General features: G+C 70.4%; 99 protein-coding genes, 2 pseudogenes, 1 CRISPR repeat array and 2 riboswitches. Of the genes and pseudogenes, 65 read left to right on the forward strand and 36 right to left on the reverse strand.

The window, feature by feature from the left end:
- Positions 1–848 precede the first annotated feature (848 nt).
- The 10 genes from malQ to D5S19_RS05095 all read left to right on the forward strand — a co-directional run bounded on the left by malQ (position 849) and on the right by D5S19_RS05095 (position 19,926).
- Complete coding sequence (gene malQ / locus D5S19_RS05050; RefSeq protein ID WP_120022160.1) at positions 849–2,789, forward strand: 4-alpha-glucanotransferase; 1,941 nt, start codon at positions 849–851, stop codon at positions 2,787–2,789.
- A 30-nt stretch (positions 2,790–2,819) separates the two neighbouring features.
- A complete protein-coding gene (gene glgX / locus D5S19_RS05055) occupies positions 2,820–4,949 on the forward strand; it encodes a glycogen debranching protein GlgX (RefSeq protein WP_120022161.1) in 2,130 nt (709 codons plus the stop codon).
- Between the two features lie 76 nt (positions 4,950–5,025).
- Positions 5,026–7,308 carry a malto-oligosyltrehalose synthase gene (gene treY, locus D5S19_RS05060; RefSeq protein WP_120022162.1) on the forward strand — a complete coding sequence of 761 codons (2,283 nt, stop codon included), beginning with the start codon at positions 5,026–5,028 and terminating at the stop codon, positions 7,306–7,308.
- Positions 7,305–9,032, forward strand: coding sequence for a malto-oligosyltrehalose trehalohydrolase (gene treZ / locus D5S19_RS05065; RefSeq protein ID WP_120022239.1), 1,728 nt, complete (start codon positions 7,305–7,307; stop codon positions 9,030–9,032). Before treY ends, treZ begins: the two co-directional genes overlap by 4 nt.
- 141 nt (positions 9,033–9,173) lie before the next feature.
- Positions 9,174–11,318 (forward strand): glycogen debranching protein GlgX, encoded by a 2,145-nt coding sequence (glgX, locus tag D5S19_RS05070; protein WP_120022240.1) that lies wholly within the window; start codon positions 9,174–9,176, stop codon positions 11,316–11,318.
- Between the two features lie 211 nt (positions 11,319–11,529).
- Positions 11,530–13,509, forward strand: coding sequence for an alpha-1,4-glucan--maltose-1-phosphate maltosyltransferase (locus D5S19_RS05075; RefSeq protein WP_120022163.1), 1,980 nt, complete (start codon positions 11,530–11,532; stop codon positions 13,507–13,509).
- An 86-nt stretch (positions 13,510–13,595) separates the two neighbouring features.
- Positions 13,596–15,392 (forward strand): maltose alpha-D-glucosyltransferase, encoded by a 1,797-nt coding sequence (gene treS, locus D5S19_RS05080; RefSeq protein WP_120022241.1) that lies wholly within the window; start codon positions 13,596–13,598, stop codon positions 15,390–15,392.
- Entirely contained in the window at positions 15,389–16,774 is a 1,386-nt protein-coding gene (locus D5S19_RS05085) for a maltokinase N-terminal cap-like domain-containing protein (RefSeq protein ID WP_120022164.1), read from the forward strand. The genes treS and D5S19_RS05085 overlap by 4 nt, the downstream gene beginning before the upstream one ends.
- Positions 16,775–16,778: 4 nt before the next feature.
- Positions 16,779–18,959: a 1,4-alpha-glucan branching protein GlgB gene (gene glgB, locus D5S19_RS05090; RefSeq protein ID WP_120022242.1), complete on the forward strand. Its 2,181-nt coding sequence runs from the start codon at positions 16,779–16,781 to the stop codon at positions 18,957–18,959.
- A 193-nt stretch (positions 18,960–19,152) separates the two neighbouring features.
- The gene (locus D5S19_RS05095; protein WP_233573721.1) at positions 19,153–19,926 is read left to right on the forward strand and encodes a glycoside hydrolase family 16 protein; all 774 of its coding nucleotides are present in this window, start codon (positions 19,153–19,155) and stop codon (positions 19,924–19,926) included.
- Between the two features lie 241 nt (positions 19,927–20,167).
- On the opposite strand, the gene bla is transcribed toward D5S19_RS05095, so the two are convergent.
- Positions 20,168–21,040 carry a class A beta-lactamase gene (gene bla, locus D5S19_RS05100; protein WP_120022166.1) on the reverse strand — a complete coding sequence of 291 codons (873 nt, stop codon included), beginning with the start codon at positions 21,038–21,040 and terminating at the stop codon, positions 20,168–20,170.
- 192 nt (positions 21,041–21,232) lie between these two features.
- On the reverse strand, positions 21,233–21,943 hold the full coding sequence (locus D5S19_RS05105; RefSeq protein WP_120022167.1) for a S1 family peptidase: 711 nt from the start codon (positions 21,941–21,943) through the stop codon (positions 21,233–21,235).
- A 194-nt stretch (positions 21,944–22,137) separates the two neighbouring features.
- Here D5S19_RS05105 and D5S19_RS05110 point away from each other — a divergent pair, with 194 nt between their 5' ends.
- Positions 22,138–22,554, forward strand: coding sequence for an STAS domain-containing protein (locus D5S19_RS05110; RefSeq protein WP_120022168.1), 417 nt, complete (start codon positions 22,138–22,140; stop codon positions 22,552–22,554).
- Positions 22,555–23,075: 521 nt separating this feature from the next.
- Here the strand turns inward: D5S19_RS05110 and D5S19_RS05120 are convergent.
- Positions 23,076–23,771 (reverse strand): DUF4232 domain-containing protein, encoded by a 696-nt coding sequence (locus D5S19_RS05120; protein WP_120022169.1) that lies wholly within the window; start codon positions 23,769–23,771, stop codon positions 23,076–23,078.
- Positions 23,772–23,966: 195 nt separating this feature from the next.
- Positions 23,967–24,176, reverse strand: a complete 210-nt coding sequence (locus tag D5S19_RS05125) for a CsbD family protein (RefSeq protein ID WP_098514547.1) — start codon at positions 24,174–24,176, stop codon at positions 23,967–23,969.
- 197 nt (positions 24,177–24,373) lie between these two features.
- Here D5S19_RS05125 and D5S19_RS05130 point away from each other — a divergent pair, with 197 nt between their 5' ends.
- The 7 genes from D5S19_RS05130 to D5S19_RS05155 all read left to right on the forward strand — a co-directional run bounded on the left by D5S19_RS05130 (position 24,374) and on the right by D5S19_RS05155 (position 28,480).
- Positions 24,374–24,835 (forward strand): Asp23/Gls24 family envelope stress response protein, encoded by a 462-nt coding sequence (locus D5S19_RS05130; RefSeq protein WP_120022170.1) that lies wholly within the window; start codon positions 24,374–24,376, stop codon positions 24,833–24,835.
- Positions 24,832–25,131 carry a hypothetical protein gene (locus tag D5S19_RS05135; protein WP_120022171.1) on the forward strand — a complete coding sequence of 100 codons (300 nt, stop codon included), beginning with the start codon at positions 24,832–24,834 and terminating at the stop codon, positions 25,129–25,131. Before D5S19_RS05130 ends, D5S19_RS05135 begins: the two co-directional genes overlap by 4 nt.
- Entirely contained in the window at positions 25,131–25,307 is a 177-nt protein-coding gene (locus tag D5S19_RS32345) for a hypothetical protein (protein WP_199730356.1), read from the forward strand. Before D5S19_RS05135 ends, D5S19_RS32345 begins: the two co-directional genes overlap by 1 nt.
- Entirely contained in the window at positions 25,294–25,695 is a 402-nt protein-coding gene (locus tag D5S19_RS05140; RefSeq protein WP_233573722.1) for an Asp23/Gls24 family envelope stress response protein, read from the forward strand. Before D5S19_RS32345 ends, D5S19_RS05140 begins: the two co-directional genes overlap by 14 nt.
- The gene (locus D5S19_RS05145) at positions 25,692–26,216 is read left to right on the forward strand and encodes a DUF6286 domain-containing protein (RefSeq protein ID WP_120022172.1); all 525 of its coding nucleotides are present in this window, start codon (positions 25,692–25,694) and stop codon (positions 26,214–26,216) included. The genes D5S19_RS05140 and D5S19_RS05145 overlap by 4 nt, the downstream gene beginning before the upstream one ends.
- The gene (locus D5S19_RS05150) at positions 26,216–26,788 is read left to right on the forward strand and encodes an alkaline shock response membrane anchor protein AmaP (protein WP_120022173.1); all 573 of its coding nucleotides are present in this window, start codon (positions 26,216–26,218) and stop codon (positions 26,786–26,788) included. The genes D5S19_RS05145 and D5S19_RS05150 overlap by 1 nt, the downstream gene beginning before the upstream one ends.
- A 564-nt stretch (positions 26,789–27,352) precedes the next feature.
- Complete coding sequence (locus D5S19_RS05155; RefSeq protein ID WP_120022174.1) at positions 27,353–28,480, forward strand: S1 family peptidase; 1,128 nt, start codon at positions 27,353–27,355, stop codon at positions 28,478–28,480.
- Positions 28,481–28,643: 163 nt separating this feature from the next.
- Here D5S19_RS05155 and D5S19_RS05160 read toward each other — a convergent pair whose 3' ends face one another.
- The 3 genes from D5S19_RS05160 to D5S19_RS05170 form a co-directional block, all read right to left on the reverse strand.
- Positions 28,644–30,086 carry an MDR family MFS transporter gene (locus D5S19_RS05160; protein WP_120022175.1) on the reverse strand — a complete coding sequence of 481 codons (1,443 nt, stop codon included), beginning with the start codon at positions 30,084–30,086 and terminating at the stop codon, positions 28,644–28,646.
- 546 nt (positions 30,087–30,632) lie between these two features.
- Complete coding sequence (locus D5S19_RS05165; RefSeq protein ID WP_120022176.1) at positions 30,633–31,730, reverse strand: calcium:proton antiporter; 1,098 nt, start codon at positions 31,728–31,730, stop codon at positions 30,633–30,635.
- 85 nt (positions 31,731–31,815) lie between these two features.
- On the reverse strand, positions 31,816–32,181 hold the full coding sequence (locus D5S19_RS05170; protein ID WP_120022244.1) for an RNA-binding S4 domain-containing protein: 366 nt from the start codon (positions 32,179–32,181) through the stop codon (positions 31,816–31,818).
- 667 nt (positions 32,182–32,848) lie between these two features.
- Here D5S19_RS05170 and D5S19_RS05175 point away from each other — a divergent pair.
- The 7 genes from D5S19_RS05175 (at position 32,849) to D5S19_RS05205 (ending at position 40,766) form a co-directional block, all read left to right on the forward strand.
- Positions 32,849–34,492, forward strand: a complete 1,644-nt coding sequence (locus D5S19_RS05175) for a fatty acyl-AMP ligase (protein WP_233573723.1) — start codon at positions 32,849–32,851, stop codon at positions 34,490–34,492.
- Positions 34,485–34,745: an acyl carrier protein gene (locus D5S19_RS05180; RefSeq protein WP_120022246.1), complete on the forward strand. Its 261-nt coding sequence runs from the start codon at positions 34,485–34,487 to the stop codon at positions 34,743–34,745. Before D5S19_RS05175 ends, D5S19_RS05180 begins: the two co-directional genes overlap by 8 nt.
- A 13-nt stretch (positions 34,746–34,758) precedes the next feature.
- On the forward strand, positions 34,759–35,076 hold the full coding sequence (locus tag D5S19_RS05185) for a type VII secretion target (protein WP_120022177.1): 318 nt from the start codon (positions 34,759–34,761) through the stop codon (positions 35,074–35,076).
- The gene (locus D5S19_RS05190) at positions 35,076–38,231 is read left to right on the forward strand and encodes a WXG100 family type VII secretion target (protein ID WP_199730357.1); all 3,156 of its coding nucleotides are present in this window, start codon (positions 35,076–35,078) and stop codon (positions 38,229–38,231) included. The genes D5S19_RS05185 and D5S19_RS05190 overlap by 1 nt, the downstream gene beginning before the upstream one ends.
- A 7-nt stretch (positions 38,232–38,238) precedes the next feature.
- Positions 38,239–38,667 carry a hypothetical protein gene (locus D5S19_RS05195; protein ID WP_120022178.1) on the forward strand — a complete coding sequence of 143 codons (429 nt, stop codon included), beginning with the start codon at positions 38,239–38,241 and terminating at the stop codon, positions 38,665–38,667.
- 177 nt (positions 38,668–38,844) lie between these two features.
- Positions 38,845–40,173, forward strand: coding sequence for a PepSY-associated TM helix domain-containing protein (locus D5S19_RS05200; RefSeq protein ID WP_120022179.1), 1,329 nt, complete (start codon positions 38,845–38,847; stop codon positions 40,171–40,173).
- Positions 40,170–40,766, forward strand: a complete 597-nt coding sequence (locus tag D5S19_RS05205; RefSeq protein WP_120022180.1) for a DUF5134 domain-containing protein — start codon at positions 40,170–40,172, stop codon at positions 40,764–40,766. The genes D5S19_RS05200 and D5S19_RS05205 overlap by 4 nt, the downstream gene beginning before the upstream one ends.
- Positions 40,767–40,781: 15 nt before the next feature.
- Here D5S19_RS05205 and D5S19_RS05210 read toward each other — a convergent pair whose 3' ends face one another.
- On the reverse strand, positions 40,782–41,519 hold the full coding sequence (locus D5S19_RS05210) for a zf-HC2 domain-containing protein (protein ID WP_233573724.1): 738 nt from the start codon (positions 41,517–41,519) through the stop codon (positions 40,782–40,784).
- A gap of 107 nt (positions 41,520–41,626) precedes the next feature.
- On the opposite strand from D5S19_RS05210, the gene D5S19_RS05215 reads away from it, so the two are divergent.
- On the forward strand, positions 41,627–42,196 hold the full coding sequence (locus D5S19_RS05215) for a sigma-70 family RNA polymerase sigma factor (protein WP_456061898.1): 570 nt from the start codon (positions 41,627–41,629) through the stop codon (positions 42,194–42,196).
- Between the two features lie 270 nt (positions 42,197–42,466).
- Here D5S19_RS05215 and D5S19_RS05220 read toward each other — a convergent pair whose 3' ends face one another.
- Positions 42,467–43,279, reverse strand: a complete 813-nt coding sequence (locus tag D5S19_RS05220) for a transcriptional regulator (protein ID WP_199730358.1) — start codon at positions 43,277–43,279, stop codon at positions 42,467–42,469.
- A gap of 56 nt (positions 43,280–43,335) precedes the next feature.
- On the opposite strand from D5S19_RS05220, the gene D5S19_RS05225 reads away from it, so the two are divergent.
- Complete coding sequence (locus D5S19_RS05225; protein WP_120022248.1) at positions 43,336–44,421, forward strand: IS630 family transposase; 1,086 nt, start codon at positions 43,336–43,338, stop codon at positions 44,419–44,421.
- Here D5S19_RS05225 and D5S19_RS05230 read toward each other — a convergent pair.
- On the reverse strand, positions 44,410–44,721 hold the full coding sequence (locus D5S19_RS05230; RefSeq protein WP_120022183.1) for a helix-turn-helix domain-containing protein: 312 nt from the start codon (positions 44,719–44,721) through the stop codon (positions 44,410–44,412). The genes D5S19_RS05225 and D5S19_RS05230 overlap by 12 nt on opposite strands.
- 122 nt (positions 44,722–44,843) lie before the next feature.
- On the opposite strand from D5S19_RS05230, the gene D5S19_RS05235 reads away from it, so the two are divergent.
- Both D5S19_RS05235 and D5S19_RS05240 read left to right on the forward strand, forming a co-directional pair.
- On the forward strand, positions 44,844–45,098 hold the full coding sequence (locus D5S19_RS05235; protein WP_120022184.1) for a hypothetical protein: 255 nt from the start codon (positions 44,844–44,846) through the stop codon (positions 45,096–45,098).
- Between the two features lie 114 nt (positions 45,099–45,212).
- Positions 45,213–45,779 carry a transposase gene (locus tag D5S19_RS05240; RefSeq protein ID WP_120022185.1) on the forward strand — a complete coding sequence of 189 codons (567 nt, stop codon included), beginning with the start codon at positions 45,213–45,215 and terminating at the stop codon, positions 45,777–45,779.
- A 249-nt stretch (positions 45,780–46,028) separates the two neighbouring features.
- Here the strand turns inward: D5S19_RS05240 and D5S19_RS05250 are convergent, their stop codons facing one another.
- Positions 46,029–46,835 (reverse strand): SDR family NAD(P)-dependent oxidoreductase, encoded by an 807-nt coding sequence (locus D5S19_RS05250; RefSeq protein ID WP_120022187.1) that lies wholly within the window; start codon positions 46,833–46,835, stop codon positions 46,029–46,031.
- 1,276 nt (positions 46,836–48,111) lie between these two features.
- Here D5S19_RS05250 and D5S19_RS05265 point away from each other — a divergent pair.
- The 19 genes and pseudogenes from D5S19_RS05265 to D5S19_RS05350 all read left to right on the forward strand — a co-directional run bounded on the left by D5S19_RS05265 (position 48,112) and on the right by D5S19_RS05350 (position 74,824).
- Positions 48,112–54,504: a type I polyketide synthase gene (locus D5S19_RS05265; protein ID WP_233573725.1), complete on the forward strand. Its 6,393-nt coding sequence runs from the start codon at positions 48,112–48,114 to the stop codon at positions 54,502–54,504.
- 2 nt (positions 54,505–54,506) lie between these two features.
- Positions 54,507–58,370: a beta-ketoacyl synthase N-terminal-like domain-containing protein gene (locus D5S19_RS05270; protein ID WP_233573726.1), complete on the forward strand. Its 3,864-nt coding sequence runs from the start codon at positions 54,507–54,509 to the stop codon at positions 58,368–58,370.
- The gene (locus D5S19_RS05275; RefSeq protein ID WP_120022189.1) at positions 58,367–58,654 is read left to right on the forward strand and encodes an acyl carrier protein; all 288 of its coding nucleotides are present in this window, start codon (positions 58,367–58,369) and stop codon (positions 58,652–58,654) included. Before D5S19_RS05270 ends, D5S19_RS05275 begins: the two co-directional genes overlap by 4 nt.
- 2 nt (positions 58,655–58,656) lie before the next feature.
- Positions 58,657–59,451, forward strand: coding sequence for an alpha/beta fold hydrolase (locus D5S19_RS05280; protein WP_120022190.1), 795 nt, complete (start codon positions 58,657–58,659; stop codon positions 59,449–59,451).
- The gene (locus D5S19_RS05285; protein WP_120022191.1) at positions 59,448–60,572 is read left to right on the forward strand and encodes a glycosyltransferase; all 1,125 of its coding nucleotides are present in this window, start codon (positions 59,448–59,450) and stop codon (positions 60,570–60,572) included. The genes D5S19_RS05280 and D5S19_RS05285 overlap by 4 nt, the downstream gene beginning before the upstream one ends.
- A 61-nt stretch (positions 60,573–60,633) precedes the next feature.
- Positions 60,634–62,544: a cytochrome c oxidase assembly protein gene (locus D5S19_RS05290; RefSeq protein ID WP_233573727.1), complete on the forward strand. Its 1,911-nt coding sequence runs from the start codon at positions 60,634–60,636 to the stop codon at positions 62,542–62,544.
- Between the two features lie 19 nt (positions 62,545–62,563).
- Complete coding sequence (locus tag D5S19_RS05295) at positions 62,564–64,810, forward strand: heavy metal translocating P-type ATPase (protein WP_120022251.1); 2,247 nt, start codon at positions 62,564–62,566, stop codon at positions 64,808–64,810.
- Between the two features lie 137 nt (positions 64,811–64,947).
- A complete protein-coding gene (locus D5S19_RS05300) occupies positions 64,948–65,382 on the forward strand; it encodes a hypothetical protein (RefSeq protein WP_199730359.1) in 435 nt (144 codons plus the stop codon).
- Positions 65,379–65,666, forward strand: a complete 288-nt coding sequence (locus D5S19_RS05305) for a hypothetical protein (protein ID WP_120022193.1) — start codon at positions 65,379–65,381, stop codon at positions 65,664–65,666. Before D5S19_RS05300 ends, D5S19_RS05305 begins: the two co-directional genes overlap by 4 nt.
- Positions 65,667–66,307: 641 nt before the next feature.
- A riboswitch (cobalamin riboswitch) is annotated at positions 66,308–66,366 on the forward strand.
- A gap of 58 nt (positions 66,367–66,424) precedes the next feature.
- Positions 66,425–66,634: a CbtB domain-containing protein gene (locus D5S19_RS05310; RefSeq protein WP_098514583.1), complete on the forward strand. Its 210-nt coding sequence runs from the start codon at positions 66,425–66,427 to the stop codon at positions 66,632–66,634.
- Positions 66,635–66,641: 7 nt separating this feature from the next.
- Positions 66,642–67,487 (forward strand): CbtA family protein, encoded by an 846-nt coding sequence (locus D5S19_RS05315; protein ID WP_120022194.1) that lies wholly within the window; start codon positions 66,642–66,644, stop codon positions 67,485–67,487.
- Positions 67,484–68,176 carry a (2Fe-2S)-binding protein gene (locus tag D5S19_RS05320; RefSeq protein WP_199730360.1) on the forward strand — a complete coding sequence of 231 codons (693 nt, stop codon included), beginning with the start codon at positions 67,484–67,486 and terminating at the stop codon, positions 68,174–68,176. Before D5S19_RS05315 ends, D5S19_RS05320 begins: the two co-directional genes overlap by 4 nt.
- Positions 68,177–68,252: 76 nt before the next feature.
- A pseudogene (locus tag D5S19_RS32880) lies at positions 68,253–68,303 on the forward strand (hypothetical protein); the annotation flags it as partial.
- A 428-nt stretch (positions 68,304–68,731) separates the two neighbouring features.
- A pseudogene (locus tag D5S19_RS32885) lies at positions 68,732–69,016 on the forward strand (ImmA/IrrE family metallo-endopeptidase); the annotation flags it as partial.
- Positions 69,017–69,200: riboswitch (cobalamin riboswitch) on the forward strand. It begins immediately after the preceding pseudogene.
- A 303-nt stretch (positions 69,201–69,503) separates the two neighbouring features.
- On the forward strand, positions 69,504–71,003 hold the full coding sequence (locus D5S19_RS05330; protein WP_120022252.1) for a CoA-acylating methylmalonate-semialdehyde dehydrogenase: 1,500 nt from the start codon (positions 69,504–69,506) through the stop codon (positions 71,001–71,003).
- 8 nt (positions 71,004–71,011) lie between these two features.
- Positions 71,012–72,151: an acyl-CoA dehydrogenase family protein gene (locus D5S19_RS05335; RefSeq protein ID WP_120022196.1), complete on the forward strand. Its 1,140-nt coding sequence runs from the start codon at positions 71,012–71,014 to the stop codon at positions 72,149–72,151.
- Positions 72,148–73,185, forward strand: a complete 1,038-nt coding sequence (locus D5S19_RS05340; RefSeq protein ID WP_120022197.1) for an enoyl-CoA hydratase/isomerase family protein — start codon at positions 72,148–72,150, stop codon at positions 73,183–73,185. The genes D5S19_RS05335 and D5S19_RS05340 overlap by 4 nt, the downstream gene beginning before the upstream one ends.
- A complete protein-coding gene (mmsB, locus tag D5S19_RS05345) occupies positions 73,182–74,060 on the forward strand; it encodes a 3-hydroxyisobutyrate dehydrogenase (protein WP_120022198.1) in 879 nt (292 codons plus the stop codon). The genes D5S19_RS05340 and mmsB overlap by 4 nt, the downstream gene beginning before the upstream one ends.
- Positions 74,057–74,824: an enoyl-CoA hydratase gene (locus D5S19_RS05350; RefSeq protein ID WP_120022199.1), complete on the forward strand. Its 768-nt coding sequence runs from the start codon at positions 74,057–74,059 to the stop codon at positions 74,822–74,824. Before mmsB ends, D5S19_RS05350 begins: the two co-directional genes overlap by 4 nt.
- A gap of 290 nt (positions 74,825–75,114) precedes the next feature.
- Here the strand turns inward: D5S19_RS05350 and D5S19_RS05355 are convergent, their stop codons facing one another.
- Together D5S19_RS05355 and D5S19_RS05360 are read right to left on the reverse strand one after the other, a co-directional pair.
- Positions 75,115–75,348, reverse strand: coding sequence for a hypothetical protein (locus tag D5S19_RS05355; protein ID WP_120022200.1), 234 nt, complete (start codon positions 75,346–75,348; stop codon positions 75,115–75,117).
- A gap of 163 nt (positions 75,349–75,511) precedes the next feature.
- A CRISPR array of direct repeats spans positions 75,512–76,299; the repeat unit is 28 nt; unit sequence GGACCACCCCCGCTCGCGCGGGGAAGAC.
- Positions 76,300–76,317: 18 nt separating this feature from the next.
- The gene (locus D5S19_RS05360; RefSeq protein WP_325050222.1) at positions 76,318–77,169 is read right to left on the reverse strand and encodes an AraC family transcriptional regulator; all 852 of its coding nucleotides are present in this window, start codon (positions 77,167–77,169) and stop codon (positions 76,318–76,320) included.
- A 214-nt stretch (positions 77,170–77,383) separates the two neighbouring features.
- Here D5S19_RS05360 and D5S19_RS05365 point away from each other — a divergent pair, with 214 nt between their 5' ends.
- The 4 genes from D5S19_RS05365 to D5S19_RS05380 all read left to right on the forward strand — a co-directional run bounded on the left by D5S19_RS05365 (position 77,384) and on the right by D5S19_RS05380 (position 80,183).
- Positions 77,384–78,427: an acyl-CoA dehydrogenase family protein gene (locus D5S19_RS05365; protein ID WP_120022201.1), complete on the forward strand. Its 1,044-nt coding sequence runs from the start codon at positions 77,384–77,386 to the stop codon at positions 78,425–78,427.
- Positions 78,428–78,436: 9 nt separating this feature from the next.
- Positions 78,437–79,237 (forward strand): methyltransferase, encoded by an 801-nt coding sequence (locus D5S19_RS05370; protein ID WP_120022202.1) that lies wholly within the window; start codon positions 78,437–78,439, stop codon positions 79,235–79,237.
- 373 nt (positions 79,238–79,610) lie between these two features.
- Positions 79,611–79,832: a ribbon-helix-helix domain-containing protein gene (locus D5S19_RS05375; RefSeq protein ID WP_120022203.1), complete on the forward strand. Its 222-nt coding sequence runs from the start codon at positions 79,611–79,613 to the stop codon at positions 79,830–79,832.
- A 3-nt stretch (positions 79,833–79,835) separates the two neighbouring features.
- On the forward strand, positions 79,836–80,183 hold the full coding sequence (locus D5S19_RS05380; protein ID WP_120022204.1) for a type II toxin-antitoxin system PemK/MazF family toxin: 348 nt from the start codon (positions 79,836–79,838) through the stop codon (positions 80,181–80,183).
- Between the two features lie 457 nt (positions 80,184–80,640).
- Here the strand turns inward: D5S19_RS05380 and cas2e are convergent, their stop codons facing one another.
- The 9 genes from cas2e to D5S19_RS05425 all read right to left on the reverse strand — a co-directional run bounded on the left by cas2e (position 80,641) and on the right by D5S19_RS05425 (position 89,820).
- Positions 80,641–81,009 (reverse strand): type I-E CRISPR-associated endoribonuclease Cas2e, encoded by a 369-nt coding sequence (gene cas2e, locus D5S19_RS05385; RefSeq protein ID WP_120022205.1) that lies wholly within the window; start codon positions 81,007–81,009, stop codon positions 80,641–80,643.
- Positions 81,006–81,926: a type I-E CRISPR-associated endonuclease Cas1e gene (gene cas1e / locus D5S19_RS05390; protein WP_233573729.1), complete on the reverse strand. Its 921-nt coding sequence runs from the start codon at positions 81,924–81,926 to the stop codon at positions 81,006–81,008. The genes cas2e and cas1e overlap by 4 nt, the downstream gene beginning before the upstream one ends.
- 37 nt (positions 81,927–81,963) lie before the next feature.
- Positions 81,964–82,626 (reverse strand): type I-E CRISPR-associated protein Cas6/Cse3/CasE, encoded by a 663-nt coding sequence (gene cas6e, locus D5S19_RS05395; protein WP_120022207.1) that lies wholly within the window; start codon positions 82,624–82,626, stop codon positions 81,964–81,966.
- Positions 82,626–83,348 (reverse strand): type I-E CRISPR-associated protein Cas5/CasD, encoded by a 723-nt coding sequence (gene cas5e, locus D5S19_RS05400; RefSeq protein ID WP_120022208.1) that lies wholly within the window; start codon positions 83,346–83,348, stop codon positions 82,626–82,628. The genes cas6e and cas5e overlap by 1 nt, the downstream gene beginning before the upstream one ends.
- Entirely contained in the window at positions 83,345–84,463 is a 1,119-nt protein-coding gene (cas7e, locus tag D5S19_RS05405; RefSeq protein WP_120022209.1) for a type I-E CRISPR-associated protein Cas7/Cse4/CasC, read from the reverse strand. Before cas7e ends, cas5e begins: the two co-directional genes overlap by 4 nt.
- Positions 84,464–84,492: 29 nt before the next feature.
- Positions 84,493–85,116, reverse strand: a complete 624-nt coding sequence (casB, locus tag D5S19_RS05410) for a type I-E CRISPR-associated protein Cse2/CasB (RefSeq protein ID WP_233573730.1) — start codon at positions 85,114–85,116, stop codon at positions 84,493–84,495.
- Positions 85,113–86,750, reverse strand: coding sequence for a type I-E CRISPR-associated protein Cse1/CasA (casA, locus tag D5S19_RS05415; RefSeq protein ID WP_120022211.1), 1,638 nt, complete (start codon positions 86,748–86,750; stop codon positions 85,113–85,115). The genes casB and casA overlap by 4 nt, the downstream gene beginning before the upstream one ends.
- On the reverse strand, positions 86,737–89,472 hold the full coding sequence (gene cas3 / locus D5S19_RS05420) for a CRISPR-associated helicase Cas3' (RefSeq protein ID WP_233573731.1): 2,736 nt from the start codon (positions 89,470–89,472) through the stop codon (positions 86,737–86,739). Before cas3 ends, casA begins: the two co-directional genes overlap by 14 nt.
- A 141-nt stretch (positions 89,473–89,613) precedes the next feature.
- Positions 89,614–89,820: a hypothetical protein gene (locus tag D5S19_RS05425; RefSeq protein ID WP_158605497.1), complete on the reverse strand. Its 207-nt coding sequence runs from the start codon at positions 89,818–89,820 to the stop codon at positions 89,614–89,616.
- Between the two features lie 551 nt (positions 89,821–90,371).
- Between D5S19_RS05425 and D5S19_RS05430 the strand changes: the two genes are divergently transcribed.
- Genes D5S19_RS05430 through D5S19_RS05450 form a run of 5 tightly spaced genes read left to right on the forward strand, consistent with a single transcriptional unit; the run spans position 90,372 to position 96,591 of the window.
- The gene (locus D5S19_RS05430; RefSeq protein WP_120022213.1) at positions 90,372–91,694 is read left to right on the forward strand and encodes a serine hydroxymethyltransferase; all 1,323 of its coding nucleotides are present in this window, start codon (positions 90,372–90,374) and stop codon (positions 91,692–91,694) included.
- A complete protein-coding gene (locus tag D5S19_RS05435) occupies positions 91,691–92,908 on the forward strand; it encodes a sarcosine oxidase subunit beta family protein (RefSeq protein ID WP_120022214.1) in 1,218 nt (405 codons plus the stop codon). Before D5S19_RS05430 ends, D5S19_RS05435 begins: the two co-directional genes overlap by 4 nt.
- A 17-nt stretch (positions 92,909–92,925) precedes the next feature.
- Complete coding sequence (locus D5S19_RS05440) at positions 92,926–93,228, forward strand: sarcosine oxidase subunit delta (protein WP_120022215.1); 303 nt, start codon at positions 92,926–92,928, stop codon at positions 93,226–93,228.
- Positions 93,225–96,005 (forward strand): 2Fe-2S iron-sulfur cluster-binding protein, encoded by a 2,781-nt coding sequence (locus D5S19_RS05445; RefSeq protein WP_120022216.1) that lies wholly within the window; start codon positions 93,225–93,227, stop codon positions 96,003–96,005. The genes D5S19_RS05440 and D5S19_RS05445 overlap by 4 nt, the downstream gene beginning before the upstream one ends.
- Positions 95,998–96,591, forward strand: a complete 594-nt coding sequence (locus tag D5S19_RS05450) for a sarcosine oxidase subunit gamma (protein WP_120022217.1) — start codon at positions 95,998–96,000, stop codon at positions 96,589–96,591. The genes D5S19_RS05445 and D5S19_RS05450 overlap by 8 nt, the downstream gene beginning before the upstream one ends.
- A gap of 116 nt (positions 96,592–96,707) precedes the next feature.
- On the opposite strand, the gene D5S19_RS05455 is transcribed toward D5S19_RS05450, so the two are convergent.
- Both D5S19_RS05455 and D5S19_RS05460 read right to left on the reverse strand, forming a co-directional pair.
- Positions 96,708–97,376 (reverse strand): GntR family transcriptional regulator, encoded by a 669-nt coding sequence (locus D5S19_RS05455; RefSeq protein ID WP_120022218.1) that lies wholly within the window; start codon positions 97,374–97,376, stop codon positions 96,708–96,710.
- Between the two features lie 265 nt (positions 97,377–97,641).
- Positions 97,642–98,226, reverse strand: coding sequence for a TetR/AcrR family transcriptional regulator (locus D5S19_RS05460; RefSeq protein ID WP_120022219.1), 585 nt, complete (start codon positions 98,224–98,226; stop codon positions 97,642–97,644).
- A 141-nt stretch (positions 98,227–98,367) separates the two neighbouring features.
- On the opposite strand from D5S19_RS05460, the gene D5S19_RS05465 reads away from it, so the two are divergent.
- From D5S19_RS05465 to D5S19_RS05475, 3 genes are all read left to right on the forward strand, one after another.
- Positions 98,368–99,831: an aldehyde dehydrogenase family protein gene (locus D5S19_RS05465; protein WP_120022254.1), complete on the forward strand. Its 1,464-nt coding sequence runs from the start codon at positions 98,368–98,370 to the stop codon at positions 99,829–99,831.
- A gap of 34 nt (positions 99,832–99,865) precedes the next feature.
- A complete protein-coding gene (gene betA, locus D5S19_RS05470; protein WP_120022220.1) occupies positions 99,866–101,521 on the forward strand; it encodes a choline dehydrogenase in 1,656 nt (551 codons plus the stop codon).
- Positions 101,522–101,656: 135 nt separating this feature from the next.
- On the forward strand, positions 101,657–102,523 hold the full coding sequence (locus tag D5S19_RS05475) for a VOC family protein (RefSeq protein ID WP_147397343.1): 867 nt from the start codon (positions 101,657–101,659) through the stop codon (positions 102,521–102,523).
- Here the strand turns inward: D5S19_RS05475 and D5S19_RS05480 are convergent.
- Both D5S19_RS05480 and D5S19_RS05485 read right to left on the reverse strand, forming a co-directional pair.
- Positions 102,456–103,007, reverse strand: coding sequence for an aminotransferase-like domain-containing protein (locus D5S19_RS05480; protein WP_199730361.1), 552 nt, complete (start codon positions 103,005–103,007; stop codon positions 102,456–102,458). The two genes, D5S19_RS05475 and D5S19_RS05480, sit on opposite strands and share 68 nt — an antisense overlap.
- Before the next feature lie 69 nt (positions 103,008–103,076).
- Positions 103,077–103,520 (reverse strand): nitroreductase family deazaflavin-dependent oxidoreductase, encoded by a 444-nt coding sequence (locus D5S19_RS05485; protein ID WP_233573732.1) that lies wholly within the window; start codon positions 103,518–103,520, stop codon positions 103,077–103,079.
- 120 nt (positions 103,521–103,640) lie between these two features.
- On the opposite strand from D5S19_RS05485, the gene D5S19_RS05490 reads away from it, so the two are divergent.
- The 4 genes from D5S19_RS05490 to D5S19_RS05505 all read left to right on the forward strand — a co-directional run bounded on the left by D5S19_RS05490 (position 103,641) and on the right by D5S19_RS05505 (position 107,499).
- Positions 103,641–104,132: a MarR family transcriptional regulator gene (locus D5S19_RS05490; protein ID WP_120022223.1), complete on the forward strand. Its 492-nt coding sequence runs from the start codon at positions 103,641–103,643 to the stop codon at positions 104,130–104,132.
- A 303-nt stretch (positions 104,133–104,435) separates the two neighbouring features.
- Positions 104,436–104,729 (forward strand): hypothetical protein, encoded by a 294-nt coding sequence (locus D5S19_RS05495; RefSeq protein WP_120022224.1) that lies wholly within the window; start codon positions 104,436–104,438, stop codon positions 104,727–104,729.
- A gap of 797 nt (positions 104,730–105,526) precedes the next feature.
- A complete protein-coding gene (locus tag D5S19_RS05500; RefSeq protein WP_120022225.1) occupies positions 105,527–106,366 on the forward strand; it encodes a geranyl diphosphate 2-C-methyltransferase in 840 nt (279 codons plus the stop codon).
- Positions 106,367–106,380: 14 nt separating this feature from the next.
- Positions 106,381–107,499, forward strand: a complete 1,119-nt coding sequence (locus tag D5S19_RS05505) for a family 2 encapsulin nanocompartment cargo protein terpene cyclase (RefSeq protein WP_233573733.1) — start codon at positions 106,381–106,383, stop codon at positions 107,497–107,499.
- A 19-nt stretch (positions 107,500–107,518) separates the two neighbouring features.
- Here D5S19_RS05505 and D5S19_RS31935 read toward each other — a convergent pair whose 3' ends face one another.
- The 7 genes from D5S19_RS31935 to D5S19_RS05535 all read right to left on the reverse strand — a co-directional run bounded on the left by D5S19_RS31935 (position 107,519) and on the right by D5S19_RS05535 (position 111,233).
- Positions 107,519–107,677, reverse strand: coding sequence for a hypothetical protein (locus tag D5S19_RS31935; RefSeq protein ID WP_158605498.1), 159 nt, complete (start codon positions 107,675–107,677; stop codon positions 107,519–107,521).
- Between the two features lie 214 nt (positions 107,678–107,891).
- Entirely contained in the window at positions 107,892–108,116 is a 225-nt protein-coding gene (locus D5S19_RS05510) for a hypothetical protein (protein WP_120022227.1), read from the reverse strand.
- Positions 108,113–108,898 carry a hypothetical protein gene (locus tag D5S19_RS05515; protein ID WP_120022228.1) on the reverse strand — a complete coding sequence of 262 codons (786 nt, stop codon included), beginning with the start codon at positions 108,896–108,898 and terminating at the stop codon, positions 108,113–108,115. Before D5S19_RS05515 ends, D5S19_RS05510 begins: the two co-directional genes overlap by 4 nt.
- A gap of 177 nt (positions 108,899–109,075) precedes the next feature.
- A complete protein-coding gene (locus tag D5S19_RS05520; RefSeq protein ID WP_120022229.1) occupies positions 109,076–109,417 on the reverse strand; it encodes an ArsR/SmtB family transcription factor in 342 nt (113 codons plus the stop codon).
- Between the two features lie 114 nt (positions 109,418–109,531).
- The gene (locus tag D5S19_RS05525; RefSeq protein ID WP_233573734.1) at positions 109,532–110,278 is read right to left on the reverse strand and encodes a hypothetical protein; all 747 of its coding nucleotides are present in this window, start codon (positions 110,276–110,278) and stop codon (positions 109,532–109,534) included.
- A gap of 108 nt (positions 110,279–110,386) precedes the next feature.
- Entirely contained in the window at positions 110,387–110,881 is a 495-nt protein-coding gene (locus D5S19_RS05530) for a pyridoxamine 5'-phosphate oxidase family protein (protein ID WP_120022230.1), read from the reverse strand.
- Positions 110,882–110,966: 85 nt separating this feature from the next.
- Positions 110,967–111,233 carry a CocE/NonD family hydrolase C-terminal non-catalytic domain-containing protein gene (locus D5S19_RS05535; RefSeq protein ID WP_120022231.1) on the reverse strand — a complete coding sequence of 89 codons (267 nt, stop codon included), beginning with the start codon at positions 111,231–111,233 and terminating at the stop codon, positions 110,967–110,969.
- A gap of 31 nt (positions 111,234–111,264) precedes the next feature.
- Between D5S19_RS05535 and D5S19_RS05540 the strand changes: the two genes are divergently transcribed.
- Positions 111,265–111,750: a TetR/AcrR family transcriptional regulator gene (locus D5S19_RS05540; protein WP_120022232.1), complete on the forward strand. Its 486-nt coding sequence runs from the start codon at positions 111,265–111,267 to the stop codon at positions 111,748–111,750.
- Positions 111,751–111,896: 146 nt separating this feature from the next.
- Here the strand turns inward: D5S19_RS05540 and D5S19_RS05545 are convergent, their stop codons facing one another.
- The 3 genes from D5S19_RS05545 to D5S19_RS31595 all read right to left on the reverse strand — a co-directional run bounded on the left by D5S19_RS05545 (position 111,897) and on the right by D5S19_RS31595 (position 113,724).
- On the reverse strand, positions 111,897–112,814 hold the full coding sequence (locus D5S19_RS05545; protein ID WP_120022233.1) for a helix-turn-helix domain-containing protein: 918 nt from the start codon (positions 112,812–112,814) through the stop codon (positions 111,897–111,899).
- Positions 112,815–112,974: 160 nt separating this feature from the next.
- Complete coding sequence (locus D5S19_RS05550) at positions 112,975–113,205, reverse strand: DUF397 domain-containing protein (RefSeq protein ID WP_120022256.1); 231 nt, start codon at positions 113,203–113,205, stop codon at positions 112,975–112,977.
- Between the two features lie 339 nt (positions 113,206–113,544).
- The gene (locus D5S19_RS31595; protein WP_147397344.1) at positions 113,545–113,724 is read right to left on the reverse strand and encodes a hypothetical protein; all 180 of its coding nucleotides are present in this window, start codon (positions 113,722–113,724) and stop codon (positions 113,545–113,547) included.
- Positions 113,725–115,343 lie beyond the last annotated feature (1,619 nt).

The raw sequence follows: 115,343 nt of genomic DNA on the forward strand, positions 1-115,343 counted from the left end.
GCCTTGCTGTTCCTCACCGAATACCGCGCCCGCACAGTAAAAAACGCGGCCCCGGCCTGACACTCGGACAGGTCGCCCTGCTCCTGCAGAACCTGCTCACATGCTGGACCGGGGCCTGCGCCCTCTGTCAACGAGAACTACCCCCATAACAAAGCCCTATCAGCGTCCGTGAAGGGACCCTTCACAGCGCTTACCTTCATGCGTGGTGGGGTCCGAGCGTGCGGGTTTGCGGCGTCGTGGGCCTTGCCGGGGCTGGAACGCGTGGGGCGCGCGGATTCGGGGTGCCGGAGTGTGGTGGGGCGTGAGCGTGCGGTTGTCGGGCGTGGTGGGGCGGGGGTATTTCGGGCGGCCGGGGTCGGCAGCGTGGGGCTGGGGCGTTGCGGGGTCGTCGGGCGTGTGGCCGCTCGGCTCGGCGCGGATTCTCGGCTGCCGCAGCGGGGTGCGCGGCCGGGTCGTCGACGTGATTCGCCCGGTGGTGTGCCGGGAGGATTGCCAAGTGGGGGGAATGGTGATCCGGTCGCCGGACTGTCCACTGAGGATGAGCCAGTCGGGAAACATGCGCGGCCGGGCATGCGGAGGCGCCTCCTCCCGGTCTTCTACCGGCGTCGGAGTGCACCGCCCACCCGAAAACGGGAAACCAACTCGAAAGAGTGAAGTCCGCTGCCACGCGTCATTTTCGGGGCGAGCGGCCCTCTGTGTTCGGTGTGGGCGGTGACCGGCCGGCACGCCCCCCGACCGGCCGGTCACCGCTTCGCCTTCGCGATGCGGCGGGGCGAATGGCGGGCGGGCCCGGTGGCCGGGAGACTGGACCGGTGCAGAGCCCCGCTCCCGGATCCCCGAACCCGCTCGTGTCCCCGGAACTGGCCGAACTCGCCGCCGCGCACGGGGTGGCCACCCGGTACGAGAACTCCGGCCAGATCGAGGTGGCCGTCGAAGCCGACGTCGTGGTCGCCGTGCTCGCGCAGCTGGACGTGGACGCCGCGACGCCGGAGGCGCTCCGGCGGGAGCTGGCCGCGGTGCGGCGGGCTCGTGAGCAAGGCGGCCTGCCGGCCACGTTGATCGTCCGCGCCGGGCGGGAGCGTGCGCTGGGCGTGTCCGCCACCGTGGAGCTGGAGGACGGGACGAGTCGTGACGTCGGCACCACGGTGCCGGCCGACCTGCCGCTGGGCTGGCACGAGGTGGTGACCGCGGACCGGCGGATCCCGCTGGCGGTCGTCCCGGACCGGCTGCCCGCGGTGCCCCCGGCGTGGGGCTGGATGCTGCAGCTCTACGCCCTGCATTCGCCGCAGTCCTGGGGCATGGGCGACTTCGGCGACCTCGCCACGATGGCCACCCGGTCGGCCGCGGAACTCGGCGCGGGCGTGTTGCTGGTCAACCCGGTGCAGGCGATCGCCCCGGCGCATCCCGTGGAGCGCTCGCCGTATTCGCCGTCCAGCCGCCGGTTCGCGAACCCGCTGTACCTACGCGTCACCGACACCGACGCGTACGCGCGGGCCGACGAGGAGACCCGCGCGAAGCTGCGTGGTCCGGCCGCAGGCGAAGGACTGATCGACTACGACGCGGTCTGGACGGCCAAACTCGCGGCGCTTGAGCTGCTCCGGCCGTTCCATCCGCACCCGATCGTCCTCGACGACGATCTGCGTGAGTTCGCGACGTTCTGCGCGCTCGCCGAGGTGCACGGCCACGACTGGCGGGAGTGGCCGGAGCCGCTGCGCGATCCGGGCAGTGTCGAAGTCGCCGCAGCGCGTCGTGAGCTGGCCGGGCGGATCGAGTTCCACGGTTGGCTGCAACACCTCTGCCACGAGCAGCTCGACGCCGCACGCCGCGCCGCGCGGGCGGCCGGGATGCCGGTGGGCGTGGTGCACGACCTGCCGGTCGGCGTCCATCCCGGCGGCGCGGACACCTGGGCCGACCGCGACGTGTTCGCCCCGGGCGTGCGCGTCGGCGCGCCGCCGGACGCCTTCAACCAGCAGGGTCAGGACTGGAATCTGCCGCCGTGGCGGCCGGACCGGCTCGCCGCGGCCGGGTACCGGCCGTTCCGCGACGTCGTACGCGGGGTGCTGCAGCATGCCGACGGTATCCGCGTGGACCACGTCGCCGGGATGTGGCGGCTGTGGTGGATCCCGCCCGGCGAACCGGCCGGCCGGGGGACGTACGTGCACTACGACGCCGAAGCGATGCTCGGCGTGCTGGCGCTGGAGGCGCACCGCGCCGGGGCCGTGGTGGTGGGCGAGGACCTCGGCACCGTCGAAGACGTCGTCACCGAGACCATGCACGAGCGGGGGCTGCTCAGCTCCGCGGTGCTGTGGTTCCAGCGCGACTGGGACGCCCCGGACCAGCCGTTCGTGCGGCCGGAGAAGTGGGATCCCGCCGCGATGGCGAGCATCTCCACGCACGACCTGCCGACAGTCTCCGGCTGGCTCTCCGCGGAGCACGTACGCGTGCGCTCCGAGCTGGGCCTGCTCACCCGCACCAGCGAAGAGGAGTACGCCGCGGCTGACGAGGAGCGCCGCATGCTGCTCGAACTCGTTGCCCGCGAAGGGATCCCGGACGACGACCCGGTGCTCGCCCTGCACGCGCTGCTGGCGTCGGCGGCTTCGCGGCTGGTGCTCACCGCGCCCGCCGACGTGGTCGGCGAGCGGCGTCAGCCGAACCTGCCCGGCACCGTGGACGAGTACCCCAACTGGCGGATTCCCTTGCCCGTCACCGTCGACGAGTTCTTCGCCGACCCGCGCGTGTGGGCGGCGATCGCCCCGCTCGCCGCGGCCCGTCCGTTGCCCAGCAGCTGAAGCCCGACCCGAAGTCCCGAAGGAGAGCCCGTGCGGCCCTGGCCCGGAAAGCCCTACCCCCTCGGCGCCACCTACGACGGTGTGGGGACCAACTTCGCGTTGTTCTCCGAGGTCGCCGAGTACGTGGAGCTGTGCCTGTTCGATGAGCAGGGGACCGAGACCCGGATCCGGCTGGAGGAGGTCGACGGGTTCGTGCACCACGGCTACCTGCTCGCCGTCGGGCACGGGCAGCGGTACGGGTTCCGCGTACACGGCCCGTACGAGCCCGCGAAGGGCCTGCGCTGCAACCCGAACAAGCTGCTGATCGACCCGTACGCGAAGGCGCTCTCGCGTGGGGTCGACTGGAGCGAGGCGCTGTTCAGCTACCGGTTCGACGACCCGGAGCAGCGCAACGACGACGACTCCGCGGGCTACGTGCCGTACTCACTGGTGGTGAGCCCGTTCTTCGACTGGGGCAACGACCGTGCGCCGCGCACGCCGTACCACGAGACCGTCATCTATGAGACGCACGTACGCGGCATGACGATGACGCATCCGTTCGTCCCCGAACGGCTACGCGGCACGTACGCGGGGCTGGCGCACCCGGCGGTGGTCGAGCACCTGCAGAAGCTGGGCGTGACAGCGGTGGAGCTGATGCCGGTACACCAGTTCGTCACCGACCACGCTCTCGACGGGCGGGGGTTGCGCAACTACTGGGGCTACAACACGATCGGCTACTTCGCGCCGCACAACGCGTACGCCGCCATGCCCGGACAGGGCGGTCAGGTACCGGAGTTCAAGGGCATGGTGCGCGCCATGCACGAAGCGGGCATCGAGGTGATCCTCGACGTGGTCTACAACCACACTGCGGAGGGCAACCAGCTCGGTCCGACGCTGTCGATGCGGGGGATCGACAACGAGGCCTACTACCGGCTGGTGGAGGACGATCCGCAGTACTACATGGACTACACCGGCACCGGGAATTCGCTGAACGTGCGCAACCCGCACACCCTGCAGCTGATCATGGACTCGCTGCGCTACTGGGTCACCGAGATGCACGTGGACGGTTTCCGGTTCGACCTCGCCTCCGCGCTGGCCCGGGAGTTCTACGACGTGGACCGGCTGTCCACCTTCTTCGACCTGGTGCAGCAGGACCCGATCGTGAGCCAGGTCAAGCTGATCGCCGAGCCCTGGGACGTCGGGCCGGGCGGCTACCAGGTGGGCAACTTCCCGCCGGGCTGGACCGAGTGGAACGGGCAGTACCGCGACACGGTGCGGGACTTCTGGCGCGGGGAACCGTCCACTTTGGGCGAGTTCGCCTCCCGGATCAGCGGTTCCTCGGATCTGTACCAGGACGACGGGCGCCGCCCGTTCGCCTCGATCAACTTCGTCACCGCGCACGACGGGTTCACCCTGGCGGATCTGGTCTCCTACAACGAAAAGCACAACGAGGCCAACGGCGAGGGCAACCGCGACGGCGCGGACGACAACCGCTCGTGGAACTGCGGGGTGGAGGGTCTCACCGAGGACGCCGGGGTGCTGCGGCTGCGCGCCCGCCAGCGCCGCAACCTGCTGGCCACGCTGCTGCTGTCCCAGGGCGTGCCGATGCTGCTGCACGGCGACGAGATGGGCCGCACGCAGGAAGGCAACAACAACGCCTACTGCCAGGACAGCGAACTGTCCTGGATGGACTGGGACCAGGTCACCGAGAACGCCGATCTGGTCGCGTTCACCGCCGCGCTGACCGCCTTCCGCAAGGCGCATCCGGTGTTCCGGCGCCGCCGGTTCTTCCAGGGCAAGCCGGTGCGCGGCGGCGCGGAACTCGGCGACATCGCCTGGTTCACCCCGGCGGGCGTGGAGATGACCGAGCAGAACTGGGACGACGGCTTCGGCAAGTCGATGGTGATCTTCCTCAACGGCGAGGGCATCCCGGACCTCGACCCACGCGGGATGCCGGTGTCCGACGATTCGTTCCTGCTGGCGTTCAACGCCTACTGGGAGGATCTCGCGGTTACGCTGCCGGGCAACGGCTACGGTCGCGAGTGGACGGTCGTGCTGGACACCGCCACCGGCGAGGTCGGCTGTAGCGGCGCGGAACCGGTCGAGGGCGGTGGCAAGTTCACCCTGGCGGCGCGGTCGCTCGTGGTGCTGCAGCGTACGGCACGTGAGGAGGACGTATGAGTACACAATCGCGTCAGCTTGCTCGTGCGGCCGACTGGGTGCGGGTATCCCGCAAGGCACAGGAGGACGTTGACGAATGAGCACTCCCACTTCGACCTACCGCGTGCAGCTGCGTCCGGAGTTCGGTTTCCTCGAAGCCGCGGGAATCGTCGGCTACCTCAGGGAACTGGGCGTCGGCGCGTTGTACGGCTCGCCGATGCTCGACGCCACCCCCGGGTCCACGCACGGCTACGACGTCACCGATCCGACCAGGGCACGTCCGGAACTCGGCGGGGAGGAAGGCCGGAAAACCCTGGTGGCGCAGGTGAAAGACGCCGCGCTGGGGTTCGTGGTCGACATCGTGCCGAACCACATGTCCGTCGAGGTGCCCAAGGCGAACCGCTGGTGGTGGGACGTGCTGCGGCACGGCCGTGATTCGGCGTACGCGGAGTTCTTCGACATCGACTGGAGCCGTGCCAGGCTGCTCCTGCCGGTGCTCGGCGACGACGCGGCGGTGGCCGAGCTGACCGTGGACGGCGACGAACTCGCCTACTACGAGCACCGGTTCCCGATCGCGCCCGGCACCGGCGAAGGCACGCCGCAGGAGGTGCACGCGCGGCAGCATTACGAACTCGTCGGCTGGCGGCGCGGCAACCGCGAGCTGAACTACCGGCGGTTCTTCGACATCACGAATCTGGCCGCGGTGTCCGTGGAACGTCCCGAGGTGTTCGCCGAGACGCACGGCGAGGTGCTGCGCTGGGTGTCCGCGGGCGAGGTCACCGGGTTGCGGGTGGACCATCCGGACGGTCTCGCCGATCCCGGCGGCTACCTGCGCAGGCTGCGCGCCGGGGCGCCGAACGCGTGGCTGGTGGTGGAGAAGATCCTGCACCCGGGCGAGGCGCTGCCGCAGAGCTGGCCGGTCGACGGCACCACCGGTTACGACGCGCTGGGCGAGATCGCGGGGGTGTTCATCGACCCGTCCGCGGCGCCGGTGTTCACCCGGCTGACGGCCGAACAGGGCGCGCGGACCGGGTACGTGGAGGTCGAGGAGCGTTCACGGCGCCTGGTCACCGACGAGATCCTGGTCGCCGAGGTGCGTCGGATCGCCGCGCTGCTCGGCGGGGTCGATCCGGAGGCGGCGCGCGCGGCGGTCGCCGAGGTGATGATCGCGTTCGGGGTCTACCGCTCGTATCTGCCGGAGGGCGCGCGCACGTGGGCGGCTGCGGTGGAGCGGGCGCGGGGTCGCCGTCCGGAGCTGGCCCCGGCGTTCGACGCGCTCGACAGCCAGGTGCGGGGCGCGCCGCAGGGCGAGTTGGCCACGCGCCTGCAGCAGACCTCGGGAATGGTCGTGGCGAAGGGCACCGAGGACACCACGTTCTACCGGTTCACCCGGTTCGCCGCGCTGAACGAGGTCGGCGGCAGCCCGGACCGGTTCGGCCTGGCCGTGCCGGATTTCCACACGCTGGCCGCGGGCCGCGCCGCTGCGCAGCCGACCACCATGACCACGTTGACCACGCACGACACCAAACGGTCCGAGGACACCCGGGCACGGCTCGCCGCACTGTCCGAAGTGGCCGACGAGTTCGTCGCCGCGGTACGCCGGTGGACTGCCCGGCGTGGGCTGAGCGAACCCGCGCTGAACCTGCTGGCCTGGCAGACCCTGGTCGGTGCCTGGCCGATCTCGCCCGAACGGCTGCGCGCTTACCTGGACAAGGCGGCCAAGGAGGCCAAGCTCCGCACCAGCTGGACCGACCACGACGAGGAGTTCGAACAGGCCGTCGCCGCGTGGCCGGACGAGGTGCTCGCCGACGCCGAGCTGGCCGCCGACGTGGCGGCGTTCGTCGCCAGGGTGCGGGGCGCGGGCTGGTCGAACTCGCTCGGCCAGAAGCTGGTGCAACTGGCCGGACCCGGCGTGCCGGATGTCTACCAGGGCACCGAGCTGTGGGACCACTCGCTGGTCGACCCGGACAACCGGCGCCCGGTCGACTACCTGTCCCGCCGGGAGATCCTGGCGCGCGTACAGGCGGGGCAGCAGCCCGCGATCGACGCGTCCGGGGCGGCGAAACTCCTTGTCGTGCACCGGGTTCTGGCCCTGCGCCGGGATCGGCCGGAGCTGTTCACCGGTTACCGTCCGCTACACGCCGAGGGCCTCGCCGCCGACCACTTGCTCGCGTTCGAACGAGGGGAGCGGCTGGTCGTGGCGGTGACCCGGCTGCCGCTCGGGCTCGAACGCGCGGGTGGCTGGCGGGACACCGTCCTGCCGCTGCGCGACGGCGAGTGGACCGACGTGCTCACCCGCCGTGCGGTCGGCGACGCACCCCGCGCGGCCACGCTGTTCGATCGTTATCCGGTGGCCTTGCTGGTTCGGGAGGAAGCCTGATGTTCACCGTGTGGGCGCCCACGGCCGACCGGGTCCGCGTACGCGTTGACGGCGTTGACCACGAAATGACCACGGCCGAAGGCGGCTGGTGGCGCACCGAGGTCACCGGCAGCGACTACGCGTTCCTGCTCGGCGACGACGAACGGCCCCTGCCCGACCCCCGTTCGCTGCGGCAGCCACACGGCGTACACGAAGCGTCGCGCGTGTACGACCACAGCGAGTTTACCTGGACCGACCACGCGTGGACCGGACGACAGCTGCCCGGCGCGGTGATCTACGAGCTGCACCTCGGCACCTTCACCGGGGACGGGACGTTCGACGCCGCGATCGAGCGACTGGGCCACCTGGTCGACCTGGGCGTCACCCACGTCGAGCTACTCCCGGTGAACTCCTTCGACGGCGTCGCCGGCTGGGGCTACGACGGCGTGCTGTGGGGCGCCGTGCACGAGCCGTACGGCGGCCCGGACGGGCTGAAGCGGTTCGTCGACGCCTGTCACGCGCGTGGGCTCGCCGTGGTGCTCGACGTGGTCTACAACCACCTCGGCCCGTCCGGTGCCTATCTAGACCGGTTCGGCCCGTACTTCGCCGGTCGCACCGACTGGGGTGCCGGGCTGAATCTCGACGGCGTCGGCTCGGACGAGGTACGTCGCTACGTACTGGACAACGCGCTGGGCTGGCTGCGCGACTTCCACGTGGACGGGCTCCGGCTCGACGCCGTGCACGCGCTGGTCGACAAGCGCGCGACGCATCTGCTGGAGGAGCTGGCCGTCGAGGTCGAAGCGCTGTCCACCACGCTCGGCCGCCCGCTGCCGTTGATCGCCGAGTCCGACCTGAACGACCCGAAGCTGGTCACCAGCCGTGACGGCGGCGGTTACGGACTGGACGCGCAATGGTCCGACGACCTGCACCACGCGCTGCATGTCCGGCTCACCGGCGAGACCACCGGCTACTACCCGGACTTCGCCGCGCCGGACGCATTGGCGAAGACGCTGCGCGAGGTGTTCTTCCACGCCGGTACCTGGTCCTCGTTCCGCGAGCGCACGCACGGCCGTCCGGTGGACACGCGCGTGCTGCCGGGCCACCGGTTCCTCGCCTACCTGCAGGACCACGACCAGATCGGCAACCGCGCGGCCGGGGACAGGCTGTCCGCGACGGTGCCCGCGGGCCTGCTCGCCTGTGGGGCCGCCGTCGTGTTCTGCTCGCCGTACACGCCGATGCTGTTCATGGGGGAGGAGTGGGCGGCGAGCACGCCGTGGCAGTTCTTCGCCTCCTTCCCTGACCCGGAGATGGCCGAAGCGGTCCGTACGGGGCGTCGCCGCGAGTTCTCCCGGCATGGCTGGGTCGCCGAGGACGTGCCGGACCCGATGGACCCGGCCACCGTCGCCCGGTCACGGCTGGACTGGTCTGAGCCGGGCCGCGACGGCCACCGCGAGATGCTCGCCTTGTACCAGATGCTGATCCGGCTCCGCCGCGACCGCCCCGAGCTGGCCGACCCGCGGCTCGCCGGGCTCGTCGTGGAAACCGCGCCTGACGGCTCGTGGCTGGTCCTGCACCGCGGCGCACTCCGCCTGGCCTGCAACTTCGCCCCGGACCCGGCCACCGTCCCGCTCTCCGGCACCCCGGGCGCGATCCTCGCTTCCTGGGGCGAACCGCGCTTCGCGGGTTCTTCCGCCCTGCTACCCGGCCACTCCTTCGTCCTCACCGCCCCGGCCCAAGAGCTGTGAAGGGACCCTTCACAGCCTCAGCGTCCGTGAAGGGTCCCTTCACAGCCTTGGCGCGCCCGGAGGGTGGGGGAGAGTGGGAGGGGCGGGAAAGAGCCCCCGGTGGCGGAGCCGCCGCGGCGCCGGGACTGGAAGGATCTGCCCATGGCTACCCGACCCGCACCCGACAACCAGGTCCTCGCCGGCCGCCCGTTCCCGCTCGGTGCCCACCCGGAGGCGGGCGGCGTCCGCTTCGCGGTGACCTCGGCGGTCGCCGATTCGGTCGAGGTCTGCCTGATCGGCGAGGACGGGACGGAACGGCGGATCGAGCTGACCGAGCGTACCTTCGGCGTGTGGCACGGGCTGGTCCCCGGCGTCACCGTCGGTCAGCGTTACGGCTACCGCGTACACGGCCCGTACGACCTGGCACGCGGGCTGCGCTGCAACCCGGCGAAGCTGCTCGTGGATCCGTACGCGCGCCGGATCACCGGACGGCTGACCGACCTGGTCGCGGCGCAGGGCTTCGTCGGCGACCCGGACCGCGGCCCGAAATCCACTGTGGACTCGCTGGGCCGGGTGCCGCTGTCGGTGGTCACCTCGCCCGGCGGCCCGGAGACCGGGATCAAGCCGGAGGTGCCGTTCGAGGAGTCGGTGTTCTACGAGCTGCACGTGAAGGGCTTCACCGCGCAGCACCCGTTCATCCCCGAACCGCTGCGCGGCACCTACCTCGGCCTGGCCCACCCGGTGGTGATCGAGCACCTGACCCGGCTCGGGGTGACCGCGGTGGAGCTGCTGCCGGTGCACGCCTACGCCGACGAGCCCGCGCTGATCCGCGCCGGGCGGCACAACTACTGGGGTTACTCGCCGCTGGGCTACTTCGCGCCGCATCCGTCCTACGCCAGCGAGCCAGGCCGTGAGGTCGAGGAGTTCCGCACGATGGTGGCCGCGCTCCACGGCGCGGGCATCGAGGTCATTCTCGACGTGGTCTTCAACCATACCTGCGAAGGCGGTCCGGACGGGCCGACGCTGTCCCTGCGCGGTCTCGACGCCCCCGCCTACTACCTGCACACCCGGCGCGGGCACATGGCCGATCTGACCGGCTGCGGCAACACCCTGGACGCCGGTTCGCCCACGGTGGTCCGCCTGGTCACCGATTCCCTGCGGTACTGGACGCAGGAGCTGGGCGTGGACGGTTTCCGGTTCGACCTGGCGAGCACGCTCGGCAGGCCGGGCGGGGGCGGCTTCGACCGTGATTCCGCGATGTTCACCGCGATCACCACCGACCCCGTGCTGGCGCGGTGCAAGCTGATCGCCGAACCGTGGGACGCGACCGCCGGGGGATACCAGGTGGGCGGCTTCGGCCCGCAGTGGGCGGAGTGGAACGGCCGCTACCGGGACACGGTGCGGGACTTCTGGCGCGGCGCCACCGGCGTGCGCGATCTCGCCTACCGGCTGTCCGGCTCGTCCGACCTCTACGACCACAACCTGCGCCGCCCCTGGCAGTCGGTCAACTTCGTCACCGCGCACGACGGGTTCACCCTGCGGGATCTGGTGTCCTACAACGAAAAGCACAACGAGGCCAACGGCGAGGACAACCGCGACGGCACGACCGACAACCGCTCGTGGAACCACGGCGTGGAGGGCGAGACCGACAACGAGGCGATCACCACGCTGCGCGCCCGGCAGGCGCGTAACCTGCTGGCAACCCTGCTGTTGTCCACCGGTACGCCGATGCTCACCGCGGGCGACGAAATGTGGCGCACCCAGCGGGGCAACAACAACGCCTACTGCCTCGACGACGAGACGTCCTGGATCGACTGGACGCCGCCGGAGGAAGCGGTGCCGATCCTCGCCTTCACCCGCCGCATGGTGCGGCTGCGCGCGGAAAGCCCGGCGCTGCGGCAGCCGGAGTTCTTCGAAGGCCGCACCACCCTCAGCGGCAAACCTGATCTGGTGTGGTTCCGGCCGGACGGCGAGGAGTTCGACGAGGTCGACTGGTTCGACGAGGACCGGCGCACGCTGTGCCTGTGGATCGACGGGTCGAACAGCCAGGCGCGCAACCGGGAAGGCGCGCTCGTCACGGACCATTCCTGGTTGCTGATGTTGCATTCCGGTGACGAACCGGTGGACGTGGTGTTGCCCGGACCGGAATACGGCGAGACGTTCAAGCCCACTTTGGACACTGGGACCGCGGACGGCAGCCCGGCGAACCCCGGCGTGCTCGAACCGAAGTCGACGATCCGGATGACCGCGCATTCCCTGCAGCTGCTGCGTGCGCCGCGCGACCACCTCACCACCCCACTTCCCTGACGCACGCCCCGGTTGGGTCCGTGAAGGGACCCTTCACGGACCCAGAGTCCGTGAAGGGTCCCTTCACAGCCGCCCGGACGGTGGTGCGTTCGCTCGACCGGGTGGCGGCGGGGGAGGTAAAAGGCCCCGCTGTCAAGGGCTTTGCGGGAATCAGGCACACTGCAAGTGCTCGCGTCCGCACTGTCCGACCACGGGAAAAAGGGGCGTTGCCATGTCCGGCAGGCTCGGGATCGACGACGTCGCACCTACCGTCAGCTGTGGCCGCTATCCGGCCAAAGCCGTTGTGGGAGAACACTTTCCGGTCACCGCCACGGTCTGGCGCGAGGGACACGACGCGGTCGCGGCCACCGTGTCCTGGCGCGGTCCGGGCGACCGTGCCGCCCGGCAGGCCCGGATGAGCGAGCAGGGCAGCGGGCTGGACCGGTTCGGCGCGGTGCTGGTGCCCGATGCCGAGGGCATGTGGACCTACCGGGTGGACGCGTGGAGCGATCCGTGGGCCACCTGGGAGCACACGGTCGAGGTGAAGATCGGCGCCGGGCAAGGGGCCGGCGAGCTGGCCAACGATCTGGAGACCGGCGCCCTGCTGCTGGAGCGCGTCTCGCGCCGGCCGGAGCGCCGGGGTGAGCGCGCCCTGCTGGCCGGCGCCGCGGCCGCGCTGCGCGACGAGGACCGCCCGCTCGCCGAGCGGGCCGGCCCGGCGCTCTCGCCGGAGGTCCGCCGGATCATGCACGAGTTCCCGGTACGGGAGCTGATCACCAAGGGCCGCACGCTGAAGCTGTGGGTGGATCGCCGCCGCGCCGCGTTCGGGTCCTGGTACGAGTTCTTCCCGCGCTCCACCGGCGGCGTGGACGCGCAGGGGCGCCCGGTGCACGGCACCTTCGCCACCGCCACGCGCGAGCTGGACCGGATCGCGGGCATGGGCTTCGACGTGGTCTACCTGCCCCCGATTCACCCGATCGGCCGAGTGAACCGCAAGGGCCCCAACAACACCCTGGACGCCACCCCGGACGACACCGGCTCGCCGTGGGCGATCGGCGCGGACGAGGGCGGGCACGAGGCGGTGCACCCGCGGCTGGGCACGATCGAGGACTTCGGCGCGTTCACCGCGCGCGCCGGGGAGCTGGGCCTGGAGGTCGCGCTCGACCTGGCGCTGCAGGCCGCGCCGGATCACCCGTGGGTGCTCAAGTATCCGGAGTTCTTCACCACCCGCCCGGACGGCACCATCGCCTACGCGGAGAACCCGCCGAAGAAGTACCAGGACATCTACCCGATCAACTTCGACAACGATCCGCGCGGCCTCTACGAGGAGGTGCTGCGCGTGGTGCTGCACTGGGTCTCGCACGGGGTGCGGATCTTCCGGGTGGACAACCCGCACACCAAGCCGCCGGACTTCTGGACCTGGCTGATCCAGACGGTCAAGGACACGCATCCGGACGTGCTGTTCCTGGCCGAGGCGTTCACCCGCCCGGCCCGGCTGTGGGGGCTGGCCAAGCTCGGTTTCACCCAGAGCTACACCTACTTCACCTGGCGCACCACCAAGGATGAGCTGACCGAGTTCGGCACCGATCTGGTCGCGCACTGGCCGGAGGGCCGCCCGAACCTGTTCGTGAACACCCCGGACATCCTGCACGCATCGTTGCAGCACGGCGGTCCGGGCATGTTCGCGCTGCGCGCCGCGCTGGCCGCCACGATGTCGCCGACCTGGGGCGTCTACTCCGGGTATGAGCTGTTCGAGAGCGAGCCGGTCCGCCCGGGCAGCGAGGAGTACCTCGACTCGGAGAAGTACCAGCTGCGCCCGCGGGACTTCGCCGGCGCGCTCGCGCAGGGCCGTTCGCTGGAGCCGTGGCTGGCCCGGTTGAACGCGATCCGCCGCGCGCACCCGGCGTTGCAGGGTATGCGTTCGCTGCACTTCCACCACGTGGACAACGACGCGCTGATCGCCTACTCCAAACAGGATCCGGCGACCGGTGACACGGTGGTCGCCGTGGTCACCCTCGATCCGCACAGCGCCCGGGAGGGCACGCTGCGGCTCGACCTGCCCGCGCTCGGGTTCGACCGGGCGGAACGGCTGATCGCGCACGACGAGGTCACGGGCGACACCTGGGACTGGAGCGCGGAGAACTTCGTGCGGCTCGAACCGTGGCGGGCGGTGGCGCACGTGGTCTCGCTGCGCCGCCGGCTCGCGGACTGACCGGCGGATCCCGCCCGCCCACCCTGCACGCGCGCGCCGCGGCAGGGACGATCGAACGTACCCGGGACAAGACTGAGGTGGAACGGATGGACGAGGAGCGCCGGCTCGATCCGGCACCGGGCCTGGCGGGCGTGCCGCACACCGGCGAGGCGGTGACGGCGGACGGCCTGCTGGTGGAACCGCAGGCGGACGACTTCGGGCACGCGCACGCCGCGCCGCGCGATCCGGAGTGGTTCAAGGGCGCGGTGTTCTACGAGGTGCTCGTGCGTGCGTTCGCCGACTCGAACGGCGACGGCACCGGGGACCTGCGCGGGCTGGCCGGGCGGCTGGATTACCTCGAATGGCTGGGCGTGGACTGCCTGTGGCTGCCGCCGTTCTACGCCTCACCGCTGCGCGACGGCGGGTACGACATCAGTGATTTCCGTGCCGTACTGCCGGAATTCGGCAGTGTCGAGGATTTCGTGTACCTGCTCGACGAAGCGCATCGGCGGGGTATCCGGGTGATCACCGATCTGGTGCTGAACCACACCTCGGACCAGCACCCGTGGTTCCAGCAGTCGCGCCAGGATCCGGACGGCCCGTACGGCGACTACTACGTGTGGAGCGACGACGACTCGCGCTACGCGGACGCGCGGATCATCTTCGTCGACACCGAGACGTCGAACTGGACCTACGACCCGGTGCGTGGCCAGTTCTACTGGCACCGCTTCTTCACGCATCAGCCGGATCTCAATTACGAGAACCCGGCCGTGCAGGAGGCGATGATCGATGTGCTGCGGTTCTGGCTGGACCTGGGCATCGACGGGTTCCGGCTGGACGCCGTGCCGTATCTGTTCGAGGAGGAGGGCACCAACTGCGAGAACCTGCCGCGCACGCACGAGTTCCTCAAGCGGTGCCGCAAGGTGGTCGACGACGAGTTCCCGGGCCGGATCCTGCTGGCCGAGGCGAACCAGTGGCCTTCGGACGTGGTGGAGTACTTCGGCGATCCGGCGGCCGGCGGGGACGAATGCCATATGGCCTTCCATTTCCCGCTGATGCCGCGGATCTTCATGGCCGTGCGCCGCGAGTCGCGGTTCCCGATCTCGGAGATCCTGCTGCAGACGCCGCAGATCCCGTCCGGCACGCAGTGGGGCATCTTCCTGCGCAACCACGACGAGCTGACGCTCGAAATGGTCAGCGACGAAGAGCGCGACTACATGTACGCCGAGTACGCCAAGGATCCGCGGATGAAGGCGAACATCGGCATCCGCCGCCGCCTGGCGCCGCTGCTGGACAACGACCGCAATCAGCAGGAGCTGTTCACCGCGATGTTGTTGTCGCTGCCGGGTTCCCCGGTGCTGTATTACGGCGACGAGATCGGTATGGGCGACAACATCTGGCTCGGCGATCGGGATGCGGTGCGCACTCCGATGCAGTGGACACCGGACCGCAACGCGGGGTTCTCCGCCTGCGATCCGGGCCGCATCTACCTGCCGGTGATCATGGACCCGGTCTACGGCCACCAGGCGCTGAACGTGGAGGCGCAGGCGGAGAACGCGTCGTCGCTGCTGAACTGGACCCGCCGGATGATCGAGGTACGCAAGCAGCATCACGCTTTCGCGCAGGGGGATTTCCTCGATCTCGGCGGCTCGAACCCGAGCGTGCTGGCCTACCAGCGGCAATGGCGCCGGCCGGACGGGCGCCAGGACGTGGTGCTGTGCGTGAACAACCTCTCGCGCTTCCCTCAGCCGGTGGAGCTGGACCTGGCCGCGCACCAAGGGGCCACGCCGGTGGAGCTGACCGGCGGCGTGCGGTTCCCGGACATCGGCGAGCTGCCGTATCTGCTGACCCTGCCCGGGCACGGGTTCTACTGGTTCCAGCTGCTCGGGCCGGACGACGCGTGACGGGCGAGCACGGGATCCCCGCCGGGCGGCTGGCGCAGTGGCTGCCCGCTCAGCGCTGGTTCGCGGGCAAGGACCGCCCGGTCGACGTGGTCCGCCCGCACGAGCCCACCGTGCTGATCGAGGGTGATCCGGCGCTGTGGCATGTCGTGGTGGACGTGGTGCAGGGCGAGCGCGTCGAGCCGTATCAGCTGCTCGTCGGATGGCGTTCCGGGACACCGGAGATCGCGTCGTCCGCCTTGTTCGGCGAGGGCAGCGATCGTTACGAGGCCAGCGGCGACGCGGACCTCACCGCGATGCTGCTCGACGCGATGGCGGCCGGGACCCGGATCGATGGGCTGAGTTTCGCCGCCGAGCCGGGGGAACAGCTCACCGGCGGGTTGCGCGCGCGGCCGATCACCACCGAGCAGAGCAACACCTCGCTGGTGTACGGCGGGCAGTACATCCTGAAGCTGTTCCGGAAACTCAGCCCGGGCATCAACAAGGATCTGCTGCTGCACCGCGCCCTGCAGGCCGCCGGGTGCGCGCACGTGGCCCGGGTCGTCGGCTCGATCACCGGTGAGCTGGCCGGGGAACCGGTCACCATCGGCATGCTGCAGGAATACCTGCCCGACGCCGTCGACGGCTGGGCGATGGCGAGCACGAGCGTGCGTGACCTGCTGGCCGATCCGGACCTGCGGCCGGACGAGGCGGGCGGCGATTTCGCAGCCGAGGCCGAGCGGCTGGGCGCCGCCGTCGCCGCGGTGCACGCGGATCTGGCCGGGGCACTCGGTACCGACCCGGTGGACCGGGCCGAGCTGGCCCGCACGGTGCGGGCGATGCACGAACGGCTGGATCAGGTCGCCGCGGCGGTGCCACAGCTCGCTCCGCATGTCCCCGCGCTGCGGGCGGCGTTCGACGCGGTGGGCGCCGCGGATCTGCCGCCGGTGTCGCGGCAGTACATCCACGGCGATCTGCACTTGGGACAGGTGCTGCGCACGGTCGGCGGCTGGCTGCTGCTGGACTTCGAGGGTGAACCCGCCGCGCCGGTCGCGCAGCGGCACGCGTTGCAGTCGCCGCTGCGTGATGTCGCGGGCATGCTCAGGTCCTTCGACTACGCCGCGCAGCAATTCCTGGTCGGCGAAGCCGAACACGGGCCGGAGACGGCGGCGCGAGCGCAGGAGTGGGCGCAGCGCAACCGCGCCGCCTTCTGTGCCGGGTACGCCGAGGCCGGCGGCCCGGTCGGTGACCCGCTCGCGCACGCGGTGCTGCTGCGGGCTTTCGAACTCGACAAGGCGGTCTACGAGGTCGCCTACGAACACGCGAACCGGCCGGACTGGCTGGCCGTGCCGCTGGCAGCGATCGCCCGCAGCACCGAAGAAGGTGAGGGATCCCGTGACCAGTGATCCGATGCACGCCGTTCCCCGGGAGCTGTCCGCGGCGGCTCCGTCCCCGCAGGACATCGACCGGCTGCTGGACGGCTCGCATCACGACCCGCACACTGTACTCGGCGTACACGCCGTTGAGCACGGTGTCGCGGTCCGCGCGCTGCGGCCCGGCGCGGAGGCCGTCACGGTGCTCGCCGGGGACCGCCGGTACCCGCTCGATCGGGTCGCGGACGCGCTGTTCGCCGCGATCCTGCCCGAGCACCCGGGCGACTACCGGATCGAGGTCGCCTACCACGGGCAGACCGTGGTCACCGACGACCCGTACCGCTGGCTGCCCACCGTCGGCGAGCTTGACCTGCACCTGATCGGCGAAGGCCGGCACGAACGGCTGTGGGACGTCCTTGGCGCGCATGTACGTTCGTACGACACGCCGAACGGCGCCGTCCGCGGAGTGTCCTTCGCGGTGTGGGCGCCGACCGCGCGCGGCGTGCGGGTGATCGGTGACTTCAACGGCTGGGAAGGCCGTGGGCACGCCCTGCGGTCGCTCGGCTCGTCCGGCGTGTGGGAGCTGTTCGTACCCGGCGTGGAGACCGGCGCCTGCTACAAGTTCCGCATTCTCGGTGCGGACGGGCAGTGGCATGAGAAGGCCGACCCGATGGCGTTCGCCACCGAGGTACCACCCGCGACCGCCTCGAAGGTGACCGAATCCGCCTACGCCTGGAGCGACGCGGAGTGGATCGCCCGGCGCGAGGCGACCGAGTGGGCGGACGCGCCGATGAGCGTGTACGAGGTCCACCTCGGCTCGTGGCGGCCCGGCCTCGGCTACCGCGAGCTGGCCGACCAGCTCGCCGATTACGTGCAGGACACCGGGTTCACGCACGTGGAGTTCCTGCCGGTGGCCGAGCATCCCTTCGGCGGTTCCTGGGGTTACCAGGTGACCTCGTACTACGCGCCCACCTCGCGGTTCGGTTCACCGGACGATTTCCGGTATCTGGTCGATCATCTGCATCGCCGCGGGATCGGCGTGCTGGTGGACTGGGTGCCGGCGCATTTCCCGCGCGACGCCTGGGCGCTCGCCCGGTTCGACGGCAGCCCGCTCTACGAGCACGAGGATCCGCGCCGCGGCGAGCAGCCGGACTGGGGCACCCTGGTGTTCAACTTCGGGCGCAACGAGGTGCGCAACTTCCTGGTCGCGAACGCGTTGTTCTGGCTGGAGGAGTTCCATCTCGACGGCCTGCGCGTGGACGCGGTCGCCTCGATGCTCTACCTGGACTACTCGCGCGGCGAGGGGGAGTGGCTGCCCAATGAGTACGGTGGCCGGGAAAACCTCGACGCGGTGCGGTTCCTGCAGGAGCTGAACGCGACCGTCTACAAGCGACACCCGGGTGTGGTGCTGGTGGCCGAGGAGTCCACCGCCTGGCCCGGCGTCACGCGCCCGACCCACTTGGGCGGCCTGGGTTTCGGCTTCAAGTGGAACATGGGCTGGATGCACGACACGCTCCGCTACCTCGGCCACGAGCCGGTGCACCGGGCCTACCACCACAACGAGATGACCTTCTCGCTCGTCTACGCCTGGAGCGAGAACTTCGTGCTGCCGCTCTCGCACGACGAAGTGGTGCACGGCAAGGGCTCGCTGTGGGAGCGGATGCCCGGCGACGACTGGAACAAGGCGGCCGGCCTGCGGGCGCTGCTGGCCTTCATGTGGGCGCATCCGGGCAAGCAGCTGCTGTTCATGGGCGGGGAGTTCGGCCAGACGCGCGAATGGTCGGAGTCCCGCGCGCTGGACTGGGAGCTGCTGGAGACGCCGCTGCACCGCGGGGTGCGGGACCTCACGCGGCAGCTGAATGCGCTCTACCGTGAGTCCCCGGCGTTGTTCTCCCAGGACGTCCGGCCGGAGGGCTTCCGCTGGATCGACGCGAACGACTCGGGTGGCAACGTGCTGAGCTTCCTGCGTCTCGGCGCGGACGGCTCGCGGCTGGCCTGCGTCGCGAACTTCGCCGGGGTGCCGCACCGTGACTACCGGGTCGGGCTGCCCGCCGCCGGCCGCTGGACGGAGGTGCTCAATACCGACGCCGAGGCGTTCGGCGGGTCCGGGGTGGGCAACCTGGGCGCGGTCGAGGCCACCGCGGAGCCGTGGCACGGGCTGCCGGCCTCGGCGGTGCTGCAGCTTCCGCCGAGTGGAGTGCTGTGGCTGGCCGGATAGTGGTCGCCCGGCATCAGGTCGGAAAATATCTCACGTTCTGTCTTGCCGGTGGCCGGTCCCGGGGCCATACTTTGTTGCCATTCACAACAAACTCCCGGGTGGCGCCGCCGGGCCGCCCCTCGAACAATTAGGGATGCAGACAATGACGTCTCCTCGGCCCCCCTTCAGATGGCGGCTGCTCACTGTCCCCACTGTGCTGTCGCTGCTCGGCGCGCTCGCCTTCGCGCCGATGGCCTCCTCCGCCTCGGCTGCCCCCGCGGCCGCGTTCTCCGACGATTTCGACGGCCCGGCCGGTGCGGCGGCCGACGGGGCGAAGTGGAACTACGAAACCGGCGACAATCACGGCAACAACCACGAGCGGCAGTGGTACACCGACGGCGCGGCGAACGCGGCGCTGGATGGCATGGGCCACCTCGTGATCACCGCGAAGAAGGAGGACTCCGGCCACCAGTGCTGGTACGGCCCGTGCCAATACACCTCCGCCCGGCTCAACACCAGCGGCAAGTTCGCCACCGCCGGCGGGCACATCGAAGTCCGGATGAAGCTGCCGCGCGGGCAGGGCATGTGGCCCGCGTTCTGGATGCTGGGCGGCGGCAACTGGCCCGCGGACGGCGAGATCGACGTGATGGAGAACATCGGCCGGGAGCCGAACACGGTGCACGGCACCATTCACGGCCCCGGTTACTCCGGCGCGGGCGGCATCGGCGCGCCGTTCCAGGGGCCGAATTTCTCCGACGGATTCCACACCTACGCGGTCGACTGGACGGGCGGCAAGATCGTCTGGTCCGTGGACGGCCATGCGTACCAGACCCGCACCCCGGCGGATCTGCACGGCAATCGCTGGGTGTTCGACCACCCGTTCCATCTGATCCTCAACCTCGCGGTGGGCGGTGACTGGCCGGGCGATCCGGACGGGAATACCCCGTTCCCGCAGCAGCTCGTGGTCGACTACGTGCACGCGCGCTGACCTTCTCCGCGACCGGTGTCCGGCTCGTTCACGGCGGGCCAGGCACCGGTTTCCGGCGGTCACGCCTCCGCGCGCCCGACGCCCCGTGCGGGCGATAGTCGGCGGCGGGTACTCGAAGTGTCACCATTCGTTGTCGTACACGCGATGCAGCCGAACAGTCCACTGTGGATGGGCGGCGACCTTGCGCCTTCTGCGGGCCGGATGTCCAGCGCAGTCCGCACGACCACCCGGTACAACTCGATCAGGGCAAGGCCCGCACAACCTCGGTGGTCGCCCGCGCGAGCAGCTTGTCTTCGGATTTGGCGTCCTTGGCCGGCTTGCTGCTGAGCAGGACCAGCACGATCGGAGCGCGGTGCGGGGGCCAAAGGACCGCGATGTCGTTGCGGCCGCCGTACTCCGCGCTGCCGGTCTTGTCGGCGACCTGCCATCCCGCCGGGACGCCCGCGCGGATCACCGTCGCTCCGGTCGTGTTCGCGCGCATCATGTCGAGCAGGACCTTCTGATCGTCCGGGGTCAGGCCCCGGCCGAGTGCGCAGCCGCGCAGGTCCGCGGCCCAGGCCCGCGGCGTGGTCGTGTCGCGCAGATCGCCGGGCGTGGCCTCGTTGAGCGTGGGTTCGGTGCGGTCGACGTGGGTGGTGATGTCGCCCAGACCGCGTAACGACGCACCCAGCGCGGCCGGTCCGCCGATCTGCCGGAACATCAGGTTGGCCGCGGTGTTGTCGCTGTAGCGCAACGCGGCGTCCAGCACGTCTCGCAGCGGCATGCCGGTACCGACGTGTTTTTCGGTGATCGGCGAGTACGTCACGAGATCGCCGGCCTGGTATTTGATCACCTGGTTCAGGTCGTCGTCGCGTTTGAGGATGGCGGCGGCGCTGAACACCTTGTGTGTGGAGGCGTAGGCGAACCGTTCGTCCGCGCGGTAGGCCACTTCGCGGCCGCTGCCGGTGTCGACCGCGTAGACACCCAGCCGGGCGCCGAAGCTGTGCTTCAGCGCGCCGAAATCCGGTTTCGGCGCGCTGGCTGGGGCCGTCGCGGCGGGCGCGGGTGTTGCGCATGCGGTGAGGGAAACGACCGCGGCGAGCGCGGCGGAGGCCAGGGTCAGCCTGCGGGACACGGGAGCTCCTTCCGGGAGTTTGATCAGCTCTCGTAGTCTCGCCAGCGCTCGCCGGTCAGGTGTCGCGGGGGCGGAGCGTGCGGGTTCGTCGGCGCCCGGCGTGCTGCCGCGGCCGTCGCCGGGTCCGGGTGCCCGTGCGGGGTGCGTTCGTGGAATCGGCGGTTTTCATGGCGCCGGACCCGGGCACGGGGCTCAGACGCCCGCGACCGACTTGATCCAGTCGCGGTACCGGGTGACGTTGATGTAGGCCGTGGTGGTCGACCGGTCGCTGGTCGAGGCGACGCCTACCTGCTTGCCGTTGGCGTACATCGGGCCGCCGGAGTCGCCGCCGGCGGTGATGCCGTCGCCGCGTTCGGCGCAGACCGATACGCCCGCCGCGCCATCGGCGCAGTCGACCGAGTCAACCTTGACCTTGGCCACTTTCAGCACCGGCGACTGGCAGTCCCTCTCCGGCTTGTCGGTGCAGGTCGCGCCCCAGCCGTAGACCTCCGCCTGGTCGCCGGCCTTGACGTCGCCCTCGGTGCCGAGCGGGGCGTAGTCGGTCTTGAGCTTCTGGTCGATCTGCACCAGTGAGATGTCCGCGTTGTCGGAGTCGTGCACCGAGGTCGCGCTCACCTCGGTGCCCTTCGACTGGTCGAGATCGCCGACGTGGAAGGTGATCTGCTTGCCCTCGGCACCCTGGGTGCAGTGCCGGGCGGTGAGAATCCAGTCCGGCGCGACGATCGTCGCCGAACAGATCTCCTTGCCACCGGCGAACATCCGGGCGGCCGCGTGCGTCGAGTCGGCGTTGCCGCCGTCGATGATCGCGGGCGCCGAGCCGGGGGTGGCGGCGGCCGGCAACGCGGCGGCCAAGGCGGTGAACGCGATGCCGGACACGACGGCGGCGGTTCGGGCTATGCGCACTCGAAATCAGCTCCAACCGATGGGGACTCGGGGATGGTCAGTGAAGAACCCACCGTCGCGACTATCGGTGAATTGCGGAACCCGACGAAGGTCGTTCAAGGGGAAGAACCCGACTTTCGTCGTGGTCCCGCGCGCGGCCGCCCGATCGCGGAGTGTGCGCGCGCTCACTCCGGGTGGCAGGACAGAATGGGACAATGGCAGCCGGCTCCGAGGGATCGGCACGGCTCAGGTCGTCCTACTGCTACGACGACCTGGACGTGCTCACCGTGCTGTTGTCCGGCGAACTGGACGACGGCACGGCGCTGGTCGTGGTGCGCGCGGTGACCTTCGCTCTGGACAAACGTCCGCAGGCCTTGGTCCTCGACCTCACGGACCTGACCACACTGAGTGCCGCCGGGGTGCACGTCCTGCGCGCCGCACAGGACCGGGCCGCCACCGAGGGCGTCGCGCTCCGGCTGGTCGCCCCGACCGCGGGCGTGGCCTCCCGAAGCCTCGACGAGGCAGGCGTGTCGGGGGTCTTCGACGTCTACCCGAACCGCGTCGCGGCGCGGGTGGAGAACGATCGCACTGCCTTCCTCCGCCGCATGCGCCGCCGCCTCGGCGGCCGGTGACCGTTCGTCGCGCTGTATCGCGGGGTTGGTGTGGTGGTCCCGGTGGCGGTGCTCTCGCGGTGCGGGGGTCCCTTTCGCTGCGCCGCTCCGCAGCGACAGTCCCCTTCGCTCCGTCGCTTTGCTGTGAGTGTCCCCATCGCCGCACGACTCGGTGCGCGTGTCCCCATCGCCGCGATATTCGCTGCGAGGGTCGCGATCAGTTCGCGATCCGGGTGCCCAATGAGGCGGGAATGGCTGAATCGGGTGGAATTCTCCCGACGTCGAGTGCACGCTCCCCGAAGCGGGAAGCGGGAAGCGGGAAGCGGGAAGCGGGAAGCGGGAAGCGGGAAGCGGGAAGCGGGAAGCGGGAAGCGGGAAGCGGGAAGCGGGAAGCGGGAAGCGGGGAAGCGGGAAGCGGGGAAGCGGCCAGGCCGCGGCGCAGTGGCCGGCCGAGGAGCCAAGGTACAGACCCCAACCGGAACCACCGAGCCGGGCCGGGCCGGGCCGCCCTGTGGCTGCGCCGGGTACCTCGAAGCGGCCCGTCAAGCCCCGGTGTTCGCCACACCCGCGCGCACCGAGCCGACCGTCAGATACGGGCCGCCATCGCTGCACGTCGTGGTGGGCAGGGGAACGAAGGCGGCGCCGGTGTTGCCCGGCGGGTAGACCCGCAGGCCCCTGGCCTGGACCTGGTGGCAGTCGCTCTTCTGCGGCGCGCTGGACAGGAACAGCGCCGCCGAAGCACTGGCGCCGGGAGCGAGAGTGACTTTCGCGCCGCCGGGGTACCGGGTCGCGGGGACGCCCACCTGTTGTCCACCGTTACCGGACACGTAGGACACTCCGGGGGCGGAACGCAAGGTGCACGAACGGGAACCGGTGTTGGTGAACACCAGGGGCAGGTGCGAGCCCTGCATGTCGGCGTCGCCGGCGGACCTGTTCAGGGTGACTCGCAGGTACGCGGTGGGGCACAGTGCAGCGGATGCGGCACCGTCGGGTGCGGGTGTGCTGGACGTCGACGTGGCCGGGGCCGAAGTATCCGGGACAGGCGTACCGGCGACCGACGTCCCGGCCGGAGAGGAACTCGGTGGCACGGAAGTGCCGGTGTCGGCGATCGGTGCGGCACCCGGCGTGGCCGAGCCGTCGATGCCCGAGCCGCAACCACCAAGGGTCACGGCAGCCACGATCGCACCACCTGCCACAGCGGTGCGGGTGAGTGCGGTACGCGTCAGGGCGGTGCTCATTGTCTGTCACCTCCGTCTGCCGGCTCCCTGCCGGGCGAAGGAAAGATGCCCCATGGTAAGGAAATGATGCGTACCGGAGAGAATGCCCACGCCGACGCAACCTTTGCCGCGCCCAGACGTCTGTCGGGACAAGAGAACGGGTGGGCGCCAGCCCCGCGCGGGGCTGGCGCGCACCCGAATCTCCACTGTGGACGGTCAGTCCTTCTTGAAGGCGCCCTTGATCTTGCCCGCGGCGTCACCCACCGCGTCCTTGACGTTCTCGGCGGCCTGCTTGACCCCGGCCTTCGCCTGGTCCGCCTTGCCTTCGCCGGTCAGCTCGTCGTCACCGGTCGCGCGGCCGGCCGCCTCCTTGGCCTTGCCGCCGAGCTCGTCGGCCTTGTTCCCCATCTTGTCACCCAGGGACATGCGTGCGCTCCTTCCGGTCGGCACGGGCACTGTGCCCGTCGATTACCCGACCCGGGGCAACCGGAAACGGCACGCACCGGTTCGGGTGAACCGGATCTCACCCGAACCGGTGCGTGCGGATTGCCCGGCGGCGGTGTCGGACGGGGTAGTGGCGATCAGCCGATCGTCCCGATCGGCAGCTGACGACAGGAGAGACCATGGCCGACCCGACTGCCACCAAGTCCCGTCCGCAGAACGAGGCGGAGCAGCCCAGGAGGGGCACCCTCGCCACCAAGGAGGGCCTGACCACCATCGCCGACGTCGTGGTGCAGAAGATCGCCGGACTGACCGCCCGCGAGGTCCCCGGCGTGCACGCGCTCGGCGGCGGCGCGGCACGGGCGTTCTCCGCGCTGCGCGAGCGCATCCCCGGCGCGACCGCGTCGGCCGGCCAGGGTGTCTCGGTCGAGGTGGGGGAGAAGCAGGCGGCGGTCGACCTGCAGGTCGTCGTCGAATACGGCGCCTCGATCGCGGATGTGTCCCGGTCCATCCGGCGCGGCGTGATCGCCGGGGTGGAGCACATGACCGGCCTTGAGGTGGTGGAGGTCAACGTCGAGGTGGTCGACCTGCACCTGCCCGGGGACGACGAGGAAGCCCCGGCCGACTCCGGCCGGGTGCAGTGACGCCCGAGGCCACCGCGGACCGGATCGCCGCCGCCGTGACCGCCCTGCCCGCGGTGGCCGGGCTGCACGGCGGGCGGTTCGGGGAGGTCGTGACGCTGGGCATCGCCCGCCGGGTGCCCGGCGTGCGGGTGGGCGAGGAGGCGGTCACCGTGGCGGTCACCGCGCGGTTCCCGTTCGTGGCAGGCGAATTGGCCGAGGCCGTCCGCTCGGCCGCCGGGATCGGCGACCGCCCGGTGCACGTGGTGGTGGCCGATCTGGCGCTGCCGGAGGAAACCGCGGTGAAGGAGAAGGACTGATGAACGCGACACAACTGGGACTGCTCACCGGTCTCGTACTCGGCCTGGCCGCGGCGTTCGGCGGCTTCGGCGCGTTCGTGCTGGTGCTCGTGCTCGGCGCACTGGGCCTGCTCGTCGGCCGGGTGCTCGACGGCAAGCTCGACCTGTCGCAGCTGACCGGCCGTGACCGCGGCTGAGGCGGCCGTGCGCGACGCGGCACTGACCACTGTGGACGCCGCGGAGCGTGGCGCGCTGACCATCGAGGACTCCGTGGTGGCGGCCATCGCGGCACGAGCGGTGCGCGAGACGGACAACGTCGGCGGAGCAGCGGGCCGGGTCCTCGGCATCGGTTCCGCCGGCGCCCAGCGCCCGGCGAAGGTGACCGCCCGGGTGGAAGGCGGCCAGGTGACGCTGGATGTGCGGCTTTCGGTGGCCTATCCGGCCTCGGTGTCCCGCACGAGCGAGCGCGCACGGGATCATCTCACCGAGCGCGTCGGCGCGCTGACCGGGCTCACGGTGTCCAAAGTGGACATAACGGTCGGTGCGCTGCACCGTGCCGCGGAGAACGGGCGGAGGGTGCAGTGAAACGACGTCCACGCCGCGCCACCGCGGCCACGCTGACGGCGCTGGTCCTGCTGGCCGCCTGTGTGCTGGTGGCGGTGGTCGCGATCCAGCTGATCATCGGCGAACGGCCGTGGGTGAGCTACTCCGCGGTCGCCGGTGCGCTGAATCGCACGCCGTGGACCAGCTGGTGGCTCGAACTCGCCTCGATCGTGGCCGTGGTACTCGGGTTGTGCCTGCTGCTGTCCGCTGTCCTGCCGGGCCGTCGTACGGTGCTGCCCTTGCGCGGAGAGCTGGATTCGGGTGCGTCGCGGGCCAGCTACCGTTCGACGTTGCGCGCCGCCGCTTCCGGCGTCGACGGCGTCTCGGCGGCCAAGGTGCGGCTTGGGAGGCGGAGGGTCCGGGTTCGGGTCCGTACGCACCGTACGCGGTCGGAAGGGCTCTCCGAGGCCGTTGAGGCCGCGGTGACGCGTCGGCTCGACGAGGTTGGCCCGGTCGAACAGCCCGCGGTCCGGGTGGCCGTTTCGGCGACGAGGAGTTCGTGATGACCAGCCTGAACCGTCCGGTCCGGCTCAATCGCTGGCTGCTGGCCGTCTTCGGCGTGCTCCTCGTGGCCGCCGGGGTGTTCGCGTTCGCTACGCACATGCGTTGGCTGCGGGTACTGGACCCGGGCGCGCCGCTCGTGCCCGGTACCGCCCTGCCGCCCACCTGGGTGCTCTACGTCGTCGCCGGCGGTGCGGTGGTGCTCGGGCTGCTGTGTCTGCGCTGGCTGCTGGCCCAGCTCGTACGACGGCCGAAGACGCATTCGTGGCGCTACGAAACCGATCCCGATCGGGGCCGCACCGAGATGGCCGCCGACGCGGCGGTGGTGCCGTTCACCGAAGAACTGCGCGCGAGCGAGGGCGTGCACGCGGCCCGCGCGACGCTGGCGGGTTCCCGCGCGGAACCGGCCCTGGCACTCGTCGTGACGGTCGAGCAGGACGGTGACCCGCGGCGGATCCGTGAGCGACTGACCGAAGAGACCCTGCCCCGGCTGCGGCAGGCGCTGGACCTCGACGAACTGCCGGTCACCATCGAGTTCCGTTTCAGCACGGCGCGGGGCGCTCGGACCCACTGAACCCGGTGGCCATGGTTGTCGTGCGAACCCGGCGGGCCTCGACGATGCCCTGGTCTCATCCGTCCACATCGGACCGTGCGGGTCCGTGCCTGCCGATGGTCGAGTTCGCCTGCAGAGACCGCCTGCGACGAATACGAGCGCGCTGCCCGATGTCGCTGGACCAACCGGGTCTACGCCTATGCGATCTCGCGATCTCAGCCGTCGGACGCCTTCGCGCGGGTGGGGTTTCGGGGGCCGGGACGCTGAACCTTTTGCGGTGCCAGGTGACCCTGCGTAGTGCCCGGGGCTCTGCCGACGTGCGGTGGTGCTCGCGAGGCTGATCCGCCGGACGGGTGACCGGCCCCGACCGGGGCTTGATCGCCCGAGCGGGGTAATTGTTGCCGTCCTGGGGGAAGCAGCGGACCGGCGCGGGCTCCGGGCGGCTGGCGGCTGGATGCCTGCCGGTGCCGGTGGTGTCGGGAAACGGACAAAAACCCTGGCGAGGTCTGGACCATTCCGGAAACCGGTCGCACACTTCTGCGCACAGTGTGTTTCTTTCTCCCCCAGGTCCCCGGAGGAATGGCCATGCGTCGAAGAATCACCCTTTCCCTCAGCGGCACCGCGTTGCTCGTGGCGGGTCTCGCCACCGCGGCGCTCACCCCGGCGGCCGCACAGGCCTCGCCAGGGCTGCTCGCGGCCATGCAACGTGATTTCGGCCTGACCGCGAGCCAGGTCCAGGCCCGGCTCGGTCAGGAACTGGCTGCCACGAAGGTGCTCCCGGTCGCCGAGAAGGCGGCGGGCGCGGCTTACGGCGGCGCCTGGTTCGACCCGAAGCTGGGCAAGCTCGTCGTCGGCGTGACCGATTCCGCGGTCGACGGTGCGGTCCGCGCCACCGGTGCGGAGACCACGCCGGTGCGGACCACCGCCGCGGCGCTCGACGCGGCGAAGCAGAAGCTGGACGCGACCACCAGGACTCATCCCGCGCCGGCGTCGGTGAGCGGCTGGCGCACCGATCCGCGTACCGGGAGCGTCGTGGTTTCGCTCGTACCCGGTGCGCACGGGGCGGATGTCGACGCTTTCCTGGCTCGCGCCCGCGAGGCCGGCCCGGTGACCGTCGCGGCCGCGGCCAAGCCGAGGACCCTCGCCGCAGGCACGGTCGGCGGGGATCCGTACTACATCAACGGGAACGTGCGCTGCTCGATCGGATTCTCCGTGGAGGGTGGCTTCGTGAGCGCCGGGCACTGCGGTCGCGCCGGCAGCTCGGTGGTCGGCTGGGACGGCTCCGAGATGGGATCGTTCGCCGGTTCTTCCTTCCCTGGCAACGATTATTCGTTCATCCGGATCGGCAATGGCTGGTGGACCACCCCGGTCGTGCTCGGCTGGGGGACGGTGGGCGACCAGCTGGTGCGCGGTTCGGGGGTGGCTCCGGCGGGCTCGTCGGTCTGCCGCTCCGGCTCGACCTCGCACTGGCACTGCGGCACCGTGATCGCGCTGAACGAGACGATCAACTACGCGGAGGGATCGGTCTTCGGCATGACGCACACCAACGCCTGCGCCGAACCCGGTGACTCCGGTGGTTCGTTCATCACCGGCGACCAGGCACAGGGTGTCACCTCCGGTGGCTGGGGTGACTGCGGCTCCGGCGGGGAGACCTGGTTCCAGCCGGTGAACGAGATCCTGCAGACCTACGGGCTGCAGCTGGTCACCGCCTGATCCGTTGCCGAACGAGCGCAGGCGCCGCGTTTCCCGCGGCGCCTGCCTCGCCGGGCGTGGCTCGCCTGGGTTTCCGTCGGTCCGATGTGGACGGACGGTCATCGTTGCCGCGAAGGCGGACGACGAGCCGGGCCGACGTGCTCGCCGCCTCGCCAGGCAGGTGTCAGGTCTCCTCCCGGCCGGCCGGGCGCTTGGAGCGCACGAACCAGGCGCCGATCAGCCCGGCGATGCCGATGCACCCGGCTACCATGAAGGCCAGCTGCAGACCGGAGGCATCCGGGTTGCCCGCCGTACGATCGGCGCTGCCGATGGTGGCCACCGTGACGAACACCGCGGTACCCAGTGCGCCCGCGACCTGCTGGAGCGTGGAGAGGATCGCGCTGCCGTGGGAGTAGAGGTGGTCGGGCAGGGCGCCGAGCGATTCGGTCATCAGCGGGGTCATCATCAGGCCCAGCCCGGCCATCAGCAGCACGTGGATGCCGATCACCGCGATCAGCGGCGAACCCGGGCCGAGCGCGGAGAACAGCCACAGCGCGGCGGTCATCGCGGCCGCCCCGGGCAGCACCAGCGGGCGGGCGCCGACCCGGTCGAACAGGGCACCGACCGGACGGCCGAGTAAGCCCAGCACGAGCCCGCCGGGCAGCACGGCCAGCCCGGTGACGAGCGTCGAGGCGTGCAGCACGGTCTGCAGGTACAGCGGAAGCAGGATGGCGCCGGCGCCGATCAGGCTCATGAACAGCAACGCGGTGAGCAGCAGCGCGACCACGAAACCGCGATAGGTGAACGGCCGCAGGTCCAGCAGCGCGCGGTCCCGTCGTTGCAGGCGGAGCTGCCGCCAGGTGAACACGACCAGCGAGACCACGCCGACGACCACCGGCAGCCACGGCGGCACCGGGTGTTCGGCGCCTGCGGATTCGCCTGCCGCGGACAGGCCGTACAGCACTCCACCGAAGCCGATTGCCGACAGCACCACCGAAAACACGTCCAGGGGCACCGCGCGGGTCTCGCTTTCGACCCGCAGCTGCAGCATCCCGGTGACCAGCGCGGCCAGCGACAGCGGCAGCACGATGAAGAACATCCACCGCCAGCCGAGCGAGGAGAGCACCGCGCCGCCGATCGTCGGCCCGATCGCGGGCGCGACCGCGATGACGATGCTGATCGTGCCCATGGTCGCGCCGCGCCGGTGGGCCGGGACCAGCCGCATCACGGTGGTCATCAGCAGCGGCAGCATGACCGCCGTCCCGCACGCTTGCACCACACGCCCGGTCATCAGCAGGCCGAAGCCGGGGGAGAGGCCGCACACCAGGGTGCCCGCGCTGAACGCGGACAGCGAGAAGAGGAACACCTGCCGTGGGCTGAACCGTTCGAGCAGGAACCCGGTGATCGGGATGACCACGGCCATCGTCAGCAGGAAGCCGCTGGTCAGCCACTGGATCGTGGTGGTGGGCACCTGAAGGTCGACGGTCAGGTCCCGCAGTGCGACGCTCAGGATCGTCTCGTTCAGAATCATCACGAACGCCGACAGCACGAGCATGCCGATCAGCAGCCCGGCCCGTGCGGGCGGGCGCGGCGAGCGCACCTGGGTGTTCGAGGCCAGGTCGGTCATGGGCGGGGCTCCGTCGACAGGTGGGGCTCGGCGTCGTGCTGCGCGGTTGCGGGCGGGCCGGCGGCGGGATCAGCTGTGGTCAGGGTCAGGCCGGCGGCGAGGTCGGTCCGGCCGATGGCCGGGTTCGCTGGATCGCCAGGGTTGGCCTCGCGAACGGGGCCGTTCGCGAGGCCGCCCGCGGCGGCGGGAGCAGCGACAACCTGGCCAGCAGCGACGACGCACCTGTCAAAAACGACGCGACGGGCAGAGAGAATGCGACGGTCAGCGACCCGACGGGCAGCGACGACGACACGCCTGGCGGCGTGGGCACGCCGGTCAGCAAGGACCGGAAGGACGGCAGGGGCAGGAGAGACGGCAGGGGAAGCAAGGACGGCACGGACTCCGGGCAGAACGGCGCCGGGACGCCGGTTCTCGGTGGTCCGGCGGACCCTGGAAAACCGGACTGGGGGCTGGTGGAACATCACCCGGCCAGGATACGGACGAGCACCGACAGAAACCGCCATCCGCGAGGTCGGCGGGCAGATCGCAGGGGAGCCGGGGAGATCGTCAGGGGTTCATCGCAAGGACCAGGAACCCGGCGAGCAGCACCAGGTGCACGCCGCCCTGCAGGCGGGTGGCGCGGCCGGGGACCACGGTCAGCACGCTCACCACCACGGTCAGCGCGAGCAGCACGATGTGCGTCGGGCCGAGGCCGAGCTGCAGCGGGCCGGGCATCCACACCGAGGCCAGTGCGATCGCGGGGATGGTCAGGCCGATGCTGGCGATCGCGGAACCGTAGGACAGGTTCAGGCTGATCTGCATCCGGTCGTGGCGCGCTGCGCGGGCGGCGGCGAGGGTTTCCGGGGCGAGCACCAGCAGGGCGATCACCACGCCGACGAACGACTGTGGCAGCCCGGCCGCGCGCACGCCGGTCTCGATCGCCGGGGACTCCACCTTCGCCAGCCCGACCACGGTGACCAGCGCGATCAGCAGCAGCACCAGGCTCACCAGGGCGGTCCGGCGTGCCGGCGGCGCGGCGTGCCGGTCTTCGTCCTGCGCTTGCCCGTCTGCGCCGACGGGGAGGAAGAAATCGCGGTGGCGCACGGTCTGGGTCAGCACGAACATCGCGTACAGCACCAGCGACGCGATTGCGGCGAAGGTCAGCTGCGGGCCGGAGAACTCCGGGCCCGGCCTGCTCGTGGTGAAGGTCGGCAGCACCAGGCTCAGCCCGGCGAGCGTGGCGACGGTGGCCAGCGCCGCGCCGCTGCCCTCCGGGTGGAAGCGGGTCTCGCCGTACCGGCGGGCGCCGATCAGCAGGGAGAGCCCGACGATGCCGTTGGTGGTGATCATCACCGCGGCGAAGACGGTGTCCCGCGCGAGGGTGTCCGCCTTCTCGCCGCCGGAGGCCATCATCGTCACGATCAGCGCGACCTCGATCACGGTGACCGCGACCGCCAGCACCAGCGAGCCGAACGGTTCCCCCACCCGATGTGCCACGACCTCGGCGTGATGCACCGCGGCCAGCACCGTCCCGGCCAGCATGAGCGCGACGATCGTGACCGGCACCGGCCCGAGCTCGCGGCCCCAGGTGAGCACCAGCAGGACCACCGCGATCACCGGCAGCACGGTGGTCCACGAAGTCACGAAGGAACGCACGGTGGCCATGACCTCAGCCTCGCACAACGGTGTTCCGTCCGCCCGGCGTTCGGCCGGGGTGCTCCTGCTCCGTCCACAGTGGACTGGTCGGAGGTCAGCCGGACTGCTTGCGGAACTCGTCCAGGACGCGGCGTTCGCGCTTGGTCGGCCGTCCGGCGCCGCGTTCGCGGCGGGCCACCGGGATCGCGGCCTCCGGGGGCGGGGCGGGGGTACGGTCGATCAGGCAGGTGGCCGCGATCGGCGCGCCGACCCGTTTCTGGATCACCTGCACCACCTCGACCACCCGGGTGGTCGTGCCGATCCGGGCGCGGACCCGGTCACCGGCGACCACCGTGGTCGCCGGCTTCGCCGGACGGTCGTTGACCCGGACATGCCCGCCACGGCAGGCAGCCGCGGCGTCGGCGCGGGTCTTGGCCAGCCGGACCGCCCACAGCCAGCGGTCGACTCGGGTGGATTCCATGCCCTCCATCATGGCCCGGGGCCCCGTCCGGGCGCCGCCCGCGTCGGTTCCGGCCGGGACCCAAAGCTGTGAAGGGACCCTTCACGGACGCTGAGTCCGTGAAGGGTCCCTTCACAGACGTGCGCCGAGGGCGGGACGGCGGGAGCGGGCCGGGTGGCGGGCAGGCCCCCTGCGCCGACCCGCCACCCGGTGGTCCCCTCGTCCCCCGACGAACGAGGGGACCGTGGCTCCCGCGAACGAAACCCGGCACCACGGCGGTCGTGACGCAGCTCCCGTCGAAACTCACCCATTCGGGTGACGCTGCCCTGCGTGTGAGGGGTGTATCGGGCTGCCGAAAGCCGCGAGGCGGGAAGACGGCGACAGCGCTCGCATCAGCCGTGGGAGCACGCTGTGCCGACGGCGCTGCGGGTCCTGCGCCATAGGCGGACGACCCACCTCCACCGCACACCGGCTACCCGGGCACGTCGGTCCGAAGCCGCCGGATCTGTCCTAAATGGACAAAGAACGCCCCGGGGGATCTGCCGCCGCTGGAAGCCGTTCGGGCTGCAGCCGCGCCTGGCCACAGGGTCCGCCCGGACGGTAGTGTTGATCACCTGTCGTGGCCGGCCGGGTGGGGGAGCGCCGGGCGGAGCGCGTCCGTATCTGCTCCCGGTCCGGAGTGAGACCGTTGCCCTCTTCATCATTCGATCAGGGCGCGGTGCCGGCCGACGTGCTGCGCGTCTCCCTCGTGGAACGGCTTTTCGCCCGAGCCGAGGACGAGCGGCCCGCCTACACCCACCAGGACCACCTCGCCGCCAACGAGGACACGGTGAGCTGGGCCGAGCTGGTCCACAGGGCCGGTGTGGTGGCCGCGCACCTGTGCGCGGCCGCGCGGGCGGGGGACCGGATCGCGATCGTCGCCGCGCAGGAGATCGCCTATCCGGTCGCGTTCTTCGGGGTGCTGGCCGCGGGGATGACCGCGGTGCCGCTGATGGACCCGGCGGGGAGCGGGCTCGGCCGGCGGCTCGCCGCGATTCTGGACGACTGCGCCGCCACGCTCGTGCTGACCTCGCGCCGCGCGGTGGCCCGGGTGCGCGAGTTCGTGCCCGCGGACCGGCTCGTGGTCGTCGACGAACTCACCGGGACCCCGGCGGAACCGGTCCGGCCCGGGCCGGAGGATCCGGCGTACCTGCAGTACACCTCCGGGTCCACCCGCGACCCGGCCGGGGTGGTGATCCCGCACCGGGCGGTGGCCGCGGCCTGCTGGCAGGCGAGTCTTGCCTACGAGGTCGGCCCAGGTACCACCTGCGCGGGCTGGATCCCGTTCTTCCACGACATGGGGTTGATCCAGCTGCTGTGCCTGCCCGCGTTCGCCGGCTGCCGGTCGGTGTTCATGGCCCCGCTGGAATTCGTGCACCGCCCCCAACGCTGGCTGCGGCAGCTGGCCGGATATCCGGAAGTGTTCACCGCGGCGCCGAATTTCGCGTTCGACCTTGCCGCCGCGGAGCCTCCGCCGGAAGGTCTGGACCTCTCCGGCGTGCGCGTCGCGCTGAACGGGAGCGAGCCGGTGCGCCCGTCGACAGTCGCCCGGTTCCAGGAGGTGTTCGGCCCGCTCGGGTTCCGCCGCGAGGCGCACCGGCCTTCCTACGGGCTGGCCGAGGCCACCGTCTATGTCACCAGCGCCGGTCCGGAGGGACCGGTGAGCGCCACCTTCGACCGCGCGAAGCTCGCCGCGGGTGAGGCCGTGGAAACCGAAGGCGGGCAAGAACTCGTGTCCGTCGGACGGCCGATCGGGCAGCGGGTGCGCACGGTGGCCGAGGGCCGGGTGGTCCCGGACGGCGTGGTCGGCGAGGTCTGGGTGCACGGCCCGCACGTGGGCGCCGGGTACTGGGCCCGTGCGGACGACACGTTCGACGCCCGGCTCGAAGGACACGGCGGCTGGTTGCGCACCGGTGATCTCGGTGTGTGGCACCGGGGTGAGCTGTATCTGACCGGGCGGTTGAAGGACCTGATCGTGGTGGACGGCCGGAATTACCACCCGCAGGATCTGGAGGCGACCGCCGAACAGGCTCATCCGGCGCTGCGGCGCGGCCGGGTCGCAGCCTTCGGGGTCACCGGCGAAACGGGCGAGGGCGCGGTCGTGGCGGCCGAGTGGACCGGCTCGGCGGATCCGGTCGCGGTACGCCGGGCGGTACTGCGTGCGGTGTCCGCCGAATACGGCCTGACGCTGCGTGCGGTCCGGCTGGTCGAGCGGGGTGGTCTCCCGCGCACTTCGAGCGGCAAAGTCGCGCGGGCCGCCGCGCGGGCGCGGTACGGTGGCGGCCGTGGTTGATCTTTGTGCCGAGGTCGTGAAGATCGTCTGCGGCACGTTCCTGCTCGACCCCGCGGACGTGCACGAGGACAGCCTGCTGGAGGAGCTGGGCGTGGACTCCAAGGGCCGGGTCCGGCTGCTGGCCGCGCTGGAGGTCCACCACGAGGTGACCATCGGCCTGGCGCGGCTCGACCGGTTCACCGACATCGCCGCCGTGGCGGGGGTACTCGCGGACGCCTTGAACGAACGGACCGGCGCCGGCCGGGCCAGCTAGGAGAGCAGCGCAGATGAGCGGCAACGGGGGATACACCGCCTCCACCCAGGCGATGAGTGACGCGTCGAAGAAACTCACCCGGTACGCCCAGGATCTTCTCGACGGCAACCCGGACCTGGCCACGCCGGCCGTGGCGGAGAAGGACTTCGGGAACGCGCACACCGCGCACGCCAAGCAGTATCTCGACGGGGCCAGGAACCTCTCCGAAGCGGTCACCGGCTACCAGGCGAAGCTCGCCGAACTCGGCACGAGGCTCACCTCGGGCGCGAAGGCCTACGACGACAACGAATACGACCAGAGCGGCCGGATCGACCAGGCGGGGACCTTCTGATGGCGCAGCCTTCCTGGGAGGACATCCAGAAGGTCCTCGACGACCCCGCCGTCCCGCACGATCAGAAGAGCAAGCTGATGTCGGCGTGCATGTTCAACGGGATGACCATCCCGAAGGAGGACGCCGCCAAATACAGCCACGCCTATGTCTCCACCAAGGAGATCAACTACGCGTTCGGCCCGCCGTCGATCGAGGACACCTACAACGAGGCCAAACAGGCCGGCGATCAGGCGTCCTACAACGACGACGAGCACAAGAAGGCCGTCGACGAGGGCAAGAAAAAACTCGACGAGAAGAAGCCGCCCGCCCCCGACGACACCAGTGGCACGAAGACCTCCGACGAGCTGCTGGACACCGCCAAGCCCGCGCTGAAGCTGTTCGAGACCTTCGGTTCGCTGTTCAAGGATCTGCCCGACGATTGCAAGGGCAACACCACCGAACTGAAGATGGACGAGATCACCAAACGCTTCGACGAGCAGCGCGCGATCTCCTTCGAGCACTTCATGAAGGACGCCACGCACTTCAAGACCGGCGCGGACACCGTCGAGGAGGCCATCAAGGACACCGGCTCGACGCTGACCACGTTGATGCAGACCTGGAAGGGCGCGGCCGCCGACGCGGCGTGGGACCACTACAACGACGATCTGGTGCCCAAGGCGACCAAGCTGCAGCAGTCGCTCGGCAACGCCGCCGAGGCCACCAGGACCACCGCGTCCACGGTCTTCTCCCTGGTCCAGACCAAGGCGCGGCAGATCATCGAGCTGTACAACAAGAATCTGCTGGTGGCCTGCGCGGACTTCCCGATGGCCAAGCTGGTCGTGAAGGTGGCCAAGGGCAGCGACGTCAGCGACGACGATCTGGCCGCCATCGCGGGCTGGATGGACGCGAACTTCCACACGAACCTCTACCAGACGCTCAACGATCGCGGCTGCTGCGACAAGACGGACATGAAGAAGGAAGGCCAGAAGCTCGCCAAGCAGTGGATCCAGCAGCACTTCAACCCGGTGATGTGGGATCGGATCTATCAGCAGGGTTTCGTCAAGAGCTGCGACGATGCCAAGGAATTCACCGACAAGGCCTACGACGAGCTGGACAAGGTCCTGGGCAAGGTCAAGAACGAATTCGGCAAGGTGGGGGACCACGGCAGCTCGGGCGGGACGGGTGGTTCCGGTGGCGGTCACGGCGGTGGCGGTCGTGGGGGCGGCGGTTATGGCGGTGGCGGTCACGGCGGCGACCACGGCGGCCAGGGCGACCGGTACGACGGTCCCGGTGGTCCGAACGACCACGGCGGCGGTCAAGGCGGCGGTGTGCCGGACACGAATCTGCCCGGTGGGGGCACGGGTGGTGGTTCCGGCAGTGGCGGTACGGGTGGTGGTTCCGGTGGGGGCACCGGTGGTGGTGCGCCGCCGCCGGCTCCGCCGCCGGTTCCGGATATCGATCTGCCGCAAGGGAATCCGCCCGGTGGTTCCGGTGGCGGGTCCGGTCCCGGTGCCGGTGGGGGCGCGCCTCCGCCTGTGCCGGACACGAACCTGCCCGGCGGGGGTACCGGTGACGGCACCGGGGGCTCCGGTGGTGGTGCGCCGATTCCCCCGCCCGTGCCGGACACGAATCTGCCGCCGGGAGGCTCGCCGGGGGGCGGTACGGGTGGTGGCCCGCCGGTCCCGCCGCCGGTCCCGGACACGAATCTGCCCCCGGGCGACGACCCGGCCGGGCAGGGCGGCGACCATCCCGGCGACGGCAAGGACGGCGACGGCGACGGCGACGGCGACGGCAAGGACGGTGGCAAGCCGGGCGAGGACGGCGGTGGTGGTTCCAGCGGTGGCGACCCCACCGGCGAGCACGACGACGGCGAGGGCGGGGACGAAGATCAGGAGACGTTGAAGGTCGAGCAGAAGGGCAAGACCTTCGAGATGACCGAGCCCGGCGACGACGGGCGGATGGATATCAAGGTCGGCGACGGCGAGGGTGATCCGAAGGACTTCACCCTCGATTGGTCGTCCGGGGACGAGAACGGCTCCGGGGACGAGACCGGCGGCGCCCAGGATGGCGGCCACGGTGGCGGGGACGGCCCGGACGGCGGGCACACTTACCACCCCGGCCCGGACGGCAAGATCCACATCCAGGACGGCGACCTCAAGATCACCGCGGAACGCCCGGACGGTCCGGACGGCCCGACGAAGGTCACGGTCGACGACGGCAGCGGCACCCCGACCACCTACACCCTCGGCGAGCACCACTCGGCACACGACGGCTCCCACCCGGGAGACACCGGCCCGGCACACGACGGCTCTCCGAAGAACGACGAGCCCTCGGGACACGGCGAGCCCTCGAAGCACGAGTTCTCGAAACACGGCGAAACCGGCGGCCCGTCGCACGAGGGGATGCCGGGGGACACGTCTCCTTCGCCGATCGGCGGTGCGAGGGGTATCCCGGAGCCGGTGGACACCACGCCCTTGGCCGAAGATCTGCGGCCGTTCGACGGCACCCGGATGCCGGACCCGGCCGGTGATCCGTCGCCGGTGCATCCGGTGGAGCACGGCGTGCCCGCCGGTGGCACTGGGCCGGAGCACGGGCCGAGCCTTGGGGACACACCGCTGCAGCATGGATCTCCGGCCGGTGGCACCCTGCCGGAACACGGGTCTCCCCCCGGTGGCACCTTGCCGGGGCACGGGCCGAGTCTCGGGGATACGCCGCTGCAGCATGGATCTCCCGCCGGTGGCGCCCTGCCGGAACACGGGACTCCGCTCGGTGACACACCTTCGTCGGCCGGGCCGCACCATACCGGTGCGCCGGGCGTGGCGCCGACCGACACGCACTTCGCCGGTGCCCCGGCCGGACCCCAGCTGGGCACGCCGACGACGAGCGGCGGGCTGCCAGGTGTACCGGACAGCGGGACACCGGAGGCCGGCTCGCAGCAGCCCGGGGCCACCCCATCCGGGTCGCCCGGCCACCCGATGGGCGGCGGGATGCAGATGGGTGGCATGGGCGGCTCCGGCGGTGGAGGCGGTGGCGGTGGGGAGGACCACGACCGCAGCCGCACCTACCGGGTGGAGGGCAACGGCCTGTTCGAACCGAGCGTCGCCTCGGGCCGGCGGATCACCGGTTCGCTCGATGACGACGACGAGCTGTCCCCGGTCCACCGGGCGCGGAAGTGAGGACACAGTGGACGAACTCGAAGGCCTGAGGACCCGGCTGGATGCTCTCGTCCGGGAGCAGTCCGACCGCGCGACGCTGCGTGAACAGCACACCGACGAGGTCAAGGCGCAGGGGCTCGCGTTCATGACGAAGCAGGCCAAGGCCGCCGAACGCTACGTCATGTACCGCCGTGAGCTGGGCAAGCGCGAGGACGAGAAGGGCCGGGTACAGCCGGAGGAGGTGCGGGAGTTCGACTTCGAGCCCGAAGCGCACCAGGCCGAGAACGGTTCGCAGGGGCTGGACTTCGAATCCTCGCCTCCGTCCGGCCGTCGACCGGAGCCGGCTCCGCCCGTATCGCCGGTTCGCGCCGAGCGCCCCGCCCGGCGGGCCCGGATGAGTTCGGACGAGATGGACGACGAGGACGACGCCTTCATGAACAACCGCTGGCGAGGCTGACGCGGCGGCGAGGAACCGGGCCGCGCTGCCCGCTTCCTCGGAGGCGAGTGCGCACTGTCCTCTGTGGACACTTGGCGCCGAGGATCGCCCGCAGTGACCGCCGTCACGAAAGACCGGGGAACCGGTCACCCCCGCGCTCCGACTCCTGGAACGGCGGAGTCTGCGGGAGGAGCGCCTATGTCAGTGCCGACTTCAGAGCCGGCTGCTTCGAATCTCACCCCGGACCCGGAGCCACCCCGTGCGAACTGGGCGGCGATCCGGCCCTTGCTGCTGCGGCTGCACTTCTATGCGGGAGTGTTCGTCGGGCCGTTCTTGCTGATCGCGGCGGTGACCGGGATCGCCTACATCTGGACTCCGCAGGTGGAGCAGGCGGTCTACGCCCGCGAGCTGCACGTACCCGCGGCCGTCGGCGCGCTACCGCTCGACCGGCAGGTCTCGATCGCGCGCGCCGAGGTGCCGGACGGCAAGCTGGCCCGGGTACGCCCGGCGCCGTCCGAGACCGACACGACGCAGGTCGTCTTCAATCGGCCGGGGCTCGAACCGAGTTACTACTACACGGTGTTCGTCGATCCGCACACCGGCGAGGTGCGGGGTGCGCTGGAGACCTACGGATCCGGCCAGGCGCTGCCGATACGCGGGTGGATCGACACCCTGCATCGCAACCTCCAACTGGGCGATTTCGGCCGCCTGTATAGCGAATTGGCGGCGAGCTGGCTGTGGGTCGTGGTGCTCGCCGGGCTCGCGTTGTGGCTCGGCCGGCGCCGGTCGGTCCGGCGTGCGCGTGGACGGCGGCGGTTGCTGTCCTGGCACGGCACCGCCGGGCTGTGGACCGCGGCCGCGCTGCTGTTCCTGTCCGCCACCGGACTCACCTGGTCGCTGCACGCGGGGGCGAACATCACCGACCTGCGGTCCGCGTGGGACTGGACCACCCCGTCGGTGACCGCGAGCGCGCCGGCCACTCCGGGCGACGTCGGGTGGCAGTCGGTGCGGGAGGCCACGGCGCGCGCGGGGCTGTCCGACCCGGTGCAGATCACTCCGCCGGCCAAACCCGGCGGGAACTACGTCGTGGCGCAGGTCGGGCGGAGCTGGCCGGAGAAACAGGACTCGATGACCGTCGACCCGGGCACCGGGCAGGTCACCGGGACGCTGCGGTTCGCCGATTATCCGCTCGCCGCGAAGCTGAGCCGGTGGGGCATCGACGCGCACATGGGCCTGTTGTTCGGAGTGGCCAACCAGATCGTGCTCACGGTGGTCGGGATCGCGCTGATCTGCCTGGTGGTCTGGGGATACCGGATGTGGTGGCTGCGGAGGCCTGTTCGAGACGGCGCGGGGTTGCCCCGCCCACCGGCGCGCGGGGCCTGGCGGCGGATACCCGGCCGCGTGCTGGCGCCGGTGCTGCTCGTGCTGGCGGTGCTGGGGTGGTTCCTGCCGGTGTTCGGGGTTTCGCTGCTCGCCTTCCTCGCCGTGGACGTGCTGCTGGGCCTGCGACGGGAGGTGACCCGGTGATCACGGACCCCGGATTGCGCTGGATCCTCACGCTCGTTTTCGCCATGGCTGCGGCATTCTGCCTGTACCGCTGCGTGCGCCGGGCACAGTTCACCGGCTCGGTTTCGGAAGTACTGCACACGCTGATGTGTGCGGGCATGGTCAGCATGGCGTGGCCGGCGACGATGAGTTTCGCGCGGCTGCCGCAGATCATTCTCTTCGCCGCGGCGGCGGTGTGGTTCGCGGTGACCGCTCGTGGGCACGGCTGGTTCGCCTGGACGCATCACACGCTGATGATGGCCGGTATGGCGTGGATGGTCTTCGCGATGCCACTGGCCATGTCAGGGATGACCATGACGATGACCGGCGGTGAGCACGCCGCGATGGGCCACGCTGGTATGGACCACGCCAGAATGGCCACGAACGGGCCTGCGCACGTGGTGATCGTCGCGGTCGTGCTGACGGTGGTCTTCGTGGTGGCCGGGCTGGTCTGGCTTTCTCGCGCGATCGATGCGGCCCGGGGTGAGCGGCGGCCCGGGCAGCGCACGACCGGCCTCGCGATGGAAGGCGTGATGAGCCTCGGGATGGGCGTGATGACGCTCGCGATGATCTGACCGCGCGGCGCCGGGTCAAGCGGCCCGGCGCCGTCCGGTGGGCCGTTGCGCCGTACGCCCGCGCTTTCCGTGCGGGCGGGCCAGCGCGAGCGCACCTCGTTGCTGCGCCGAGGTTTCCTCGCCGGTGTCCACCGCGTCGGTGAGATCCGGACCTGGCTGGTGGTGCGCGCGATGCTGGCGGTGCACGGCGAACAGCAGCACCAGCCCGAGCACCAGGAAGGTGTGGGACAGCACCCTCGCGGCGGTGACGCGATCACCGATCAGGTCACCCGTCGTGAGCACGGCCAGCACGACGACGAACCCGGTGATCATCGGCAACAGCCCGGAGGCGGCCCGCGTGCGCAGCGCCGCCCACAGCAGGCCGACGCCGACCGCCAGGTTCCACGCCGCGCTCTCGTTGAGCAGGTGCCCTTCCATGACCCCGCCGTGCGCGTCGTGCATGCCGGTGTCCATGCCCAGCAGTTGCGCGAAGGCCAGCCCGCACTGCACCAGCCCGACCAGCGCGAGTGCGACCCGCAGCCCCCACTTCTCCCGCGGCGGGGGTGGGGTCTCCGCCATGATCCGCGCGGTCAGATCGGGGACCGCGGGCGCGGCGCGCACCAGCATCGACCGGCGGAGCGAGGCGCTGCGCTCGTACCAGCTCCGGCACGCGCCGCAGGTTTCGAGGTGCGCGTCGACCTCGTCCTCGGGCACCGGCCCGGCCTCGCCGTCCAGCCGTGCCGAAAGGGCTTCACGGAAGATTTCACAGCTCACGTCCTCCGTAGTCGCCGGTACCCCGGCGCGAGTTCCCGGTGTCCGGGAACTTTCTCGCCGCGCGCCCGGGAACTGCCGGTGATCCGCCATGTACTAGCGTGATGCGGGTGTCCATCGGCCGTGGCAGCGACGACGAGCGGATCACCGCGCTCGCACTCGCCGGTGGCCGCGGGGATCGGGCCGCGCTGGAACGCTGGGTCCGCGAGACCCAGGCGGACGTGTGGCGGTTCCTCGCCCACCGCACCAGCCCGGCCGAGGCCGACGACCTGACCCAGGAGACGTACCTGCGGGCGTTCGGCTCTCTGCCCCGGTTCGCCGCTCGGTCCTCGTCACGGACCTGGCTGCTGTCGATCGCCCGGCGGGTGGTCGTGGACCGGATCCGCGCGCGCTCCGCGCGGCCGCGCGAATCGGCCACCGCGGACTGGCAGCACGCCGCCGAGGAGCAGTCGGCGCGCAGCCGGGCGGCGGGGTTCGAGGACCTGATCGAACTCGGCCTGCTGCTGGCCGGGCTCGACGAGGACCGGCGGGAAGCGCTGGTGCTGACGCAATTCCTCGGCCTGTCCTACGCCGAGGCCGCCGAAGTGTGCGGCTGCCCGGTCGGCACGGTCCGCTCGCGGGTCTCCCGCGCGCGCGAAGATCTGCTGCGCGCGCAGGAGGAAACCGACAGCGCGATGTGAACGGCCCAGGTCGGCACGCTGGTCGTCACCGCAGAAGCCGGAACATCCCGGCCCGCATGATCGTGCATGCCAGGTGTATAACGCCCTATACCGTGCCTGGTTTCGCGACCTGGTGTTTCACTGGTCGATTTACCACCCTAGCAGCACAACCTCGTGACAGCCGTAGCTCACGAGTGGGGTGTTTTCCCTCATTTCCCCGGCAGTACTCGGCCCGTAGGGTGCGGTCGTGACGGAGCTGGCCGCGCCTGCGCGAAGGGCCGGCGACCTTGGTCAGGGGCGTGCCCCGCCGACGAGCCGGGCCACCTGATCGACCCGCACGGCCAACCGGGTCGAGTTCACCCCGTCGCCGGTTTTGCGGGCGGCCCGGAGCGCGGCGCGGGCGGCGTCGAGGTCGCCGGAGCGGGCGTAGGCTTCGGCGATCCACGTGCGGTAAAGCGCTACCTCACGGGCGTGTTCGGGGGTGTAGGCGGCCACCGCGCCGGAGATGAGAGGTTCGGAGCGGGCGGGCTCGCCTAGCTCGATCAGGCAGCGACCGGCCATCACGTCGATTTCCTTGCGGTCGAGCCAATAAACCCACTCCGGTTCTTCGACACCCGGGGAGCGGGCTTCGTAGGCGTCGTCTACCGCGTCGAGCGCGCGCCGCGTGCCGTCGGCGTCGCGGGAGCGTGCGCTTGCCCATGCCACGCGTTCGAGCAGGAGCGCCCGCACGACCGGGGTGGAACCGTTGGCGCCCTTGACGGCGGAGCGGGCGAGTAGCCCGGCGTCGGCGGGGTCGCCAACGTTGGCCATCTGGTAGCTCAGGCTCGATAACAGTTGCCCGGCGAGAGCCCGGTTACCAGCATCCTGCGCGGCCGACACACCCGACAGGTAGACCTGTCGGGCTTCGGTGTACTGCCCCGCGTCGCTGGCAACCCACCCGGCGAGTTGGGCCAGTTCTCCCACCACGGTGAGCAGGCGTCGCCCGGTGTCCTCGGTGTAGCTGGACTCGTTGACCAAGTGTTCCGCGTCGGTCAGTTCGCGTCGCACGAGGGGAACGAGGTCACCCCCGCCGATCACGTCGTCAAGGTGGCGTAGCTCGATCACGCGACGCTCTAGTGTCGTGAGTCAGTAATTCGTTGCTAGTCGTGTAGGCTGTGGCGATGCCGAGTCCGAAATCGGAGCCTGTGGTCCTGACTGACGAGGAAGTCAGTGTCTTGAATGGGTGGTCGCGTCGGAGGAAGACTGCGCAGGCGTTGGCGTTGCGTTCGCGGATCGTGTTGCGGTGCGCGGAGGGTGGCACGATTGGAGAGGTCGCGCAGGACATCGGGGTGTCGCGGAACATGGTGTCCAAGTGGCGATCGCGGTTTCTGTCTCGTCGGCTGGAGGGTTTGTCGGATGAGCCTCGGCCGGGGCGGCCGCGGGTGATTACCGACGACCAGGTCGAGAAGGTGATCACCAAGACGCTGGAGGAGTCGCCGGGGCAGGATACGCACTGGTCGACCCGGTCGATGGCGTCGGCTGCGGGGATGTCGCAGTCGGCGGTGTCGCGGATCTGGCGGGCGTTCGGGCTGAAGCCGCACGTGATCGAAACGTGGAAGCTCTCGACTGACCCGCAGTTCATCGAGAAGGTTCGCGATGTCGTTGGCCTGTATATGAATCCGCCAGAAAATGCTGTGGTGCTCGCGGTCGGCGAGAAGTCTCAGATGCAGGCGATCGACCGGACGGCCCCGATTCTGCCGATCATGCCGACGACACCGGCACGGATGACCCACGACTACGTTCGCCACGGCACCACCAGCTTGTTCGCCGCGTTCGACATCGGGAGCGGCTCGGTGATCGCGCAGCACTACCGCCGGCACCGCCACCAGGAGTTCCTGCGGTTCCTCAAGCTCATCGATGCCGCAGTGCCGAAGGAACTGGACCTGCATCTGGTGCTGGACAACTACGCCACCCACAAGACCCCGAAGGTGAAAGAGTGGCTGATCCGCCATCCCCGGTTCCACGTGCACTTCACCCCGACCAGCAGTTCCTGGCTCAACCTGGTGGAACGCTGGTTCGCCGAGCTGACCAACCGCAAACTCCGCCGCTCCGCGCACCGCAGCGTTACCGAACTCGAAGCCGACGTCCGCAAGTGGATCAACGAATGGAACAAGGAACCGAAACCGTTCGTCTGGACCAAACCAGCCGACCAGATCCTCGACACCCTCGCAGCTTACTGCCAACGAATTAACGACTCACGACACTAGCTCGCTCGCGAGACTGGGACCGACGCGGCGCCCGGCCGCCGCGTGACGCTGAGCCGGGGTGTCGGCGACCAGCCACTCATGCGCGACCCGCAGCGGGTCATCCAGCCGGCCGTACAGCGTGGCTACCGAGACGTTCAGGGCGCGCGAGTACGCGACCACGTGTTCGGGCTTGATGGTGCGTTTGCCGGTCTCCAGGAGGCCGAGCAGGGGCTTGCTGTAGTGGGTGCGGGCGGCTATCGCCGCGAGACTCACCCCGGCATCGTCGCGGGCTTTCCGGAGCCGCGCTCCTAGGTCATCCACCGGCCACCCCCTGCGAGCGAATCATTGTAGACGAAGGTAGACGGCAAACCCCTGTTCATCGCGCCTGCCCTTCCCGATGGTGGTTCCGTGATCCAACAAGGAGCGGAAAGGGACGGTCAGCGGTGACGGCAGACGAGCAGGCGCGGCACACGGTGGCGCTCTCGCGCCTGGTGCTGTGCGGGTGGGAGGGAACACCGATCGGTGACCCGAACAACCCGGCGGCGTTGGTCTACGTCCGCGAGCGCGGCGCCGTCTCGGACGCCGTGTGCGTCCAGTCCTACGACGACGCGGTAGCCACGCGTGAAGTTCGCGGCACCACGACCCGCGCGGTTAACGGCACCGTGGCCGACGTGGTGCACGAGGTCTTGTCATGGTGACCCGGCGCGACGATGAGCGCATCACGGTTGAGATCACGCAACAATCCTATTCGCGGTCGGTGATCTACCGGGGGCAGCTTCCCGCGTTGATCATCGGCGACGGCGCCGACGAGCTTGTGTTACTGGCCGGACCCAAATTCCAGGTTTCACGTCATCCAGTGGGCCACGAACGCCGTCGACAAGGTACGCCGCGGACTATGGAACACCCTGCGAGAAAACGGAAACACCGGCCAGGCCAGCGATGTCAACCGAACCCGCTGGGCCGTTCTCAAGAACCCCGAGGACCTCACCGGCGAACAGCGCACCACGCTCGCGGCTATCGCGAAGACCAACAACCGGCTCTACCGCGCCTACCTGCTCAAGGAGCAGCTCCGCGCTGTATTCGCCGCACGCGGCAAAACCGGACGGGCACTGCTCGCCGGATGGCTCACCTGGGCCGCACGCTGCCGCATACCCGAATTCGTCAAGCTGGCCAAGGCCATCCGACGCTATCGGTCGCTCATCCGCAACACCCTCGACCACGGACTATCCAACGCCCGCAGCGAATCCACCAACACGCACCTCAGGGTCCTCACCCGACGGGCCTATGGATTCCGCTCACCACAAGCACTCATCACCATGGCCATGCTCACCCGAAGCCGCCTCTGCCCACCACTACCCGCACGATCCACAAAGGACTGACACCAAACTCACCCACACCTACGGCAGTAGATCCTGATTTGGACCCGCGGTGGGCTCGTGGTTGCGCCGGCTCGTCGCAGCCGCCTTGACGCCGAAGCGGGTGGAGATGCTCGCCGTCGATCAGTGCGGAATCGGGGTCGCGATATCGGTAGGCGGTGCCGAACCGTGGTGAGCCCAGGGATTCCGAACCACGTCCGCCTCCCGCGACCGGATGGCCCGCACGACCTACGACGAAACGGGCCGGTCCGATCACACTCCGGAGAGGGTTTTCTCGGTGATCCGCCGCATCAGTGCCACGGTCGTCCGAGCTGGCAGGCGCTGGGTCATACCGACGAACAGCGAGTAGCGGCAGCCGTCGACCACCGAGAACTTGCGCGAGCCCAGCGCGCGGAAAGCAGTGGTGACAACGTGCTCCGGCTGCCGCAGGCCGCAGAATTTCGCCACTACGCCCAGGATTTCTTCGGACCGCTGCCCGGTGACGGTCACGCCCGGGTGCACCGCCAGTACCCGGACACCCGAGCCGGCGATCTCCTCACCGACTGCCTGGGTGAATGATTGCACCATCGCCTTGCTCGCGGCATAGGCGGCCTCGTACGGCATGGGCTGGAATGCGGCAGCGCTTCCGACGTTCACGATCACTCCGCGACCACGGGAGACCATGCCCGGCAGGAAGCGAATCATGCTGTCCACCACAGCGTGCGAGTTCAGATTCATCATCGCCGCGATGGCCGCCGGATCGGCCTTCACCGCCGGCCCGACCGCTCCGCTGCCCGCGTTGTTCACGAGGAAGCCGACCTCGATCCCGTGCTCGACGGTCCGCTCGAACAGGGCTCGTGGCGCGTCGGTCTCGGACAGGTCCAGCTTCTCCGTCCGCACCCGGACTCCGTGGGTCGAGCGCAGGAACGAGGCGAGAGCCTCCAGTTTGTCGCCTGATCGCGCCACGATCACGAGGTCCGCCCCGCGCTGGGCGAGTCTGCGGGCGAACTCGGAGCCAATCCCGCCCGATGCGCCGGTAACCAGGGCGGTAGTGCCGGACAGGCGAGCCAGGTTGTGCATGATTCTCCTTGTGCTCAAGGGAAAAAGCTTGATTTGATCAAGCTAGCCTCGTAACCGGGCGCGCTCGGCCATTTGGCCGGAAATGAGAAGTTTGCTTGATCGGCCCTCTCACAACGCCGCCGGTCCCGCCGCTGGAGCGCCTCCCGGAGCGGCCTCCGGCCCGCCTGCCGTGGACCTGCGTGCCGACGCCCGCCGCAATCGCGAACGCCTCCTGAAGGCCGCGCGCGAGGTGTTCGCGGCCCACGGCGTCGGCGCTATCAGGCGGTCGCCCGCCGGGCCGGCGTTGGCGTGGCCACCCTTACCGCCGCTTCCCGGCCCGTTCCGCGCTCATCGCCGCCGCCTTCGATGATCGGCTGGTCGTGTGCACGACCGCCCTCGACGACGCATTGGCCGACCCCGGCCCGGGGCACGGCCTGTTCGGCATCCTGAAGACGGGCTGCGCCATTCGGGTCACCGACCTTTCGACATGGTGTTCATGACCGGCCTCCCCGAGGTGGTGGACTACGGCGGTAAGCGCACCCGTGCGGAGGAGGGCCTGTCCACCTTGATCCGGCGCGCCCGCGACGCCGGGCAACTCCGCGATGAACTTCAACCCGCTGACCTCCCCTCCTCCTGCGGCCCTGAGGGGCTTGGCCTATCAGCCGCCCGAAACCGCCCTGCCCGCCGCCCGCCCCCTCCTCGCCTACCTCTTCCAGTCCTTCCAGGCTCACCGGCCGTCCCGCCCCGCCCGCTCCCGCCCGCCCCACCGGTGGACCTGACCGGACCGCGCCGGCCACTGTGGTGGCGAGATGACCGTCGGCTCACACCCGCACTGGCCGAGTTGTCCGCGTCGCACGCCATGGTCTCCATCGAGGTGATCATGACCATGTCCCGGACCCTCGGCCCGTACCACAGACCGGTGACTTCAGTATTCCGACGCTGTCTGAGGTTTTGCCCGGTGATCCGTGCTCCCTGTGTGTGCTCATTTACCCAGTCCGTGGGACGCGGCCCCGCGTTGCGAATGCGGTCCGTCCGTGCTCGTGATAGTCGTGTTCCCGGCGGAGTAACCGGGAACGCATCGTGGCGGTCCGGCTCCGCCGGTTTTCGCGCGCGCAGGATGCGCCGAATTCACCGGAATTGATGAAGTGTGACCGGCCATATTTCACCCGCTGGACGGATATTCACTTCTCGAACCCGGGAAAAGTTGATCCGCGCCATTCACTGGGCTAACTTGCGGAGCCGGTTTTAGCCCGATCGGGGACATCCCCGGTGTACTCGAGACGGAAACGGAGGACCGGTGGGGACTTCATCGGGGACGGCGCGGGAGGAGCGCGCGCTGGTGCTCGGGCTCAGCCCGGCCGGGGCGCCGGACGCGCGGCTGGTCGCGGCGGTGGCCCGCGGCGGCGGGCTCGGCGTGCTCGACCTCGGCAGCGGCGACGCGCAGGCCCGGCGGGCGCTCGATCTGGCCGCGGCGTGGGCCCCGGGCGGCTTCGGGGTCCGGGTCGGCCCGGGCTGCCGGCTCGGCCCGGCCGATCTGCCTGCGGCGGTGGACACCGTGGTGCTCGCTCGCGGCGCGACGTGGTCCGGGCTCACCGCGTACCGTGTGCTCGCCGAAGTGACCAGTCTCTTGGAAGCCCGCGCGGCGGCCGGATACGACGGTGTGCTCGCCCGCGGACACGAGTCCGAGCTGAGTTCTTTCGTGTTGCTGCAACAGCTTGTGGCGCTGTCCGGCGCCCCGGTCTGGCTGGCCGGCGGGCTCGGTCCGCGCACCGCCGCGGCGGCGGTCGCGGCCGGGGCGAGCGGGGTGGTGCTCGACCGCGAGCTGCCCCTTCTGTCCGAAGTGGACATTCCGAGTGCGCCGGACGAGCTGCTGGCACCGTTGTTCGCGGAGCGGTTCGGGCAAGTCGATCGCGCGGTCCGCGCGGTGCGCGAAGCGATCCTCGCGGTCCCGGCCACGGCGCCCGCGCCGCTGGGCGCGGAATCCCCGCTGGCCAGGGCGACCGGGGTGGCGCTGCCGATCGCGCAGGGGCCGATGACGCGGGTGAGCGACCGGGCCGGGTTCGCCGCGGCCGTGGCGGAAGAGGGCGCGCTGCCGTTCGTGGCGCTCGCGCTGGCGGACGCCGAGCAGACCAGGGCGTTGCTGGAGGACACCCGGCGCGCGATCCCGGATCGCCCGTGGGGGGCGGGCATTCTCGGCTTCGCCCCGGAAGATGTGCGCGCCGCGCAGCTCGCGGTGATTCACGAGGTCAAGCCGGCGTGCGTGATCGTGGCGGGTGGCCGTCCCGCGCAGGCGGCGGCGTTGGAGGCGGAGGGCATCCAGGCGTTCCTGCATGTCCCTTCTCCCGTGCTGCTGAGGCAGTTCCTCGAATCCGGGGCGCGCAGGTTCGTGTTCGAGGGCGCCGAATGCGGCGGGCACGTCGGCCCGGCCGAGAGTTTCCCGTTGTGGGAAGCGCAGATCGACGTGCTGCTCGCCCATCTGGCGGACCATCCGGGCGACCAGGTGCACGTCTACTTCGCCGGTGGAGTGCACGACGCGAGGTCCGCGGCGGCGGTCGCGGTGGCCGCGGCGCCGCTGGCCGAACGCGGCGCCGGGGTCGGCGTGCTGATGGGCAGCGCATACCTGTTCACCTGCGAAGCGGTCGAACAGGGCGCAGTGCTCCCGGCGTTCCAGCGTCAGGTGCTCGAAGCCGAGGGGACGGAGCTGCTGGAGACCGCGCCCGGCCACGCCACCCGGTGCGTGGCCAGCCCGTTCGTCACCGAGTTCCGCGAGTTGCGCGAGACGCTGCGCGCCGGTGGCCTGCCCGAGCGCGAGGTGTGGGAAGAACTCGAACAGGCCAACGTCGGCCGCCTGAGGATCGCGAGCAAGGGCGTGCGCCGCGAAGGTGCGCGACTGGTCGAAGTGGACGAAGCCGCGCAGGTCGAAGCCGGGCTGTACATGGCCGGGCAGGTGGCCGTGTTGCGTTCGTCGGTCGGCACGGTCGGCGCGCTGCACTGGTCGGTGACAGATGGGGCGAAGGACTTCCACGAGCGGCGTGCCGCCCAGCTGCGGTGCCGGTTCGGCCTGCCCGCACCGCCGAGCGCCGAGGCGCCGCCCCCGCTGGACGTGGCGATCGTCGGGATGTCCGCGATGTTCCCGCAGGCACCGGATCTGGCCGCGTTCTGGGCCGGGATTCTCGCCGGGACGGACGCGGTGACCGAGGTGCCCGCGCGCCGCTGGGCACCGGAGATCTACCACGGCGAGGGGCCGGGCCGGACGCCGTCGAAGTGGGGCGGATTCCTGCCGGAGATCCCGTTCGACCCGCTGGCCTACGGGATTCCGCCGTCGTCGCTGGCCGCGATCGAGCCGGTGCAGCTGCTCGCGCTCGCCGCGGCCGACCAGGCGCTGCAGGACGCGGCGCTGGGCGCGTTCGACCGCGCTCGCACCAGCGTCGTGTTCGGTGCGGAAGCGGGCAGTGACCTGTCCAACGCGACCGTGCTGCGCACCGTGTTGCCCAGCTACCTGGGGCAGATCCCGGAGGAACTCGGCGAGCAGCTGCCGCGGATCACCGAGGACTCGTTCCCGGGCATGCTGGCCAACGTGATCGCCGGGCGGATCGCCAACCGGCTGGATCTCGGCGGCGCGAACTACACCGTGGACGCGGCCTGCGCCTCGTCGCTGGCGGCGGTCGACGTGGCGTGCAAGGAACTCGTCAACGGCACCAGCGACGTGGTCCTCTGCGGCGGCGCGGACCTGCACAACGGGATCAACGACTACCTGATGTTCTCGTCCGTGCAGGCGCTTTCCCCGACCGGACGCTGCCGCACGTTCGACAGCTCGGCGGACGGGATCGCGCTCGGCGAGGGCGTGGCCTGCGTGGTGCTGAAGCGGCTGGCCGACGCCGAACGCGACGGCGACCGGGTCTACGCGGTGATCAAGGGCGTGGGCAGCGCCAGCGACGGCCGCTCGCTCGGCCTGACCGCGCCGCGGCCGGAAGGCCAGCGCTCGGCGCTGGAACGGGCCTACCGCAACGCGCGGCTCTCCCCGGCCTCGGTCGGGCTGATCGAGGCGCACGGTACCGGCACCGTGGTCGGCGACCGCACCGAGCTGACCACGCTCAGCGCGGTGTTCACCGAGGCGGGCGCGGAACCCGGCGGCTGCGCGATCGGTTCGGTCAAATCGCAGATCGGGCACACCAAGTGCGCGGCCGGGCTCGCCGGACTGATCAAGACCGCGCTCGCCCTGCACACCGGGACCTTGCCGCCGACCCTGCACGTACGGTCGCCGAACCCGGGTTGGGGAGAGGACAGCCCGTTCGCCTTCCGGGACCAGGCGCGCCCGTGGGCGGCCGCGCCCGCCGACCGGGTGGCCGGGGTGAGCGCGTTCGGCTTCGGTGGGACGAACTTCCATGTCGTGCTCACCGCGGGCGCCCGCGGTCCGGCGCCCCGGCACGCGGCCGACGAATGGCCTGCCGAGCTGCTCCTGTTCCCAGATTTGCGGGTGGAGTGGCTGCAGGAGCTGATCCGGTCGGGTCCGGTGCGGCTGCGGGACCTCGCCGCGACCGCGGCCCAGCGCGCGACCCGGCGGGGCGGTCCGGTGCGGGCGGCGCTGGTTGCGTCCACTGTGGACGAACTGGGCGGGCTGCTGCCGCGGCTGGCGGCCGGGGAGCACGATCCGCAGGCCGGGCTGTTCCAGGCCGATGCCGTGGTGCCGGGCAAGCTGGCGCTGCTGTTCCCGGGCCAGGGCAGTCAGCGGCCGGGCATGCTCGCCGAACTATTTGTCGCCTTCCCGGAGCTGCAGCACTTTCTGCGGCTGCCTGGGGCGCCGGCGGCGGAGCTGTTCCCGCCCGCCGCATTCGGCGCGGAGGCCGAGCAGGAGCGGCGGCTGCGGGACACGAGGGTGGCGCAGCCCGCCCTCGGGGTGACCGGGCTGGCCGTGCACCACCTGCTGACCCGGCTTGGTGTACTGCCGGATCTGCTGGGCGGGCACTCCTACGGCGAGCTGGTTGCGTTGTACGCGGCGGGTTCTTTCGACGCGGCCACGCTGCTGAGCCTTTCCCGCGCGCGTGCGGAAGCGATTCTCGACGTGGCCGGTGCCTATCCGGGCACGATGGCCGCGGTCGCTGCCTCCCCGGACGAGGTGCGTGCCGCGCTCGGCGATCTCGATGTGGTGATCGCGAACCACAACGCGCCGCGGCAGGTGGTGATCTCCGGCCCGGAACCCGCGGTGGACCATGCGTGTGCGATCCTGCGGGGAGGCGGGATAAGCGCACAGCGGATCCCGGTCGCGTGCGCGTTCCACAGCCCGGTGCTGCACGGCGCCGGGCGGCGGTTCGCCTCGGCGCTGGCCGGGGCCGAGGTGCGCGCGCCGGAGCTGCCGGTCTTCGCGAACCGGACCGCGCGGGAGTATTCCGGTGCGGTCCGGGCGGAACTGGCGGCACAGCTCGAGGCGCCGGTCGCGTTCGTTGCGCAGATCGAGGCGATGTACGAGGCCGGGGCGAGGGTGTTCGGTGAGGCCGGTCCGGGGCGAGTACTGTCCCGTCTGGTCGGTGCGATCCTCGGTGACCGTCCACATACGACGGTCGCCTGCGACGGCGGGCTGCGCGGCTTCCTCGGTGCGGTGGCGACGCTGGCCGTGTCCGGCACCCCGCTCGACGCGGGCTGGCTTTTCCGGGGCCGGGACGTGCGGGACGCGGCGAAGGAGCCGCCGAAGAGTCCGAAGTGGACTGTGGACGGGCAGGCCGTGCGCGCTGCGGACGGGAGGCCGCCGGCGGGCGGGCTGGTCCCGGCACGGCGGATCGAAGCGTTGACCACGGGTGAAAGGCAGGCGGCGCCGATGGGCGAACGGGAAGACCTGATCCGCGAGTTCCTGCGGACGAGCCGGGAGCAGGTCGCCGCGCAACGGGACGTGCTGCTGAGCTATCTCGGCGCGCCGGCCTCGGCCGCGCTGCCCGCGCCCGTCGTGGTGGAGCATGCTGTCCCCGCCGTGGAACCGGAGCCGGAGCCGGAACCGGTGGCGGACGTGCTGGGCGTGGTGGTCTCGGTGGTCGCCGACCGGACCGGGTATCCGGCGGACATGGTGGAGCCGGAGCTGGATCTGGAAGCGGATCTGAGCGTGGACTCCATCAAGCGGACGGAGATCGCCGGGGAACTGGTGCGGCGCCTGGCGGTCCCCGCGGGTGCGGATGTGGAAGATCTGTCGGCGTTGCGCTCGGTGGGGGCGATGGCGGAGTGGTTCGGCGGTGCGGAGGAGCCGCCCGCCGCAGTCACCGACGTCGCACCGCCGGAGCCGGAGCCGGTCGTGGATACGCCGCGCGGGACCGCGCCACGGCGGTACGTGCTGGAGCCGGTTCCGTTGTCCGGCGCCGGAATCGTCGTAGGGGAGCACGAGCTGGACGGGATGACCGTCGCCCTGTCCGGTGGCGACGCGAAGCTGCACGCTGCGCTCGGCGCAGCGCTCGCCCGGCACGGCGCGAAGGTCGCGGCCAGTGGCGCGGACACCGTCGTCCACCTCGAACCGCTCGCCGACACCGACGCGACGTTGCCGGACCTGATCCCGAGCCTGCGCGAAGACCTGTCGCGGGCACCCCAGCGGCTGTTCGTTCTCACGCGGCCGGGCACGACGGCGTTCGCCGGGCTGCGCGGGCTGTTCCGGTCGCTCGCGCGGGAATACCCGGACACCGACCTGCGGGCCGTCGAGCTGGACGGGCCGGTCGAGCTGCTGGTCCGCGAGCTGGCCGTGAGCGGGGCGCCGGTGGTGCGGGTCTCGACCGGTGCGCGCGCCGAACCGCGGCTCGTGCCCGCGCCGCTCGCGGCGACCGGCGCCGGGCAGACCGGTGACGGCGCGTCCGAAGCCTCCGCACTCGGGCTGGGCCCCGATGCGGTGGTGCTGCTCGTCGGTGGCGGGCGGGGGATCACGGCGCACGCGGCACAGGCGTTCGCCGCCGGTGGCTGCGCGATCGAGCTGGTCGGGCGGACTCCGTTACCGTCCGGCCCGGAGGATCCGGCCGTCCAGGCCGCGGCCGCCCTGCCCGCGCTCCGGCGCGTGCTGGCCGGGCAGGGCGTGGGCGGGCCGGCCGAGGTGGCCCGCGCGGCGCGTCTCGTGCTGGCGCAACGGGAGGTCACCGCGACGCTGGACGCGTTGCGGGACAAGGCGTCCAGTGTGCGCTACCACGCCGCCGACGTGCGCGACAGTGAGGCGCTGCACCAGGTGGTGAAGGAGATCCACGCCGAGCACGGCCGGCTGGACGGCGTCGTCTACGCTGCGGGCGTGATCGAGGACCGGCTGTTCGCGGAGAAGGCCCCCGAGTCGTTCCGCCGCGTCTACAGCACCAAAGTGGACGGTGCGCAGGCGCTGCTGGCCGCGCTGGACACGGTGCCGCAGCCGCCCGGGTTCGTCGTCCTGTTCGGCAGCATCGCCGGGGCGCTGGGCAACCGCGGGCAGACCGACTACGCTGCGGCCAACGACGCGCTGGAGACGCTTGGCGCCGCCTGGGCGCAGCGGAGCGGGCAGCGGGCGCTGACCGTCCACTGGGGACCGTGGGCGCCGGACGCCACGCACGGCGGCATGGTCTCGCACGAACTGGCGCGCAGCTACGCCGGGCGCGGGATCGAGCTGATCGACCCGGAGGAGGGCACTGCCGCGCTGCTGCGGGAGCTGGCCTGGGGCGACCCGGCGCTGACCGCCGTCGTGCACACCGCCTCCGGCTGGTGAGCGTGGCTGAGCGGACGCCGGTCGCGATCGTCGGCATGGCAGTGCTCCTGCCCGGGGCGCCGGACCTGGCCCGGTACTGGCACAACCTGGTCACCGGGGTGGACGCGGTGACCGACGTGCCCGCCGGGCGCGGGCTGCCCGGCGGCCGGGGCGGGTTCGTGGCGGCGAGTGCCGAGCCCGCGCTGTCCGGGACCGAGCCCGACCAGCTGATCGCCGTGCAGGTGGCGGCCGCCGCGGTGGACGACGCGGGCGGCGAGGGACGGCTCGGCGACCGGTCGCGGACCGGGGTCGTCCTCGGCTGCGGCGGCCATCTCACGCCCGGGATCGCGCGGCTCGACCAGCGCGTGCGGACCGCGCAGGAGCTCGTGCACACCCTCGCCGAGCTGGTTCCGGGCCTTTCCGCCGGCCAGCTGTCCGAAGTGCACACTGCGTTCACCGGCGCACTCGGCGACGACCGGCCGGAAGAGCCCCTTGGCCTCGCGGCCACTCGCGTGGCCCACCGGCTCGACCTCGGTGGCCCGGCCTACACCGTGGACGCCGCCTGTGCTTCGTCCCTCGTCGCGGTCGACCAGGCGATGACCGAGCTGAGCACCGGCCGGTGCGACACGATGCTCGCCGGTGGCGTGCATCATTGCCACGATGTGACGCTCTGGAGCGTGTTCGAACGGCTGCGCGCGCTGTCGCCGAGCAAGTGCCTCCGGCCGTTCGACCGTGGCGCCGATGGCATCGTGCTCGGCGAGGGCACCGGCGTCGTGGTGCTCAAACGCCTCGCCGACGCGCAGCGCGACGGTGACCGGATTTACGCCGTGGTGCGGGGTTCCGGCGTCGCCGGGGACGGCCACGGCGCGGGCCCCGCCGGGCAGGTCCGCGCGGTCGAGATGGCCTGGCGCGCAGCCGGTCTCGACCCGGCCGCTCCCGGCTCGATCGGCTTGCTGGAGGCGCACGGCAGCGGTACACCGGCCGGGGACGCGGCGGAACTCGCCACGCTGCGCCGGGTCTTCGGTGAGGGCGAGCCTGCCGTGCTGGGCTCGGTCAAATCGATGATCGGGCACACCATGTCGGCCGCCGGGGTCGTGGCGCTGGTGAAGGCGGCGCTCGCGGTCTACCACGGCGTGCTGCCGCCGACCCTGCACTGCGACGATCCGCACCCGGCGCTGGCGGGCACCCGGTTCGCCCCGGTTCGCGAGGCCCGCGAGTGGACCGGACCGCGCCGCGCCGGGGTGAACGCGTTCGGGTTCGGCGGGATCAACGCCCATGTCGTGCTGGAGCAGGCGCCCGGTGCCGCCCCGGTCCCGGCGCCCGTGGTGACCGAGCCGGACCGGGTGCTGCGGTTCGCCGCGGACACCACCGCAGACCTTGCCCGCCTGCTCGATGCTGCCGATGGCGACCTGCGCGCCGTGGCGCCGGGCACCGGCCGGATCCGGCTCGCGCTCGTTGCGCCGACGGCGAAACGCCTTGCACTGGCCCGGAAAGCGGTCGCCAAGGGCCGGCCGTGGCGCGGCCGGCAGGACCTCTGGTTCAGCCCCGCGCCGCTGCTCGCCGATCCGCGGGCGAAGGTGGCGTTCGTCTTCCCCGGCCTGGAGGCCGAGTTCGCCCCGAGCCTCGACGACGTCGCAGTCCACTTCGGACTGCCGAAGCCGGTGGTACGCACCGACGGAGTCGGCCGGCACGGGCTGGCCGTGCTGCAGGTGGACCGGTTGCTGGACACCGCGTTGCGAGGCCTCGGCGTGGTGCCGGACGCGGTCGCCGGGCACAGCGTCGGCGAATGGGCCGCGATGGTCTCGGCCGGGGTGCACTCGGCGTCCGAAGTGGACACTCTGCTCGCCCGGTCCGATCCGGAGTCGCTGCAGGTGCCCGGGGTGGAGTTCGCGGTGCTCGGCTGCCCGGCGGACCGGGTACGGGCCGCGCTGCCGCCGGAACTGGTGGTCTCGCACGAGAACTCCCCGTTGCAGACGATCGTGTGCGGCCCGGCGGAACCGGTCGCCGAACTGCTTGGCGAATTCCGCGCGCAGGGCGTGCTGTGCCAGGTGCTGCCGTTCCGGTCAGGCTTCCACACCCCGATGCTGGCGCCCTATCTCGCGCCGTTCCGCGCTTTCGCGGACACGCTGGCCGTGCACGAGCCGTCCGTGCCACTGTGGTCGGCGACGCTCGCCGCGCCGTTCCCCCGGGACGAGGCAGCGGTGCGCGAGGTGTATGTGCGGCATCTGCTGGAGCCCGTGCGGTTCACCGAGTTGATCCGCGCTCTCTACGCAGACGGCGCACGGGTGTTCGTGCAGGCCGGGCACGGCCAGCTCGGCTCCCTTGTGGACAGTATCCTCGATCGGGACGAGCATCTCGCGATCGCGGCCAGTTCGGCGCACCGGAGTGGAATGGACCAGTTGCGCCGGGTCGCCGCCGCGGTCTGGGCCGAAGGCGGGGAGCCGGACTTCGGCGCCCTCACCCGGCGGCCCGGCACGGTGCCGATCGAACTGTCCGCGGGCCTGGTCAGCCTCGGCCCCGAAGCGGCGGGACTCCTGCCCGCCATGGCGTCCCGGCCGTCCGCCGGGCAGCACCCACTGGCCGCCGAGTTCGACGATCTGCTGCGCGAAACCGCCGAGTCGGCCTCCGCCGTACTGGCCGCGAGCCGCCCGCCGGAGCGGATGCGGTTCTCCCTGGAGACCATGCCGTATCTGCTCGACCACACGTTCGCGCCGCAGCGGGAGGGCTGGCCGGACGACACCGACCGGCGGCCGGTAGTCCCCGCGACGACGATCGTGCGGCACCTCGCCGACGCCGCGGAGAAGGCCGCGCCCGGGGCACGAGCGATCGCGGTCCGCGACGTCCGGTTGCACCACTGGCTCGTCGCGGCCCCGGCCGTGGAGGTTGCCCTGACCGTCCGCCCGGCCGGTCCGGGGCAGCTGGATCTCGAACTCGGCGACTACGCGCGGGCCAGGGTCGTGCTGGCCGCGGACTACCCGGAACCACCTGCGCCCTGGCCGATGCCGGCCGGCCGCGCGCCACGGCTGAGCGCGCAACGGTTCTACGGCGAGCGCTGGATGTTCCACGGCCCGCGCTTCCAGGGCCTGACCGAGACGATCTCGGTCGGTGCTAGGCACGTAGCCGCCACGATCACCGTGCCGTCCGCGCCCGGTGCGCTGCTGGACAACATCGGCCAGCTGTTCGGCCTGTGGGCGGTGGAAACCCAGGAGCACTACCGGGTGGCGTTCCCGGTGGAGATCCGGGAATTCCGGTTCCACAGCGAGGAACCGGCCCCGGGCACCAGGCTGCAATGCCTGGCGCGGGTGACCGAGGTGACCGGCACCGGGATGGAGTTCGAGGCGCAACTGGTCCACGACGGCCGGGTGCACGCCGAGGTGCGCGGCTGGCGTGACCGCCAGTTCGACTGCCATCCGGACATCGAGCCCGCCTACCTCGTCCCGGAACGGAACCTGATCGCGCAACGGCAGCCCGGCGGCTGGTACGCGGTGTTCGAGCGCTGGCCCGGGCTCGCCTCGCGTGAGCTGTACCTGGGCAAGTACCTCAGCGCGGCGGAACGCGCGCAGTACGAACGGGTCCCGGTGCGGGACCGTCGGCACTGGGTGCTCGGCCGCGATCAAGGACGCCGTGCGCGGCCTGTTGTGGGAGCGCGGGGCCGGTCCGATCTACCCGGCCGAAATCCTCGTCCGGGAGGACGGCACGGCGACGGGCTGCCACGGCTTCGCGCTGCCGGAATTGAAGGTCGCCTTCGCCTGCCACGGCGAGCTGGGTGCCGCGATCGCCGGCACCGATCCGTGGATCCGCGTCTCCGGGGACGGCCCGGCGACGCTCGTCAATCCGCCCGGGCTGCCGCCGCGGCAGTACCGGGTGAGCTGGAAGGAGAACAGTGAGCAGTGAACCGGCCGTGGACGCCCCGGCCTTCGAGACGGTGTGCGCGATCCTGCGCGACATCCTCGGCGAATACGAGGCCGAGGACGTCGAGATCGCCCCGGACTCGTCGTTCCACGAGGATCTGCAGCTGGAGAGCATCGATCTGGTGGCGCTCGCCGGGCGGCTGCGCGACCATTACGGGGAGCGGATCAACCTCGCCGAATGGCTGGCCGACAAGGACCTGGACGAGGTGATCGAGCTGACCGTCGGGCAGCTGGCCGGGTACGTCGAGAGCCGCCGGTGAGCATGCTCGTCGCCAACGGCATCCGCATGCACTACGAGCGGATGCCGGCCGGGGACTCCGCGCACCGCCCGCCGCCGCTGGTGGTGTTCGTGCACGGCCTCGGTACCGACAGCCTGGCCAGCTTCTACCTGACGCTGGCCGCCCCCGTCGCCGCTTCGGGCGTCGAAGTCCTCGCCTACGACCTGCGCGGGCACGGCCGCACCGAGCAGCCCGCCAGCGGGTACCGGATCGGCGATTTCGTGGCCGATCTGCGCGGGCTGCTCGACGGGCTGGACCTGCGCCGCCCCGTGCACCTGGTGGGCAACAGCTTCGGCGGCACGATCGCGCTCAGCTTCGCCGCCCGGCACCCGGACCGGGTGGCCACGGTGGTGTCGATCGAGTCCGAACCGGCCACCGCGGTGTGGGCCGGCAAAATGGGGCGCACCCTGGCCAACATCATGAAGGAACTCAGCCGTGAGGAGTTCTTCGACTGGCTGAGCGCGACCTTCGGCAAGCACCACGCCCGGCTCGCGCGTGCGACCGGGAAGCGCCTGCGTGCGACGACGATGGCGGAGGAGATTCCGCTGGGGCCGCTGCTGGATGCGGAGGGACTGGCGGAGATTCGGTGTCCGGTTTTGTCCATTGTGGGCAGTGAGGGCTTCCAGCGGGACGATCCGCACGCGGTCGGCGCGATGTTGCCGAATTGCCGCACTGAGGTGCTTCCGGGGCAAGGGCATTCGGTTCTGGTGGAGGCACATCGGACGGTGCGGGGATTGTTGCTGGACTGGGTGGCGGGGCATGAACTGGTGAACGCGTGAGGTTCCTGTTCGTAGTTCCCCCATTTCCAGGGCACGTCAACCCGCTGGTCGCGGTCACCGCCGAACTGCGGACGCGCGGACACGTGGTGGCGTGGACCGGCGCGCCCGGATCGCTTGCCGGGGAGCCGGTGCTGCCCTGCGGCACGATCCCGCTGCCGCCGCGCCCGGACGGGTTGCAGGGCTTCGCCGCGTTGAAGTTCTTGTGGGAGCAGGTGCTTGTGCCGCTCGCCGAGGCGATGGCCCCAGGTGTCGAAGCGGCGATCGGGCAGTTCGGTCCGGACGTCGTGGTGGCCGATCAGCAAGCCTTCGCCGGAGCGTTGGTGGCGCAACGGCTGGGCGTGCCGTGGGCGACGTCCGCGAGTACGTCGTCGGATCTGGCCGATCCGCTCTCCGCATTGCCGAAGGTGGCGCAGTGGCGGGCGGATCTGCTTGCCGCGCTTGCCGAACGGCTGGGCGCACCGGCAGTGGATCCGCGGTTCTCACCGCGGCTGGTGCTGGCGTTCACCACCGCGGCGCTGGCGGGGGAGGGCCCGGCCGGGGTAACCTTCGCCGGTCCGGCGCTCGGTGCCCGTCCCGAGGTCGATTTCCCTTGGCAGGACGTGGATCCCGCGCGTGCGCTGGTGCTGGTCACGCTGGGCACGGTCAACACCGGCGCGGCCTTCCTCGCCGAATGCGCTGCCGCTCTGCGCGAACGGGCCGACCGGGTGCAAGCGGTCATCGTCGACCCGTCCGGCACGCTGGACGCGCCGGGGGCGCTGGTCCGGCCGTCGATCCCCCAGCTGGACGTGCTGGCCCGCGCTGCTGCGGTGATCTGCCACGGCGGCCACAACACCGTGTGCGAAGCCCTGGCGCACGGCCTGCCGCTGGTGGTCGCACCGATTCGGGACGACCAGCCGGTGATCGCCGACCAGGTCGTCACGGCCGGTGCGGGCGTCCGGCTGCGCTTCGGCCGGGCGAAGGCCGCGCAACTGGGCAAGGCGGTGGATCAGGTGCTCGACGACCCGCGGTACCGGGCGGCGGCCAGGCGCGTGGCGGAGTCCTTCCGGGCGGCCGGCGGTGCGCCGGCCGCCGTGGCCGCGTTGGAAGCGCTGACCGGCCATTGTGGACTTCCGGCCGGCTGAGTGGCCGGGATCACGCAGGGTTGCCGGGAACCGGCGCGGGGGAGGAGCCGACCGGTGGGGGGTGAGCAGAAGCAGGTTCCGCGGTGCAGTGGCGGCCGCGGTGGTGGCAGGGCTGGCTCTGCTGCTGATCGTGGTCGCCACCGCAGGCGACGTCTACGCACCGCTGGGCACCGCCGATCCCGGGCCGTGGGTGACCTTCGGGTTCGCGATCGTCCGGTTCACCGCGGTGGCGGCGGGCGCAGGCTGCGCCGGCGGGCTGGCCTTCGCCGCGTTCGTCGCGCCCGGCCGGCGTGACGGGAAGCTGACCGCGGAGTCGTTCGCCGCGGTCCGGTTCGCCGCGGGGAGTGCCGCGTGCTGGCTCGCCGCGGCGATCGCGGCGGTACCGCTGTCCACGGCGGCGGCGTCCGGTCTGCCGCTGGGCACTTTGCTCGGCAACGGTGCGCTGCTGTCCACGATCGGCGCGACCGAAGAACCCAAGGCATGGCTCTGCGTGGTGGCCGTGGCGGCCGTCGTCACCGCACTGACCTGGCCGGCGATGGCCTGGCGCACGACGGTGCTCGCGCTGGCCGTCTCCCTCGCCGGATTGCTGGCCCCGGTGGTGATCGGGCACGCGTCGGTCGGGGCCGGACACGACTTCGCCACCGGCGCGCTCGTCTGGCACGTGCCCGCGGCCTCGGTCTGGCTGGGCGCGCTCTTCGCGTTCCTCGCCCATCTCCGCCGCGGCGCTCCTGACGAGCTGGTCCTGCGCCGCTACCACCGGCTGTCCCGGATCTGTTTCGTGGTCGTACTGATCTCCGGGGCCGTGGGCGGGCTGATGACGGCCCGGCCGGACGGCCTGATGAGCCGGTACGGGCTGCTGCTCGCGGTGGAGGTGGTCCTGCTCGCGGCGGCCGGTGCGATACTGGCCGCCGCACGCGGTGTCGCACCCCGGCGGGTCGCGGTGGTCGAACTGCTGTTGCTGATGCTCGCCGCCGGCGGTTCGGTGGGGCTCACGGTCCTCGTCCCGCCGTCGTTCGTGAACGATCCGGCGACCGTGCAGGGGACGATCCTCGGCTACGAGCTGCCCGACCCGCCGTCGTGGCTGCGGTTCCTCACCGACTGGCGCCCGGACCTGATCATCGGGACGATCGCGGTGCTCGCGTGCGTCCTGTACGTGCTCGGCGTGCGGAGGCTGCGCCGGCGCGGTGACGCCTGGTCCACCGGCCGGACCGTCGCGTGGCTCCTGGGCTGGTTGATCGTGCTGATCGCGACCTCGTCCGGGCTCGGCACGTACTCGCCCGGCACCTTCAGCCTGCACATGGTCACCCACATGGGGCTCAACATGTACGGCCCGGTCCTGCTCGTGCTCGGCGGCCCGGTCACGCTCGCGCTGCGGGCGCTGCCCGCGCGGTCCGGGGTGCCGGGCGCGCGGGAATGGCTGGTGGACCTGCTGCACGCCCCGGTCACCCGGTTCCTCGCCCATCCGGCGGTGGCCGCGATCCTGTTCGCCGGGTCGTTCTACGCGCTGTACTTCTCGGACCTGTTCGGGCAGGCGATGCTCTTCCACTGGTCGCACGAGCTGATGCGGCTGCACTTCCTGATCACCGGGTACCTGTTCGCCTGGGTGGTGGTCGGCACCGACCGCACGCCCCGCCGGATCCCGCACCTGGCCCGCCTCGGCGTGCTGTTCGCGGTGATGCCGTTCCACGCGTTCTTCGGCGTGATCGTGATGAGCAAGCAGACCGTGATCGCCGCGACCTACTACCACTACCTCGCCCTGCCCTGGGCCGGTGACCTGCTGGCCGACCAGCGCCTCGGCGGCGGGATCGCCTGGGCGAGCGGGGAGATCCCGCTGGTGGTCGTCGTCGTGGCGCTGCTCGTGCAGTGGTCCCGCGACGACGAACGGCGCGCCAAACGGACCGACCGCACCGGTGAAGCGGATTTCGACGCCTACAACGCCATGCTCGCCCAGCTCGCCGAGCGTGGGCGATGACCGGAACACGGAGCCGTACATGACCATCACCACCACCCCGGCCGGTCCGTCGGTGCGCACCATCGAGCTGAACGTGAGCGGCATGACCTGCGCCGCCTGTTCCGCGCGCGTCGAGCGGACCCTGAACAAGATCGACGGCGTCCGTGCCTCGGTCAACTACGCCACCGAACGCGCCACCGTGCACGTATCGGCAGACGTCGGCGACGAAGTCCTGCTCGAACGCGTGCGCAAGGCCGGCTACCAGGCCAGGCTGCGCGGCGAGGATGCTCCGGACCTGACCACCGCACGGGTACGCGACCTCCGGCGACGGCTGATCGTGGCCGCGGTGCTGGCGGTCCCGATCGGAGACCTGTCGATCACGCTGGCGCTGGTGCCGTCGCTGCGGTTCCCCGGCTGGCAGGTGTTGTGCCTGGCCCTGGCGACGCCGGTGGTGTTCTGGGCCGCGTTGCCGTTCCACCGCGCCGCGCTGCGAAACCTGCGGCATCGCTCGTCGAGCATGGACACGCTCGTTTCGCTGGGCGTGCTCGCGTCGTTCACCTGGTCGGCATGGACGACGCTGGCCGGCAGCGCGGAGCCCGGCTACTGGGTCGGCTTCGGCCCGACCGCACCCGGCGCGGACGCGGTCTACCTCGACGTCGCCGCCGGTGTCACCACGTTTCTGCTCGCGGGGCGCTACTTCGAGAGCCGCTCCCGGCGAAGCGCGGCCGGTCTGCTGGCGGCGCTGGACGCCTTGGCCGCCAAGGAGGTCCGGGTCCTGCGCGACGGCGTGGAGCGGCTGGTGCCGATCGGGGAACTGGCCGTGGACGACCGGTTCGTGGTCCGGCCCGGCGAGGCGCTGGCCGCGGACGGGATCGTCACCGCCGGACGGTCCACTGTGGACACCAGTGCGCTGACCGGGGAACCGGTGCCCGCCGAGGTGACCGAGGGGGACCGGGTGCTCGGCGCCGCGCTGAACCGCGAGGGCCGGCTGGTCGTGCGTGCCACCGCGGTCGGCGCGCACACCCAGCTCGCGCAGATGACCGCGCTGGCCGAGCAGGCGCAGGCGCGCAAAGCGTCGGTGCAGCGGCTGGTGGACCGGATTTGCGCGGTGTTCGTCCCCGCGGTGCTGGTACTGGCCGTGCTGACCGCACTCGGCTGGTGGTGGACCGGGCACCCGGTACGGGACGCGTTCACCGCGGCGATCTCGGTGCTGATCATCGCCTGCCCGTGCGCGCTCGGCCTGGCCACCCCGACCGCGCTGGCCGCGGGCGTCGGGCGGGGCGCGCAGCTGGGCATCCTGATCAAGGGCCCCGAGGCGCTGGAGGCGAGCCGCCGGGTGGACACCGTCGTGCTGGACAAGACCGGCACCGTCACCACCGGCCGGATGACCTGCATCGCCGCGCACCCGGTCGCCGGCCGGACCGGGGGCGAGCTGCTGTGGTTCGCCGGCGCGGTCGAGTCCGGCTCCGAACACGCCGTGGCCGCCGCCGTGGTGACCGCAGCCGAAGCCGAGGTCGCCGGGCTGCCCGAGGTCACGGAGTTCGCCGCCTTGCCGGGCCTCGGCGCGGAAGGCAGGGTCGACGGCCACCGGGTGCTCGTCGGCAGCCCGCGGCTGGTCGCCGAGCGGGCGATCGTTCTGCCTCAGGAATGCGTCGAACGGATCGTCGCGGCGCAGGCCGACGGCGCGGTCGCTGTGGTGGTCGCCATCGACGGCGAAGCGGCCGGGGTGCTGGTCGTGCGGGACGTGGTCAAGCCGTCCGCCCGCGGCGCGGTCGCCGAGCTTCGGAAGCTGGGCCTGCGCACGGTGCTGCTCACCGGCGATCACCGGATCGCGGCCGAGACGGTCGGCGCGGAGATCGGCGTCGACGAGGTGCTCGCCGAGGTGCTGCCCGCCGAGAAGGCCGCGGTGATCGACCGGCTGCGGGCCGGGGGAGCGCGGGTCGCGATGGTAGGCGACGGCATCAACGACGGCCCCGCGCTCGCGGGCGCCGACCTCGGCCTGGCCATGGCGCACGGCAGCGACATCGCCCTGCGCTCGGCGGACGTGGTGCTGGTGCGGGAGGACCTCGGAGTGGTGCCGGACGCGATCCGGCTGGCGAACCGCACCCTCGGCGTGCTGCGCGGCAACCTCGTCTGGGCCTTCGCCTACAACGTCGCGGCGCTGCCGCTGGCCGCGCTCGGCCTGCTGAACCCGCTCATCGCCGGGGCGGCGATGTCGCTTTCGTCGGTTCTGGTCGTGTCCAACAGCCTGCGGCTGCGGTCCTTCGGCGGGCCCTCGCCGGACTGAGCCGGCCGCCGTAGTCCACAATGGAGTGTCACATCCGCGGCTGATCGGTTACCTTGGGGACGGGTTCGGTTCAGCTATGCTTTCCTCGGGGTTCAGCTAGCGGCGATCAAGCAGTGGCGAGCAGGAACGTGACGACCATGTACGTGATTCCAGTGACGGCTGCCATGCAGCGGTGGTCGGTTTCGGTGGAGGCCGGGGTGGCGCTCTTCGCCTGCGCGCCCTCGATCGAAGATCACACGGCGGTCCGGGTGCTGCCCCGGATGTGGCCGGGCCGCGGCCTCGGGGTCGCAGGTACGGACGTAGCCGGGCTGCTCGCCTCGGTCGGCGAGGTGATGAAGACCCCGCTCTACTGGATCTCCCGCCACGAGCTGGCCCGCTCCTGGGACGCGGAGCCCTGGACGGCCGCCCGGCAGGACCCGGATGACGGGTTCGTCTACGTCAGCGGTCCCTGCGGCCGGGCCGACGGTTCGGTGGGCTACCGACCGGTCTACCACCTGCCGGTCGCGCTGGCCGAAGTGCGCGGCCTGCGGATCCGGCTGGGCGCGCATCTGGGCGCCGGAAGCCTCGTATGAGCGTGCCGGAGCGCAGTCCCGGCGTACCCCGGAGCGTGACCGATCTGGCCGGCCTGCCCGGCTGGTCGGTCGCCGTGCATGCGACCAGCCGCCGCTGGGAGCTGGCCGAGTACCCCGGCGCCGACGGCGCGGACGATGTGCTCGTCGGCCTCACCCCGGTCGCGCGCGGCCTGGTCGCGATGATCGTCTGGCGCAACGGGAAGGTCGAGCACCATCGGCGGCTGCCGGAGGAACAGGCCTGCCTCAGCGCGTGGCGGTTCGCCCTCGGGCTGCGCCCGGCCTGAACGCCCGGTGGGTGCCGTTCGCCTCGGTGGCCGCGCTGGCGGTCCTCGTCGCCGAGAACCGAGACGGCGGGATGTCGCTGCCGTTGCGGGCCTTCCTTGCGGGATCGTGCTTCCGCGCCGTTGCCGCGCTGCCGGTCCTCGTCGCGGGAACCGAAGCCGCGCCGTTGACGGCGGGGTGCGGTGGTGGTGTCGTGCTGAGCCAGGCCATGGCCGCGTTCCCGGGGCGGAGCCGTGTCTCGCGCTCCACGGAGCCGGTGGCGCAGGGTCCCGCTCGGAGGCCACACGGCCGTGACACCACAGGGATCCACGGCTCGCCGGCATGCTCGCGCCTCGGTGATCCGGCCGACCGCCGTCCGCCTCACAAGTCTCATCTTGCTCGCAAGGAGGTCTCGGATCGCGGCCCGGCCACCTCCGTCCGGGCGATGGCCCAGCCACTTTTCCCAACCGGGAGACAACTTCGGTGCCGGTCGATATCCCCAGGTCAACCGCGTCAGCTACCACCTCGACTCACCCGATCGGGTTAATGTTGCCAGGTCATCGAATCGATCACCGGATCGGGCGAGCGGTATCGGCTCCGGCTGGCGGATTGACGCGGGGGGTGCCGGGTCGTACGGTTCAGCTCGCGCGGCGGCTTCCCGGAAGCCGGTGGGATTCCGGCACGGTCGCGCCACTGTGAGCCCTCCCCGGAGGGCGAGTCAGGTCCAGGAGCCGCCGGCAGTTCCACCCGCAAGGGACGCGTCATCCCGAAGGAGAACTCGATGACCAGTATTCCCGCCGATCGGTCCACTCCGGTCGTCCTGCCCGTCTCGAAGGCCGCGCTGTGGCTGGGGCTCACCGTCTTCGGTGCCCTGCTGCTGTACTACTTCATCGGGATCGACCAGGGCGCGGTCTCGGTATTCGGCAGTGACACGCACGTGCACGAGTTCGTCCACGACGCGCGGCACTTCCTCGGCTTCCCCTGCCACTGACACGCACATGGAGCGCAAACTCATCCTGCGCGGCCTGCTGGCCGGCGCACTCGGCGGGCTGCTCGCGTTCGTCTTCGCGCGCATCTTCGCCGAGCCGCCGATGCAGGCCGCCATCGACTACGAAGCCGGTCGCAGCGAGGTCCAGTCGGCCTTGGACAAGGCCGCCGGAATGCCGATGGATCCCGAGGGCCCGGAGCTGTTCAGCCGGGCGGTGCAGGGCAACCTCGGCATCGGCCTGGGCATGGTGCTGTTCGGCGTCGCGATGGGCGCCCTGTTCGCGGTGGTCTACACGGTGCTGCTTGGCCGGGTAGGCCGGGTCCGTGCCCGGGTGCTCGCCCTGCTGGTCTCCGGGGCCGGGTTCGTCAGCCTGTACCTGGTGCCGTTCCTGAAGTACCCGGCGAACCCGCCCGCGGTCGGCAACCACGCCACGATCGGCGCCCGCACCGGGCTGTACCTGGTGATGGTGGCCGCGGGGGTGTTGTTCCTGGTGGCCGCACTGCTGGTGGGCAAGCGCCTCGCACCGAAGCTCGGCACCTGGAACGCGGCGCTGGCCGCCGGTGCCGCATTCGTGGTGCTGACCGGGATCCTGATGGCCCTGCTGCCCTCGCTGGGGGACCTGGCCGGCAACGTCGCGGAGCACGGCGCGCACGGCACCGAGACGCCCCTGCCGCTCAAGGACGCGGCGGGTCAGATCGTCTACCCGGGCTTCCCGGCGGACACGCTCTTCGACTTCCGGCTCTACTCGGTGCTGTCCCAGGTGGTCCTCTGGGGCACGATCGCACTCGTGTTCGGCCCGCTCGCCGAGCGGGTGCTGCACGGCGGCCGTCCGGTGGAAGCCGTCGCCGGGGCGTGAACCAGCTTGCCGGGCTCGGCCCGTTCTTCGCCGTGGAAACGCATCCGCCGGGTGCCGCTCCGCCAAGGCTGTGGCGGCCGCTGGCCGAGGTCCTCGACGACGGTCCGGCGCTGCGGCACCGGGTCGGGCAGGTCCATGCGGCGCTCGCGGCCGGGGGCGGTGACGTGGAGCTGCGGGTCGCCGCCTCGGTGGCGCACCTCGGGATGGCCGCCCGGCTGTGTTCGCCCGCGCTGGCGCTCGCGGCCGGGCATCACCTCGTCCCGGATTTCGCGGACGCGTGGTGGCAGCCGGTGACCGGCGGGGCGATGCCATTGTCGCTGCGCGCCGACCTCACGCCGGTCGCACCGTCCGAAGTGGCCGGTGCGTTCGCCGAGCGAGTCCTCAATGGACCCATGGCCCGGCTGGACCGGGCTGTGGGGGCGTTCTCGCTGGCCGCCAAGGTACGGCAGGGCAACCTCGCGTCGGCGTTGAACGGCGCGGCCGTCGTGCTCCGCGGCGAGCGTCCGGAGTGGACGGACGCAGTCTCGGTGCTGCTGGCCACGCTGGAGCAATCCCCGCCGCTGGCCGGTGCGGCCACCCGGACCGGCGGCCGCTTCCGCCGCACCAGCTGCTGCCTGATCTACCGCGCCGCACCGGGCCGCGCCGGCCCGAAATGCGGCGACTGCGTCCTCACCGGCCGTCCGGCTTGAAGGCTGTGAAGGGTCCCTTCACAGCCTCAGAGTCCGTGAAGGGACCCTTCACAGCCTTCAAGCCCGTTTGGCCAGGGTGCTCGGCATCTCGCCCGGTTACGTCAACCAGCTGGAGCACAATGGCCGCCCGCTCACCCTCGCCGTGCTGCTGAAGCTGACCGAGCGGTTCGGGGTGGACGCGGAGTTCTTCGCCGCGCAGGACACCGCCCGTCTCGTCGCCGACGTGCGGGAAGTCTTCGCGGACGACACTCTGGACGGAGCGGTCTCGCCCGGCGCGGTCGATGAGCTGACCACGAAACTGCCCGACGTCGCACGGGTGATGGTCGCGCTGCGCCGGCGTTACCGGGAATCGGTGGAGAACATCGCCGCGCTCACCGCGGAGCAGGGCATGGACCAGACTTCCGCGCAGCAGCCGCACGAACAGGTGCGCGATTGGTTTTACACCCGTAACAACCACGTCGCGGTACTCGACCGCAGTGCCGAGGAGCTGTCCGCGCATCTGCGGCTGCGTCCCGGAGAGGCACCGGGCGGCACGAATTCGACGGCCGCCGCAAGGTATTGCGGCTCGCGCCCGCGCTGCGGCCGGGGCAGGCCGCGTTCCGGCTCGCCTCCGAGCTGGCGATGCTGGAATCAGGAGACGAGATCGCGCGGCTGGCCGAGCGGGCCGGGTTCGGCGACGAGACCGCCCGGCGGCTGCTGCGCATCGGGCTGGCGAACTACTACGCGGGCGCGCTGGTGTTGCCGTATAGGGTTTTCCTCGGCGCGGCCGAACGGCTGCGTTACGACGTCACCCTGCTGTCCGGTGACCGCGCGATGAGGGCTGCGCCACTCTCGACATAGTAGGACTTCCTACTTTAGGGTGTGACCAAGGTCCACGGTGCAGGGAAGTCCGGTGCGAATCCGGCGCGGTCCCGCCACTGTGACCGGGGAGCGGTCCCCGAAGCAAGGCCACTGGCGCGAGCCGGGAAGGCCGGGGCGCCGCAGATCCGGGAGCCAGGATACCGGCCGTGGACGTCCGTGTTCGTCCACGAGGATGGAGCAGAACGCATGCGGATTCTTCCTGCCTGCGCGAAAGCCGCCGGTCCACCCCAGGTGCCCCGGTAGCCCCGCCGCGCCCGTCCGGCAGGCGCGGTAGCGGTGGCGTGCCCGGTGCCTGGCGTGCCGGGGCCGTGCGCTGTGACCGGGGCCGATCGGCGCCGGGGCAGTGGTGTGCGGTCCCCGATGCGGGGTGACCGCGCTCGTCATCCGGTGCCTGCGCCCTGCCGGTCGTCGCGGCTCGCTGCCGTGCGCCCCGGCCTCCTCCTGCGTGCTTTCCGAAAGGCTGACCATGATCCCCGAACTCACCCACTTCATCGGCGGCAAGCCGATCCCCGGCACCTCCGGGCGGTTCTCCGACGTCTTCGACCCCAGCACCGGCGCGGTGCAGGCACGGGTCCCGCTGGCCTCCGTCGACGAGGTCACCGCCGCGGTGGACATCGCCGTCGAAGGGCAGCGGGAATGGGCGCGGTGGAACCCGCAGCGCCGCGCCCGGGTGCTGATGCGCTTCCTCGACCTGGTGCGCCACGGCCAGGACAGCCTCGCGCGGCTGCTCTCCTCCGAGCACGGCAAGACCGTCGCCGACGCGCACGGCGACATCCAGCGCGGGCTCGACGTGGTCGAGTTCGCCCTCGGTATCCCGCACCTGCTCAAGGGCGAATACAGCGACAGCGCGGGCACCGGTATCGACGTCTACTCGATGCGGCAGCCGCTCGGCGTCGTCGCCGGGATCACTCCGTTCAACTTCCCGGCGATGATCCCGCTGTGGAAGGCCGCGCCGGCGATAGCCTGCGGCAACGCGTTCGTGCTCAAGCCCTCCGAGCGGGACCCGTCCGTGCCGCTGCGGCTGGCTGAGCTGTTCCTCAAGGCCGGTCTGCCGCCGGGCGTGTTCTCGGTGGTCAACGGCGACAAGGAGGCGGTCGACGCGCTCCTGACCGAGCCCCGGGTGCAGGCGGTCGGCTTCGTCGGCTCGTCCGACATCGCGCAGTACGTGTACTCCACCGCGGCCGCGCACGGCAAGCGGGCGCAGTGCTTCGGCGGCGCGAAGAACCACATGATCGTGATGCCCGATGCCGATCTCGACCAGGTCGTGGACGCGTTGGTCGGGGCAGGTTACGGGTCCGCGGGGGAGCGGTGCATGGCGATCTCGGTCGCCGTCCCGGTCGGCGAGGCCACTGCGGACGCACTCGTCGAGCGGCTCGCCGAACGGGTGCGGGACCTGAAGGTCGGCCCGGCGCTGGACGAGACGTCCGACTTCGGGCCGCTGGTCACCGCCGCGGCCGCGCAGCGTGCCCGGGACTATGTCCGCATCGGCGTGGCGGAGGGCGCCGAGCTGGTGGTGGACGGCCGCGACCTGACCGTGCCCGGTCACGAGAACGGCTTCTTCCTGGGCGGCTGCCTGTTCGACCGGGTCACCCCGGACATGCGGATCTACCGGGAAGAGATCTTCGGCCCGGTCCTTTCGATCGTGCGGGCGGAGAACTACGAGGAGGCCCTGCGGCTGCCGAGCGAGCACGAGTACGGCAACGGCGTCGCGATCTTCACCCGCGACGGCGACACCGCGCGGGACTTCACCTCGCGCGTCGACACCGGCATGGTCGGGGTGAACGTGCCCATTCCGGTGCCGATCGCCTACCATACCTTCGGCGGCTGGAAGCGGTCCGGCTTCGGCGACCTGAACCAGCACGGACCGGACTCGATCCGCTTCTACACCAAGACGAAGACGGTCACCTCGCGCTGGCCGTCCGGCATCAAGGAAGACGCCTCCTTCGTCATCCCGACGCTGGACTGAGGCCCGCCATGCATCTCACCGACGAACAGCGCGCGGTACGCCGGACGGCGGCGGAGTTCGCCGCCGAGCACCTGGCCCCGCACGCGGTGGACTGGGACCGGAACCGGCATTTCCCGGTCGACGTGCTGCGCAAGGCGGCACAGCTCGGATTCGGCGGCCTGTACCTGCCCGAGGACGTCGGCGGCTCCGAGCTGGGCCGGTTCGACGGCGTGCTCGCCTTCGAGGCGCTGGCGACCGGCTGCCCGTCGATCGCCGCCTACATCTCGATCCACAACATGGTCACCGCGATGATCGACCGCTTCGGTGATACCGCGCAACGGCATCGGTACCTGCCCCGGATGTCCACAATGGAGGCTCTGGGCAGCTACTGCCTGACCGAGCCGGGCGCGGGTTCGGACGCGGCCGCGCTCACCACGAAGGCCCGCCGCGACGGCAGCGAGTACGTGCTGGACGGGGTCAAGCAGTTCATCTCCGGCGCGGGAACGGCCGAGGTGTACGTGGTGCTGGCGCGTACCGGCGGCTCGGGTGCGCGCGGCATCTCCGCGTTCATCGTGGAGCGGGACACCCCCGGGCTTTCCTTCGGCCCCAACGAAAGCAAGATGGGCTGGCACGCGCAGCCAACTCGGCAGGTGATCCTGGAGGGGGTACGGGTCCCGGAGGGCGCGTTGCTCGGCGAAGCCGGGGGCGGGTTCCGGGTCGCGATGGCGGCGCTGGACGGCGGGCGGCTGAACATCGCCGCGTGCTCGCTCGGCGGGGCGAAGACCGCGCTGGACAAGGCGGTTCGGCACCTCACCGAACGCAAAGCCTTCGGCAGCCCGCTTTCCGAGGCCCAGGCGCTGCAGTTCCGGCTCGCCGACATGCGTACCGAGCTGGAAGCGGCGCGGACGCTTTTGTGGCGCGCGGCCGACGCCTATGACCACGGCGATCCGGAGGCGACCCCGTTGTCCGCGATGGCGAAGCGGTTCTGTACCGACACCGGGTTCGCCGTCGCGAACGAGGCGCTCCAGCTGCACGGGGGCTACGGCTACCTCACCGAATACGGCGTGGAGAAGATCGTGCGCGATCTGCGCGTGCACCAGATCCTGGAAGGGACCAACGAAATCATGCGGGTCATCATTTCCCGCCGGATGCTGCAGGAGGCCTCGTGAGTGAAGTCGGGTTCATCGTCCACAGCGGACTCGGCCGGATCACGCTGAACCGTCCGCGCGCGCTCAACGCGCTGAACCACGAGATGGTCCGCGCCATCACCGCGCAGTTGCAGTCCTGGCAGGACGACGCCGGTGTCCGCGCGGTGCTGGTCGAGGGCGCCGGCGAGCGCGGCCTGTGCGCGGGCGGGGACATCCGGTCGATTTACGAGGACGCCAAGGCCGGCGGCACGGACTCGCTGGAGTTCTGGGCCGACGAGTACCGGATGAACGCGCTGATCGGCCGGTACCCGAAGCCGTACCTGGCGATCATGGACGGGATCGTGATGGGCGGCGGGGTCGGCGTCTCCGCGCACGGCAGCCACCGGGTGGTCACCGACCGGACCCGGCTGGCCATGCCGGAGGCCGGGATCGGTTTCGTGCCCGACGTCGGCGGCACCTATCTGCTCTCGCGCGCACCCGGCGAGCTGGGCACGCACGTGGCGCTGACCGCAGGCAGCGTCAGCGGGGCGGACGCGATCCACTGTGGACTCGCCGACCACTACGTCCCGGCGGCCCGCCTCCCGGACCTGTTCGACGCACTGGCCACCCGGACCCCGGACAGGGCGCTCGAACTCGTTGCGGAACCACCGCCGCCGAGCGCGCTTGCCGGGGCGCGGGAGTGGATCGACCACTGCTACGCGGCCGGGACCGTGGAGGAGATCCTCGTCCGGTTGCGGGACAGCGGGGAGTCCGCGGTGGCCGCGGCCAAGGAGATCGAAGGCAAGTCGCCGACCTCGCTGAAGGTGACGCTGCGGGCGTTGCGCGAGGCCGCGCGGCTGCCGGACCTGCCGAGTGTGCTGAAGCAGGAGTACCGGATCGCGCACCGCGCATTCCGTTCTGCCGATTTCGCCGAGGGGGTGCGGGCGCAGATCATCGACAAGGACCGTTCGCCGCGCTGGTCCCCGGCCACTCTCGCGGAGGTGGGCGACGACCTCGTCGCCGCGTACTTCGAAGACCTGGGCAACGACGAACTGACCGCGGTGATGCCGCGATGACCGTCGCGTTTCTGGGGCTGGGCAACATGGGCGGCCCGATGGCCGCGAACCTGGTGGCCGCCGGGGAACAGGTGACCGGCTACGACCCGGTGGCCGAGGCCGCCGCCACGGCGGGCGAACGCGGCGTCACGGTGGTCTCCTCTCCGGCGGCCGCGGCCGCCGGAGCGTCGGTGGTGATCACCATGCTGCCCAGCGGGAAGCACGTCCTCGACCTGTACCGCGAGATCGTGCCCGCCGCCGCGCCGGGCACCCTGTTCCTGGACTGCTCGACGATCGAGGTCGCCGACGCGCGAGCGGCCGCCGAGCTGGCTGAACAGGCAGGGCACCTGGCCGTCGACGCCCCGGTCTCCGGTGGCGTGGTGGGAGCCCAGGCGGGCACGCTCACGTTCATGATCGGCGGCCGGCCCGCCGCATATGGCGCGGCCGAGCCCTATCTGCGCCACCTCGGCTCCCGGTTCGTCCACTGTGGAGAGTCCGGGGCCGGGCAGGCGGCGAAGATCTGCAACAACCTGATCCTCGGCGTCTCGATGGTCGCGGTCAGCGAGGCGTTCGCGCTGGGGCAGCGGCTCGGGCTGACCGACCAGGCGTTGTTCGACGTCGCCTCCACCGCGTCCGGCCAGTGCTGGGCGCTGACCACCAACTGTCCGGTACCCGGCCCGGTGCCTGGCAGCCCCGCGAACCGGGACTATCAGGGCGGGTTCGCCAGCGGCCTGATGCTCAAGGACCTGCGCCTGGCGCAGGCCGCCGCGGAGGCCACCGGCGCGGACACCGCACTGGCCCGGCACGCCACCGAGCTGTACGCCGGGTTCGTCGCCGAGGACGGCCCGGCCCGGGACTTCTCCGCCATCGTCACCACACTCCGGGAGCATGGATGACCATTACCGTCGAACACCCCGCGCCGCGGGTCGCGCTGATCACGCTGAACCGGCCGCAGGCGCTCAACGCGCTGAACCTGGAGACCATGCGCGAACTGACCACCGCGGCCGCCGAGCTGGACCGCTCCGCCGAGGTCGGCGCGATCGTGCTCACCGGCTCGGACCGGGCGTTCGCGGCCGGTGCCGACATCAAGGAAATGGCCTCGCGCACGTTCAGCGAGATGCACGCCGAGGACTGGTTCGCCGGCTGGGACGCGCTGACCCGCGTCCGCACTCCGCTGATCGCCGCCGTCGCCGGCCACGCCCTCGGCGGCGGCTGCGAACTGGCGATGATGTGCGATCTGCTGATCGCCGCCGAGTCCGCCCGCTTCGGCCAGCCCGAGATCACCCTCGGCGTCATCCCCGGCATGGGCGGCTCGCAACGCCTGACCCGCGCGATCGGCAAGGCGAAGGCGATGGACCTGATCCTCACCGGCCGCACCATGCGCGCGGACGAGGCGGAGCGCTGTGGCCTGGTGTCGCGGGTTATCCCGAACGAGCAACTGCGCGCCGAAGCGATCGAGGTGGCCGCGAAGATCGCTTCGATGTCCCTCGTCGCGGCGCGGACTGCCAAGGAGGCGGTCAACCGTTCCTTCGAGAGCAGTCTGGCCGAGGGGGTGTTGTTCGAGCGGCGGGTGTTTCACGCGCTGTTCGCTACGGAGGATCAGAAGGAGGGGATGGCGGCGTTTGCGGAGAAGCGGAAGCCGGATTTCCGGCACTGCTGATCTGGTCTGCCCCTGGCGCGCCGCCGCTCCGCTCGGCTTCCGTGCGGGGTGCCACGGCTGTGAAGGGAACCTTCACGGACGCTGAGGCTGTGAAGGTTCCCTTCACAGCCGATGAAGGCTCGGTGCGTTGGCGGGTCGCGGGGTTGGCGGCGGGCTCGGGTGCCTCGGCTGGGTCCACCCGGGTCGTGATGCGCCGCTCTCGCAGGAAGGCGACCGGGTCCGGCGGCTGGGGTCGGGATCAGCTCCGCTCGTGCGGGGAAGACTGAAGGCCCCTTGATCGTTTTGGCAGGTCAGCCGTCTGTTTTGCCGTTGCGCAGGATCGTGAGGATTTCGCTCAGCTGGATCTGCATGGCGTCCTGGGTGGTCTTGATCGCTTTGAGCTGGTCGGTGTGCTGGGTGAGGACTCGTTCGATGCGGTCTAGTCGTTGGCTGTGTCCGGCCTGGACGTCGCTGATGTGGCCGACGACGACGTCGATGTGCTGGATGTAGCCGACCTGGTCGCGTTCGATCTCGGCTCGGGTCACTGGTGCTCTCCGTTCTGCTGCCGTTGATTCTGGCCTGCGCTCTTAAGGTGCTGATCGGCAGGCTCAGGCGGCAGACCATTGTGTGTCGGTCAGCGACCTTGCGCGTTCGTCGATCAGGTGCATCCGTGCGTTCCATTCGACCGGTTCGGTGTGCTCGATTTGTGGACCACCCCCGCTCACACGGGGAAGAATACCGGGAACGGGGCAGCCCTTCGCGCCGGAGCTGGACTACCCCCGCTCGCGCGGGGAAGGCGTCGCCTTCAGGGACCCCCGTTCTGGAGGTGACGGACCACCTGCATGAGTACCTGCCACGGGACCACCCCCGCTCGCGCGGGGAAGACGGGTCCAGGCCCGGCTGGGACATGAACGGCCAGGGACCACCCCCGCTCGCGCGGGGAAGACGGGAACATCTCCCACTGCGCCGCCTCCACCACGGGACCACCCCCGCTCGCGCGGGGAAGACCGTGAATCCGGCAACCTGGACCTGCTCGCCGAGCGGACCACCCCCGCTCGCGCGGGGAAGACTCGCGGGCGAGGGCGACATCCTCGTGCATGCGGGGACCACCCCCGCTCGCGCGGGGAAGACATTCACTTTCGTCAAGGAGTCTCATGAAGCTCCGGACCACCCCCGCTCGCGCCGGGAAGACAGTGCGGCGAGGAGATGCCGTGCCCGACGCGCGGGACCACCCCCGCTCGCGCGGGGAAGACCGACTTGGCCGAGACGTTCTTGGTCGCGGATGGGGACCACCCCGCTCGCGCGGGGAAGACCTTGTCGCCGACTCCGGCCAGGCGCAGCAGTACGGACCACCCCCGCTCGCGCGGGGAAGACCACGTGCAGCTCGATCACGCAGTCCGCGAGGGGGGACCACCCCCGCTCGCGCGGGGAAGACCCAGCGGTCATTGCGCGCAGCGACACGTAGTTGGGACCACCCCCGCTCGCGCGGGGAAGACCCTTCTTGACCTGCAAGTTTACCCTCGCCGTGCCCAGTTTTGCTTCACTTTGCATCCCCGCCCCGCACGAACCGGGCAACGCCGCCCCACCCACAGCCACCCCACCGAAGCCACCTCCCCGGCAGTCCGCCGAAACCGCCCGGGAGCCACCCCGTAATGCCGCCGGAACGCCCCGGAGAACGCGAACTCCGTGGAGTACCCGACCTGCCGGGCGATCGTCGCCAAGGGTGCGTCGGTTTCGCGGAGCAGGCGGGCGCCGCGGCCGAGCCGCCAGCCGGTGAGGTAGCTCATCGGCGGCTGGCCGACCTGGGCGGTGAACCGCCGGGTGAACGCGGTCCGCGGCAGCCCGGCGATCTCGCTGAGCCCTGCCACGTTCCACGGGTGCTGCGGGTGCTCGTGGATCCGGCGCAGTGCGGCGGCGATTCCCGGATCGTCGGTGGCGGGCAGGCCGCCGTCCTGGTCGTGCCACAGCCGCAGGACCTGGACCAGGATCAGGTCGAGCAGGGACCGCACCGTCGCGCCTCGGCCCGGCAGCGCCCGGCTTGCCTCCGCCTTGAGCAGCTCGATCAGCGCCCGCATCTCGGGGTAGCGGTCGTAGTCCGGCGACACCACGATGAGGTCCGGCAGCGCGCGGAGGTACTGCGGGACCGGGCCGTGCTGGAGCCGGTAGGCACCGCAGAGGAACTCGAATTCGCACGGTCCCGGCTCGGGCGGGAACCCGCCCATCTCCATTTCGGGCAGTTCGGCGAGCGGGCGCGAGGTCGTGGCGAGCCCGTGCGGCGCCCCGGCCGAGGTGAGCACGATGTCTCCGGGACGCAGCAGCACCGGGTCGCGGTCCGGGTTGATCAGCCAGCAGGTGCCGCCGAGCAGGACGTGGAACCCGCTGCCCGAGAACTCGGGAACCGGACCCCACGCGGGTTGACCTGCCGGATCAGGCGGCTCCCGTCACTGCCGACCCGGACCATGCGGATGACCTCGCTCAGCATGTCCATTCAACCAGTGTAATGATCGCCCGCACAGTCCCGTATGGATCGGGGCCGCGCACGCATGGCCGCCCGGTCCCGTCCGTGCTGAACTGGGGCGCATGATCGATGACACGACCAGTGCGGTCCTCCGGGCGAGCGCCGACAAGACCGAGCAGAGTGGTCGTCCGGCCGCGGAAAGCCTGGAGGCCTTGCGCCGAGGTGGTTTCCTCGCGCTGCGGACGCCGCGGGAGCGCGGCGGCTCCTGGTCCGGCACGGAAGCCGCCGCGCGGTGCCTGACCGATCTCGGCCGGGTGTGCCCATCCACCGCCTGGGTGGCCGGGACGTGCCTCACCTCGAAGAACGGCGCCGTCACCTGCGGGCTCGGGACAGCCGAGGTCTTCGCCGATCCGCACGCGCTGTGGTGCGGTTCGGGCTCGCCGACGGGACGAGGGGAGCGGGTCGACGGCGGAGTGCGGGTCCGTGGCCGCTGGCGGATGGTGTCCGGCTGTGAGGACGCCGTGTGGGCGATGCTGGGGTTGATGGTGGGCGAGGTGTTCTCACTGGCTGTGATCCCAGTGGCCGACCTCGCTGTCGAACGGACGTGGGACGTCGCCGGCATGCGCGGAACGGGCAGCCACACCCTGGTCGCCGACGACGTGGTGGTGCCAGACGGCCGCATCACGCCGATGTCGCCGTTCACGGCCAACGATTTGGTGCTGTACGCAATGACGGTGCTCGCCCCGTGCGTCGGCGCCGCACTCGGCGCGCTGGATGTGACCCGCGAGATGTTCCAGTCGGACCGTAAGCCGTTCCCGAGCGCCTACTCACGGATGGGTGAGTCACCGGGCGCCCGGCAATGGCTGGCCGAGGCGACCCGCCTGGTGCACCGCGCCGAGGCCTCGATGCTCGAAGCGGCCCGTGAGGCCGACTCGGCCGAGTTGACCGAGGACGACGGCATCCGCCTGCGCCTGATCGTCGCCGAGTCTGCCCGTGACTGCCGTTCCACAGTGGAGCGGATGCTGGACCTCAACGGCGCCAGCGGTTTCGCCGTGACCAACCCGCTGCAGCGCTACTGGCGCGACGTCGCTGTCGGCACCCGGCATCCGCACCTGAACCCGTACCTCGCTATGGAGCGCTACGGCGCCGTGCTGACTCGCTGTTGACGTGGCCGGATGGCTGACGACACCTGGGCAGGCCTGGCCGACCGTTTCGCGGACGAAGCCTATGCCTCGGTCAAGGGCTATGTGCGCACCTACGTCATCCACCACCAGCTCCTCTCGCACCTGCCGTCGCCGCCCGCCGCGCTCCTCGACGTCGGCGGCGGCGCAGGACACCAGTCGTTTCCCCTGGCCGAGGCCGGGTACGAGGTCACCCTGCTGGATCCGTCGCCGGCGATGCTCGACAAGGCCCGGCAGCGGCTCGCCCAGCTCCCCGCCGAGACCCAGCGCCGAATCCGGTTCGTCGAGGTGAGCGGCGAACAGGCAGCCGAAGCCGTCGACGGCCGCCGTTTCGCCGCCGTCCTATGCCACGGCGTGCTCGGCTACCTGGACGAGCCGGGTCCGGTGCTCGACCAGCTGTGTCTGTGCACTGTGGACGGTGGCGTGGTCTCGATCATGGCGGGCAACGCCACCGCGGCCGCGTTACGCCCGGCGATGCAGCAGCGATGGGCGGACGCCCTCGCGTCTTTCGACGCTCGGCACGAGATCGGCGTACTCGGCTTGCCTACTCGCGCCGACACTGTCGAGGAACTCAGCGGACAGCTGCTGGAACGGGGCGTCGAACCGCAGGAATGGTACGGCGTCTGGCATCTCGTCGACTGGCTCGATCTCGGTGGCGTCACTCTCGACCCTGCCGACCGTGACAACCTGACCGCTGCAGCGGCTGTCGAACTCGAGGCCGGGCGGCGGGATCCGTACCGGGGGCTGAGCCGGATCTTCCATCTTGTCGGGAGGAAGGTGGGGGATCGGTTCTGAGGCTTGGGTTTTGGTCGCCTGTCACCGCCGCGGAGCGCATTCGGCTGCGGTGGAGACGTGTGAACCATGCTACTGAGCTATCGATGGCAGGCGAGGCGGTCGGTGACTATCGGTGAATGAGGTGCTACTGGACGACTCGTGCTCGCGTCGGGACGACAGACCGGAGCAGCGCGACCCGCGAGTCGGCGAGGGGCCGCCTCGCTCGCGCGGGGGACGACGCGCTCTACGGCGCTGGCCAGGTCACCGGATCGTTCGGCTGGCTGCGGGACGGGGGCAGCACGGCATGGCGCGCGCCGGGGAGAACTGACCACGTCGAGCGCGTCTTGACCGGGAGGGTGCTACCAGCGGTACTACCTGAGGTAGGATGGGTGGTATGAAGGTGAGTGTGAGCTTGCCGGAGGAGGATCTCCGGTTTCTGGATGAGTACGCGGCAGAGCAGGGAATCGAGTCGCGGTCGGCGGCGCTGCATGCGGCGGTGGAGGTGTTGCGCGCCGGGCAGCTCGGTGGCGCGTACGAGGACGCATGGGGGTCCTGGGACACGTCGGGCGAGGCTGATGCGTGGGACGCGATCGTCGGCGACGGCCTGGAGGCGTGATCCGTGCGACGCGGTGAAATCCGGTTGGTGAACCTGGACCCGGCGCGGGGTTCAGAGGCCAACAAGACCCGACCTGCGGTGATCGTCAGCAACGACACGGCGAATGCGACGGCCGAGCGGCTCGGGCGGGGCGTGGTGACGGTCGTCCCAGTGACGTCCAATGTGGACAGGGTGTATCCGTTTCAAGTGCTGTTGCCTGCGGACGGCACGGGGCTACATCGCGATTCCAAGGCACAGGCGGAGCAGGTCCGGACGGTGGCGGTCGAGCGGATCGGCCGCCGTTGCGGACGGCTCGACGCCGACCGGATCCGCAAGCTGGATACGGCTTTGCGGCTGCACCTCGGACTGTGAGCCGGGACCGGGTTCGCCGCGTACCCGGGGCAAGCCGGGCGAATGACGCCGCCCGATGGCCGTGCAAATGACCTCGGGGACTATCCCCCGCTCGCGCGGGGACGACCTCTTCGGGTCAATCAGCAGGTTGCTCGCATCGGGACCACCCCCGCTCGCGCGGGGACGACACCCGGATCGCGTGGTACTTCCGATTGCCCGACGGACCACCCCCGCTCGCGCGGGGACGACGGCCCCTTTACCGGTTCCCGTTAAAGGATACGAGGACCACCCCCGCTCGCGCGGGGACGACCAGGCCATGCACGGCAGCGCAAACGCGATGACCGGACCACCCCCGCTCGCGCGGGGACCACACTTGTTGACCTGCGAGTTTACCCACGAGATCCCCAGTTTTGCTTCACTTTGCTTCGATCCTCTTCGCTGAGTCCTACCCGCGGGTGCCGCCCCTGGGTCGGGTCGGTCAGCGCCGCCCGTAGCGGCGGAGGCGTCCGGTGGTGCTCCAGCTCCGCGTAGGCGCGGCGCCAGGAGCGGTGTCGGATGCACTATCGGTCGGCAGTGGGGTGGGGCGGAGCATGAGCTGGATGCCGTCATAGTCAGTCGGGTGCCAAGTGTGGTTGTGGACATGAAAATCCATGCCTTGTTCGTTGTCCGCGTGAAACACCATGATGGCCCGGCCGTTCTTGACCATCTCGATGACCCGGTTCCACAAGAGTTCATGGACGAGGGTGGTGATGGTGCCGATGAATACGCCGGGCGAGATTTCGAGGAGCCAGCGGGTGAGGTGTCCGCGGAGGCCGACGGGGCAGGCGGCGATGACGAGGACGGTCACAGATCCTCGTCTCGGTCGTCGTCGTTGGTTCCGGCGGCGACGGCGTTGCCGCGGTCGTCCCAGAGCATGACGACGTTGCTGGGGTCGTCGAAGGCTTCGGGGCCGTATTCGACCTCCTCCTTGTCGTCCAGGAGGGTTTTGATGTCCTGGACGCAGGTGTCGAGGAGGGTGGTGGCGCGAATGTGGTCGCGGACGGCGCGGCGGGTTTCGGTCCCGATGTCGGCAACGTCGCGGGCCGCGACGTCGAAGGCGATGGGGATGGTGGTGTCGGCCTTGTAGAGGTCGGCGATGTCGTAGACGAACGATTTGGCGTGTCCAGTGTGGACGAAGCCGAGTCCGGGGGAGCAGCCGAGGGCGACAATGACGGAGTGGACGGCGCCATAGAGGCTGGTGTTGGCTGCGGAGAGGGCTTGGTTGACCGGTGTGCCGGAGTCGAAATCGGCGGTGTCGTAGTCACGGCGTTCCCACGTAATGCCGGTGCGTTTGGCGTGCTGATGGTACAGGCGGCGCACGCGGGCGCCTTCTCGGCCGCGGAGTTGCTGCATGGTGAGGACGTCGATGTTCTCGCCAGGGAAGCGCATGGCGTACATCTCACGTGCGACTCGCAGCCGGCTGCGACGGTTGGTGACGAGGGCGGCTTGTCGTTGCAGCAAGTGGGTGGAGTTGGCGAGGGACCGGCCGTGGGCGTAGTAGCGCACGCCGTGTTCGCCGACCCAGACGGCGGTGGCACCGCTTTCGGCGAGTAGCACCATGGCTTGCTGGCTGACGGTGGTACCGGGTCCGAGCAGTAGCGCGCCGAGCGTGGCGGCGGGGATGTGGACGGTACCGCGTTTGTCCGTGGCGGTGATGGCGTTGTCGTCGCGGTGGATGACGCTGTGTTCGAGATAGAGGAACGACAGCCGGTCTTGTGCGCGCACGAGGTACGAGAGGGGTACTGGTGGTGCGCCTGGGATGTCAGGCATGGCGAATGGGGGCGAGGGTGAGCAGCCCGCAGCCGTAGGCTTTGGCGGGGCCGATTCCCTCGGTGAGGGCGGTGCGCAGCGCATCGGGGTCGGTGATGCGGAGGTGGCCTTCGTAAGTGGCGGTGGTGAGGGTGACGGTGCGGCCTTGCCGGGCGAAGGCGAGATTGTCACGGCTGCGGATGGCGACGTCGGGTTCTTTGTGTTCGCCCACGGGGATCGTGAAGCCAAGGCGTTCGGCGCGGGTGAGCAGCCACGCGGTCTGCTGGGCGACGGTGACGTGGCCGAAGCGTTGCGAGCGAGGGGAATCGGGAGCTTTGCGGCGGCTGGCGGTGGGGTTGGCCGTAAGCCGGAACGCCCACTGCTGACCGATGTCGAGGCGGTCGAGCAGAGGCTGGTAGTCGCGGGTGTCCCAGGTGGCGTCAGTGGCGGGCCAGCCGGCTTGCTCGACGAGATGAGTGAGGTCAGGGCGGTGCGGGCTGACAATGAACAGCGCGGCGCGGTGTTCGGCGCGGTCGACCCGCCACAGCACGCGTCCGGTTCCGTCTGCGATCGGTGGGAACGAGGCCAGAACGGCGGCGTGGAGCTTCTGAGGGGAAGCCAGGAGCGCGCGGGAGTCGCGTCGAGCGGTATTGATATCGAATCGGGTGAGGTGCATCAAGCGATTCCTTCGAAGGCCGCCATCGGGTCGTGCGAGTCGGCGGCACCAGCGCGGACGGCAGGCTGGTAGACGGGGTTGGGAATGGTGACGTGTCCGATGTGGATGGTGCGCCAGCCGTACCGGCGATGCTGAGGGTCGAAGCTGATGGGATCGTCCTGTACGAGTTCGGCGCCGTCAGTGCCGGGGGCGCAGTCGGTGACGATGTCGAGGTCGACGGTGGGACGACGGTGGCTCTTCTGCACCCACGGTGAGGCCAGCCACCGGTGTTGCGCCAGCAGTTCGGTGGTGGACTGCTGATGAATGCCGTACAGGAGTTCCCCCGCGGGCGGGCAGGAGCGGCGTCCGAGGTAGAGGGGGAACACGGGTCTACGCAGCGCCTGCTGCACACCTTCGAGCAGTGCGTGTTCGCCCTCGATGGCGACGGCGAACACTGCATCGGCCAGGTAGAAGCGGTAGGACAGCGGCATGGAGGTGGCGCCGTCCCGGCTGCGGGCGGTGTGGAAGTCGCGTTCGAGCTGGCCGGGCTGGTCGATGCGGACACCGACGCGCAGGTCGAGCAGTTCTTCCAGGGGGTCGGTCCGGCGGCGTCCCTGGGCGGCGGCGAGCAGGCCGAGAATCCCGCTGCGGCTGGGGGCGCGGTCGGTGTTGCGCCGCACGAACCGGCTGGTGGTGCCCCAGGACTGCAGCGGGGCCCCCAAGCGCAGCAAGAGGGTGCTCACTGTCCCAGCCGTTCGCCGACCAGCGCTCCGAGGGCCGTGATCGCGGGCTCGAAGGTGGTGCGCTGCGCGAGCCCGGTCAACGGGGCGATCTTGTCCCCGACACCGAACACCCATGCGGCGACGGGCTGTTCATCGAAGGCAGTGTGCAGTTCACGGGCGTGCCCCACGAGCTTCGCGATGGCGGTCGCGATGCGGCCGGCGGTGTTCTCGACGGCTTCCTCGAAAGCGCCGACGAGGTTGATCGGCTGGGTCCGGCGGGCCACGATCAGCACGGCGTCGGGAAGTGTGCGGTTGGCGAAGGTGTTCTGCTTGCCAGTGGGCATGCTGGCCACGAACGCGCGAGTGAACGCTTCCACCGCACGGGTCGTGGCGGCGTCGTCGCCGAGATTGTCACGCAGCCGGTCGACGTCGATCGTGGCGTAACGGTAAAGAGTGGAGGAGTTGAACTCGACAGTGCCGATCATTCCGGCGCCGGCGTCCTCCTCGTCGTCCTTGTCCTTGTGGTCGTCCACAGCGGTGAAGTAGTCGTACTCGGTCTCCACCGCGTGCACGCTCAGGGCGTGTGCGACCTGGCAGGCGGCGTCGACGTTGAGGTCGGTGGCGTCGGCGACCATCCGCCCGAACAATGCCACGTCCACCGAGTGCTCCCGATCTGCGCGGGCGCGGGCAGTGGCCTTGTCGATGGCGGGTTTGCCCTCGGCCTGCCCGGCTTCGACGGCGAGTTCGGCCAAGCCGGTGATCTGGCGTGCGGAAAGGAACAACAGGAACTGCGACTCGTTCGCCGCACCCTTCTTGCGGGGCGCGACGATCTTGATCCCGGCGGCGAGGAGCACGGCTTCGGCCAGTTCCGCGGCGCGGTCGGCGAGTGCGGTGTCCTGGCGGGTGATCTCCTCGGCGAGCAGTTCGACGACCTGTTTGGTGCGCACACCGAGTTCACTGGGGTCGAGCAGTTCGTCGAACGCATTGCGGGTGGCGCGTTTCCACGCCTGGCTCGACACTCGAGCGCGCCGACGTCCGCCGTAGACGGCGGTTTTCGGACTGCCGTTGTCGTCGCGGTTGAGATTACTCGGCGGAACGGTCTGGATGACGTGGATGTCGACGATGGTGCGCGCCATAATGCAATTCCTTTGCGGCATAATCGGATTCAGGGTGAGTCGGGGGTCTGGTCGGTGGTGTCCGCGGCCGGGGTCCGGTAGAAGCCGCGTCCCCAGCGCATGCGCACCGTCGATGCGCCACCGGGTTTCTGCCAGAGCAAGAGTTCGTCGGCGAGCAGCGCGTAATCCAGCGGCTGACCTTGCCCTCGCAGCAGTTGCACGGTCCCGCGCAGGCGGTGCACGAGTTCGTCCACGCTTTCCGTGCTGCCCAGCGTGCGGAACCGGAGCAGGATCGGCGACGGCTTCTCACCGAAGTCTTGCGGGTGCAGCTGTCGCACCGCTCGCCCGAGGCCCCAGCCGCGCTGGTGCATGCGTTTCCGTTGGGACTGCTGGTGCACCGCATAGAGCGTCAGTGAGGTGTGAGCGGCGATCTCCCCGGCCGTGGGAGCGTCGGCCGAACCGGACGGGGCAAAGGCTTCCGACATCGTGTACTGGAGGATTTCCTGTACACTGCCAACGGGTTTCCCCGCACCACGGCGAAGGCGGGCCAGCCCGGCGACCGCGGCCGGCCGGTTCGCCAGCATGCCTTCCTGAAGTGCCTGGATTCGGGTGTGGATTTCGTTGCCCACCGGGGATAAGGACAGCCAGCGGTCACTGGTGGCTTGCTGGGTCACGATGCCGCCTCGGAGTCGTCGTTGTAGGCGAAGGGGAACGCGTCTCTCACTGCCTTCCGGAAGTACCGGTCGGCGTGCGCAGAGGTCAGGAGGTGCCCGTTGACGATCCGGCCCGACCACGCGGTCATCGGCGCCTGCTCCAGTAGTTCGGCACCGAGCGCCCGGATTGACCGGTTGGCGGTGGTATGCCACGCCCTGGCAGCCTCGATCGGGTCGGTGTCGGCCCTCAAGCCGCGCAGCCAGGCCCGGAACTCGATGTCGAGTGCGGCGTAACAGCGTTCGCTCGCTCGCTCGCGCGGCCCGTCCCGATCGTCCTTCCCGGCACCGGTCGCCGCGGCGAGGTTCGACGCCAGCCGGCTCACGGCCAGTGCGCCGTTCTCCGCTGCGGCGACACTGTCGAGTGCGGTCTGTACCAAAGCCCGGGCGCCACGGCTGATCAGGATCGACCGCAGCTCGATGTGATCGTCGAGGATGTCGGAGGTGGTGGAACTCTGTGCCCCGTAGGTCATGCCGACGGTGTGCAGCCGCAGCGGCTGGTCGGGGCCGACGATGTCGGCGACCTCGGCGACCCACTCCAGCACACCTGGGGACAGAAACGCCGCGGCTTCGCTGCCTTGCCCCGTTTCCGCGCCGGGCAGCAACGACTGCAGCCCACGCCACACCGCTCGCTCGGGCAGATGCTCGCGCGGCATGTACACCAGCGGCTGGCGCAGCTTTTTCTCCTGGGCCTGGCTGCGGCGCCATGCGGTGTGCGGCTCGACGAGATTCTTGTTCTGTGGGGTGGACCGCTCGCCGTTGCAGATCAGCACCGCGGTCACCGCGCCATCTTCGCGTACGAGCCGGATCCGCCGTGATTGCCATGTGTACAGGTCCACCGGGCCTGCCGGTGCGCGCCCACCTTCCTGCTCCTCGGTCACGCCCGCAGGTTTTCGTTCCCATACCGGCAGGTCGATGGCGGGGTCGCGGCGCAGGGCGACGGATTCGGCGGCGATGAGGTTCAGCAGCAAGGTTTCGCGCAGGGTCCGGCCTTCGGGCAACACTCCACCGAGGTTGCCCGACCAGCCTGTGCCGATCGGATATCCCTTGCCTCCCTTGACCCGTGGGTCGCCCTCGGCGCCGGACTTGATGCCAGAGGGGTCGAACGCGTGACAGTGCACCAGCCACCGCGCCGCCTCGGCGTAGGACAGCCGCAGCGGACCGCCGATGCGGGTGGTGAAGAACGGGTGGCCGTTGGGCACGTCGGCGATGAGCTTGTTCAACTCCGATACCTCGCCCTTGGCTGTGCGCAGTCCCGCCACCTGAAGGAACGGCGTCTGCGGATGGAACAGGTCGAACCGGTCGCGACACTTGGCCAGATAGGACTTTATGGCGTCGGCGGGAAGCGTTTCCTGGGACCAGAGCCGCTCCCAGTGGTCCACGTCGCGCGGGCCGTCGACCGCGCCGTGCAGCACCGCCAGCAGCAGCCGCGTTAGCGCGAACATCTGTGTCCCGACCTCGCACGTCAACCCGGACAACGTGTGGGCTTGGACCAGGACGTCCACAAGCGACAGTTCGATCTGCTCGCCGGCCAGTGTCCGGGCTGGCAGCCACGGCTGGTCGGTCAAGTCGAACGAAACGGGTTCAGCGACGTTCATGGATCAGTCCTTCACTCGGGCTGTAGACCACCCGGAAATCCGCCTTTCCGTGTTTCACGATCGCACTGCCGTCCGGGTCAAGGACCAGCACGAGCTGCCCACGTAACAGTGGCGACGCCTCGAAACCGGGGAAGTGGTTGGCCTCCAGTGCGGTGATGACGTCAAGATCGACCCCGGGGTGACTCATCCCTATCGGCAACCGCAGCGCGCAGGCGGCGACCACTTTGGCCTGCGCAGCCTCGATCGGCAGGTCCACCGGCAACGGCTGCCCGGCGCCACGCTCGATCCAGTCCGGAGTGGACAGTCCGCCTGCGCCGTCGCTTTGCACGACAAGAACTTCCAGGGACTCGGCGCCGTCGCGAACCTGCGCCACACCGCGGGGATCGTCGTCGGTGTCTCCGACTCCCGCGCGCACCCAGCCGACTAGTGAATGCCGGGTCGAGCCGACTTCGTCGAGCAGGAACGCCCGCGCTGCCTCCACCCGTCGCTGGGCACGCGTTTGTGCCTCAGCCGCGGCTTGTTCCATGGCCGGCTGCCACGCATCAGGTCCGAGCGGATCCGGACCGTAGGCTCGCTGCACCAGCGGAGCTATATCAGCCGGTACCGTCATGGTGTCCTGTTCGCTCAGCAGGGCCGCCGAACGCAACAGCAGATGCTCGCCGTAGACCCGCCGCGACCCCGCTACCGCCCGCACCGGCGTGCCCGTCCAATCCTCTACACCGACGACCGCGCACCGCGGCGATGTGACGCGCGTGGGCCGGGACCGGTCATGGCGGTGCAGTCGCCCAACCCGCTGCAACACCAGGTCCACCGGGGCCAGATCGGTGACCATCAGGTCGAAGTCCACGTCGAGAGACTGCTCCACCACCTGCGAGGCCACCACGATGTGCCGCACGGGCCGCTCACCGCCCGGCCCGAAACGTCGCAGCAGGTCCCGGTCGATTCGTGCTCTGTCACAGGCCAGGAACCGCGAATGGTTCACCGTCACCTGGTCTCGGCCGAACTCCGCCTCCAGCCGCGCCGCGGTCTCCTGCACACGCCCGACGGTGTTGCGCACCACGACCGCGCAGCCGCCGTCCGCCAGGTGTTGCCGCAAGAACCGCACCAGCGTGTCCAGATCGTCGTCGAGACGGTCCAGTTGTACGCGCGTGTCCGGCTTGGGCAGCGGCAGCACCCGCGGCCGCGTCCCGGAGGCGACGATCACCGGATATCCCAGCTCCGGCTCCACTGGCACCGCACGATGTTCGTAGGCGGCCATAAGTTCGGCGCGGCGCTGCGCAGGCAGCGTCGCCGACAGCAGCACTATCGGCACCCCGTACGCGCCAAGCCAGTGCAGCACTCGTTGCAAATACTGCGACATATAGACGTCGTAAGCGTGAACCTCGTCGATCACCACGACCTTGCCCGCCAATGCGAGATGGCGCAGCATCAGGTGCCGGCTCTTCAAGCCCGCGAAGAGAATCTGGTCGATCGTGCCCACCACGAACGACGCAAGTACGCCTTTCTTCCGCCCTCGCAACCATTGATGCGCGACAATCGGCGTCTCATCGCCGCGACTTGTCGCCGCGAACCACCCCTGGCGGACCAGCCCGTCGAACTCGTCGTTCAACGATGCTTTCCCGTGCGCGAGCGTCACACTTACCGCACCGTCACGACCCGGCAGCGCATCGAGCCACCGTCGTACCCGCGAGAACATCGCATCGGTCGTCGCCTGCGTCGGCAATGCGACGAACACCCCGTCCGCGCCGTACTTCGCCGCCAGTTCCTCCGCCGCCAGCAACGCCGCCTCTGTCTTTCCTACCCCCATCGGCGCCTCGATGATCACCAGCCCCGGCCGTTCGAGCCCTGCCGCGATCTCGACCGCGGCCTGCTGCACCGGCCGTGCCCCGGCCGCCTCGGGTCGGAATCGTGCCCGGAATGAACCGTCCACATCGGACCCAACCGGTAGCGCCGACCACCGGTGCGGGAGATTCAGCAGCTTCCAGCCCAGCTCCGCGCGCGCGGTCAAATCCATTTCAACCGGATCCTCGTGCGCCTCCAGCAACGGAAACAGATCGGAGTTCGACGCGATCCAGTCCGCGATGATCACCACGGCGGTCAGCAACGACAACACTGGCCGGCTCAACCGCTTTTCGCTGTAGGCAGCCAAATTGATGTCCCCGGCCGCGCGATCGAGAAAGAACTGCCACGCTTGCTCCCATGCCCCGTCACCGACGAGTTCGGGATACTCCGCGACCGAGCGCAGCACCGTCAACTCCGGCGGAACTCCGTGATGACTGCCCACCACGCTACCCAACTGCTCCGCGATCACCCGGCTTTCCGGACCGCAGACCGCGAGCACGTGATCGCGGACCACCAGATGCCCCACCAACTCGTGTCGCACCCGGCTCCGTTGAGGATGCGTCAGCAATCCCGGTGCCGCGACGATATCCGCGTGCCGCATCCGATCCGCCAAAACCGGCACTTGAACAGCAAACGCCGGGCTGGCTTTGCCGACGTCGTGAATTCGCGCCAGCCACACCACGAGCGCCCGAACCCCCTCGTGTCCGCCCGGGACTTCGCGTGCCAACCTGCTGATGACCTGTTTCGACAGCCACTCGTCCACCAGGCGGGCAGCGACCGCGCCGGAGTCATCCAGATGCTGGCGCAGCGGCAGCCAGTGCGTGACCCGGCCATGCTCACACAGCACAGACTTCGCCCACACGACACGGGGATCCACCACGTCGACCAACACCCCCTTCGAAGTTGAGATGACACCATCGGACTTGCTGGAAAGAACCGCATCAGACCAAAAAGTCGCTACATGTCCCACTCATAGTGTGATTGCTGAAGGCGCCCGGCCGGGTGGCCGGGCGCGAACTGATCACTCGGTCAGTCGGTGAAGGAACTGACCGGTCATCATGACCAGCAGGACGAAGGCGCCCACGCCCGTGGTGACCGCGGTGGCCATCGCCTTCATTGGTGACAGCGCAGCGGATGCGGCCACCCATGCGAGTACCGCGACCCCTATGGACGGAACCGCGCTGATCACGGCGGCGGAGATCGCAATGAGCAGCGTTCGGGCGGACATGAACGCCGGTGGGTGGTCCTGCTGCGGAGGGTTGGCGGGGCTCGTTACCATAGGTGTACTTCCTCTCCTCGTGAGGTCGGGAAGAAGAGCGGCCCCCGCTGCAACGGGGGTCGCTCGCTTTATATGCGAGCGACTTCGCCACTCTTCTTTCAGGCGGTTCAAGCTCCCTGCTGGGCAGGGAAGACGTCTGCTGTACCCAATGGAACGGTTGACCTCCGCGGGTGTGGAGAATCCTCGTCGAGGAGGGTAGCGGCTAGTTCGCCTCGGCGGCAAGTGGTCTGCCTGAACCCAGTGAAAGTTTGAACTTTTGCTGCGCACGGATTTGCCTGTCGGGCTCTCGTCGAATCGGGCGGTCGCGGGGCCGGTCTGGGCTGTGTCCGGCATCTTCGACCAGAACCCAGCCCGTGAGGTGGTCCCGAGCCGCTCGCTCGCCCGGTTGCCCCAGAACCAGACCTCCCCACCCTGGTTGACTCCGCCGCACCCACCCTCTAGCCTCGAATCCAACTGATATATCAGTCCGGCGAAGCACGGTATACGAAAGGTGGGGCCTCATGTCCGCACCGGTTGGCCGCCCGGACCGCCCGGACCTCGCCGTCGCGGGGCCGGGGCCGGGGGCGGGGCTCGGGGTGCCGCTGGCGGTCGCGGATCCGGAGGTGCACGCGGTGCTCGGGCGGGAGCTGGCTCGGCAGCGCGGGACGCTGGAGATGATCGCGAGTGAGAACTTCGCGCCGCTGAGTGTGTTGCAGGCGCAGGGATCGGTGCTGACCAACAAGTATGCCGAGGGGTATCCGGGTCGCCGATATTACGGCGGCTGCGCGCACGTCGACGAGGCCGAGCGGCTGGCGATCGAGCGGGCGAAGGCGTTGTTCGGGGCGGAGTATGCGAACGTTCAGCCTCATTCGGGGGCGCAGGCGAACGCGGCGGCGCTGGCTGCGTTGCTGGAGCCGGGGGACGCCTTCCGCGGGCTGGATCTGGCGCACGGCGGGCACCTGACGCACGGGATGCGGCGGACCTTCTCCGGCCGGTATTTCACGCCGGTGGCTTACCACGTAAGGGAAAGCGACCACCTGATCGACATGGCCGAGGTCGAGCGGCTCGCGTGGGAGCACCGGCCGAAGCTGATCATCGCGGGGTGGTCGGCGTATCCGCGGCAGCTGGACTTCGGGCACTTCCGGCGGATCGCGGACGAGGTCGGGGCCTTCCTGATGGTGGACATGGCGCACTTTGCCGGTCTCGTCGCGGCGGGTCTGCACGAATCCCCGGTGCCGTACGCGGATGTGGTCACCTCCACCACGCACAAGACTCTCGGCGGGCCGCGTGGCGGGGTCGTGCTCGCGCGGGCGGAGCTGGGCAAGAAGCTGAACTCGGCGGTCTTCCCGGGGCTGCAGGGCGGGCCGCTGGAACACGTGATCGCGGCCAAAGCGGTGGCGTTCAAGCTCGCCGGCGAGCCGGAGTTCCGCGAGCGCCAAGAGCGCACCCTGGCCGGCGCTCAGATCCTCGCCGACCGGCTGCTGCGGGAAGAACAAGTCGGGCTGGTCTCCGGCGGCACCGACGTGCACCTGGTGCTCGTCGATCTACGGGAGTCTACTTTGGATGGTAAGCAGGCCGAGGATCGGTTGCACCGGGTGGGAATCACGGTCAACCGCAATGCCGTTCCGTTCGATCCGCGGCCGCCGATGGTGCCCTCCGGCATCCGGATCGGCACGCCGGCGCTGGCCGCGCGCGGGTTCACCGCGGAGGATTTCGAGGAGGTCGCCGACGTGATCGCGCTGGCGCTGCGCCCGTCCGCGGACGAGGGCGAGCTGGACAAACTCGCCGCGCGCGTCGCGGTGCTGGCCCAGCGGCACCCACTCTACCCGGGGGTGGCCGGATGACCACGCAGCTGCCGGACCACCCGGACTTCCTGTGGCGCAACCCCGAACCGAAGAAGACCTACGACGTGGTGATCGTCGGCGGCGGCGGGCACGGCCTGGCCACCGCGCACTACCTCGCGAAGAACCACGGCATCACGAACGTGGCGGTGCTGGAGAAGGGCTGGCTCGCGGGCGGCAACATGGCGCGTAACACCACGCTGATCCGCTCGAACTACCTGTGGGACGAATCGGCGGCGATCTACGAGCATTCGCTGAAGCTGTGGGAAGGGCTGGAGGAGGACCTCGGCTACCCGATCCTGTTCTCCCAGCGCGGCGTGCTCAGCCTGGCACACACCGAACAGGAGGTGCGGGACTCGGTCCGCCGGGCGGAGGCCAACAAGCTCAACGGGATCGACGCCGAGTGGGTGACGCCCGAGCAGGTCAAGGAAATCTGCCCGATCCTCAACATCTCCGACGACATCCGCTACCCGGTGCAGGGCGCGACCTACCAGCCGCGCGCGGGGATCGCGAAGCACGACTACGTGGCCTGGGGGTTCGCGCGCCGCGCCGACGAGGCGGGCATCGACCTGATCCAGGACTGCGAGGTCACCGGGTTCACTGTGGACGGTGACCGGGTGACCGGCGTACGCACGAGCCGTGGCGACATCGGCGCGGGTACGGTCGCGTTGTGCGCCGCGGGGCACACGTCGGTGCTGTTGGAGATGCTGGGCGTGCGTACGCCGCTGCAGTCGCATCCGTTGCAGGCGCTGGTGTCCGAGCTGTTGCAGCCGGTACATCCGACAATCGTCATGTCGAACGCTGTGCACGTGTACGTGTCGCAGGCGCACAAGGGCGAGCTGGTGATGGGCGCGGGTATCGACACGTACAACGGTTACGGTCAGCGTGGCGCCTTCCACATCATTGAGCGGCAGATGGCCGCCGCAGTCGAGCTGTTTCCGGTGTTCGCTCGCGCGCACCTTCTGCGGTCCTGGGCCGGGATCGTGGACGTCACGCCCGACGCGAGTCCGATCGTCGGGCACACGCCGTACGAGAACGTGTTCCTCAACTCGGGTTGGGGCACAGGCGGGTTCAAGGCCACGCCCGGCATCGGCTGGTGCTACGCGCACACCATCGCGCACGGCACGACCCACCCGTACGTCGCTCCATTCGCCCTTGACCGCTTCGAGACCGGCGCGCTTGTGGACGAGCACGGCGCGGCCGGTGTCGCCCACTGACCCCAGCGAGGACAACCATGCAGCTGATCGATTGTCCGTGGTGCGGCCCCCGCGAAGAGGTCGAGTTCCACTACGGCGGCCAAGCCAGCGTCGCGTACCCGGAAAAGCCGGCCGAGCTGTCGGATCGGGAATGGGCGGAGTTCGTGTTCTACCGTGACAACCCGAAGGGGCCGTTCACCGAGCGCTGGAGTCACGCGGCCGGTTGCCGCAAGTGGTTCAACGCGGTGCGCGATACCCGCACGTACGAGTTCCTGGCGACCTTCCGCCCCAGCGACCCCGAACCAGCCGTCCTGCGCCGCGACGAGGAGGTGTCGGCATGAGCCGCGTCGCGGGGTACGGTCGAGTTGACCGGGACCGGACGCTCACGTTCACTTTCGACGGCTGCACCTACACTGGTCATCCTGGTGACACCTTGGCGTCCGCATTGTTGGCGAACGGTGTGCACTTGGTCGGCACCAGCGTGAAGCTGGGCCGCCCACGCGGTATCGGGGCGGCCTGGACCGAAGACCCGACCGGGCTGGTGCAGATCGAAAAGCCTTTCCCTGAGCCGATGCTGCAGGCCTCCGTGGTCGATCTGACCGATGGCCTGGTTGCGTCCGGAGTGGACGGTCATGGCCGGCTGGCCGACGCCCCCGACCCTGCGCGGTACGACCGGAAGCACGTGCATACCGACACGCTCGTGGTTGGTGCAGGCCCGGCGGGTCTGCTCGCGGCCCGCGGTGCGGCGCGCGCGGGGGAGAGCGTGGTGCTTCTCGACGACCGCGTCGAGCCCGGGGGCACGCTCACCGGCACGGAGGTCATCGACGGACGGCCGTCGCGCGAGTTCATCGCGGACGTCGTCGCCGAGTTGGTGGCGAATCCGCAGGTGCAGTACCTGCCGCGGACCACAGCGTTCGGCCACTATGACGATGGCTTCGTACTCGCGCTCGAGCGCCGTACGGACCACCTGGGCACCGCAGCACCCGCACAACGCACACGTCAGCGCGTACACCGGATCCGCGCGCTGAAGGTGGTTCTCGCGACCGGGGCGATCGAGCGGCCGGTGGTGTTCAACGACAACGACCGTCCGGGCATCATGCTCGCTTCGGCCGCCCGGGACTTCCTGCACCGATACGGCGTGCTCGCCGGGCGTGAGGTGGTGGTCTTCACCACCGACGACGCCGCGTACGTCGCCGCCTGCGACCTCGCGGACGCTGGGGCCGCAGTGACCGTGCTCGATGCGCGTGACCGTACTCCGCAGGAACGGGAAGCCAGCTGCGTCGCCAAGGGGATCACCGTACGTCCTTCCACGGTCGTCACCGGCACCGAAGGCGCTGAACGGATTGCCGAGGTGCTCGCGCGCACTCCGGACGGTGATCTCCGGATCCCCGCGGATCTGTTGCTCGTCTCCGGCGGCTGGAACCCCGCAGCGCATTTGTTCAGCCACATCAAGGGCGCGCTCCGCTATGATCCCGCGCTCGGTTCGTTCCGGCCTTCTGGGACGCTTCCCGGAATCACCGTGATCGGCGCTGCTGACGGTACTTTCGACCTCGCCGACGTCCTGCGTGACGGCGCGGGAGACGAAGCCCCGGCAGCAGCGTCGGAACCAGCGCGTACGCCGACGAAGGTGCTGTGGCGGACCGAAGGGGACCAGACGCAGCAGTTCGTGGACATTCAGCGCGACGCCACCGTCGCAGAGCTGGCGCGTGCTGTCGGGGCCGGTATGCGGTCGGTGGAGCACGTCAAGCGCTACACGACCATTGGCACCGCGCACGACCAGGGCAAGACCTCCGGCGTGCTCGCGTCGGGCATAACGGCGGAGCTGCTCGGTACCGACATCGCCGAGCTGGGTACGACGACTTTCCGCCCGCCGTACACCCCGGTCGCCTTCGCGGCCTTAGCTGGTCGTGAGCGCGGCGCGCTGTACGACCCGGTGCGGGTTACAGCGCTGCACGCCTGGCACGTCGCGCGGGGCGCGGTGTTCGAGGACGTGGGGCAGTGGAAGCGCGCTCGCTACTACCCGCTTCCCGGCGAAGACATGGACGCCGCGGTCCTACGCGAGTGCGCGGCCGTACGTGACGGTGTCGGCATCCTCGATGGTTCGACGCTCGGCAAGATCGACGTACAGGGTCCTGACTCGGGCGTGTTCCTAGACCGCATGTACACGAACATGATGAGCACGCTGAAGGTCGGCCGGGTGCGGTACGGCGTGATGTGCCACAACGACGGCATGGTGTTCGACGACGGCACTGTGCTGCGCCTGGCGGAGAACCGGTTCCTCGTCACCACCACGACCGGCAACGCGGCCCACGTGCTCGATTGGATGGAGGACTGGCTGCAGACCGAATGGCCGGACCTGCGCGTGTACCTCGCGTCGGTGACCGAGCAGTGGGCGGTCTTCCCGGTCGTCGGCCCGCGCGCGCGGGACGTCATCGGCACGGTGTTTCCCGATGTGGACGTGTCGAAGGAGGAGTTCCCCCTCATGTCCTGGCGGGACACCACGCTCGACGGCGTCCAGGTGCGGCTCGCGCGCATCTCCTTCTCCGGCGAGCTGGCGTGGGAAGTCAATGTGAGCGGCTGGTACGCGCCGGCGTTGTGGGAGCGGCTGATGGCTGCGGGGGAGCCATACGGCATCACGCCGTACGGTACGGAGGCGATGCACGTGCTGCGTGCGGAGAAGGGCTACCCGATCATCGGGCAGGACACCGATGGCACGGTCACCCCGCAGGATCTCGGGATGAGCTGGGTGGTGTCGAAGAAGAAGGAAGACTTCCTCGGCAAGAGGTCGTTCTCCCGGGCGGAGAACCGGAATCCGCTGCGCAAGCAGTTCGTCTCCCTGCTGCCGACCGACCGGCGCACGCGGCTGCCCGAAGGCTCGCAGATCGTCGAGCGCTGCGACGACGGCCGGCTGCCCGCGCCGCCGGTGCCGATGCTCGGGCACGTCACTTCCAGCTATCACAGCGCCGCGCTCGCCCGGCCGTTCGCGCTCGCGCTGGTGAAGAACGGTCACGCCCGCGTCGGCGACCTCGTGCACGTCCCGGTGGACGGCGTGCTGGTCGAGGCGGAGATCGGCGCGACCGTGCTCGTGGACCCGGAAGGAGCCCGCCGCGATGGCTGAAGTCCTGTACCCGGCACATCCCCTGTCGGCCTGGGCGGCGGCGCTGGACGAGCTGTCCCGCGCCGGGCTCGGCCTGACGGTCACGCCGGAACCTCCCGCGGCCGCCGTGGACGTCCGGCTCGAAGCACCCGGCCCGGGCGGGGACGCGCTCGGCCGGGCGCTCGGCACGGCGCTGCCCTTGACTCCGAACACCTGGACACATACATCAGATGGTCAGCTCATATGGCTGAGTCCTGACGAATGGCTGGTCACCGCCGAGGACGGCAGGCCCGACGAGCTGGAAAGCGAACTGCGCTGGATCGTGTCCGCCTACGACGGCGCCGCGGTCGACGTCTCCGCGCAGCGAACCACGCTGCGGCTGCGCGGCCCGCTTGCCCGGGATCTGCTGACCTTCGGCTGCGCACTGGACCTGCGGCCGTCGGCCTTCCCGGCGGGTTCGGCCGCGCAGACCACTGTCGGGCGGACCGGTGTGCTGTTGCTCGCGCTGGGTGATGAGGACCTGCGGGTGTTCGTACGGCCGTCTTTCGCGGGGTACTTCGTCGAGTGGGTTCTCGATGCGGCCCAGGAGTATCGGGCCGCGGGCTGAGCTTGGGTTTGTGGTGCTAAAGCTGTGAAGGGACCCTTCACGGACGCTGAGGCTGTGAAGGGTCCCTTCACAGCCTGGGGCGCGGCTGGGGCGGAGGGGGCGTCGGTGGTGGGGTGTCAGATGATCGCCCGGACCGCCTTCTCGAATCCGGTCACGTGTGCCAGCGCCAGCCGCGCGGATTCCTCGGCCTCCCCGTCCGCGATCGCGCGGAGCAGGCCGACGTGCTCGCCGATGTGGCGGTCGAAATGCACCATCCGCTCCAGGAACAGGCAGAAGATCCGGGTCGCGAGGTTGTGGTAGCGGACCAGGCTGTCCTCCAGATGCGGGTTGCCCGACGCCCGGTACATCGCGCGGTGCACCTGCAGGTCCCATTCCATCAGCTCGCGGCGGCCCATCGCGCGCACGTCGCCGTCCTCGATCCGGTCGGCGAGGGTGGCCAGGTCGAGCCGGACCTGCCCGGTGGCACTGACCGCGGCCCGGCGCGCGGCGATTGGTTCAAGCTGGACGCGGATTTCGGAGATATAAGCGAGATCGGTGATGTCCACCGCGGTGGCGAACGTGCCGCGCCGCGGATACGAGATCACCAGCCGGTCCAGCTCCAGCCGCTTCAACGCTTCGCGCACCGGCGTGCGGCCGATGCCGATCTGCTCGGACAGCGCACTGTCCTCGATCGGCGCCATCGGCGGGATGTCGAGCATGATCAGCTGGTCCTGGATCTCCCGGTAGGCGCGGTCGGCCAGCGAGCGCGGCCGCGAGTCCGGATCGGCGACGGGTGCCTTGGTCACCCGATCATTCTAGCGCACTGAAAACCAACGGCGGTGCCACTTCTCCGCGTAGTGGATACAGGTGAGTTACGACTGATATATCAGCGGGTCGAACTACGGGTGCGCCCACGACTTCCCGCGCCGCCGGATCCCGGGCCGCGGGTCCCCGAGGCGCGGGAGTCTGTGAAGGGACCCTTCACGGACTCTGAGTCTGTGAAGGGACCCTTCACGGACCTCCACACCGACTTTGCCGACACCCTGGACTCTGCGTCCGTGAACGTTCCCTTCACAGCTTTCGGACCCGGGCGGGGCCGTGGACGGCGCGCCGGAACAACGCCTCGACTTCGTCGGCCGACGGTGCGGGGTCGGCGAGTGCGGTCTGGATCAGCAGCCCGCAGAAAAGCCCGGCCAGCATCCGCCCGGTGAGCGGGTCGGTCCAGGAGCCGAAGAGGTCCACCAGCGCCTCGTCCCACGCCGCGCTCGCCGGGCGGAGGCGTGGGCGGTGCAGGGCGGCCACGTAGAGGTCGTACTCGACCACGGTGCTGCTTTGCTCGTCGCGAAGGTAGCTCATCACCAGGTTCGCCAGCGCCACCGCGAAATCCTCGTCCGGAGAGAGGGACGCGGCCCAGGTTTGGAGGCGTTCGACGTTGGCCGCGGCGGCCTGTTCCAGTGCCACTGCCAGCAGATCGTCCAGGGTCGAGAAGTGGTAGGTCGTCGAGCCGAGCGGGACGCCGGCGGTGGCGGCCACGGCGCGGTGCGTCAGGCCGTCGATCCCGCGCTCGCCGACCACCTCGATCGCCGCCCGGGCGATGCGTGCGCGCCGGTCCGGGTCGTTCGGGCCGCGCCGGGCCCGGGAAGTGCCGGAGGTCATCGCGGGGGTTCCTTTCTGCCGGGCGTGATCCTACCGGGCCCGCGTGGACAGCTGTACATACTTTAATGTACAAACGTACTTACTGTTTCGGGCCTACTGTCGCCGGGCCTGTGCTGCGCGACGAACCAGCTGGTGGAGCCGATGACCGACCTTTTCCTCGACGGGGTGTGGAGCGCGGGCAGCCGCGGCAGCACCGAAGTGCTCAACCCCTTCGACGCCTCCGTGCTGCAGCATGTGGCGCTCGCCGGGCAGGACGACGTGGATGCCGCCGTCACTGCCGCGCGGCGGGCGTTCGGCGACCCCGGCTGGCGGGCCACCGGCGCCGGTGACCGCGCCGCGCTGCTGCACCGGATCGCGGACCTGCTGCAGCGCGACCGGGACGAGCTGGCCAGGGTGGAAAGCCTCGACACCGGCAAGACGCTGACCGAGGGCGGCATCGACGTGGACGACGTGGTGGCGGTCTTCCGCTACTACGCGGCGGCGATCGCGGCGGACGCGGGCCGGGTGGTGGACACCGGCAGTGCCTCCGCGGTGAGCCGGATCGTGCACGAGCCGGTCGGCGTCTGCGCGCTGATCGCGCCGTGGAACTACCCGCTGCTGCAGATCTGCTGGAAGATCGCGCCGGCGCTGGCCGCGGGCAACACCATGGTGCTCAAGCCGAGCGAGGTCACCCCGCTGTCCACCATTCGGCTGATGCGGCTGCTGGAAGAGGCCGGGGTCCCGGCCGGGGTGGTGAACCTGGTGCTCGGCCCCGGTGACGTCGGCGCGATGCTGACTGGGCACCCGGGGGTGGATCTGATCTCGTTCACCGGCGGGTTCGCCACCGGCGAGAAGATCATGGCCGCGGCCGCGCGCGGGGTGCGGCGGGTCGCGCTGGAACTCGGCGGCAAGAACCCGAACGTGGTCTTCGAGGACGCGGACTTCGCCACGGCGGTGGACTACGCGCTGGCCGCCGCGTTCGTCCACTCCGGACAGGTCTGTTCCGCGGGCGCCCGGCTGATCGTGCAGGAGGGCCTGCACGACCGGTTCGTCACCGAGCTTGCCGCGCGCGCGGACCGAGTCCGGCTCGGCAGCGGGCTCGACCCGGACACCGAGTGCGGGCCGCTGGTGTCCGAGCCGCATCGGGCGAAGGTGGAGCGTTACATCGCCGGTGCGCTTGAGGACGGTGCGGTGCTGCGGGCCGGCGGAGGACGGCCGCCGGAACCGGAGCTGAGCAAGGGATTCTTCTTGCGGCCCACGGTGTTCGACCGTTGCACCCGGGACATGGCAGTGGTCCGCGAGGAGGTGTTCGGCCCGGTGGTGACGGTGGAGACCTTCCGCACCGAGGCAGAGGCGATCGAACTCGCCAACGACACCGAGTACGGCCTCGCCGGCGCGGTTTGGACGGCCGACGCGGGCCGGGCGCAGCGGGTGGCCGGGGCATTGCGGCACGGCACCGTGTGGATCAACGACTACCACCCGTACCTGCCGCAGGCGGAATGGGGCGGGTTCGGCAAGTCCGGGGTCGGCCGTGAGCTGGGACCGTCCGGTTTGGACGAATACCGGGAAAGCAAGCACATCTACCACAACATCGACCCGGCGCCGCAGCGCTGGTTCGCCGGCTGACCCCGTCCGCGAAGACCACCGAGGAGAAACGCTCGTGAGCAACGAGAATTACGATTTCGTCATCGTCGGCGGGGGTTCGGCGGGGTGCGCGCTGGCCAACCGGCTGTCCGCGGATCCGCGGAACAAGGTGCTCGTGCTGGAGGCGGGCCGCAGCGACGCCAAGTGGGACGTGTTCATCCACATGCCCGCCGCGCTGACCTTCCCGATCGGCAGCAGGTTCTACGACTGGGGTTACCGCAGCGAGCCGGAGCCGCACATGCACCGCCGCCGCGTCTATCACGCGCGGGGCAAGGTGCTCGGCGGGTCCAGCAGCATCAACGGGATGATCTTCCAGCGCGGCAACCCGATGGACTACGAGCGCTGGGCCGGTGACGACGGAATGTCCACATGGGACTACGCGCACTGCCTGCCCTACTTCCGGCGGATGGAGAACTGCCTCGCCGACGCCCCGGACGGCAAGTGGCGCGGCCACAGCGGCCCGCTGGAGCTGGAGCGCGGCCCGGCGACGAACCCGTTGTTCCAGGCGTTCTTCAACGCCGCCGAGCAGGCGGGCTACCCGCGTACCGACGACGTCAACGGCTACCGGCAGGAGGGCTTCGCGGCGTTCGACCGCAATGTCCGAAAAGGACGGCGGCTGTCCGCGGCCCGTGCCTACCTGCATCCGGTGATGCACCGGCCGAATCTGACGGTCAAGACGCATGCGTTCGTTTCGCAGATCCTGTTCGAGGGCAAGCGGGCGATCGGCGTGGAGTACGCGCAGGGCCGGTCGGCGCCCAGTGAGGTGTACGGCAAGGAGATCATCCTGTGCGGCGGCGCGATCAACACGCCGCAGCTGCTGCAGCTGTCCGGCATCGGCAACGCCGCCGAACTGGAGCGGCTCGGTGTGGACGTGGTGCACGATCTGCCGGGTGTGGGGGAGAACCTGCAGGACCACCTGGAGGTCTACATCCAGTACGCGTGCAAGCAGCCGGTGTCGATGCAGCCTTCGCTGGCGAAGTGGAAGCGCCCGCAGATCGGCGCGCAGTGGCTGTTCCTGCGTTCCGGTCCGGCGGCCACGAACCACTTCGAGGGCGGCGGTTTCGTCCGCAGCAACGATGAGGTCGCGTACCCGAACCTGATGTTCCACTTCCTGCCGGTGGCGATCCGCTACGACGGCTCGGTACCTGCGGGCGGGCACGGCTACCAGGTCCACGTAGGACCGATGTACGCCGACACGCGCGGCAGCGTGAAGATCACCTCGACCGATCCACGCAAGCACCCGGCGCTGCGGTTCAACTACCTGTCCACCGAGAACGACCGCCGCGAATGGGTCGAGGCAGTGCGGGTGGCGCGCAAGATCCTCAACCAGCCCGCGATGAACCCGTTCAACGACGGCGAGATCTCGCCCGGCCCCGAGGTGGCCACCGACGAGCAGATCCTCGACTGGGTCGCCAAGGACGCGGAGACCGCCCTGCACCCCTCGTGCACGGCGAAAATGGGCTCGGACGCGATGTCCGTGGTCGACCCGGGCTCGATGCGGGTGCACGGCACAGAGGGGCTGCGCGTGGTCGACGCGTCGGTGATGCCCTACATCCCGAACGGCAACATCTACGCGCCGGTGATGATGACCGCGGAGAAGGCTGCGGACTTGATCCTGGGCAACACGCCGCTCGCGCCGATCACGGAGCCGTTCTATCGGCATCGCGGCTGATCCGGCACCGGCCAAAGGCTGTGAAGGGACCCTTCACGGACTCTCGGACCGTGAAGGGTCCCTTCACAGCCGTGGTTTCGGCGGGGCTTCGCGAATTCGCGCGATCGTCGGCCGCCAGCCCACTAGGATGCCCCCGTGACAGTCCCGAGGCGTGGCCACCCGGCCGGTGGCGAGATGCGTGCTGAGCAGTCCGGTCCGGTGCCGGGCAGTCCGTGCTGGGTGGAGCTGGCCACCGGGGATCCCGGCCGTAGCGCGGAGTTCTACCACCACGTGCTGGGCTGGGAGTACCAGTGGTGCCAGGATCAGTCGGGTCAGCCGTACGCGCTCGCGATGCTCGGGGACGAGCCGGTCGCCGGGTTCCGGCCGCAGCCGGGCGTGGTCCGGGACTGGACGCCGTATCTGGCCACCGGTGCGCTGTCCGACGCTGCCGGAAGGGTGGACCGTCTGGGCGGGGCGTTGCTGGAGTCGTGGGCGCACGTGGTGCCCGGGGTCGGGGCGAAGGCGCTGGTCGACGATCCGGGCGGGGCGACGGTGGGCCTGCTCGAACCCGCGCCGGATTGGGCGTTCACGGCGGGGGTGCCCGGTGCGCTGGTGTGGCTGGAGTTCGTCACCCATCGGGCGCATCAGGCCGATCGTTTCTACGCCGGGCTGTTCGGCTACCACCAGCGCCAGTTCGGCGACGGGAACACGGTCGACTACATGGTTTACACCGCGGGCGGCGATTCGGTGCTCGGCCGGGTCCGGATGGCCGCCGGCACCCCGGCCGACGTGCCGCCCCGCTGGATCGCGCACTTCGCGGTCGACCCGGATCTCGGCTTCGACGAAACGCTGCACCGCGCCCGTGCCGCGGGGGCTCGGCTGCGATTCCGCCCCTACGCGTCGACACTCGGCAAGGTCGCGGTGCTCTCGGATCCGCTCGACACGCGGTTCGCGATCATCGACCCCAGCCTCGCCTCCGACTGGGACTACCGCTCCGCGGCCGACGACCCTTACGACGACTGACGGATCGCGTCTTCGAGCACGCGCGCCGCATCCGGGAAGGCTTCGGGGTTCGGGCCGGCGTGGGTGAGCCGGACGAACCGGCCGGTGGGCTCGGCGGGGAACAGTCGTCGCCGGGGCCGATGAGCACGCCCGCCGCTTCGCAGCCGCGGACCACCTGCGCCAGATCGGTGGTGTCCGGCAGCCGCGCCCAGAGGTTCAGGCCGCCTGCCGGGACGGATTCGACGTGTGCCGAAGGCGTGTGCCCGGCGAGGCTGGTGAGGAGCAGATCCCGCCGGTTGCGCAAGTGCTGACGCAGGCGACGGAGGTAGGTCCGCCAGGCCGGCTGCGTGACCACGTCGAGCGCGACCGCCTGCAGGAACGGGCTGACGTACATCGATTCGGCCTGGGTGTCGGCGAGCAGCCGGTCCCGCACCGGGCCACGGGCGACCAGGGCGGCGACGCGGAGCGCGGGGGAGACGCTCTTGGTCAGCGAACGCACGTACACGACGTGGCCGCCCTCGTCCTGCGCGGCGAGTGGGCGCGGTTCGGCGGTGAGGCGGTGAATGCCCGGGGTTCAGGCCGGTTCGACGCGGAACACCGCGATCCGGCTCGCTGCCGCGGCCACCGCGTCCGGCGTCGCCGCTTCCGCGAGCCCGGTGGTCACGAAGCGTTTGCCGACGCTGGCCGGGCTCGTGGCCACCAGCCGGCGCAGCACCGGACCGCGGTCCTCGACGGGAAGCTCGACCAGCCGGGCGGTGGTGGATCTGCGTCCCCGGGTCAGGGTGACGGTGTCCGCGGCGCGTGCGTTGGCCACCCACGCGGCTTTCGGGAAGGCCTGGAAGATGTAGCGCCCGCCGTCGAGTTCGTTGACCGCGATCGGGAAGGTGCGGGGTTGCCCGGTGCGCCGCCCGGCGACGGTGAGCAACTGCATCGGCCCGAACGCGATCCCGCTGCGCTGCAAGCCGACGATCACTTTGTTGACGGTATTGGTCATCCGGCGATAACTGGCTGAGGTCATGGCGTCGACTGTACGCCAAGTCGTATGGAATCCATATGATCTGATTTTCATACGACGCGGTGAGGTGCTCGGGGGCCGGGTTCGGCTACGCTGGGGAATCCGCAGAGAAAGCAGCGCCGGATGAGCCCAGTACCCGACCGAGCCGCGGCCCGCCGCCGCCGTCGGCTGACCGGTACGGTCAAGGACGCCTTCCGGGACCTCAATCTTCAGCTGGCCCTGCTCAATCGCCGGTTCGGCGGCCGGGTGGCGGTGCGCGAGGCGGACTGGACCTGTCTGGACCTGGTCAACCGGCACGGCCCGCTCGCCCCGGCCGAACTGGCGCGGGCCACCGGCCTGCACCCCGCCACCCTGACCGGTGTACTGGACCGGCTGCAGAAGGGCGGCTGGATCGTCCGCGAACGCGATCCCGAATCCGCCGACCGCCGCGCGGTCACCGTACGCGCGGTGCGCGAGCGCAACGCCGAGCTGTTCGGCGTCTTCGCCGGGATGAACGGCCGGATGGACGAGCTGTGCGCCCGGTACACCGATGCCGAGCTGGCCGTGATCGCGGACTTCCTGCGGCGCAGCAGCGCTGCGGGCCGTGACTCGGCCGCGGAGCTTTCACCGGGCTGAGCCGGGATCCGGTGCGCAGAGGCTGTGAAGGGAACCTTCACGGACTCCAAGGCCAGGGTGTCGGCAAAGTTGGTCGGGGACCCGGCAGTGGGCGATGCGGAGGTGTGTGCGACCACCTCGTGGCGTGCGCCGGACCGGTTTCGGGTCTGTGAAGGGACCCTTCACAGACTCAGAGTCCGTGAAGGGTCCCTTCACGGACCTCTACACCGACTTTGCCGGAACCCTGGACGCTGAGGCTGTGAAGGTTCCCTTCACAGCCCTGGGGCGCCGATGGCGGCGTCGAGGTAGCTGACCTCCTGCTGGGTGCGGGCGACGTTGGAGCGCGGCGGCTGGGACTATGCGCACAGCGGCGACCGGCGCATCCCGGGCACGAGCCTGGACGCGATCCGCTGGATGCATCGGCACGAGATCGCCTTGGACGCCGGGGACATCGGCGACGCGAAGCCGCCGCTGGATCCGGCCGCGTTCGCGCCGCTGCACCGCGTCGGGCTGGCCCGGATGGGCATGCCGCTGATCGACGTCGCCGATCCGACCGCGCTGGCCGCGGCCTGCGCCGAGGAGGGTCGGTCGACGTTCCTGTTCGTCGCGGCGCCGTGACGACCCGCAGGCCCGGCCCCGGCGCCGCAGTCCGGCACGGACACCCCACCGCCCCCGCCGCCGCTGCTGGAGGACCCGGCGCTGATCGCCGAGGTGGTCCGGGAGGCCCCGCCGGAGCACGGGAAACACTGAAGCCTCAGCGGGAGGGCCGGGTGGTGCGCAGTGACCACATGCCCATCCCGCGGATCGGCCTGGGGATCCACAGTGGACACATGGGAACCCTTCCCGTTCTGGTCTGGCTACCCACTGTGGACGTGGTGACCGTCGCGAAAGCGGTCACTTGTGCGCGCGGCGGAAACAGAGGAATACCTCGACGTGGCGACCGGCGCGACAAACCCGGGCCGGTGCGCATCATTACCAGTCGGGCGCGGATCTCGCCACCATCAAGGCGGTCCGAATCGCGGCCGGGCGTGTCCGGGGCGCTGAGCTGCCGAAAGGGAAAACAGGTGAAGCGAACCCCGGGCGTGTCCCCTTGTCGTGTCCAATGACGGACCCGTACGCCACGGACGGTGGTATGCCGTCATCCGGACGCGGCAGAAGCCTCCACTTTCGTGGTTCAAGACCTTGCCCGCTCCTACCCGTTGCAGGAGTGCGTCTAGGCCAGAAGAGCCACGCGGAAACGGATTGCTCGTCCGGCGAGTGAACCGGCCCGGCGCATCTTGTCCGCGGAAAACATTCCTCGCTAGCGTCTGTCCCGAAAGGAGGCCCGGTCACCGCCCCGGCGGCGCACCGGGCCACCCGTCTGCTTCCCCCCGGGGATGTGCTCAACAAGTGCCGTGGAAATAAGGAGCTACCAGATGACGTCTGTCGACCTGCCGGTCACCCGTACTGCGTATCAGCGATCGGTCGCCGATTACTGGAATGCGGAGAAGGATCCGGTCAACCTCCGGCTGGGTGACGTCGACGGTCTTTATCATCACCATTACGGGCTCGGCGACTATGACCCGGCCGTGCTCGAGGCCGGCGACGAGGCGATCATCGCGGAGATGCACCGGCTGGAGACCGCGCAGGCGGAGGTGCTGCTCGATCACCTCGGCCCGATCCCGGCCGAGGGCAGGCTGCTCGACGCCGGATGCGGCCGCGGCGGCTCCAGCGTGATGGCGCACCGCCGCTTCGGCTGCCAGGTGGACGGGATTTCGATTTCCCAGCAGCAGGTGGAATTCGCGAATACGCAGGCCCAGAACCTGGGCGTCGGCGATTCCGTGCGCTATCACCTGCGGAATATGCTGGACACCGGATTCGAGACCGGCGCGTTCGCCGGAATCTGGAACAACGAGAGCACCATGTACGTGGATCTGCACGAGCTGTTCGCCGAGCACGCGCGTCAGCTCGCGCCCGGCGGCCGGTACGTGACGATCACCGGGTGCTACAACGACGTCACCGGCGGCCGTTCGCGTGCGGTGAGCCAGATCGACCAGCACTACATCTGCAACATCCACGCCCGCGGCGACTACTTCAAGGCCTTGGGCGACAACGGATTCGTGCCGATCAGCGTGGTCGACCTGACCGCGGCCACCATTCCGTACTGGGAGCTGCGGGAGAAGTCCTCGGTGGCCACCGGGATCGAGGGGCCGTTCCTGACCGCCTACCGCGAAGGCAGCTTCCACTACCTGCTGATCGCCGCCGACCGTATCTGAACCGGGAGATGACCATGTCCGCAACGGCGGCCGGCTGCTCGCAGCCGGCGCCGGCGGTCCCGGCCGGGCTTCCGGCCGGGCCGCTGGGCCTCGGCACGTCCGCGGCCCGGATCGCGGCGCAGTTCGCGCCGCCGACCGGGCACGATCCGGCCTACGCCCACCGCCAGTGGGGGGACGGCAGCGCGCCCCCGCTCTACATCCCGGTGGTGGCCCGCGTCGACGACGCGCTCGCCGAGGAGGTCGACCGGCGGCTGGTCATCTGGGCCGCCGAATGCGGGTTCACCGGCAAGGGGCTGGACCAGATCGCGCACGCCGGGTTCGGCAGGCTGGTGATGCTGGCCCATCCCGACTGCCTCGATCCGGACCTCCTGCTGATCGCCGCCCAGCTCAACGCGGTCTGGTGGGCCGCCGACGACTACTACGCCGACGACAGTTCGCTCGGCGCGGCGCCCACCGAACTGCCGCCGCGGCTGGCGCTGGTCATGGCGGCGATGGATCCGGTCGCCCCGGCCGGGGAGTTCTCCGAGCCGCTGGCCGAGGCGCTGCGGGCGGACCCGATCCGGGTGGGCCTGCACGCCGCGATCGAGCACCTGGGCAGGCACGGCTCGCCGGTGCTGACGCAGCGGGTGTGCTACTCGACCTTCGCCATGTTCGTCAGCTGGGACGCGTACGCGGCGTGGCGGTACACCGGCAATTACCCCGCGGCATGGGAATACCTGGCCGCCCGGCAGCACGACAGCTTCTACACCTCGATGACGCTCATCGACGCCGTCGGCGGCTACGAGGTGGACGCCCCCTTCTACTACGACCCGCGGGTCCGTGAGGCGATGATGCGGGCGGGCACGGCCTCGGTCCTGGTCAACGATCTCTTCTCGGTGACCAAGGACGCGGCCGACGAAAACCCGGTCTGCAACATGGTTCTGCAGATCGCCGCGGACAAGGGGTGCTCGGTCGAGCAGGCGGTGACAGAGACCGTCGAGCTGCACAACCGGATCGTGCGCGAATTCGAGGAAGGGCACCGCGCGTTGCTCACGGTGCCCTCCCCGCAATTGCAGCGGTTCCTGATCGGCGTCCGGTCCTGGATGGGCGGGAGTTTCGAGTGGCACGCCACCAATCCCCGCTACCGGTCCTGAACCCCGGTCCGTCCGTGGTTCAGTCCACCGGCCAGGCGGGCGGACGCTCGCCGAGCAGGTGCTCGACGAAGTAGTCCCACATCACCCTGCGGATGTAGGGGGTGCAGGCGTTGTAGTGGTCGGAGCCCGGCCAGACCTTCAGGTCGAACGGGCGGTCCGCCGCTATCAGCGCCTGCACCAGGGCGAGCGTGTGGTCTATCGTGGCGTTCGCGTCGTGGTCCGCGGACCGACGACCTGGCCGTCGTCCGGCAGATGACCGACCGGGTTCTGTTGCTGTACCAGGGAAAGGCAGTCGAAACCGGGAACACCGAAGAGATGCTCGCCGATCCGCGCGACGACTACACCTGGCGGCTGCTGGCGGCGGTCCCCGGAGGACCGGAATCACAGCGCGCCTACTGTTCCAGCGCGGCGCGGTCCTCGGCCAGGGCTGTCCGTACCTCGGGCAGCAGAAGGTCACGGGCGTCGACGTCGTGCCGTTCGGCCAGTTCCAGGAGTTCGGCCAGCCGAGCCCGGTGCAGGTAGGCCTCGTACGGATGCCCGGCCGCCATAGCGGTCATGGTGGCGGCTTGGGCGTCGGTGAGTCCTCGTCGTAGCTCGGCGGCGAAGCGGCCCGTCATGGCGCCACCAGCGTGGCCGGTTCGCAGACCGCGAGCACGGCCGCGGCCACCTTGTCGGCCAGTACCCGTGCGGCGGTCGCCATCGGCGGCCGGCCGGCGGGTTCCACGTCGGCCAGCGCGGCTGTCGCGGCGAGGCGCACTTCGATGTCGAAGGACGGCCGGGGCGCTTTCGCCGCGGCACGCAGGATCCCGGCGGCCGCCGCCGACGCAGTGTGCACGTGGTTCCGGGTCAGTACGGTCAGGCGCGGATCGCCGGTGTCCTCCGGCAGCGCACCGAGCAGGTCGACCACCACGTCCGCCCCGAAGACGGCCTGATGGAGCGGGAACACCGCGGCGTCGCTGAGATTCCACAGGGCGAGGTCCCGGGTCCGGCCGGCGATCAGCAGCGTGGTGACCGCGGGCAGCATGCGCGCGCCGGCGACCAGGATCCGGGTGTCCTCCGGTGTCCGGCCTCGGCCGGCGAGCACGGACCGCACCGCGGCGGCGAGAGCGATCGCCGTCGCGTCCTGATCGGTCAGCACGCAGTGCTCGGCGCCGAGTCCCTGCTGCGCGGTACGGGCTCGCGCGGGCTCGGTGTGCGTCAGCAGGATCGCCGGGTGGTCGCGGGCGATCCGCAGCAGCTGCGCGGAATCCACCTTGCCGAGCACGATCGCGCGGGCGGGGATCCCGGCCAGCCCGCTGATCACCTCCACGCAATCCCGCAGCACCGCCTCGACGTCGGCGCCGGACACGAGCGCGGATCCGTCCGAGACCACGGCGATGGGCTGGCGTTCACCCGGCATCGGCAGTTGTCCTCCCTGACTCGACCATGGTGGCCATGATCTGCGCAGTTAAAGAATTTCGCAAGTGCCGTGCTGTGCGAGTAAGACCACAGTAAGTCCTCGGGCGGCTACCGGTCGTTGCCGGCGCCGCGCGGGGCGCGGGGCGTTGCCGGTGCGGGGAAAGCCGGGTGTGCGGGGTCAGGAACTCCGGGCGGCCGGGCCGCGCAGATCGTCGAGCAGCTCCATCTGGCCGGACAGCACCTCGGTGAGGATCCGGCGGGCGACGGCGAGCAGTTCGGCGACATCGGGGCTGGTCAGTGCGTAGATCACGCTCGCGCCCTCCTTGCGGGTGGCGACCAGCCCGGCGCGGCGCAGCACGGCCAGCTGCTGGGACAGGTTGGCCGGTTCGATGCCGACCTCCGGGAGCATCTCGGCGACCGCGTGTTCCCGCTCGGACAGCAGTTCGAGCACCCGGATACGGGCGGGATGGCCCAAGGTCTTGAAGAACTCTGCCTTAAGCTGGTACAGCGGCCTGCTCACCGCGCGCTCCCTCCGGACACTCCGTCAGGGCTCACTATTTCAACAGTTGCGAATCTTGGCAAACCCGAAAGAGCCCCGCGCCGGGTGGCGCGGGGCCCGGGTCCGGGTGGCTCGTTACGGGATCACGCGGTTGCGCAGGTTGTTCGGGTACGGCCCCTCGCCGTGCGCACGCAGTTCGGCGCCGACGTCGAAGGTGTAGAACGGGTGCGAGGTGAAGTACCCGTTGAGGTCGGCGACGCTGCCGAGGAAGCAGATCCCGTCCGCGCCGCCCGCCGAACGCGGGCCGTTGCAGACGGTCAGCGTCGGGTACTTGAACCCGTCGAGCGGGCGGAGCCCGGCGCCGCCCGGCCCGGGCACCGGCAGTTTGCCGATCAGCCCGCCGGGGTCGCCGGGCCAGTTGGACTCGCCGGACTGCCTCCGGCCGTCGGAGAACAGCACGCCCTGGATGTTGCGTCCCGGCGGTTCGGTCTCCAGTACCGTGCCCGCGACGAGCGCTCCGAGGCTGAATCCGACGATGTACACCTTGGTGTTCAGGTCACAATTCGACGTGACGTACAGGTTGTACAGCGCGGTGCGCAGATTCGCCACGCCGGCGTCGACGTCGGCATAGAGATTGATGTCCTGCTGCGCGTTCGGGAAGGGAATGCGGACGGGGTTTGCGCCATTCGGGGCGAGTTCCGGCTTGAGGAGATTGAACGCGCCGCCGTCCTGATAGCCCGGGAGGACGAACATCACCGGCCCACAGGCGTTCGCGGTTTTCGCGGGCGCGGCCACGGCCGTTCCCCCGGTGGTGAACATGCTGCAGAGCAGCAGCACCGCCACCAGCGGCCGCCACCTTCGCTTGAGATCCACTTCGCGCACTCCGTTCCTCGTCCGGACGATCACTGGGATTCTCCGACGGTAGGGGAACCGGAGAAAATGTCCAGAGCAGCGCGGCGATCCGGCGTTGGGAATGCCGGAATGGGGTAGTCACGCATTCCGCGCGGCGCGCTCGCGGTTCAGTTCCTCGATGGCGCTCGGCAGGGTCGTTTCGAAGTCGATGAGCTTGGCCCAGGTCGGCGTGATGACGATGCGGACCATGCCGCGGTAGAGCGAGCGGACCTCGGCCTCCCACTCGGTGCGCTGTTCGGCGGTCATCGTGTAGGTGCCGTTCATCTGCAGGTATTCCTCGGGAATACCGTCGACCTCGTCGAGTTCCGCGCGGCCGCGCAGGAGCAGGATTCGCGGCGGGTGCACCTCGGTGTCGATGGTCAGCGCGACGTCCGGATTCGCCCGCAGGGCAGGCAGTTTCGGCGCGTTGGTGGTGGTGCACAGGACGATCCGGCTGCCGTTCCAGGTGAACGCGATCGGCACGCAGCGCGGGGTCCCGTCCACGGCGGTGTAGGCGAGCCGGGTCAGGTCGCGGGCGAGCAGCTCCCGGCTGAGTGGGCGGTTCAGGATCCCGGCGATCTCTTCGGCGTGCATGGTGTTTCTCCTCCCGGGCGGGCTGTGGACACAGCGGGGACGGCGCTGGCGGGGCGGATTCGACACCCAGCTTATGTGAGCTGAGTCACTCCCGGATGACCGGCGGGTACAGGTGGGAGGCGTGCGTTCCGCCGAAATGGAGGGTCGGCGCGCGGTCTCGCTTGCGGTCGGCCGGATCGTCGTGCGCGAGCCGGCCGAGATTGTCGTCGTCCGCCCGGACCTGCAACCGCAGGCGCTGGCCGGGTTCCAGCGTGAAGGAAGCCGGCCAGATCTCCACTTCCAGCAACGTCGGCACATCGGGTTCGAGCGGCCGGATCCGTCCGGTCCGTGAAGGGACCCTGCACAGCCTCAGAGTCCGTGAAGGGTCCCTTCACGGACTCCTTGTGCGACCGGAACGAACGGTCAATGCGCGGCTGGAAACCGGTGTGGCGGAGGCACTTCGCGGCGCAGGGTCCGGAGTGGACGGTGTGCTCGGCGCGTTCGCGCACGCACTGGCGGGCACGTTTGCCGGCCACGACCGGGTCTTCCCCGAGCTGCTCGGCGGGCAGCGCGCGGACGCCGTCGAGCGTGGGCTGCGGACGCTCGTCACCGTCCAGGACGCACTCGCGGACGCGCTTGAGCCCTACCGGGGCGAGATCCGGCGCGCCGAGCCCGACCGTGCGATCCGGGTGGCCGCCCGGACGATCACCGGCTCGTGCGTGCACCGCGCGGCCACCTGCCGGACCTGGCCCGACGGGCTGACCTGGCCCAGTTGGGCCGACGAGGTCGCCGCGATGGCCGGGGCCTATCTGGGCACGCCGGGCGGCCACGGATTCCGGGGTGCCGGTTCGTCCTCGCGATCGGGGGATCGCCAGCAGGAAGGCCGGTAACTCTTGGTCACCGAGTCGACGGCCGACCGGGCCGCCCAGGTAATGGCGCGCGCCCGCGTAATGCTCACTTGAGCGATTCCGGCAAAGAATCCTCCGGGGAATCGGTCGTCGGCACATTCATTTCCCGGGTGCGGTGCGTACCGGCATTACCGGGGTTCGGGGAGTGCCACCTCGGGCGCCGGGGTGTTCGCCGATTCGGTCCGGCACTGGTGTGCGAGTTCGGTGAACCAGGCCAGGGAATCCGAGCGAGGCAGGGCGACGGCCAGTAGGGCAGCCCAGGACTCCTCGTAGAGGGCGAAGGTGTCGTCGGTGGCGCGGGTGACGTTGAGCCGGTCCGGATCCTCGGTGTAAGCGAAATCGGGTACCTCGCCGGGGTCGAAGCGCAGAATGGTGAAATCGGTGTCGACGTGCGCCGCGGCGGAGAACGGGACGACCCGCAGGTCGATGCCCTCGTGCTGGTGCAGCAATGCGGTCAGATGCTCGAACTGGTTCCGGGCGACGGCCGGGGCGAGGTGTTTCCGGGTGCGCAGCACACAGCCCTCGCTGATCAGGAACACGTAGCGGGCGTCCGGACGGCGGCCGAAGATCTGCTGCCGGCCCAGCCGTTCGGCGACGCGTTCGGCCACCCGGTCCCGGTCGCGCGAGCGGAACTGCGCGCGCATGTAGTCCTCGCTCTGCAGCAGGCCGGGCATGCGTTCCCCGGTCCAGCTCAGCATCTCCACGGCGTCCGCTTCCTGGTAGAGGATCGGCCGGAACCACGAGGGGGCGGCGAAGCGCCGGTCGGTCCGGCGGCGGCCGGGGGTGCCGGAATGGTTGAGCCGGCGCAGTTCCGCGGCGGTGTCCGGGTCGATGCCCAACGCCCGGATGATGTTCTCCAGGTCCGGCTGTGGGGTGCCGGTCTTGCCCGCCTCGATCTTCTGGATCTTGGGCTGGCTGCAGCCGACCTCGGCGGCCAGTTGTTTCTGGGTGATCCCGCGGTCCTCGCGGCAGGCGCGGATGCGGATGCCCAGCCGGGTGCGCTGGGTCCGGTCGGACAGCGGGGGGCGGCGTGCAGAAGGGATCACCTGGGCTCCACAACCATTTCGGGCGGGGTGAGGACCCGATCAGGGTAGTGAACCCGGGCGGCCAGCGCCGCCTGGGCGATTCAATTCCCGACGGTGTTCACCCGTTTACCGGAGTGCGCTGCGGAATGTGGATCCGGTGTGCACGGAATGTGATGAGACGTCAAAAGGCGAACTGCCCCCGCTGGACGGCGCCGGTGAAGGACACCCACTCTTCCCGGTCGAAGACGAGCACCGGCGAACCGGGCAGCTTGCTGTCCCGGATGCCCACCCGCCCGTCGCGGCCGAATGCCACTTCCACGCAGTTTCCCGAGTTGGTGTCGCAGGCGGCCGGACGGTGCCAGGTGGCCTCGGGGAAGAGTTCGGCGGTTTCGTTCGGATCGTAGTAGTTCACGGCGCGCGCCCCTTGGTGTGTGCGGAACTGCAAATATTCCCGGCTCAACCCTGTGCCGGGGGATATTCCATGCGCAAGGTGTGCAGGAATACTACTTGTCAGTAGAATGACAATTCACTCGGACGGGCAGGCCGGGGGTATTTCCGGACAATTCCGTAGCGGATCGGGTTCCGCACTACCCGGTCCGGTGATTTTCGTGGTGTCTCCCGGTGATGGATTCGGCCAATTCCCGGCACCGGATCGTGCCCGCGCCGAATAGCCCGGTCGCGGCGACGCGTCCGGTATTCCGGAAAGGGCGCACGGGCGGGTCCGGGTGCCGCGCCTGACCCGCCCGTGCGGCTACTTGCGGCCGCTCCCGGCGCGCCGCTGGTGCAAGGTGTTCGCGAGCAGGATCGCCACGCCGGAAGTGCCGATGCCGCGCACCGCCGCGGTCGGCGCCGCCGTGATGAGCAGCAGCGCCAGCACCAGTAGTGCGCCCAGCCCCACCACGACGCCCAGGACCAGCACAAAGGCTCGCACTGTCGTCGCCGAGTCGCTGGGATTCGTCGAGCGCTGCGTGCCCCGGGTGCGCGCCTTCTTGGGCCGCCGGTGCGCCCCCGTGGCACGGCGCAGGGCTCTCGGCCGGCTTGGTTCGGGACAGCGGATTCCCGGTTCGCTGCAGGGTGTTCCCGATTCGGTGTGCAGCGACCCTGGCTCGTGAGGTGCTTGCGGCTCGGGGAAGAGCGTCCACGATTCGTGGGGTGTTCCCGGCGCGGGGCAGGCCGATCCCGGCTCGGGAATTCTCTGTTCAGGATCGAGTGGTCCCGGCGCGTAGGGCGTTTGCGATTCGGGGTGAAGTGCTGCCGGTTCGCCCTGGCGTGATTCCGGTCGGTGGTGGAGTGTCGCCGGTTCGCCGTCGGGTGTTTCCGATTGGTGGCGGGGTGATCCCGGATCGGGGCGGAGTGTCGCCGGTTTGCTGTGCGGTGTTTTATGTCGGTGGGGGAGGGGTCGTGGTTCGGGGTGACGTGTCCGGTGGTTGTCGTGGGGTGTTTCAGGTTCGCAGCAGGGCGATCCCGCCGCCGGGTCGCTGTGTGGTGCTTCCTGGCGGTGACGGGGCGTTCGTGACTCGGGGTGGGGTGATCCCGGTTCGGGTTGGGCTGTCGCCGGGTCGCCGTGCGGTGTTTCCCGTCGGTGACGGGGCGTTCGCTGCTGGGCGCGGGGCGTCCCTGGCTCGCCGTGGAGTGTTCCCGGCTGGTGGCGGAGCGATCCCGATTCGGCCTGGAGCGGTTCCCGGTGGTGGCGGGGAGCTCCGGGGCCGGGGTGGCGGATCCCCGGTGCGCCCGGGGATGCTTCCGGCCCGGAGGAGAGCAACCGCGATGCGCCGCGGAGCACGCCCGGTTCCTCGTGGCAAATTCCTGGCTTGTCGCAGGGCGCTTCCGGTTCGTCGCGCGGGACTCTCGGTTCGTAGTGGATGGATCCCGGCTGGCTGCGGAGGGCACGCAGTTCCGGCCGGAGCGGTTCCGGTTCCGCACGGTGCGGCTTGGGGTCCGGCGGTGTTTCGCGGTGCGATGCCTGTCGTCGGCAGCCGCAGGTCACCGGTTCGTCCTGGCGCGGCCCGGATCGGTGGACCACGGGTTGCGCCGCGCGGCGGAGCGTGCCGCCTTCGCGGAAGAGGGCCTCCGGATCGTCGCTGAGGGCGCCGAAGCCGAGATCGAGCCGATTTCGCCCGTATCGGGGCAGCGCGGACGGTGTCAGCGGGGTGGCGGCCGCGTGAAGGGTGACCGTCACCCGGGCGGGAGGCCGGCCAGGGGCGACCAGATACGTGTCGTGACCGCGGTGGGGCCGCCCGGGCGGCGCGGCGCCCAGCGGTGCGCGGGACTCCGCGCCCGGTTCGGTCATCGTGTGGTCCCTTCGTGATGACAACCTGGAGTGCGCGACGGGACTTCCGTGCCGTGCCCGAGCCCCGTTCCGCCGCCGCGCACTCCAGGTGATTCCGGAATGGAATATTCCGTGCAGAATATGCCCCCGACCAGCGGTGCGGCTCATTTTGGCACGACCGGAGTCGGCTCTGCATCCCTGGTGCCGAAATATCCGGCGCCGCGGATTCCGCAGTCCGGAGAAACAAATCCGCTGGCCAGCGGCGGTGGACGCGGCTCGTG

Source organism: Amycolatopsis panacis (assembly GCF_003600245.1).
Taxonomy (GTDB): domain Bacteria; phylum Actinomycetota; class Actinomycetes; order Mycobacteriales; family Pseudonocardiaceae; genus Amycolatopsis; species Amycolatopsis sulphurea.

Excerpts from the sequence above, each read along its gene's own strand:
- D5S19_RS05185 (WP_120022177.1), top strand. The coding sequence starts at position 34,759 with ATGAGCGGCAACGGGGGATACACCGCCTCCACCCAGGCGATGAGTGAC.
- treY (WP_120022162.1), top strand. The coding sequence starts at position 5,026 with ATGAGCACTCCCACTTCGACCTACCGCGTGCAGCTGCGTCCGGAGTTC.
- D5S19_RS05300 (WP_199730359.1), top strand. The coding sequence starts at position 64,948 with ATGTACGTGATTCCAGTGACGGCTGCCATGCAGCGGTGGTCGGTTTCG.
- D5S19_RS05155 (WP_120022174.1), top strand. The coding sequence starts at position 27,353 with ATGCGTCGAAGAATCACCCTTTCCCTCAGCGGCACCGCGTTGCTCGTG.
- D5S19_RS05160 (WP_120022175.1), bottom strand. The coding sequence starts at position 30,086 with ATGACCGACCTGGCCTCGAACACCCAGGTGCGCTCGCCGCGCCCGCCC.
- D5S19_RS05370 (WP_120022202.1), top strand. The coding sequence starts at position 78,437 with ATGGCTGACGACACCTGGGCAGGCCTGGCCGACCGTTTCGCGGACGAA.
- D5S19_RS05130 (WP_120022170.1), top strand. The coding sequence starts at position 24,374 with ATGGCCGACCCGACTGCCACCAAGTCCCGTCCGCAGAACGAGGCGGAG.
- D5S19_RS05530 (WP_120022230.1), bottom strand. The coding sequence starts at position 110,881 with ATGCACGCCGAAGAGATCGCCGGGATCCTGAACCGCCCACTCAGCCGG.
- glgX (WP_120022240.1), top strand. The coding sequence starts at position 9,174 with ATGGCTACCCGACCCGCACCCGACAACCAGGTCCTCGCCGGCCGCCCG.
- D5S19_RS05335 (WP_120022196.1), top strand. The coding sequence starts at position 71,012 with ATGCATCTCACCGACGAACAGCGCGCGGTACGCCGGACGGCGGCGGAG.
- D5S19_RS05310 (WP_098514583.1), top strand. The coding sequence starts at position 66,425 with ATGACCAGTATTCCCGCCGATCGGTCCACTCCGGTCGTCCTGCCCGTC.
- treS (WP_120022241.1), top strand. The coding sequence starts at position 13,596 with ATGGACGAGGAGCGCCGGCTCGATCCGGCACCGGGCCTGGCGGGCGTG.
- D5S19_RS05315 (WP_120022194.1), top strand. The coding sequence starts at position 66,642 with ATGGAGCGCAAACTCATCCTGCGCGGCCTGCTGGCCGGCGCACTCGGC.
- D5S19_RS05150 (WP_120022173.1), top strand. The coding sequence starts at position 26,216 with ATGACCAGCCTGAACCGTCCGGTCCGGCTCAATCGCTGGCTGCTGGCC.
- D5S19_RS05190 (WP_199730357.1), top strand. The coding sequence starts at position 35,076 with ATGGCGCAGCCTTCCTGGGAGGACATCCAGAAGGTCCTCGACGACCCC.
- D5S19_RS05510 (WP_120022227.1), bottom strand. The coding sequence starts at position 108,116 with ATGACGGGCCGCTTCGCCGCCGAGCTACGACGAGGACTCACCGACGCC.
- D5S19_RS05350 (WP_120022199.1), top strand. The coding sequence starts at position 74,057 with ATGACCATTACCGTCGAACACCCCGCGCCGCGGGTCGCGCTGATCACG.
- mmsB (WP_120022198.1), top strand. The coding sequence starts at position 73,182 with ATGACCGTCGCGTTTCTGGGGCTGGGCAACATGGGCGGCCCGATGGCC.
- D5S19_RS05365 (WP_120022201.1), top strand. The coding sequence starts at position 77,384 with ATGATCGATGACACGACCAGTGCGGTCCTCCGGGCGAGCGCCGACAAG.
- cas6e (WP_120022207.1), bottom strand. The coding sequence starts at position 82,626 with ATGCACCTCACCCGATTCGATATCAATACCGCTCGACGCGACTCCCGC.
- D5S19_RS05440 (WP_120022215.1), top strand. The coding sequence starts at position 92,926 with ATGCAGCTGATCGATTGTCCGTGGTGCGGCCCCCGCGAAGAGGTCGAG.
- glgB (WP_120022242.1), top strand. The coding sequence starts at position 16,779 with ATGCACGCCGTTCCCCGGGAGCTGTCCGCGGCGGCTCCGTCCCCGCAG.
- D5S19_RS32345 (WP_199730356.1), top strand. The coding sequence starts at position 25,131 with ATGAACGCGACACAACTGGGACTGCTCACCGGTCTCGTACTCGGCCTG.
- D5S19_RS05295 (WP_120022251.1), top strand. The coding sequence starts at position 62,564 with ATGACCATCACCACCACCCCGGCCGGTCCGTCGGTGCGCACCATCGAG.
- D5S19_RS05330 (WP_120022252.1), top strand. The coding sequence starts at position 69,504 with ATGATCCCCGAACTCACCCACTTCATCGGCGGCAAGCCGATCCCCGGC.
- D5S19_RS05200 (WP_120022179.1), top strand. The coding sequence starts at position 38,845 with ATGTCAGTGCCGACTTCAGAGCCGGCTGCTTCGAATCTCACCCCGGAC.
- D5S19_RS05110 (WP_120022168.1), top strand. The coding sequence starts at position 22,138 with ATGGCAGCCGGCTCCGAGGGATCGGCACGGCTCAGGTCGTCCTACTGC.
- D5S19_RS05460 (WP_120022219.1), bottom strand. The coding sequence starts at position 98,226 with ATGACCTCCGGCACTTCCCGGGCCCGGCGCGGCCCGAACGACCCGGAC.
- D5S19_RS05075 (WP_120022163.1), top strand. The coding sequence starts at position 11,530 with ATGTCCGGCAGGCTCGGGATCGACGACGTCGCACCTACCGTCAGCTGT.
- D5S19_RS05375 (WP_120022203.1), top strand. The coding sequence starts at position 79,611 with ATGAAGGTGAGTGTGAGCTTGCCGGAGGAGGATCTCCGGTTTCTGGAT.
- D5S19_RS05165 (WP_120022176.1), bottom strand. The coding sequence starts at position 31,730 with ATGGCCACCGTGCGTTCCTTCGTGACTTCGTGGACCACCGTGCTGCCG.
- D5S19_RS05225 (WP_120022248.1), top strand. The coding sequence starts at position 43,336 with ATGCCGAGTCCGAAATCGGAGCCTGTGGTCCTGACTGACGAGGAAGTC.
- D5S19_RS05505 (WP_233573733.1), top strand. The coding sequence starts at position 106,381 with ATGTCCGCAACGGCGGCCGGCTGCTCGCAGCCGGCGCCGGCGGTCCCG.
- D5S19_RS05445 (WP_120022216.1), top strand. The coding sequence starts at position 93,225 with ATGAGCCGCGTCGCGGGGTACGGTCGAGTTGACCGGGACCGGACGCTC.
- D5S19_RS05485 (WP_233573732.1), bottom strand. The coding sequence starts at position 103,520 with ATGACCTCAGCCAGTTATCGCCGGATGACCAATACCGTCAACAAAGTG.
- D5S19_RS05170 (WP_120022244.1), bottom strand. The coding sequence starts at position 32,181 with ATGGAATCCACCCGAGTCGACCGCTGGCTGTGGGCGGTCCGGCTGGCC.
- cas7e (WP_120022209.1), bottom strand. The coding sequence starts at position 84,463 with ATGGCGCGCACCATCGTCGACATCCACGTCATCCAGACCGTTCCGCCG.
- D5S19_RS05425 (WP_158605497.1), bottom strand. The coding sequence starts at position 89,820 with ATGTCCGCCCGAACGCTGCTCATTGCGATCTCCGCCGCCGTGATCAGC.
- D5S19_RS05125 (WP_098514547.1), bottom strand. The coding sequence starts at position 24,176 with ATGTCCCTGGGTGACAAGATGGGGAACAAGGCCGACGAGCTCGGCGGC.
- D5S19_RS05120 (WP_120022169.1), bottom strand. The coding sequence starts at position 23,771 with ATGAGCACCGCCCTGACGCGTACCGCACTCACCCGCACCGCTGTGGCA.
- casA (WP_120022211.1), bottom strand. The coding sequence starts at position 86,750 with ATGAACGTCGCTGAACCCGTTTCGTTCGACTTGACCGACCAGCCGTGG.
- D5S19_RS05430 (WP_120022213.1), top strand. The coding sequence starts at position 90,372 with ATGTCCGCACCGGTTGGCCGCCCGGACCGCCCGGACCTCGCCGTCGCG.
- D5S19_RS05305 (WP_120022193.1), top strand. The coding sequence starts at position 65,379 with ATGAGCGTGCCGGAGCGCAGTCCCGGCGTACCCCGGAGCGTGACCGAT.
- D5S19_RS05515 (WP_120022228.1), bottom strand. The coding sequence starts at position 108,898 with ATGCCGGGTGAACGCCAGCCCATCGCCGTGGTCTCGGACGGATCCGCG.
- D5S19_RS05450 (WP_120022217.1), top strand. The coding sequence starts at position 95,998 with ATGGCTGAAGTCCTGTACCCGGCACATCCCCTGTCGGCCTGGGCGGCG.
- D5S19_RS05500 (WP_120022225.1), top strand. The coding sequence starts at position 105,527 with ATGACGTCTGTCGACCTGCCGGTCACCCGTACTGCGTATCAGCGATCG.
- D5S19_RS05465 (WP_120022254.1), top strand. The coding sequence starts at position 98,368 with ATGACCGACCTTTTCCTCGACGGGGTGTGGAGCGCGGGCAGCCGCGGC.
- D5S19_RS05490 (WP_120022223.1), top strand. The coding sequence starts at position 103,641 with ATGAGCCCAGTACCCGACCGAGCCGCGGCCCGCCGCCGCCGTCGGCTG.
- D5S19_RS05250 (WP_120022187.1), bottom strand. The coding sequence starts at position 46,835 with ATGCACAACCTGGCTCGCCTGTCCGGCACTACCGCCCTGGTTACCGGC.
- D5S19_RS05435 (WP_120022214.1), top strand. The coding sequence starts at position 91,691 with ATGACCACGCAGCTGCCGGACCACCCGGACTTCCTGTGGCGCAACCCC.
- D5S19_RS05280 (WP_120022190.1), top strand. The coding sequence starts at position 58,657 with ATGCTCGTCGCCAACGGCATCCGCATGCACTACGAGCGGATGCCGGCC.